At 57.8% G+C, this 87,824-nt stretch carries 73 protein-coding genes (1 of these 73 cut by a window edge); 55 read left to right on the top strand and 18 right to left on the bottom strand.

Going from position 1 to position 87,824, the window contains the following annotated elements; all coding sequences use genetic code 11:
* Nucleotides 1-730 (bottom strand): tRNA (5-methylaminomethyl-2-thiouridine)(34)-methyltransferase MnmC2 (mnmD, locus tag BFQ03_RS05260; RefSeq protein WP_139115645.1); only part of this gene is annotated, 730 nt, incomplete at its 3' end.
* Between the two features lie 219 nt (nucleotides 731-949).
* On the opposite strand from mnmD, the gene BFQ03_RS05255 reads away from it, so the two are divergent.
* From BFQ03_RS05255 to BFQ03_RS05240, 4 genes are all read left to right on the top strand, one after another.
* Entirely contained in the window at nucleotides 950-5,794 is a 4,845-nt protein-coding gene (locus BFQ03_RS05255) for an NEL-type E3 ubiquitin ligase domain-containing protein (protein WP_065942633.1), read from the top strand.
* A 102-nt stretch (nucleotides 5,795-5,896) separates the two neighbouring features.
* Nucleotides 5,897-7,414, top strand: coding sequence for a polyphosphate:AMP phosphotransferase (pap, locus tag BFQ03_RS05250; protein ID WP_065942632.1), 1,518 nt, complete (start codon nucleotides 5,897-5,899; stop codon nucleotides 7,412-7,414).
* Nucleotides 7,415-7,632: 218 nt separating this feature from the next.
* Nucleotides 7,633-8,817 (top strand): thiolase family protein, encoded by a 1,185-nt coding sequence (locus BFQ03_RS05245; RefSeq protein WP_065942631.1) that lies wholly within the window; start codon nucleotides 7,633-7,635, stop codon nucleotides 8,815-8,817.
* 201 nt (nucleotides 8,818-9,018) lie between these two features.
* A complete protein-coding gene (locus tag BFQ03_RS05240; protein WP_065942630.1) occupies nucleotides 9,019-9,981 on the top strand; it encodes a DMT family transporter in 963 nt (320 codons plus the stop codon).
* 105 nt (nucleotides 9,982-10,086) lie between these two features.
* On the opposite strand, the gene BFQ03_RS05235 is transcribed toward BFQ03_RS05240, so the two are convergent.
* The gene (locus tag BFQ03_RS05235) at nucleotides 10,087-11,475 is read right to left on the bottom strand and encodes a class II fumarate hydratase (RefSeq protein WP_065942629.1); all 1,389 of its coding nucleotides are present in this window, start codon (nucleotides 11,473-11,475) and stop codon (nucleotides 10,087-10,089) included.
* Nucleotides 11,476-11,669: 194 nt separating this feature from the next.
* Here BFQ03_RS05235 and BFQ03_RS05230 point away from each other — a divergent pair, with 194 nt between their 5' ends.
* The 7 genes from BFQ03_RS05230 to BFQ03_RS05200 all read left to right on the top strand — a co-directional run bounded on the left by BFQ03_RS05230 (nucleotide 11,670) and on the right by BFQ03_RS05200 (nucleotide 19,526).
* The gene (locus tag BFQ03_RS05230; RefSeq protein ID WP_029298732.1) at nucleotides 11,670-12,191 is read left to right on the top strand and encodes a DUF2059 domain-containing protein; all 522 of its coding nucleotides are present in this window, start codon (nucleotides 11,670-11,672) and stop codon (nucleotides 12,189-12,191) included.
* Nucleotides 12,192-12,203: 12 nt separating this feature from the next.
* Nucleotides 12,204-12,497 carry a BolA family protein gene (locus BFQ03_RS05225; protein ID WP_032863177.1) on the top strand — a complete coding sequence of 98 codons (294 nt, stop codon included), beginning with the start codon at nucleotides 12,204-12,206 and terminating at the stop codon, nucleotides 12,495-12,497.
* Nucleotides 12,498-12,736: 239 nt separating this feature from the next.
* Entirely contained in the window at nucleotides 12,737-13,678 is a 942-nt protein-coding gene (locus BFQ03_RS05220) for an oxygen-dependent tRNA uridine(34) hydroxylase TrhO (protein WP_032863175.1), read from the top strand.
* A gap of 36 nt (nucleotides 13,679-13,714) precedes the next feature.
* On the top strand, nucleotides 13,715-14,317 hold the full coding sequence (locus tag BFQ03_RS05215; RefSeq protein ID WP_174553309.1) for a DsbA family protein: 603 nt from the start codon (nucleotides 13,715-13,717) through the stop codon (nucleotides 14,315-14,317).
* A 31-nt stretch (nucleotides 14,318-14,348) separates the two neighbouring features.
* Complete coding sequence (locus BFQ03_RS05210; protein WP_032863439.1) at nucleotides 14,349-16,130, top strand: ABC transporter ATP-binding protein; 1,782 nt, start codon at nucleotides 14,349-14,351, stop codon at nucleotides 16,128-16,130.
* Nucleotides 16,131-16,225: 95 nt separating this feature from the next.
* Nucleotides 16,226-18,688, top strand: a complete 2,463-nt coding sequence (locus tag BFQ03_RS05205; protein WP_032863172.1) for an EAL domain-containing protein — start codon at nucleotides 16,226-16,228, stop codon at nucleotides 18,686-18,688.
* 46 nt (nucleotides 18,689-18,734) lie between these two features.
* Nucleotides 18,735-19,526, top strand: coding sequence for an iron-containing redox enzyme family protein (locus BFQ03_RS05200; protein ID WP_032863170.1), 792 nt, complete (start codon nucleotides 18,735-18,737; stop codon nucleotides 19,524-19,526).
* A gap of 22 nt (nucleotides 19,527-19,548) precedes the next feature.
* Here the strand turns inward: BFQ03_RS05200 and BFQ03_RS05195 are convergent, their stop codons facing one another.
* The 5 genes from BFQ03_RS05195 to BFQ03_RS05175 form a co-directional block, all read right to left on the bottom strand.
* Nucleotides 19,549-20,475 (bottom strand): GGDEF domain-containing protein, encoded by a 927-nt coding sequence (locus BFQ03_RS05195; RefSeq protein WP_032863168.1) that lies wholly within the window; start codon nucleotides 20,473-20,475, stop codon nucleotides 19,549-19,551.
* 393 nt (nucleotides 20,476-20,868) lie between these two features.
* Nucleotides 20,869-21,609: a YciK family oxidoreductase gene (locus BFQ03_RS05190; RefSeq protein ID WP_032863166.1), complete on the bottom strand. Its 741-nt coding sequence runs from the start codon at nucleotides 21,607-21,609 to the stop codon at nucleotides 20,869-20,871.
* A gap of 64 nt (nucleotides 21,610-21,673) precedes the next feature.
* On the bottom strand, nucleotides 21,674-22,345 hold the full coding sequence (mupP, locus tag BFQ03_RS05185) for an N-acetylmuramic acid 6-phosphate phosphatase MupP (protein WP_032863164.1): 672 nt from the start codon (nucleotides 22,343-22,345) through the stop codon (nucleotides 21,674-21,676).
* A gap of 4 nt (nucleotides 22,346-22,349) precedes the next feature.
* A complete protein-coding gene (gene ubiG, locus BFQ03_RS05180; protein ID WP_032863162.1) occupies nucleotides 22,350-23,048 on the bottom strand; it encodes a bifunctional 2-polyprenyl-6-hydroxyphenol methylase/3-demethylubiquinol 3-O-methyltransferase UbiG in 699 nt (232 codons plus the stop codon).
* A 63-nt stretch (nucleotides 23,049-23,111) separates the two neighbouring features.
* On the bottom strand, nucleotides 23,112-24,443 hold the full coding sequence (locus BFQ03_RS05175) for a TRZ/ATZ family hydrolase (protein WP_065942628.1): 1,332 nt from the start codon (nucleotides 24,441-24,443) through the stop codon (nucleotides 23,112-23,114).
* A gap of 110 nt (nucleotides 24,444-24,553) precedes the next feature.
* Here BFQ03_RS05175 and mtnA point away from each other — a divergent pair, with 110 nt between their 5' ends.
* The 30 genes from mtnA (at nucleotide 24,554) to BFQ03_RS05030 (ending at nucleotide 59,851) form a co-directional block, all read left to right on the top strand.
* Complete coding sequence (mtnA, locus tag BFQ03_RS05170) at nucleotides 24,554-25,630, top strand: S-methyl-5-thioribose-1-phosphate isomerase (protein ID WP_065942627.1); 1,077 nt, start codon at nucleotides 24,554-24,556, stop codon at nucleotides 25,628-25,630.
* Nucleotides 25,631-26,054: 424 nt separating this feature from the next.
* Nucleotides 26,055-28,709 (top strand): DNA gyrase subunit A, encoded by a 2,655-nt coding sequence (gyrA, locus tag BFQ03_RS05165; RefSeq protein ID WP_065942626.1) that lies wholly within the window; start codon nucleotides 26,055-26,057, stop codon nucleotides 28,707-28,709.
* Between the two features lie 204 nt (nucleotides 28,710-28,913).
* On the top strand, nucleotides 28,914-29,999 hold the full coding sequence (gene serC, locus BFQ03_RS05160; RefSeq protein ID WP_032863438.1) for a 3-phosphoserine/phosphohydroxythreonine transaminase: 1,086 nt from the start codon (nucleotides 28,914-28,916) through the stop codon (nucleotides 29,997-29,999).
* The gene (pheA, locus tag BFQ03_RS05155; RefSeq protein ID WP_029298704.1) at nucleotides 29,999-31,093 is read left to right on the top strand and encodes a prephenate dehydratase; all 1,095 of its coding nucleotides are present in this window, start codon (nucleotides 29,999-30,001) and stop codon (nucleotides 31,091-31,093) included. Before serC ends, pheA begins: the two co-directional genes overlap by 1 nt.
* A gap of 9 nt (nucleotides 31,094-31,102) precedes the next feature.
* A complete protein-coding gene (gene hisC, locus BFQ03_RS05150) occupies nucleotides 31,103-32,215 on the top strand; it encodes a histidinol-phosphate transaminase (RefSeq protein WP_032863154.1) in 1,113 nt (370 codons plus the stop codon).
* A 28-nt stretch (nucleotides 32,216-32,243) separates the two neighbouring features.
* Nucleotides 32,244-34,454, top strand: a complete 2,211-nt coding sequence (locus tag BFQ03_RS05145) for a bifunctional prephenate dehydrogenase/3-phosphoshikimate 1-carboxyvinyltransferase (protein WP_065942635.1) — start codon at nucleotides 32,244-32,246, stop codon at nucleotides 34,452-34,454.
* Nucleotides 34,451-35,140, top strand: a complete 690-nt coding sequence (gene cmk, locus BFQ03_RS05140) for a (d)CMP kinase (RefSeq protein WP_032863151.1) — start codon at nucleotides 34,451-34,453, stop codon at nucleotides 35,138-35,140. The genes BFQ03_RS05145 and cmk overlap by 4 nt, the downstream gene beginning before the upstream one ends.
* A gap of 121 nt (nucleotides 35,141-35,261) precedes the next feature.
* Complete coding sequence (gene rpsA / locus BFQ03_RS05135; protein WP_029298694.1) at nucleotides 35,262-36,956, top strand: 30S ribosomal protein S1; 1,695 nt, start codon at nucleotides 35,262-35,264, stop codon at nucleotides 36,954-36,956.
* 330 nt (nucleotides 36,957-37,286) lie between these two features.
* Nucleotides 37,287-37,583: an integration host factor subunit beta gene (gene ihfB, locus BFQ03_RS05130; RefSeq protein ID WP_008437689.1), complete on the top strand. Its 297-nt coding sequence runs from the start codon at nucleotides 37,287-37,289 to the stop codon at nucleotides 37,581-37,583.
* A 25-nt stretch (nucleotides 37,584-37,608) separates the two neighbouring features.
* A complete protein-coding gene (locus BFQ03_RS05125) occupies nucleotides 37,609-37,842 on the top strand; it encodes a lipopolysaccharide assembly protein LapA domain-containing protein (protein ID WP_065942625.1) in 234 nt (77 codons plus the stop codon).
* Nucleotides 37,843-38,209: 367 nt separating this feature from the next.
* Nucleotides 38,210-39,562 (top strand): Wzz/FepE/Etk N-terminal domain-containing protein, encoded by a 1,353-nt coding sequence (locus tag BFQ03_RS05120; RefSeq protein WP_065942624.1) that lies wholly within the window; start codon nucleotides 38,210-38,212, stop codon nucleotides 39,560-39,562.
* 281 nt (nucleotides 39,563-39,843) lie between these two features.
* Complete coding sequence (rfaH, locus tag BFQ03_RS05115; RefSeq protein ID WP_065942623.1) at nucleotides 39,844-40,368, top strand: transcription/translation regulatory transformer protein RfaH; 525 nt, start codon at nucleotides 39,844-39,846, stop codon at nucleotides 40,366-40,368.
* A gap of 83 nt (nucleotides 40,369-40,451) precedes the next feature.
* Nucleotides 40,452-41,495 carry an FAD-binding oxidoreductase gene (locus BFQ03_RS05110; protein WP_223232708.1) on the top strand — a complete coding sequence of 348 codons (1,044 nt, stop codon included), beginning with the start codon at nucleotides 40,452-40,454 and terminating at the stop codon, nucleotides 41,493-41,495.
* Between the two features lie 13 nt (nucleotides 41,496-41,508).
* Entirely contained in the window at nucleotides 41,509-42,282 is a 774-nt protein-coding gene (gene rfbF / locus BFQ03_RS05105; protein WP_065942621.1) for a glucose-1-phosphate cytidylyltransferase, read from the top strand.
* Nucleotides 42,283-42,284: 2 nt separating this feature from the next.
* The gene (rfbG, locus tag BFQ03_RS05100; protein WP_065942620.1) at nucleotides 42,285-43,370 is read left to right on the top strand and encodes a CDP-glucose 4,6-dehydratase; all 1,086 of its coding nucleotides are present in this window, start codon (nucleotides 42,285-42,287) and stop codon (nucleotides 43,368-43,370) included.
* Nucleotides 43,371-43,396: 26 nt separating this feature from the next.
* Entirely contained in the window at nucleotides 43,397-44,710 is a 1,314-nt protein-coding gene (gene rfbH, locus BFQ03_RS05095; protein WP_065942619.1) for a lipopolysaccharide biosynthesis protein RfbH, read from the top strand.
* Nucleotides 44,711-44,712: 2 nt separating this feature from the next.
* Entirely contained in the window at nucleotides 44,713-45,597 is an 885-nt protein-coding gene (locus BFQ03_RS05090) for an NAD-dependent epimerase/dehydratase family protein (protein WP_065942618.1), read from the top strand.
* Complete coding sequence (locus BFQ03_RS05085; RefSeq protein WP_065942617.1) at nucleotides 45,594-46,613, top strand: NAD-dependent epimerase/dehydratase family protein; 1,020 nt, start codon at nucleotides 45,594-45,596, stop codon at nucleotides 46,611-46,613. The genes BFQ03_RS05090 and BFQ03_RS05085 overlap by 4 nt, the downstream gene beginning before the upstream one ends.
* The gene (locus tag BFQ03_RS05080; protein ID WP_065942616.1) at nucleotides 46,613-47,935 is read left to right on the top strand and encodes an oligosaccharide flippase family protein; all 1,323 of its coding nucleotides are present in this window, start codon (nucleotides 46,613-46,615) and stop codon (nucleotides 47,933-47,935) included. The genes BFQ03_RS05085 and BFQ03_RS05080 overlap by 1 nt, the downstream gene beginning before the upstream one ends.
* Before the next feature lie 58 nt (nucleotides 47,936-47,993).
* A complete protein-coding gene (locus tag BFQ03_RS28850; RefSeq protein WP_083204797.1) occupies nucleotides 47,994-48,950 on the top strand; it encodes a glycosyltransferase family 2 protein in 957 nt (318 codons plus the stop codon).
* Between the two features lie 16 nt (nucleotides 48,951-48,966).
* Nucleotides 48,967-50,100 carry a hypothetical protein gene (locus BFQ03_RS05075; RefSeq protein ID WP_065942615.1) on the top strand — a complete coding sequence of 378 codons (1,134 nt, stop codon included), beginning with the start codon at nucleotides 48,967-48,969 and terminating at the stop codon, nucleotides 50,098-50,100.
* Nucleotides 50,100-50,792: a glycosyltransferase gene (locus BFQ03_RS05070; protein WP_065942614.1), complete on the top strand. Its 693-nt coding sequence runs from the start codon at nucleotides 50,100-50,102 to the stop codon at nucleotides 50,790-50,792. Before BFQ03_RS05075 ends, BFQ03_RS05070 begins: the two co-directional genes overlap by 1 nt.
* A 13-nt stretch (nucleotides 50,793-50,805) precedes the next feature.
* Nucleotides 50,806-51,924 carry a GDP-mannose 4,6-dehydratase gene (gene gmd / locus BFQ03_RS05065; protein ID WP_175403880.1) on the top strand — a complete coding sequence of 373 codons (1,119 nt, stop codon included), beginning with the start codon at nucleotides 50,806-50,808 and terminating at the stop codon, nucleotides 51,922-51,924.
* 3 nt (nucleotides 51,925-51,927) lie between these two features.
* Nucleotides 51,928-52,902, top strand: coding sequence for a GDP-L-fucose synthase (locus BFQ03_RS05060; protein WP_065942612.1), 975 nt, complete (start codon nucleotides 51,928-51,930; stop codon nucleotides 52,900-52,902).
* Between the two features lie 242 nt (nucleotides 52,903-53,144).
* Nucleotides 53,145-54,560, top strand: coding sequence for a mannose-1-phosphate guanylyltransferase/mannose-6-phosphate isomerase (locus BFQ03_RS05055; RefSeq protein WP_065942611.1), 1,416 nt, complete (start codon nucleotides 53,145-53,147; stop codon nucleotides 54,558-54,560).
* Nucleotides 54,561-54,564: 4 nt separating this feature from the next.
* Nucleotides 54,565-55,335, top strand: a complete 771-nt coding sequence (locus BFQ03_RS05050; RefSeq protein ID WP_065942610.1) for a glycosyltransferase family 2 protein — start codon at nucleotides 54,565-54,567, stop codon at nucleotides 55,333-55,335.
* Nucleotides 55,332-56,300 (top strand): UDP-glucose 4-epimerase family protein, encoded by a 969-nt coding sequence (locus BFQ03_RS05045; RefSeq protein WP_065942609.1) that lies wholly within the window; start codon nucleotides 55,332-55,334, stop codon nucleotides 56,298-56,300. The genes BFQ03_RS05050 and BFQ03_RS05045 overlap by 4 nt, the downstream gene beginning before the upstream one ends.
* Nucleotides 56,297-57,310 (top strand): MraY family glycosyltransferase, encoded by a 1,014-nt coding sequence (locus BFQ03_RS05040; RefSeq protein WP_065942608.1) that lies wholly within the window; start codon nucleotides 56,297-56,299, stop codon nucleotides 57,308-57,310. The genes BFQ03_RS05045 and BFQ03_RS05040 overlap by 4 nt, the downstream gene beginning before the upstream one ends.
* A 102-nt stretch (nucleotides 57,311-57,412) precedes the next feature.
* Nucleotides 57,413-59,407: a polysaccharide biosynthesis protein gene (locus BFQ03_RS05035; protein WP_065942607.1), complete on the top strand. Its 1,995-nt coding sequence runs from the start codon at nucleotides 57,413-57,415 to the stop codon at nucleotides 59,405-59,407.
* A gap of 108 nt (nucleotides 59,408-59,515) precedes the next feature.
* Nucleotides 59,516-59,851, top strand: coding sequence for a ComEA family DNA-binding protein (locus BFQ03_RS05030; RefSeq protein ID WP_032863118.1), 336 nt, complete (start codon nucleotides 59,516-59,518; stop codon nucleotides 59,849-59,851).
* Nucleotides 59,852-59,868: 17 nt separating this feature from the next.
* On the opposite strand, the gene BFQ03_RS05025 is transcribed toward BFQ03_RS05030, so the two are convergent.
* From BFQ03_RS05025 to eat, 3 genes are all read right to left on the bottom strand, one after another.
* Nucleotides 59,869-60,459 (bottom strand): TetR/AcrR family transcriptional regulator, encoded by a 591-nt coding sequence (locus BFQ03_RS05025; protein ID WP_065942606.1) that lies wholly within the window; start codon nucleotides 60,457-60,459, stop codon nucleotides 59,869-59,871.
* A gap of 127 nt (nucleotides 60,460-60,586) precedes the next feature.
* Nucleotides 60,587-60,754 carry a DUF2897 family protein gene (locus BFQ03_RS05020; protein WP_003172675.1) on the bottom strand — a complete coding sequence of 56 codons (168 nt, stop codon included), beginning with the start codon at nucleotides 60,752-60,754 and terminating at the stop codon, nucleotides 60,587-60,589.
* 111 nt (nucleotides 60,755-60,865) lie between these two features.
* Entirely contained in the window at nucleotides 60,866-62,230 is a 1,365-nt protein-coding gene (gene eat, locus BFQ03_RS05015) for an ethanolamine permease (protein ID WP_065942605.1), read from the bottom strand.
* Nucleotides 62,231-62,643: 413 nt separating this feature from the next.
* Between eat and kdpF the strand changes: the two genes are divergently transcribed.
* The 6 genes from kdpF (at nucleotide 62,644) to BFQ03_RS04985 (ending at nucleotide 70,646) form a co-directional block, all read left to right on the top strand.
* Nucleotides 62,644-62,733, top strand: coding sequence for a K(+)-transporting ATPase subunit F (gene kdpF, locus BFQ03_RS05010; protein ID WP_032863112.1), 90 nt, complete (start codon nucleotides 62,644-62,646; stop codon nucleotides 62,731-62,733).
* A gap of 8 nt (nucleotides 62,734-62,741) precedes the next feature.
* Complete coding sequence (gene kdpA, locus BFQ03_RS05005) at nucleotides 62,742-64,436, top strand: potassium-transporting ATPase subunit KdpA (protein WP_065942604.1); 1,695 nt, start codon at nucleotides 62,742-62,744, stop codon at nucleotides 64,434-64,436.
* Between the two features lie 5 nt (nucleotides 64,437-64,441).
* Nucleotides 64,442-66,505, top strand: a complete 2,064-nt coding sequence (kdpB, locus tag BFQ03_RS05000) for a potassium-transporting ATPase subunit KdpB (RefSeq protein ID WP_065942603.1) — start codon at nucleotides 64,442-64,444, stop codon at nucleotides 66,503-66,505.
* A gap of 62 nt (nucleotides 66,506-66,567) precedes the next feature.
* Nucleotides 66,568-67,113: a potassium-transporting ATPase subunit KdpC gene (gene kdpC / locus BFQ03_RS04995; protein WP_032863105.1), complete on the top strand. Its 546-nt coding sequence runs from the start codon at nucleotides 66,568-66,570 to the stop codon at nucleotides 67,111-67,113.
* 136 nt (nucleotides 67,114-67,249) lie between these two features.
* Nucleotides 67,250-69,901 carry a sensor histidine kinase gene (locus tag BFQ03_RS04990; RefSeq protein ID WP_065942602.1) on the top strand — a complete coding sequence of 884 codons (2,652 nt, stop codon included), beginning with the start codon at nucleotides 67,250-67,252 and terminating at the stop codon, nucleotides 69,899-69,901.
* 49 nt (nucleotides 69,902-69,950) lie between these two features.
* Complete coding sequence (locus BFQ03_RS04985) at nucleotides 69,951-70,646, top strand: response regulator (protein ID WP_065942601.1); 696 nt, start codon at nucleotides 69,951-69,953, stop codon at nucleotides 70,644-70,646.
* A gap of 123 nt (nucleotides 70,647-70,769) precedes the next feature.
* Here BFQ03_RS04985 and BFQ03_RS04980 read toward each other — a convergent pair whose 3' ends face one another.
* The gene (locus BFQ03_RS04980) at nucleotides 70,770-71,807 is read right to left on the bottom strand and encodes a patatin-like phospholipase family protein (RefSeq protein ID WP_032863100.1); all 1,038 of its coding nucleotides are present in this window, start codon (nucleotides 71,805-71,807) and stop codon (nucleotides 70,770-70,772) included.
* Nucleotides 71,808-72,023: 216 nt separating this feature from the next.
* Between BFQ03_RS04980 and BFQ03_RS04975 the strand changes: the two genes are divergently transcribed.
* From BFQ03_RS04975 to BFQ03_RS04965, 3 genes are all read left to right on the top strand, one after another.
* Nucleotides 72,024-72,302, top strand: coding sequence for a hypothetical protein (locus BFQ03_RS04975; RefSeq protein ID WP_065942600.1), 279 nt, complete (start codon nucleotides 72,024-72,026; stop codon nucleotides 72,300-72,302).
* A 95-nt stretch (nucleotides 72,303-72,397) separates the two neighbouring features.
* Nucleotides 72,398-73,159, top strand: a complete 762-nt coding sequence (locus BFQ03_RS04970; RefSeq protein ID WP_065942599.1) for a CHAD domain-containing protein — start codon at nucleotides 72,398-72,400, stop codon at nucleotides 73,157-73,159.
* A 102-nt stretch (nucleotides 73,160-73,261) separates the two neighbouring features.
* Entirely contained in the window at nucleotides 73,262-74,059 is a 798-nt protein-coding gene (locus BFQ03_RS04965) for an acyl-CoA thioesterase (RefSeq protein WP_065942598.1), read from the top strand.
* Between the two features lie 7 nt (nucleotides 74,060-74,066).
* On the opposite strand, the gene BFQ03_RS04960 is transcribed toward BFQ03_RS04965, so the two are convergent.
* The 3 genes from BFQ03_RS04960 to BFQ03_RS04950 all read right to left on the bottom strand — a co-directional run bounded on the left by BFQ03_RS04960 (nucleotide 74,067) and on the right by BFQ03_RS04950 (nucleotide 76,959).
* A complete protein-coding gene (locus BFQ03_RS04960; RefSeq protein WP_032863091.1) occupies nucleotides 74,067-74,429 on the bottom strand; it encodes an Mpo1-like protein in 363 nt (120 codons plus the stop codon).
* A 145-nt stretch (nucleotides 74,430-74,574) separates the two neighbouring features.
* On the bottom strand, nucleotides 74,575-76,056 hold the full coding sequence (locus BFQ03_RS04955) for a methyl-accepting chemotaxis protein (RefSeq protein ID WP_065942597.1): 1,482 nt from the start codon (nucleotides 76,054-76,056) through the stop codon (nucleotides 74,575-74,577).
* Between the two features lie 96 nt (nucleotides 76,057-76,152).
* On the bottom strand, nucleotides 76,153-76,959 hold the full coding sequence (locus BFQ03_RS04950; RefSeq protein ID WP_032863087.1) for a TatD family hydrolase: 807 nt from the start codon (nucleotides 76,957-76,959) through the stop codon (nucleotides 76,153-76,155).
* Nucleotides 76,960-77,194: 235 nt separating this feature from the next.
* Here BFQ03_RS04950 and BFQ03_RS04945 point away from each other — a divergent pair, with 235 nt between their 5' ends.
* From BFQ03_RS04945 to BFQ03_RS04935, 3 genes are all read left to right on the top strand, one after another.
* On the top strand, nucleotides 77,195-78,616 hold the full coding sequence (locus BFQ03_RS04945; RefSeq protein ID WP_065942596.1) for an MltF family protein: 1,422 nt from the start codon (nucleotides 77,195-77,197) through the stop codon (nucleotides 78,614-78,616).
* A gap of 102 nt (nucleotides 78,617-78,718) precedes the next feature.
* A complete protein-coding gene (locus BFQ03_RS04940; RefSeq protein WP_032863083.1) occupies nucleotides 78,719-79,153 on the top strand; it encodes a DoxX family protein in 435 nt (144 codons plus the stop codon).
* 247 nt (nucleotides 79,154-79,400) lie between these two features.
* The gene (locus BFQ03_RS04935) at nucleotides 79,401-79,709 is read left to right on the top strand and encodes a hypothetical protein (protein WP_032863081.1); all 309 of its coding nucleotides are present in this window, start codon (nucleotides 79,401-79,403) and stop codon (nucleotides 79,707-79,709) included.
* A gap of 10 nt (nucleotides 79,710-79,719) precedes the next feature.
* Here BFQ03_RS04935 and BFQ03_RS04930 read toward each other — a convergent pair whose 3' ends face one another.
* Genes BFQ03_RS04930 through BFQ03_RS04920 form a run of 3 tightly spaced genes read right to left on the bottom strand, consistent with a single transcriptional unit; the run spans nucleotide 79,720 to nucleotide 83,176 of the window.
* Nucleotides 79,720-81,501 carry a Gldg family protein gene (locus tag BFQ03_RS04930; RefSeq protein ID WP_239695221.1) on the bottom strand — a complete coding sequence of 594 codons (1,782 nt, stop codon included), beginning with the start codon at nucleotides 81,499-81,501 and terminating at the stop codon, nucleotides 79,720-79,722.
* Nucleotides 81,502-81,527: 26 nt separating this feature from the next.
* Entirely contained in the window at nucleotides 81,528-82,208 is a 681-nt protein-coding gene (locus tag BFQ03_RS04925; protein WP_345788453.1) for an ABC transporter permease, read from the bottom strand.
* A gap of 41 nt (nucleotides 82,209-82,249) precedes the next feature.
* A complete protein-coding gene (locus BFQ03_RS04920) occupies nucleotides 82,250-83,176 on the bottom strand; it encodes an ABC transporter ATP-binding protein (RefSeq protein ID WP_065942593.1) in 927 nt (308 codons plus the stop codon).
* A gap of 309 nt (nucleotides 83,177-83,485) precedes the next feature.
* On the opposite strand from BFQ03_RS04920, the gene BFQ03_RS04915 reads away from it, so the two are divergent.
* Both BFQ03_RS04915 and greB read left to right on the top strand, forming a co-directional pair.
* Nucleotides 83,486-84,676, top strand: coding sequence for a hypothetical protein (locus BFQ03_RS04915; protein ID WP_065942592.1), 1,191 nt, complete (start codon nucleotides 83,486-83,488; stop codon nucleotides 84,674-84,676).
* 138 nt (nucleotides 84,677-84,814) lie between these two features.
* Nucleotides 84,815-85,288 (top strand): transcription elongation factor GreB, encoded by a 474-nt coding sequence (gene greB / locus BFQ03_RS04910; protein ID WP_065942591.1) that lies wholly within the window; start codon nucleotides 84,815-84,817, stop codon nucleotides 85,286-85,288.
* An 82-nt stretch (nucleotides 85,289-85,370) separates the two neighbouring features.
* On the opposite strand, the gene BFQ03_RS04905 is transcribed toward greB, so the two are convergent.
* Nucleotides 85,371-87,824, bottom strand: partial view of an ABC transporter permease gene (locus BFQ03_RS04905; protein WP_065942590.1) — the 3' portion only. The gene runs 57 nt beyond the window's last position; 2,454 of the gene's 2,511 nt are visible here — the last part of the coding sequence; its start codon lies off the right edge, out of view — the gene reads right to left on this strand; its stop codon occupies nucleotides 85,371-85,373.

The following is an 87,824-nucleotide window of genomic DNA, read 5'->3' as shown; positions in this document are numbered from 1 at the left end:
CCGGCGTTTCGGCCGGCCAGCCGAGGAACTCACCCCGCAGGATTTCCCACTTGTGGCCGATGCCTGGCGTGCGTTTCATCTTGAACCCGGCACCATTGAGCAGGCGCCGCACCCAGCCGGTGCTGGTAAAGGTGCTGATGGTCGAGCCCGGGGCTGCCAGCCGCGCCAGTTCGGCGAACAGTTCGGCAGTCCACATGTCAGGGTTTTTCGCCGGTGCGAAACCATCAAGAAACCAGGCGTCGACCTGCGCGTCCAATTGCGGCAGTTGTTCCAGTGCATCTCCGACCAACAGCGTCAATGTGACGCGCCCGTGATCCAGCACAAGGCGCTGGAAACCTTGATGAATAGCGATGTACTGCGCGAGCAATTGATCGGCCAGTGGCTTGAGTTCCGGCCAGAGGGCGAGCGCGCGTTGCAGGTCGGCGTGGCTCAGCGGGTACTTTTCCACACTGACAAAATGCAGGCGCGCACCTGCTACCGCATGCTGTTCAAACAGCTGCCAGGCACACAGGAAATTGAGCCCGGTGCCAAACCCCGTTTCTCCGATGATAAGCCGCCCGCCCACGGGCAGCGCGGCAAAGCGCTCCTGCAGACGGTTCTGCTGGAGGAACACGTAGCGGGTTTCTTCCAGGCCCGACAGGTCGGAGAAATACACGTCGTCGAACACCCGCGAGCGCGGGCGTCCCTGGTCGTCCCAATCAAGCTGGGCATTTGGCAGTACGGGGTTCATGGGCAACTCGGCCAAGACAAGGCGGCCATTCTAGCCGATACCGGAGCATGCGATTGATCCACGGTTGCCCGTGTCGAAATAATGGCGGTAGCCCATTAGTTCTTACATGGAAAAAGCCACCGAAATACCACGTTGATTGATTAACTATCAGCGTTAATTCAACGCCTTGCACCGGGGTATCGTTAACGCTTGATTATTGGGCAATAAAGGATATTGCTGATGCAGGCACAGGATGATTTGACTAAGACATGTACTCAATTGACGCAGCAACAATTGCAAGCTGCCTTGTTGGAAATGACGGGCGATCTAGCCAAGGCCGATGTGCTGCAAAAGCGCCTGCCGGGCTGGATGATCAATGCCCCGAAAGGTTTGCTGGAAGCGCTGGAAAAGGATGCTGAGCGGGTTGAAGAAGCCAGGGTTGCGGTCGAAGGCCGTTTGAGGCGGTTACGGTCGCTGGATGAGTTTTGCAGTGGGCACTTGAAGGCGTACTGCCAGAAAAAGTGGCAGGCAACGGTGGACCCCAAAAAGGATCTTTTTGTCTATGCCACCTACGAATACCAAAAAGCAGTCCTTCCGTTGGAATATGAGAGAAGCCTCAAGCTGGAACGGCAGAGCTTGTTGCACATGGCGCTGCAGAATTTTTCCGAGGAAGAGGCGCGAGCGGGGCATTACTCAGAGGAGTCGGGGCTGCAAGCCGGATCAGCCCCCTATGCAGCTATCGCGGTCTCTGCGCATGAGTTTGCCAAGGGTTGCAGGGAGCTGGATCTTGGTCGGCTGTATCAGCAGCACATCGCTGAAGTATTTCACCTGGATATTGGCGAGACCGCTGATGGGCCCTACGTCAACGGGGCAGCGGTTGATATTGGTTGGATGAAAACCCTGGACGTAAGAATCGACGCGCATATCGCCTGCATGCGTGGCGATATCACCCAGGACTCCTACGCCATGCTATGCACGCTGCTTGATCGGAACATGACTCCCGCCCAGGCCAAAGACCTGTTGTTTCAGGGGCGCCCGGTCCTCTGGCAAGGCTTGAATGCACTCGACTGTTGCCTGTGGAGTGTCGTGGTGTTCTCGGGACGGCCGATCGGGGATTACCCGGAAGAACCCTGCGTGGTCTATATGCCCAATGAGCCCAAACGACCGTTCTTTGAGTATCCCTCGCTCAATGACTTCAAGGTCTATCTGGATCTGAAGCTGGAAGTCTCCACCTATCGCACATTCTTTACCGGTTACCTGGGGGAGGTTGACCGGCTGGTTTTTTTCAGTCGGTTTGGGGAGCACCGTACGCTGGGTGTGCTGGCGGCCAAGCCCATAACGACCAGCTTGGCGCTCCACTTTTTTGCCACTTACGTGGGCAAGTTGCAAATCGACGCGAGGACACTGGCGGTACCGGTGGTAGATGTCGATGAGGACGTCCGCAAGCAGCGCTTGCTGGAGTACCTTGATGCCGGTTTGACGCTGCTCAACCTCGCGGGCTTTGTCGTCCCAGCGTTGGGATTGCTGATGACGGGGGTGGCGGTGGGGCAGATGCTTGGCGAGGTGTATGAGGGCATTGAGGACTGGCGTCGCGGTGACAAGGTAGAGGCGCTCAAACAGTTGGGTGCTGTGGCGGAGAGCCTCACGTCGATGGTGTTGTTCGCGGCGGGGGCCAAGGTGGTTGGTAAGGTTTTGAAGCGCGCCCGACAGGGCATTGAGGGCTACTTCCAGGAACTGGAGGCCATACGTTTAGACGACGGTAACCTACGGCTATGGCGCCCCGACATACTGCCGTACGCCCATGATCAGCACCTCGTCGAGAATAGGGTTGCCGATGCGGAAGGCATTTATAAAGTAGGTGGTCATTCCTACGTAAAGGTCAATGGTTTCGTCCATCAGGTTTCGTTTGATCCAAAGCTGGGTCAGTGGCGGGCTAACCCCGCTGTGCGGCAGACGGCCTATCGTCCGGCAATGCTGCACAACGGTGAGGGCGCTTGGCGTTTTTCATTTGAGAGGCCTGAGACGTGGGAGGATGAAGGGTATCTCTTTTCACGCCTGGAACCCGCGAGTCGTCACCCGGTGCTGGATTCGCGCAAGTTGCAACTGGTCAAGTCCATCATGGACAAGCCCCACCGATGGGGTTACCACCTGGCTCAGGAATGCCTTCCCTTTCCCGCACGGTTTCGTGATTTATACGAGCGTTTCAGGCTGGAGCACTCCATTCGTGACCTGATCTGGCTGTTGGAGCGCAGTGTTTACCTCAATGCTGAAAGTGCGATCTTGCAGATGCACGCTTTGCCCTTGTTGTCGGGTTGGCCTAAGGGCCGTTATTTCGAAGTGCTTGACGCCCAGGGAGGCGTCAAGGCGCGTTACCCCTCCACCGGGTTTATTGACGATGTCAGGCAGCGATTGACCATCACCGAGAAAGCTGTGTCCGAGGGGAAGGTGTTTGATGTGTTGTTGTCCCGGTTGGATGAGCAGCAAAAAATCGGGCTGTTGGGGGAAGGTGTTGCTGCCAATCAGGAGCACGCTGTATTGGCGCGCCAATTGCTTGAGCACCTCAAGGCTGATCGTAAACCGCTGTTTGAGCAGTTGTATCAGTCCTATGACGGGCCGGTGCCACAGGAGTGGGAGTTGCTCAGGAAGACGTATCCGCAATTGCCCTATCGAGTCATGCGGGAGGTGATGGCTGAGGCGTCCTCGGTGGAGAGGGAATCTCTGCGTGACAAGCAGCGTGTTCCCATGGGGCTGGCCGAATCGGTGCGATATGCACTCGAAGAACAGCGCCTGGATCGCGCCCTTGCCGGTTTTGAACAGCCTGAGTTGGCTGGCCTCGACACGCAGTGTCTCGCGGTTCGCATGTTGCCGCGCGTAGACGGGTGGGATAAGTCGCTACGACTGGAGTTACGCCAGGATTCTCCACAGGGTGACTTATTGGCCCTTGGTGCGGTTGAGAGCGCCAGCGTGCGTCGGGTTGTGGTCAGGTCCACAGCAGGCTTTGAGCCGTTCGATGACAACGCTGTGAGTAGGGGGGCAGTTCAGTCAGGTCCGGATGGGCTTTTCGAGGCGATCCTGGGTACGCTGGAGGACAGGCAGCGGACGGCTTTGAAACTGCCTTTGGAAGGGACCGAAAGCGGCTGGAGGCTGCGACGTATGGTTGCCGACCGGGCTCAGAGTGAACGTGATGTGGCGGCCGAGGCTTTTTCCACTAAGGCCCACGAGCCCCAGACGGTGGAAATACCTTGCAAGCAGGCGGATCCAGCGACCGGTTCGGCGGCGCAATCCTCTGCGCTGGTGCGCAAAGTGAAGAAGATTTATCCGCTGTTCAGTGACGAGCAAGCATTTGATCTTCTCCAGTCGGTGTCAGGTGTCGATGAGCTTTCCCGGGCCAAGGCCGTTGCTCGTATGGAGGATGACCTGGGTCATCTGCGGGCAATCCTCAAGCACTGGAAGAGCAACGTTGGAGACCTGGAGAAACAACCGGGTTTCAGAGGCATTCGGCAGAGCCGCCAGCAAGTGGCGGAGCGCATTGAAGCATGCTGGCGGCGCCAGGGTTTTGTACTTGATGAAGTGCAGGTGCCCGTTTACGGTCTGACTCTGGACGGGATGCGGGTGGGCTCATTGCCGAAATTTCCCCACGAAATTCGTTTCGATCATGTCCGGCAGTTGTCCCTCAAAAATATGCGCTTGGACGATGACGCTGCCTACTTTCTGAGGCACTTCAAGGGGCTTAGGCGCCTGGATCTGGACCGTAACAGTCTGACCCGGCTACCGGAATATCTTTCCCGCATGCCTGAACTCGACAGTTTGTCGTTGCCTCACAACCAGCTTGCGCTGACCGAGTACACCCGAAAAAAACTGGCCGACATGACCACGTTGCGTCGGTTGGACATGAGCCACAACCCTGTTGAGGTGCACCTGGATGTCAGCAATATGCACGATTTGCATACATTGTTATTACAGGACACGAGGATTGTCGACCTGCCTATAGGGCTCGGGCGCCTGGCCCATTTGGAACAGGTGGATCTGCGCAATAACTGGATTACGGTGTTGCCCGACTGGGTATTCACCATAACGCGCGGTTTCAGCCAGGCGATCAACTTGGCTGGTAACCCATTGTCCGCCACAACGATGACTGCACTGGTCCGCTACCGAGACGAGATGGGTATTGGTATGGGCCTTGTGGATGACGATCAATCACGCTTTACCGAGTTGAGCGCCCGGGCGGCCTGGTTGCCGGACGAGGTGTCTGCTCAAGATGCCAACAAACGCACCCTTTGGGCGAACCTGCGCGATGACCCTGACTCGGCGCCGTTGTTTACATTACTGGCCAAACTATCCGATACCGCCGACAGCCGTTACGTCCGTGAGGATTTGAGCCGCAGGGTCTGGGACGTCCTGCAATCGACCCACGACAGCGTCGAGCTACGCGAGCAGGTCTTTCAACTGGCGGCTCAGCCGCCAAACAGTTCGGATCAGGCTGCAGAGACTTTCAGTCAGATAGAAGTCCTCAAGACGGTCAAGAATGCGACTCGTCAGGCCGGTCGCGGGCAAGGTAACACGGATGTGTTATTGACCTTGGGGCGTGGTTTGTTTCGCCTCGGTGAGCTGGAAAAAATTGCGGCACGCTACGCCGTCGAGCATTCCTCCGAGTATCCCTTGGAAGTCAGCCTGGCCTACCGAGTCGGGTTGGCCAAGACCCTTCAGTTGCCGGGACAACCCAAGCACATGCAGTATGCTTCATTGGCCGACTTGACCAGCAGCGCTTTGGAGAGGGCGCGCGAACAGGTCCTCACTGCCGAGTTATCCCCTGCGTTCTTGTGTTTTATTGCACAACTGTCTTTCTGGAAAGTCCATCTCAAACAGCAGTTTCCCCGTGAATTCGGATTGGTCACCGAACCGTTTGATGTGCAACAGCAGACGATCTTCGAGAACGGTCAAAACCTCACCGACGGGGAGTACCGCAGGCAAATAGAAGCCCTGCGTTCTCCTCGCCAGCAGGCGATAAGCGAGGTGCTGGAGCGCCTGACCCATCGGATGATGAAACACCAGGACCTGGGCATCTGTCATGTGTCTGAGGGCTGACCAACAAGCACGGCAATTGATCCACGGCAAGCCGTCTGGAATTCCTTGCCCGGCGTGCTGCCCAATCCGCTAGTCTTGATCCATCTTGGAAGGGAGTCGCCCATGTTTGAATCTGCCGAAATCGGTCATGCCGTCGATAAGGACACTTACGACGCTGAAGTCCCGGCCTTGCGTGAAGCCTTGCTGGAAGCGCAGTTCGAGTTGCACCAGCAGGGACGTTTCCCGGTGATCGTGCTGATCAACGGCATCGAAGGGGCCGGCAAGGGCGAGACCGTCAAGCTGCTCAATGAATGGATGGACCCACGGCTGATCGAGGTGCGCACCTTCGACCAGCAGACCGACGAAGAATTGGCCCGTCCGCCGGCCTGGCGCTATTGGCGGCAATTGCCGGGCAAGGGGCGCATGGGGGTGTTCTTCGGCAATTGGTACAGCCAGATGTTGCAGGCGCGCGTCCATGGCCAGATCAAGGACGCCCGCCTGGACCAGGCCATCGCCGGGGCCGAGCGCCTGGAGCAGATGCTCTGCGATGAAGGGGCGCTGATCTTCAAGTTCTGGTTCCACCTCTCCAAGAAGCAAATGAAGGCGCGGCTCAAGTCCTTGCAGGATGATCCGCTGCACAGTTGGCGCATCAGCCCGCTGGACTGGCAGCAGTCCGAGACCTACGACAAGTTTGTGCATTTCGGCGAACGGGTCTTGCGTCGCACCAGTCGCGACTACGCACCCTGGCACGTGATCGAAGGCGTGGATGCCCATTACCGTGGCCTGACGGTGGGCAAGATTCTTCTGGACGGTTTGCAAAATGCCCTGAAGCTGGCCAAGGTCAAGGCCAGCGGAATTCACCCTGCGCCGCTGCCGACTGCCGTCGATCAACGCAGCCTGCTCGATAGCCTGGACATGACCCAGCGCCTGGAGAAGGACGACTACGAGGAGCAGTTAATCACCGAACAGGCGCGGCTTTCCGGCTTGATGCGTGACAAGCGCATGCGTAAACACGCGCTGGTCACCGTCTTTGAAGGTAACGATGCGGCGGGCAAGGGCGGGGCGATCCGTCGGGTGGCGGCGGCGCTGGACCCGCGCCAGTACCGCATCGTACCGATTGCCGCCCCCACCGAAGACGAGCGCGCCCAGCCGTACTTGTGGCGGTTCTGGCGGCAGATTCCGGCACGGGGCATGTTCACCGTGTTTGACCGCTCCTGGTATGGCCGCGTACTGGTGGAACGGATCGAGGGCTTTTGCACCACGGCGGACTGGATGCGCGCTTACGCCGAAATCAACGATTTCGAGGAGCAACTGCGCGATGCCGGGGTGATCGTGGTCAAGTTCTGGCTGGCGATTGATAAGGACACCCAGTTGGAGCGTTTCCAGGCCCGGGAAGAGATCCCGTTCAAACGCTTCAAAATCACCGAAGACGACTGGCGCAACCGCGACAAGTGGGATGCCTACCGGGCGGCCGTGGGTGACATGGTGGACCGCACCAGCACCGAGATTGCGCCCTGGACGTTGGTTGAGGCCAACGACAAGCGCTGGGCGCGGGTCAAGGTGCTGCGCACCATCAACCTGGCGTTGGAAGAGGCCTTTGCCAAGTCCGACAAACACGACAAAAAGAAGAAGCACAAGTAGGAGCGAGCTTGCTCGTGAAAATCGTCAACGATAACGCGGGCATCCTGAATGAACGCGCAGCCCTTGCGTCTTTCGTCGGAACGCCGCCCGGAGCCAAGCTCGCTCCTACAGGGTTCGAGCCATTCTTTTGCATACGTCAGGTGAATGATCATCGCGATCACCCGGCGCTGGATCTATCCTCGATCTGTCTCCCAACAACGACAAGATTGAGGTAGTCCATGCGTGAAGTAGTGATCGTCGACAGTGTGCGAACCGGCCTGGCCAAGTCCTTTCGCGGCAAGTTCAACCAGACCCGTCCCGATGACATGGCGGCGCATTGCGTGAACGCGTTGCTGAGCCGCAATGGTCTCGACCCGGCCAGCGTCGAGGATTGCATTGTCGGCGCCGGCTCCAACGAAGGTGCCCAGGGTTACAACATCGGTCGCAACGTGGCAGTGCTGTCGCGCCTGGGCACCGGTACCGCGGGCATGACCCTCAACCGTTTCTGCTCCTCAGGGCTACAGGCGATTGCCATCGCGGCGAACCAGATCGCTTCCGGGTGCAGCGACATCATTGTTGCCGGCGGTGTCGAGTCCATCAGCCTGACCATGAAAAGCGTCAACACCGATAACCTGATCAACCCGCTGCTCAAGGAGCAGGTGCCGGGCATCTACTTCCCCATGGGCCAGACCGCCGAAATCGTCGCCCGCCGTTATAACGTCAGCCGCGAGGAGCAGGACCTGTACGCCCTGCAAAGCCAGCAGCGCACCGCCCAGGCCCAGGCCGACGGGCTGTTCGACGATGAAATCGTGGCCATGGCGGTCAAGTACAAGGTTGAGGACAAGAACTCCGGTGAGGTGCAGATCCTTGACGGTGTGGTCGACCGTGATGATTGCAACCGTCCGGACACTACCCTGGCCAGCCTGAGTGGGCTCAAACCGGTGTTTGCCGAGGACGGCTCAGTGACGGCGGGCAACTCGTCGCAATTGTCTGATGGCGCGTCGATGACCCTGGTGATGAGCCTGGAAAAAGCCCTGGAGCTGGGCCTCAAGCCAAAGGCGTTTTTCCGCGGCTTTACCGTCGCCGGCTGCGAGCCGGACGAGATGGGCATCGGCCCAGTGTTCTCGGTACCCAAATTGCTCAAGGCCCGTGGACTGCAAGTGGCCGATATCGACCTGTGGGAACTCAACGAGGCATTTGCGTCCCAGTGCCTGTATGCGCGCAATCGCCTGGAGATCGACAATGCCAGGTACAACGTCAACGGCGGGTCTATCTCGATTGGCCATCCGTTCGGCATGACCGGCTCGCGGCAGGTGGGGCATCTGGTGCGTGAGTTGCAGCGGCGTCATTTGCGCTATGGCATCGTCACCATGTGCGTGGGGGGTGGGATGGGGGCGACCGGCCTGTTCGAAGCCGTGCGCTGATCTATAAAACACCGCAGATCAAATGCGGGCTTGCTCGCGATAGCGGTATGTCAGTCGCTGGATGTGCTGGCTGACACACTGCTATCGCGAGCAAGCCCGCTCCCACATTTTGAACGGTGTTGTGTCCTTTAAATTACGCCCCTAAAACCTTTCATATCACCCTAGAATGCATCCCTCATTCCACTGGCTCCTGGGGCACTCATGCACATCTCTTCCGGCCGCTGGGTCTACGGTTTATCCCTGACCCTGCTGACCGCGCTGCTCTGGGGCATTCTGCCGATCAAGCTCAAACAGGTCCTGCAGGTGATGGACCCGATCACCGTGACCTGGTTTCGCCTGATGGTGTCCGGTACGTGCCTGTTTGTGTACCTGGCCGCCGTCAAACGCCTGCCCAGCCCGAAAGTCCTGGGCAAGCGCGGTGGCTGGCTGGTGGCAATGGCGGTGTGCGGCCTGGTGGGCAACTATGTGCTGTACCTGGTCGGGCTGAAGATGCTGAGCCCCGGCACGGCGCAACTGGTGGTGCAGATGGGGCCGATCTTCTTGATGATCGCCAGTGTGTTCCTGTTCAAGGAGCGTTTCAGCCTGGGGCAGGGCGTGGGCCTGCTGGTGCTGATCATCGGTTTTGCGCTGTTCTTCAACCAGCGCCTGGCAGAGTTGTTGACGTCCTTGGGCACCTACACCGCCGGGGTCCTGACCATTTTGCTGGCGACCACCATCTGGGTGTTCTACGCCCTGGGCCAGAAGCAATTGCTGACGGTGTGGAATTCATTGCAGGTGATGATGGTGATTTACCTGTGCTGCGCGTTTTTGCTGCTGCCCTGGGTGCATCCCATGGAGGCGCTGCAACTGAGCCCATTGCAAGGCTGGCTGTTGCTGGCGTGCTGTTTCAATACGCTGATTGCTTATGGCGCGTTTGCCGAGGCGCTGGCCCATTGGGAAGCATCGCGGGTCAGTGCGACCCTGGCGATTACGCCGCTGGTGACGTTCGTGGCGGTGGCGATTGCAGCCTGGCTGTGGCCCGACTATGTACACGCCGAACAGATCAACGGCCTGGGGTATGGTGGCGCGGTACTGGTGGTGCTGGGGTCGGCGTCGGTGGCGTTGGCGCCGTCCTTGATCGCCGGGCTCAAGGCCCGGCGCGCAAGGTCGGTACAACCCCTGTAGGAGCCGGCTTGCCGGCGAAAAGCCCGAGGGCAACGCGGGGCATCAGACATCCCGCGTTATCGTTGACGTTTTTCGCCGGCAAGCCGGCTCCTACAGGGGCGGGGATCAGTGCCCTGCTTCGAGCATATTCTCCGGGCGTACCCACTGGTCGAACTCGGCATCGGTGAGGTAGCCCAGGTCCAGCGCCGCTTCGCGCAGTGTCAGCCCCTCGGCATAGGCTTTCTTGGCAATCTCTGCTGACTTGTCATAGCCGATATGCGGGTTCAACGCCGTTACCAGCATCAGGCCCCGTTCCAGGTGCTCGGCCATTTGCTCGGCGTCGGGCTCAAGGCCGGCGATGCAATGTTCCTGGAAGTTGCGACAGCCGTCGGCGAGCAAGCGGATCGACTCCAGCAGGTTGTGGATAATCACCGGCTTGTACACGTTCAATTGCAAATGCCCTTGGCTGGCGGCAATGCCGATGGTCACGTCGTTGCCCAGGACCTGGCAGGCCAGCATCGACAGCGCCTCGCACTGGGTCGGGTTGACCTTGCCGGGCATGATCGAACTGCCCGGCTCGTTGGCCGGCAGGCGCACTTCAGCAAGCCCAGCGCGCGGGCCCGAGCCCAGCAGGCGCAGGTCGTTGGCGATTTTCATCAAGGCCACGGCCAGGGTTTTCAGGGCGCCGGACAGGGTGGTCAGCGGTTCATGGCCCGACAGCGCGGCGAATTTGTTCGGCGCGGTGACAAATGGCAACCCGGACAACGCGGCGATTTCTGCGGCAATCGCCTCGCCAAAACCATGGGGCGAGTTCAGGCCGGTGCCCACCGCCGTACCGCCCTGTGCCAATTCGTAGACGGCGGGCAGGGCACTGCGAATGGCGCGCTCGGCGTAGTCCAGTTGCGCGATAAACGCCGAGACCTCCTGGCCGAAGGTAATCGGCGTGGCATCCATCATATGGGTGCGGCCGGTCTTGACCAGCTTCATATGGCGCGCCGACAACTCTGCCAGGCCACCGGACAGTTCACGCAGCGCCGGTAGCAACTGCTCGTGCACCGCCTGCACGGTGGCAATGCTCATGGCGGTGGGGAAGCAGTCGTTGGAGCTCTGGGAGCGGTTGACGTGATCGTTGGGGTGTACCGGGCTTTTGCCGCCACGGGGCTGGCCCGACAGCTCGTTGGCGCGGCCGGCGATCACTTCGTTGGCGTTCATGTTGCTTTGGGTGCCGCTACCGGTCTGCCAGACCACCAGCGGGAATTGGTCGTCGTGCTGGCCATCAAGCACTTCATCGGCGGCCTGTTCGATCAGCCGGGCGATATCGGCGGGCAGGTCGCCATTGCGGTCGTTGACCCGCGCCGCGGCTTTCTTGATCAAGGCCAGGGCGTGCAATACCGCCAGTGGCATGCGTTGCTCGCCGATGGCGAAGTTGACCAGCGAACGTTGGGTCTGTGCGCCCCAGTAAGCGTCATCCGGGACCTGTACTTCGCCCAGGCTGTCGGTTTCGATACGGCTCATCGCGGGGACCCTCCTTGTAGTCGGTTTGCGCAGTTTAGGCCCTGGGCGCGCGTTTGGGTTCCATAAAACCCATTTCATCGGCCAAACTCCCGCAAAACCAGGCCCTACAAGGCGTGGGGTTGAGTGCCAGCGTTTTTTAGGCGCAGAATGGTCGCCCTTGGGGTCTTACCTCGCCTGCTAGAAAAGGAAACTCGATGACTCGTCTTCGTGCCATCTGTACCGCGGTTGCTCTGGTATGTGCCAGCGGCCAGGTTCTTGCCGATACCGCCAGCCACAACGCCAGTGCCGAAGCCTTCCTGACCCTGGCCCACGCAGACAAGCTGGGCACCCCGGTGTACATGCAAGTGCAGCAAATGTTTGCCCAGCGTTTCGAGCAGACCAAGGCGCCTGCCGCCAAGCAAACCGTTCTGGACACCTACCAGGCCAAGGCCAACGCCGCCCTGGACCAGGCCATTGGCTGGAACAAGCTCAAGCCGGACATGGTCAAGCTGTACACCAGCAACTTCAGCGAGTCCGAACTCAAGGACCTGGTTGCTTTCTACAAGTCGCCACTGGGCAAGAAAGTCCTGGAGAAAATGCCGCAACTGACCCAGCAATCGGCCCAGTTGACCCAGGCCAAGCTGGAAAGCGCAGTGCCGGTGGTGAACAAACTGTTGGAAGACATGACCAACGAACTGGCTCCGGCGAAAAAAGCCGCCGCGCCTGCCAAGAAGTAAGTGGAGCCAGCAATGACCATGCAACAGCGCATCGAGACGGCGCTTGACGCCCTGAGCCCGGAACACCTGAGTGTGCTGGACGAAAGCCATATGCACAGCCGTGGATTGCAGACGCACTTCAAGGCCGTGCTGGTCAGCCAGCAGTTCGACGGGCTCAATCGCGTCAAGCGCCACCAGAAGGTCTACGCCACGTTGGGTGACCTGATGGGCGAGTTCCATGCGCTTGCGCTGCATACCTACACGCCTGAAGAATGGGCAAAAACCGACGCAGCCCCGGCCTCGCCGACCTGCGCTGGCGGACATTGATGGGTAACGGTCAACCTCTGTAGGAGCGAGCTTGGCTCCGGGCGGCGTTCCGACGAAAAACGCAAAGGCGCCGCGTTTACCCAGGGTGCCAGCGTCATCGTTAACGAGCTTCGCGAGCAAGCTCGCTCCTACAGTTCAGGGTTTATCCCTGATAGAATCCGCAACGCGCCGCTCAGTCGGCGCGTTTTTTTTGCATCCGGTTCACCCTTTGCGAGGGTAGCCACCTGGAGAGAACACCCATGACACAACCCATCGTCGTGGCGGCACTGTATAAGTTCGTCACCCTCGAAGATTACGTCACCCTGCGCGAGCCTCTGCTGCAAGCCATGGTCGACAACGGCATCAAGGGCACCTTGCTGATCGCCGAAGAAGGCATCAACGGCACCGTTTCCGGTAGCCGCGAAGGCATTGATGGCCTGATGACCTGGCTGAAGAACGACCCGCGCATGGTCGACATCGACCACAAAGAGTCGTACTGCGACGAGCAGCCGTTCTATCGCACCAAGGTCAAGCTCAAGAAAGAGATCGTGACCCTGGGCGTCGAAGGCGTCGACCCCAACAAAAAAGTCGGCACCTATGTTGATCCACAAGACTGGAACGCGTTGATCAGCGACCCAGAAGTGCTGTTGATCGACACCCGTAACGACTATGAAGTGTCGATCGGCACCTTCGAAGGCGCGATTGACCCGAAAACCACGAGTTTTCGCGAATTTCCCGACTACATCAAAGCCAACTTCGATCCAGCCAAGCACAAGAAAGTTGCCATGTTCTGTACCGGCGGCATTCGCTGTGAAAAAGCTTCGAGCTATATGCTCAGCGAAGGCTTCGACGAGGTGTATCACCTCAAGGGCGGCATCCTCAAGTACCTCGAAGAGGTACCGCAGGAAGAAACCAAATGGCAGGGCGACTGCTTTGTTTTCGATAATCGCGTGACCGTGCGCCACGACTTGAGCGAAGGTGACTACGATCAATGTCATGCTTGCCGCACACCGATTAGCGTAGAGGATCGCGCATCCGAGCATTATGTGGCTGGCATCAGTTGCCCGCATTGCTGGGATAAGCTGTCCGAGAAGACCCGTCGCAGTGCGATCGACCGCCAGAAGCAGATCGAACTGGCCAAGGCCCGCAACATGCCGCACCCGATTGGTTACAACTACAAGCAATCATCCACCGAGGCTTGAACCATGTCTGCACGCCTGCTCTATGTAATGGACCCGATGTGTTCCTGGTGCTGGGGTTTTGCCCCGGTGGCCAAGGCCTTGGTCGAGCAGGCCCAGGCGGCGGGCGTGGAGCTGCACCTGGTGGTGGGCGGTTTGCGTACCGGCAGTGGCGCGGCGCTGGAGCCGGCCACCCGGCGCTATATCCTGGAGCACTGGCAGGCGGTGACTGAGGCCACTGGCCAGCCGTTTCGCCTGGAGGGCGCCTTGCCTGACGGTTTTGTGTATGACACGGAGCCGGCATGCCGCGCGATAGTCACAGCGCGCAGTCTGGCGCCGGATTGCGCCTGGACGTTGCTGGGGCTGATCCAGCAGGCGTTTTATGTCGAAGGTCGCGATGTGACCCGCGCCAGTGTGCTGGTGGAGCTGGCCGAGACTGCGGGCGTGCCGCGCATTGAGTTTGCCGAGGCCTTTGACCGCGCTGAACAGCATGCCGCCACGGCCGCCGATTTCACCTGGGTGCAGGACCTGGGCATCGCTGGGTTCCCCACGTTGCTGGCCGAACGCAATGGTCAGTTGGCGTTGTTGACCAACGGCTACCAGCCGCTGTCCGAGCTGTCGCCTTTGCTCGGTCGCTGGCTGGAGCGAGCTGCCTGTGCATGACCCGTCTCATACCGGCGAGCCACGCGCACGCATCGATCGGCTGACCTGGGCAGAAATTCGCCGCCTGGCCCTGCGCCATAAAAAAGCCCTGTGGATTGCCAATGGGGTCGCGGTATTGGCGACCTTGTGCAGCGTACCAATTCCCTTGCTCCTGCCCCTGCTGGTGGATGAGGTACTGCTGGGCAATGGCGATGCCGCGTTGAAGGTGATGAACCACGCATTGCCTACGGCCTGGCAGCAGGCTGCTGGCTATATCGGCCTGATGCTGCTGATCACCCTGATCCTGCGTTGCGCGGCGTTGGTATTCAACGTGGTCCAGGCGCGCTTGTTTGCGGGGCTGGCCAAGGACATTGTCTACCGGATCCGGGTGCGGCTGATCGAACGGCTCAAGCGCGTCTCCCTGGGCGAATACGAAAGCCTGGGCAGCGGCACCGTGACCACGCACCTGGTCACTGACCTGGACACTGTGGACAAGTTTGTCGGTGAAACCTTGAGTCGTTTCCTGGTGGCCATGCTGACCCTGGTTGGCACCTCCGGGATCCTGATGTGGATGCACTGGCAGCTGGCGCTGTTGATCCTGCTGTTCAACCCGCTGGTGATCTACGCCACGGTGCAGTTGGGCAAGCGGGTCAAGCACCTCAAGAAGCTGGAAAACGACAGCACCTCGCGGTTTACCCAGGCCCTGACGGAAACCCTCGATGCTATCCAGGAAGTACGCGCTGGCAATCGCCAGGGCTTTTTCCTCGGGCGCCTGGGGCAGCGCGCCCAGGAAGTGCGCGATTTTGCCATCAACTCCCAGTGGAAAAGCGATGCCTCCAGCCGGGCCAGTGGCTTGCTGTTCCAGTTTGGCATCGATATTTTTCGTGCGGCGGCGATGCTCACCGTGCTGTTTTCCGACCTGTCCATCGGTCAGATGCTCGCGGTGTTCAGCTACCTGTGGTTCATGATCGGTCCGGTGGAGCAACTGCTGAACCTGCAATACGCCTACTACGCCGCCGGTGGCGCGCTGACGCGGATCAACGAACTGCTGGCCCGTGCCGACGAACCGCAATATACCGGGGGCGAGGATCCGTTTACCGGGCGCGAAACCGTGGGCATCGAGGTGCGGGGCCTGGATTTCGGCTACGGCGAGGAGTTAGTGCTCAATCAGCTGAACCTGGCCATTGCGCCGGGCGAGAAGGTCGCGATTGTCGGCGCCAGCGGCGGCGGTAAAAGTACCTTGGTGCAGCTGCTGCTGGGGCTCTACACCCCACAAGCGGGCACGATCCGCTTCGGTGGCGCGACTCAGCAGGCGATTGGCCTGGAAACCATCCGCGAGCATGTCGCGGTGGTGCTGCAACATCCTGCGCTGTTCAATGACACCGTGCGCGCCAACCTGACCATGGGCCGCGAACGCAGCGACCAGGCCTGTTGGCAGGCCCTTGAAATTGCCCAGTTGGATGCTACGGTCAAAGGGTTGCCCCAGGGCCTGGACAGCATTGTCGGGCGCTCGGGGGTACGTTTGTCCGGTGGCCAGCGCCAACGTCTGGCGATTGCCCGGATGGTGCTGGCCGAGCCAAAGGTGGTGATTCTCGACGAAGCCACCTCGGCCCTGGATGCGGCCACCGAGTACAACCTGCACCAGGCGCTGGCGCGGTTTCTCAGTGGGCGTACTACACTGATCATTGCTCACCGTTTGTCGGCGGTGAAGCAGGCTGATAGGGTGTTGGTGTTTGACGGTGGGCACATTGCCGAAGATGGCGACCACCAGCAACTGATTGCCGATGGCGGTTTGTACGCCAAGCTTTATGGACACTTGCAACAAGTTCGCTGAATCGATCCTGGCCCCTATCCTGGAGGGATCGCGTTTGGCCTCGGCTGTGCTGTCAGGAGCAGTTTTTACTCGCCTGTGCTGATGCAAGGGACCTCATGAAGCAGAAGCGAACTCTCGGAACACCCCGGTTACTGGGTATTGTCTGGCCCTTTATTGCTGTCGTGCTGTTCCAGGCATTGCTGGGGTGCGTCAGTCTTTACATGCTGTCGGCCGTGCGCGGCTATGTGGCGGGCGAGAGCCTGTGGTCCAAGGGCCAGAAAGACGCCATCTACTACCTGACCCTGTACGCCGACAACCGTGACCAGGCGACTTTTCTCAAATACCAGAACGCCATTGCCGTGCCACAGGGCGGGCATGAGTTGCGCGTGGCCCTGGATCGCCCCAGCCCTGACCTGACGGCCGCGCGCCTGGGCATTCTCAAGGGTGGCAATCATCCTGATGACGTATCGAGCGTGATCTGGCTGTACCTCAACTTTCGCCATTTCAGCTATCTGGAGAAGGCCATCGAGTTGTGGACCGTGGGCGATGGTTACCTGGTGCAACTCGATGACCTGGCGCAGGAGATGCACCGGGCAATCCTGGCCAACCAGGTCAGCAGCAGCGAGATCCGTGCCTGGAAAGAGCGCATTATCGCGATCAACGATGGCGTGACGCCGGCGGCCAAGGCCTTCAGCGATGCGCTGGGCGAAGGCTCCAGGATGATTCTGCGCCTGTTGCTGATCACCAACCTGGCCACCGCCCTGGGCCTGATTGCCTTGGCGTTGTTGCGCACGCGCAAACTATTGGCCCAGCGTCATGCGTTTGCCGATGCCTTGCAACTGGAGAAGGAGCGGGCACAGATCACCCTGGAGTCGATCGGCGACGGAGTGATCACCACCGATGTCGATGGCGCGATCGCCTATATGAACCCGGCGGCGGAATTCCTGACCCACTGGAATGCTGCTCAGGCCCAGGGCCTGCCTTTGGCTGCGTTGTTCAACCTGCTGGATGAAAACGCCCAGGCCGATGGGTTTACCCTGATCGATCACATCCTGGGTGGTCAGCTTAGCGGTGGCAGCGAGCATTCCAAGCTGATCCAGCGCCTGGATGGCAGCACCGTCTCCGTGACCCTGGTCGGTGCGCCGATCCGCAGTGCCGGTAAAGTCAGCGGTGCAGTGCTGGTGTTGCACGACATGACCCAGGAGCGCCAGTACATTGCCAATCTGTCCTGGCAGGCGACCCATGACGCCTTGACCGGGCTTGCCAACCGACGCGAGTTCGAATACCGCCTAGAGCAAGCGCTGCATGGCGTCGGGCGCCAGCAGTCGGGGCACCACGCCTTGATGTTTCTCGACCTGGACCAGTTCAAGCTGGTCAATGACACCTGTGGCCACGCGGCGGGCGATGAGTTGCTGCGCCATATCTGCGCCCTGCTGCAATCGGACCTGCGCGAAGGCGATACCCTGGCCCGCCTGGGGGGCGACGAATTTGGCATTCTGCTGGAGAATTGCCCGGCGTCGGTGGCCGAAAAAATCGCCGAAAGTCTGCGTCACACCGTGCAAAACCTGCACTTCGTCTGGAAAGGGCGGCCATTTGTCACCACGGTCAGTATCGGTCTGGTGAATATCTCGCACACCCCGACCACCCTGGAAACCTCATTGCGGGCCGCGGATATGGCCTGCTACATGGCCAAGGAGAAAGGCCGCAACCGGGTGCAGGTCTATCACGCCGATGACACCGAGTTGTCCTTGCGCTTTGGCGAGATGGCCTGGATCCAGCGCTTGCACATGGCTCTGGAAGAGGACCGTTTTTGCCTATATGCCCAGGAAATTGCACCCTTGGGCCACACCGTGGCGGGTGCCGGGCATATCGAGATCCTGCTGCGCCTGCACGATGAAGCGGGGCGGATCATCTTGCCCGACAGCTTTATCCCGGCCGCTGAACGTTACGGGTTGATGACCTCGTTGGACCGCTGGGTGGTAGAAAACGTGTTCAAGCTCATTGCCCGTTGCATGATCGAACGCCCGGGCAGGCCGATGGCGATGTGTGCGATCAACCTGTCGGGCATTACCATCGGCGATGACGACTTCCTGCGCTTCCTGCGGGAGAAGTTCGCCGCCTATGACATTCCTCCGGGCATGATCTGTTTTGAAATCACCGAAACCAGTGCCATCTCGAATTTGGGTAGCGCCATTCGTTTTATCAACGAACTCAAAGCGTTAGGTTGTTGCTTCTCGCTGGATGACTTTTGCGCCGGAATGTCCTCATTCGCCTACCTCAAACATTTACCTGTAGACTTCCTGAAGATCGATGGAAGTTTCGTAAAGGATATGCTGGACGACCCGATTAACCGCGCCATGGTCGAAGTGATCAATCACATCGGCCATGTCATGGGTAAACGTACGATTGCCGAGTTTGTCGAGACACCGCACATCGAGCAGGCATTGCTTGAGATTGGCGTGGACTACGCTCAGGGCTACCTGATTGAACGCCCGCAATTGTTTACCTTTGATAGTTTGCAGTGTCGACCTGCGCGCCCGCAGCCCCTGTTATTCAGGGCGCCCGGCACGTTCCGCTGAAGCATCTGCCGGTCTGTACACATCACACATCAAAAGGAGCCCGACAGTGATCGACACATTCAGCAGAACCGGCCCGCTTATGGAGGCCTCAAGCTACCCCACCTGGGCTCAGCAATTGATCCAGGACTGTAGCGAGAGCAAGCGCCGGGTTGTCGAACACGAACTGTACCAGCGCATGCGCGATAACAAGCTCAGTGCCAAAACCATGCGCCACTACCTGATTGGTGGATGGCCGGTGGTTGAACAGTTTGCGTTGTACATGGCACAAAACCTGACCAAGACCAAGTTTGCCCGTCATCCTGGCGAGGATATGGCGCGGCGTTGGCTGATGCGCAATATTCGTGTGGAACTGAACCATGCCGATTATTGGATGCACTGGGCACGCGCCCATGGCGTTGGCCTGGAGGAGTTGCAGGCGCAGAACGTACCGCCAGAGTTGCATGCACTGAGCCATTGGTGCTGGCACACCAGTTCGGCAGATTCGTTGATCGTGGCCATTGCCGCTACCAACTACGCCATTGAGGGGGCCACTGGGGAGTGGTCTGCGCTGGTGTGTTCGACGGGCGTCTATGCCGCAGCTTTCCCCGAGGAAGATCGCAAGCGCGCCATGAAGTGGCTGAAGATGCATGCCCAGTATGACGACGCCCATCCATGGGAAGCGTTGGAGATCATCTGCACCCTGGCCGGGATGAACCCGAGCAAGGCGCTGCAAGTGGAACTGCGCCAGGCCGTGTGCAAGAGCTACGACTACATGTATCTGTTTCTGGAGCGCTGCATGCAGTTGGAGAAAACCCCGGTGACCCGCGAGCGCCAGGTGCTGGCGGCCAGCGAAGCCTGACCCAGGCATGGCGGGGTAGCGTTTACCCCGCCATTGCCAGGCGGTTGCGGCCTTCGCGCTTGGCCACATACAAGGCATTGTCGGCCCGGCGCAGCAGGCTTTCGGCGGACTCTCCAGTCAACAGGGTCGAGCAACCCAGGCTCACCGTCAATTCGATACGCGTGGTGTCCGCCCAATAGTCCTGGGCCTGCGCTGCCTGGCGCAGACGTTCGCCCACCATGGCTGCGGCATCCCGGCCGGTGTTGGAGAGCAGGATCAGAAACTCTTCCCCGCCAAACCGAAACACCATGTCCACATTGCGCAACTGGTTCTTGATCGAGGCGGCGACGGCCTTGAGCACCTTGTCGCCCGTGGCATGGCCGTGGCTGTCGTTGATACGCTTGAAGTGATCGATGTCGAGCATCAGCAAGGACAGCGGGTGCAGATGCCGCTTGGCCATCTCGATTTCCCGGCCCAGGGTCTGGTCCATGGCGATGCGGTTGCCGGTCTCGGTCAGTGGGTCACGCAGGGCGCTGCGGGTTGCGGCGCGATACAGCAAGGCGTTGCGCATGGGATAGAGCAGGCTGGCCAGCAGCGACTCCAGATTGCCCTGTTCCTCTTCGCTGAAACGCTGGTTGCGGCGAAATACCAGTTCGCCCAGGTGCTCACCCTGATGGCTGAGGCTATAACTCACTGAATGATGGCCGCGCTGGCCATATTCCAGGCGCAGGTCGCTGGCTTCATGACTGTATTGCAGGGCATCCAGGGGCACCAGGCGCTGCACTTCGCGAAAGAACAGGCCAAGGATCCGCTCGGGTTCCAGGCTGGTCTGCAATTGCAGGTTCAACTGCTGACGCAACTGCGCGAGGCTGATGGGGCGCCGTGCAATCAGGGAAGGCTGGCCAAAGCCCAGGCGCTGCAATTTGGCACTGTCGAAGTCAATTGCGTTGGTCTGGGTCGGTGTTTTCATAAGCAGGTAGGCCTCTAAGCACTTAATGCTGTCTTACAGGCTCGGTGGGAGCGGCGTTTTACTGTTCCTTCAGTTCCGTAAAACATAGGTAACAGTCTAGTCCGCTTTACCGGGGGTTATAACCCCTGATCCCATGCCACACGTCTTGACGTCGCGCCGCCTGCTTAAACAAATTGGAGCGAAAAGCGTGCCATTTCGTGCGAAGTATTTTTATTGCTTGTAAAACAATGGGATGGGATTTTCTTGCGTATGCACAGTGTTGGAAATTTGGCGCCGGCCCCTGTAGGAGCGAGCTTGCTCGCGATAGCAGTGGATCAGTCAATAAACTGGGGACTGACACACCGCCTTCGCGAGCAAGCCCGCTCCCACAGGAAACCAGTGCTAGCCGTAGGGTTATTGCGCGTCAAACGCCTGCCCATTGATCCCTGAGCTGTCCGGCCCCATCAGGTACAGGTACACCGGCATGATCTCTTCCGGCAGCGGGTTGTTGGCCGGGTTTTCTCCAGGGTAAGCCTGGGCGCGCATGCTGGTGCGGGTGGCGCCGGGGTTGATGCTGTTGGCGCGCACTGCGGCGACGGTGTCGAGTTCGTCGGCCAGGGTCTGCATCAGGCCTTCGGTGGCGAATTTCGACACGCCGTAGGCGCCCCAGTAGGCGCGACCCTTGCGTCCGACGCTGCTGGAAGTGAACACCACCGAAGCGTCCTGGGACAGCTTGAGCAACGGCAGCAAGGTCGCGGTCAGCATAAACATGGCATTGACGTTGATATGCATGACGCGCATGAAGTTTTCGCCCGACAGCTGTTCGATCGGGGTGCGTGGGCCAATGATCGAGGCGTTGTGCAGCAGGCCGTCGAGATGGCCGAACTCTTTTTCGATCATTGCCGCCAGCTCATCGTATTGATGAGGCAGGGCCGTTTCCAGGTTGAACGGAATCACCACCGGCTGCGGGTGGCCGGCGGCTTCGATTTCATCGTAGACCTGGGCCAGGTTGGCTTCGGTCTTGCCCAGCAACAGCACGGTGGCACCGTGGGCGGCATAGGTCTTGGCCGCCGCTGCACCAATCCCGCGACCGGCGCCGGTGACCAGGATGACCCGGTCCTTGAGCAATTCTGGGCGTGCGGAGTAATCAAACATAATCGACCTCAACAAAATTCAGTGGGGCAGCACATATCTGAATGTGGGAGCTTCATTTAACCTGTCAGCAACTGCAGAGTGCGCTATCGAGCACCTTGCGCAGCTCCAGCGGGTGATCGACCACGACGTCGGCGCCCCAGTTACGGGCATTGTCGTCGGGGTGGATGTAGCCGTAGGTGACGGCAGCGGTGCGGGTGCCGGCGTCGCGGCCCGACTCGATATCGCGCAGGTCATCGCCGACGAACAGCACACTGGCCGGGTCCAGGTCGAGCATCTTGCAGGCCAGGATCAGTGGCTCCGGATCGGGCTTGCTGTTCTTCACGTGGTCCGGGCAAATCAACAGGGCCGAGCGCTCGGCCAGGCCCAGTTGCTGCATGATCGGTTCGGCGAAGCGCAGTGGCTTGTTGGTGACCACGCCCCAGATCAGCTTGGACCGCTCGATGTCTTCCAGCAGTTCGGCCATGCCATCAAACAACTTGCTGTGGATCGCGCAGCCCTTGAGGTAGCGTTCGAGGAACTCCAGGCGCAACGCTTCAAAGCCTGGGGACTCGGGGTCCATGGAGAATGTCACGGCAACCATGGCCCGGGCGCCGCCGGAGATTTCATCACGGATATGCTGGTCGTTGATCGGCGCAAGCCCGCGCTCGGCGCGCATGGCCTGGCAGATGGCGATAAAGTCCGGCGCGGTATCGAGCAGCGTACCGTCCATGTCGAAAAGAACCGCTTTCAACTTCACAGGCTTATTCCTCTCGCAGGGTCTGGATCATGTAGTTGACGTCCACGTCGCTGGCCAGCTTGTAGTGCTTGGTCAGTGGGTTGTAGGTCAGGCCGATGATGTCCTTGACTGTCAGCCCGGCCTGGCGGCTCCAGGCGCCCAGTTCAGAAGGACGGATGAACTTCTTGAAGTCATGGGTGCCGCGCGGCAGCAGCTTCATGATGTATTCGGCGCCGATGATCGCGAACAGGTAGGCCTTGGGGTTGCGGTTGATGGTGGAGAAGAACACCTGGCCGCCCGGCTTGACCATACGGAAACACGCGCGGATCACTGATGAGGGGTCTGGAACGTGCTCCAGCATCTCAAGGCAAGTCACCACGTCGAACTGCTCGGGCAACTCTTCGGCCAGGTCTTCGGCAGTGATCTGCCGGTATTCCACACTCACGCCCGACTCCAACTGATGCAGTTGGGCCACGGCCAGCGGCGCTTCGCCCATGTCGATGCCCATGACCGTGGCGCCACGCTGGGCCATGGCTTCGCTGAGAATGCCGCCACCGCAGCCTACGTCGAGGACTTTCTTGCCGGCCAGGTTGACGCGCTCGTCGATCCAGTTGACCCGCAACGGGTTGATGTCGTGCAGGGGCTTGAACTCGCTCTCGCGGTCCCACCAGCGATGGGCCAGGGCTTCGAATTTGGCGATTTCGGCGTGGTCGACGTTACTCATGGGTAGTCCTCTAAATCCGATAAAACGGTTTGCCGGGCCTGGAATGCTGATCCAGGGCCGGCGTTATTCGTGATGTCCGCTGATGCGCCGGCCCCAGGCAGCGGCTGTGGCGCTCAACTGCTGTTCATCCATACGTGTCAGTTGCCGGTCGTCGAGCAGTTGCTTGCCGCCGACCCAAAGGTGTTTCACACAATCGCGTCCGGTGGCATATATAAGCTGCGAGACCGGATCGTAGATCGGTTGCTGGGCCAGTCCCGACAGGTCGAAGGCCACGATATCCGCGGCCTTGCCTACTTCCAGCGAGCCGATTTCCGCTTCCAGGCCCATCGCTCGCGCACCGTTGAGGGTGGCCATGCGCAACGCACGATGGGCATCCAGGGCGCTGGCCGAGCCGGCGACGGCTTTGGCCAGTAGCGCAGCGGTGCGGGTTTCGCCCAGCAGATCCAGGTCATTGTTGCTTGCCGCGCCGTCGGTGCCTACTGCCACATTGACGCCGGCCTGCCACAGGCGTTCCACCGGGCAGAAGCCGCTGGCCAGTTTCAGGTTGGATTCCGGGCAGTGGATTACGCTGCTGTTGCTTTCTACCAGCAATGCCAGGTCGTCTTCGCTGATTTGGGTCATATGAACGGCCTGCAGGCGCGGGCCGAGCAACCCCAGGCGGGCGAGGCGGGCCAGGGGGCGTTCGCCGTACTGCTCAACGGACTGCTGCACTTCAAAGGCGGTTTCGTGGATGTGCATATGAATGGCAGCGTCCAACTCCTCGGCGATCACCCGGACTTTTTCCAGGTTGGCATCGCTGACGGTATAGGGCGCGTGGGGGCCAAAGGCGATTTTGATCCGTGGGTGGTGCTTGAGGTCGCCAAACAGTTCGATGCCCTGGCGCAGGGCCTCGTCGGCGGTGGCGGCGCCAGGGATCGCAAAGTCGAGGATCGGAATCGCGATCTGCGCGCGGATACCACTGTTGTGCACGCGTTCGCTGGCGATCTTGGGGAAGAAGTACATGTCCGAGAAGCAGCTAATGCCGCCCTTGATCTGTTCGGCGATCGCCAGGTCCGTGCCGTCGCGCACGAAGGCTTCATCGACCCACTTGGCTTCGGCGGGCCAGATGTGCTTTTCCAGCCAGGTCATCAGCGGCAGGTCATCCGCCAGGCCGCGAAACAGGCTCATCGCCGCGTGGCCATGGGCATTGACCAGGCCCGGGCTGAGCAGTATGCCCGGCAACTCGCGCACTTCGTGGGCCGCCAGCTTCAGGGCCTGCGTACGCGGCCCGATATACGCAATGCGACCGTCGCGGATGCCCAGGCCATGCTCCTTGAGCACCACGCCGGCAGGCTCGACCGGTACCAGCCAGGTTGGCAGTAGCAAGAGGTCGAGCGGGGCAACGGGTGGTGTCATGGCGAGCAGCGTCCGGGGCGGTGATATAAAGAGGGGCGAAGTATACCCGAGCGTCCTGGCTGGCGGATCGCTATAATCGGCGGCTTTTGTTCACGAGTGCGGGGTTAGGGATGCGCGATCGACTGTTGGCAGCGGAGAAGGTGAAGGCCATCGATTGGCGTGATGGCGCACTGCACCTGCTCGATCAGCGTGCGTTGCCGTTTCGGGAAAGCTGGGTCGTGTGCTCGACTGTCGAAGAGGTGGCCGCAGCCATTCGCTCGATGGTGGTGCGTGGCGCTCCGGCCATCGGCATCAGCGCTGCCTACGGGCTGGTGCTGGCCGCGCGCGGGCGGATCGCCGAGGGTGGTGACTGGCAGGCCTCGTGGGAAGAGGACTACGCGCTACTGGCTGACTCCCGTCCTACTGCTTCAAACCTGTTCTGGGCCCTCAAGCGTATGCGCGATCGCCTGGACCGCCTCCGGAAGCACGCCGACCCGCTGGCGGTGCTGGAGGCCGAAGCTGTCGCAATTCATGAAAGCGACCGCGAAGCCAACCTGACGATGGCGCAATTGGGCGTCGAGTTGATCCGCAAGCACCAGGGCAACGCCCAGGCCATCCTGACCCATGGCAATGCGGGGGCCTTGGCCAGCGGCGGTGTGGGCACGGCTCTCGGGGTGATCCGTGCGGCTTTCCTGGAAGGTATGGTCGAGCAGGTCTACGCCAACGAAACCCGCCCGTGGCTGCACGGATCGCGGTTGACCGCCTGGGAGCTAGCGGGCGAGGGCATTCCGGTCACGGTGAACGCCGACTCGGCGGGCGCGCATATTCTCAAAACCAAGGGCGTGACCTGGGTGATCGTTGGTGCCGACTGCATCGCCGCTAATGGTGATGTCATCAGCAAGATCGGCACTTATCAGTTGGCGGTGTGCGCCATGCACCATGGCGTGCGCTTTATGGTGGTGGCGGCGAGTTCGACCCTGGACCTGATGATGGCTACTGGCGATGACGTCGCCCTGGAAGAGCGCGATGCCGGCGAGTTGCTGGAGGTTGCCGGGCAGCGCTTTGCTGCCGATGTCAATGCCTTCAACCCCGTGTTTGACGTGACCCCTGCTGACTTGATCGACGTGATCGTGACGGAAAAAGGCATCGTCGAGCGGCCTGATAGCGCAAAGATGGCCAAGTTGATGTGCCGTAAGCGCCTGCACTAAGGGCGTTGGTGTCTGGCAGATTGCAAGCGCGAGCAAGCCCGCTCCCACCCTTGATCTGTGAATACAGTCAAAATGTGGGGGCGGGCTTGCTCGCGATTGGCCCGAAAAGCCAACAAAACCCTCGGATTCATACGCAAATCCGAGCCTTGATCCAGCTCTGAGCCCCTCTCGTCGCCCTCAAGCCTGTCATCCGTCAACTTACTACGCTCCATGCGCATCTGGGGGATAGGTGCGTGGCGGCGATTGTGATACCATTCGGCGGTTTCCAAGGTCACCCCGAGGGGCGGCCTTTAATGCGCAGATCCGTGTCATAACTCGTTGATTTGTCGTAAGTCGTTGCCAGGCATCATGTCGGCGGCGGCGAGCTTCGTTTGTCCCGTATGGATGTGACGAAGTTTCACCCGAAAAAGGAATCAGGCTTCTCATGGGCGAACTGGCCAAAGAAATCCTCCCGGTCAATATCGAAGACGAGCTGAAACAGTCCTACCTCGACTACGCAATGAGCGTAATTGTCGGGCGGGCACTGCCTGATGCGCGCGATGGCTTGAAGCCCGTGCACCGGCGTGTGCTGTTCGCGATGAGCGAGCTGGGTAACGACTGGAACAAGCCGTACAAGAAATCTGCCCGTGTTGTCGGTGACGTGATCGGTAAGTATCACCCTCACGGCGACACTGCGGTGTACGACACCATCGTTCGGATGGCCCAGCCGTTTTCCCTGCGCTACCTGCTGGTAGACGGCCAGGGCAACTTCGGTTCGGTGGACGGCGATAATGCTGCGGCCATGCGATACACCGAAGTGCGCATGACCAAGCTGGCGCACGAACTGCTGGCCGACCTGCATAAAGAAACCGTGGACTGGGTGCCGAACTACGACGGCACCGAAATGATCCCGGCGGTCATGCCGACCCGTATTCCCAACTTGTTGGTCAACGGCTCCAGCGGTATCGCCGTGGGCATGGCCACCAACATCCCGCCACACAACCTCGGTGAAGTCATCGACGGTTGCCTGGCCCTCATCGACAACCCCGAGCTGACCGTCGATGAGCTGATGCAATACATCCCCGGCCCGGACTTCCCGACCGCCGCGATCATCAACGGTCGCGCCGGCATCATCGAAGCCTATCGCACCGGTCGCGGGCGCATCTATATGCGCGCCCGCTCGATGATCGAAGACATCGACAAGGTCGGTGGCCGCCAGCAGATCGTCATCACCGAACTGCCTTACCAGTTGAACAAGGCGCGTCTGATCGAGAAGATCGCCGAGCTGGTTAAAGAGAAGAAACTGGAAGGCATCACCGAACTGCGCGACGAGTCCGACAAAGACGGTATGCGCGTGGTGATCGAGCTGCGTCGTGGCGAAGTGCCTGAGGTGATCCTCAACAACCTCTACGCCCAGACCCAGCTGCAAAGCGTGTTTGGTATCAACGTCGTGGCCCTGATCGACGGTCGCCCGCGCATCCTGAACCTCAAGGATCTGCTGGAAGCCTTCGTGCGTCACCGTCGCGAAGTGGTGACCCGTCGTACCGTATTCGAACTGCGCAAGGCTCGCGAGCGTGGGCACATCCTGGAAGGCCAGGCGGTTGCGCTGTCGAACATCGACCCGGTTATCGCCCTGATCAAGGCTTCGCCGACCCCGTCGGAAGCCAAGGAAGCACTGATCAAGATGCCGTGGGAATCCAGCGCCGTTGTGGCGATGGTTGAGCGCGCCGGTGCCGATTCGTGCCGTCCGGAGACCCTGGACCCACAATACGGCCTGCGCGACGGCAAGTATTTCCTGTCGCCGGAACAGGCCCAGGCCATCCTGGAACTGCGCCTGCACCGCCTGACCGGTCTGGAGCATGAAAAGCTGCTGGCCGAGTACCAGGAGATTCTCAACCAGATCGGTGAGTTGATCCGCATCCTCAACAGCGCTGTGCGCCTGATGGAAGTGATCCGCGAAGAACTGGAAGTGATCCGCGCCGAATATGGCGACGTGCGCCGCACCGAAATCCTCGATGCCCGCCTCGACCTGACCCTGGGTGACATGATCCCGGAAGAAGAGCGTGTGGTGACCATTTCCCACGGTGGCTACGCCAAGACTCAGCCATTGGCTGCGTACCAGGCCCAGCGCCGTGGTGGTAAAGGTAAATCGGCTACCGGCGTTAAGGATGAGGACTACATCGCTCACCTGCTGGTTGCCAACAGCCACACCACGCTGCTGCTGTTCTCCAGCAAGGGCAAGGTGTACTGGCTCAAGACCTACGAAATCCCGGAAGCGTCCCGCGCCGCCCGTGGGCGTCCGCTGGTCAACCTGCTGCCGCTGGACACTGATGAATACATCACCACCATGCTGCCGGTTGAGGAATACACCGAAGGTCACTTCATCTTCATGGCAACCGCCAAAGGCACCGTGAAGAAGACCCCGCTGGAATCCTTCAGTCGTCAACGCAGCGTGGGCCTGATCGCCCTGGAGCTGGACGAAGGCGACGTACTGATCTCCGCCGCCATCACCGATGGCGAGCGTGAAGTCATGCTGTTCTCCGACGGTGGCAAGGTGACGCGCTTCAAGGAATCCGACGTGCGTGCCATGGGCCGTACCGCCCGTGGTGTGCGTGGCATGCGTCTGCCGGAAGGGCAGAAGCTGATTTCCATGCTGATCCCGGAAGAAGGCAGCCAGATCCTCACGGCTTCGGCGCGTGGTTATGGCAAGCGTACCGCTATTGGCGAGTTCCCCGAGTACAAGCGTGGCGGCCAGGGCGTTATCGCCATGGTCAGCAATGATCGCAACGGCCGTCTGGTTGGCGCGGTCCAGGTGCTCGATGGCGAGGAAATCATGTTGATTTCCGACCAGGGCACCCTGGTGCGTACCCGGGTTGATGAAGTGTCGAGCCTGGGTCGTAACACCCAGGGCGTGACCTTGATCAAGCTGGCCAGCGACGAGACCTTGGTGGGCCTGGAGCGTGTCCAGGAACCGTCGGAAGTCGAAGGTGAGGAGCTGGAGGGTGAGGGATTCGATGGCGAGGTGATCGCAGCCGGCGATGACAACGTCGACGAGCCAACCCTCGATGCCGCCGCAGACGAAGAAGAGCCGCAGGCGTAAGCGGACAAACAAGGGGGCGGATGAAGATTCGCCCCCTTGTTATTTGTCCCTTTTGAAACAGGTGGGAGCTGGCTTGCCTGCGATACAGGCACCTCGGTATTTCAGCGATACCGCGGCGCTGCCATCGCAGGCAAGCCAGCTCCTACAGGGCGTGTGTTGCCCGATATTGATTGCAGCCCCCAACAGATCAGAGCGAGATTGGATGTGAGCAAGAGAGCCTATAACTTCTGTGCTGGTCCCGCGGCACTTCCTGAAGCGGTCCTGCAGCGCGCGCAGGGTGAACTCCTCGACTGGCATGGCAAAGGCCTCTCCGTGATGGAAATGAGCCATCGCAGTGATGAGTTCGTGTCCATTGCCACCAAGGCCGAGCAGGATCTGCGTGACCTGCTGGACATCCCGTCGGACTACAAGGTGCTGTTCCTGCAAGGCGGCGCCAGCCAGCAGTTCGCCCAGATCCCGCTGAACCTGCTGCCGGAAGACGGCACTGCCGACTATATCGATACCGGTATCTGGGGGCAGAAGGCCATTGAAGAGGCCTCGCGCTACGGCAACATCAACGTGGCCGGCACTGCCAAGCCGTACGACTATTTCGCCATTCCAGGTCAGAACGAATGGAAGTTGTCGAAAGACGCGGCCTACGTGCATTACGTGCAGAACGAAACCATCGGCGGCCTGGAATTCGACTGGGTACCTGAAGTGGGTGATGTGCCTCTGGTGTGTGATATGTCCTCGGACATTCTCTCGCGCCCGATGGATGTGTCCCGCTACGGCATGATCTACGCCGGCGCCCAGAAGAACATCGGCCCGAGCGGCATCCTGGTCAACATCATCCGCGAAGACCTGCTCGGTCGTGCCCGCTCGGTGTGCCCGACCATGCTCAACTACAAGGTCGCGGCCGACAACGGCTCGATGTACAACACCCCGCCGGCCTTTGCCTGGTACCTCTCGGGCCTGGTGTTCGAGTGGCTCAAGGAGCAGGGCGGTGTCGCGGCCATGGGCAAGCTCAACGAAGAGAAGAAGCGCACCCTGTACGACTTCATCGACGCCAGCGGCCTGTACAGCAACCCGATCAGCCTGAGCGCCCGTTCGTGGATGAACGTGCCGTTCCGCCTGGCCGACGACCGTCTGGACAAGCCATTCCTGGCGGGTGCCGACGCGCGTGGCCTGCTGAACCTCAAGGGTCATCGTTCGGTGGGTGGCATGCGTGCCTCGATCTACAACGCCGTTGATATCAATGCCATCAAGGCGCTGGTGGCTTACATGGCAGAGTTCGAAAAGGAACACGGCTAATGTCTGAGCAAGAACTCAAGGCCCTGCGCGTGCGCATTGACGCCCTGGACACCAAAGTCCTGGAGCTGATCAGTGAGCGGGCGCGCTGTGCCCAGGAAGTGGCACGGGTCAAAATGGCCTCCCTGGCTGAAGGCGAAGTGCCGGTTTTTTACCGTCCGGAGCGTGAAGCCCAGGTGCTCAAGCGCGTCATGGAGCGCAACCAGGGGCCGCTGGGCAATGAAGAAATGGCGCGGTTGTTCCGCGAGATCATGTCTTCGTGCCTGGCCCTGGAGCAGCCATTGAAAGTGGCTTACCTCGGCCCCGAGGGCACCTTCACCCAGGCGGCGGCCATGAAACATTTCGGCCACGCGGTGATCAGCAAACCCATGGCGGCCATCGACGAAGTGTTCCGCGAAGTGGCTGCGGGTGCGGTGAATTTTGGCGTGGTGCCGGTGGAAAACTCCACCGAAGGTGCGGTCAACCATACCCTCGACAGCTTCCTTGAGCACGACATGGTGATCTGTGGCGAAGTCGAGCTGCGTATTCACCACCATTTGCTGGTGGGCGAAAACACCAAGACCGACAGCATCAGCCGTATTTACTCCCATGCCCAGTCGCTGGCCCAGTGCCGCAAGTGGCTGGATGCCCATTACCCGAATGTCGAGCGCGTGGCGGTGTCCAGCAACGCCGAAGCGGCCAAGCGGGTCAAGGGTGAGTGGAATTCGGCGGCGATTGCCGGGGATATGGCGGCGGGTCTGTATGGCCTGACACGCCTGGCCGAGAAAATCGAGGATCGCCCGGACAACTCCACGCGTTTCTTGATGATCGGCAGCCAGGAAGTGCCACCGACCGGCGATGACAAGACCTCGATCATCGTCTCCATGAGCAACAAGCCCGGCGCGCTGCATGAGCTGCTGGTGCCGTTCCATGACAACGGGATTGACCTGACGCGAATTGAGACGCGTCCTTCACGCAGCGGTAAATGGACCTATGTGTTCTTTATCGACTTCGTCGGCCACCACCGTGATCCGCTGGTCAAGGGTGTGCTGGAGAAAATCAGTCAGGAAGCCGTGGCACTCAAGGTGCTGGGCTCCTACCCGAAAGCGGTTTTGTGAGGCTTTGACATGAGTGGCAACTTCCTCGCCCTGGCACAGCCGGGCGTGCAACAACTGTCGCCTTACGTTCCAGGCAAGCCTGTGGACGAGTTGGCGCGCGAGCTGAACCTGGATCCGGCAAAGATCGTCAAGCTGGCGAGCAATGAAAACCCCCTGGGTCCAAGCCCCAAGGTGCTGGCGGCGCTTCGCGAAGAGCTGGCCGAACTGACGCGTTACCCTGATGGCAATGGTTTTGCCCTCAAGTCCCTGTTGGCCGAGAGCTGCCGGGTTGAGCTGGCTCAGGTCACCCTGGGCAACGGTTCCAACGATATTCTGGAACTGGTGGCGCGTGCCTATCTGGCGCCGGGCTTGAATGCAGTGTTCAGTGAGCATGCGTTTGCGGTCTATCCGATTGTCACCCAGGCCGTCGGTGCCGAAGCGCGGGTGATTGCCGCCAAGGACTGGGGGCATGACCTGCCGGCCATGTTGGCCGCCATCGACGCCCAGACCCGGGTGGTGTTTATCGCCAATCCGAACAACCCGACCGGCACCTGGTTTGGTGTCGAGGCGCTGGACGAGTTCCTGCAAGACGTGCCGGAGCATGTGCTGGTGGTGCTGGACGAGGCCTATATCGAGTATGCCGAAGGCAGTGATCTGCCCGACGGCCTGGACTTCCTGGCGGCCTACCCGAACCTGCTGGTCTCACGCACCTTCTCCAAGGCTTATGGCCTGGCGTCGTTGCGGGTCGGTTACGGGTTATCCACAGCCGTCGTCGCTGATGTGCTGAACCGGGTGCGCCAGCCGTTCAACGTCAACAGCCTGGCGCTGGCGGCGGCTTGTGCGGCGCTCAAGGATGCCGAGTACCTGGAAGAAGGGCGGCGGATCAACGAGAGTGGTATGCAGCAACTGCAGCAGGGCTTTCGTGAGCTGGGCCTGGGTTGGATTCCCTCCAAGGGCAATTTCGTTTGCGTCGACCTTGGCCAGGTGGCAGCCCCAGTGTTCCAGGGCCTGTTGCGCGAAGGCGTGATCGTGCGTCCGGTGGCCAATTACGGCATGCCGAACCACTTGCGTATCACCATTGGTTTGCCGGCTGAAAACAGCCGCTTCCTTGAGGCGTTGGCCAAGGTTCTGGCCCGTGGTTGATGTGATTGCAAAGCAACTTGCTGTGCCTGTGATCGGTCGCCTGGTGGTGGTCGGTCTGGGATTGATTGGTGGCTCCTTTGCCAAGGGCCTGCGTGAAAGCGGCCTGTGTGGCGAAGTGGTTGGCGTGGACCTGGACCCGCAATCGCGCAAACTGGCGGTTGAGCTGGGCGTGGTGGATCGCTGCGAGGCGGACCTGGCGGTTGCCTGTCAGGGGGCTGATGTCATTCAGTTGGCGGTGCCAATCCTGGCTATGGAAAAACTGCTGGCGTTGTTGGCCGGCATGGATCTGGGCCAGGCGATCCTGACAGATGTCGGCAGCGCCAAGGGCAATGTGGTGCGCGCGGCACGGTTGGCGTTTGGCGGTATGCCGGCGCGTTTCGTGCCGGGGCATCCGATTGCCGGCTCCGAGCAGAGCGGGGTGGAAGCCTCCAACTCGCAGTTGTTCCGTCGGCACAAGGTGATCCTCACGCCATTGGCCGAAACCGACCCTGCGGCCTTGGCAGTCGTGGACCGCCTGTGGCGCGAACTGGGTGCGGATGTCGAGCATATGCAGGTCGAGCGCCACGACGAAGTGCTGGCGGCGACCAGTCATTTGCCGCATCTGCTGGCATTTGGCCTGGTTGATTCCTTGGCCAAGCGTAACGAGAATCTGGAAATTTTCCGTTACGCAGCCGGTGGTTTCCGCGACTTTACTCGGATCGCCGGCAGTGATCCGGTGATGTGGCACGACATCTTTCTCGCCAATCGCGAGGCAGTGCTGCGGACTCTAGACACTTTTCGCAGCGACCTCGACGCCTTGCGCGACGCGGTCGATGCCGGCGACGGGCACCAGTTGCTGGGTGTCTTCACCCGTGCGCGGGTCGCACGTGAGCACTTCAGCAAGATTCTGGCGCGCCGGGCCTATGTGGATGCGGCAGTGAACGCCGATGATGTGGTCTTTGTCGCCAGTCCGGGTGGGCGTTTGAGCGGAACGGTCCGAGTGCCGGGTGACAAGTCCATTTCCCATCGATCGATCATGCTGGGGTCGCTGGCGCAGGGTGTGACTGAAGTCGAAGGTTTCCTGGAAGGGGAGGATGCCCTGGCGACCTTGCAGGCGTTCCGTGATATGGGCGTGGTGATTGAAGGCCCGCATCATGGGAAGGTGACCATCCATGGTGTCGGCTTGCATGGCTTGCAGCCTGCGCCGGGCCCTATCTATCTCGGTAATTCGGGCACTTCCATGCGCCTGTTGTCGGGATTGCTGGCGGCGCAGCGTTTTGACAGTGTCTTGATCGGCGATGCTTCGCTGTCCAAGCGGCCGATGAATCGGGTAGCCAAGCCGTTGCGGGAAATGGGGGCAGTGATCGAGACTGGCCCTGAAGGCCGACCACCACTGACCATTCGCGGCGGGCAAACTCTCAAGGGCTTGAGCTATATGCTGCCGATGGCCAGTGCCCAGGTTAAATCCAGCCTGCTGTTGGCCGGGCTGTATGCCGAAGGGCGTACGGCAGTCACCGAGCCTGCGCCAACCCGTGATCATACCGAGCGGATGTTGCGCGGCTTTGGCTGCCCGGTGGAAGTCGCAGGCGCGACGGCAGCCATTGAGTCAGGTCATGCATTGGTGGCAACGCGTATCGAAGTGCCGGGCGACATCTCTTCTTCGGCATTTTTCTTGGTGGCAGCCTCGATAGCCGAGGGTTCGGAGTTGCTGCTTGAGCATGTGGGGATCAATCCGACCCGTACCGGAGTGATCGATATCCTGCGCCTGATGGGGGCTGATATCGCCCTGGAAAACCCGCGCGAAGTCGGGGGTGAGCCTGTGGCCGATCTGCGCGTGCGTGCGGCACCGCTCAAGGGTATCGAGATTCCGGAGGCGCTGGTGCCCCTGGCAATCGACGAGTTCCCCGTACTGTTTGTTGCCGCCGCCTGCGCGCAAGGGCGTACGGTATTGCGGGGTGCCGAAGAGTTGCGGGTCAAGGAGTCCGACCGGATCCAGGTCATGGCCGATGGTCTCCTGGCGCTGGGCGTGAAGTGTGTGCCGACACCTGATGGGATTATCATTGACGGTGGCAGCATGGCGGGTGGCGAGGTGCATGCACACGGTGATCATCGGATTGCCATGGCATTCAGTGTGGCTTCCTTGTGTGCTACTGGGCCGATTCGTATCCATGACTGTGCCAACGTAGCAACATCTTTTCCGAATTTTCTTACACTGTGTGCCCAAGTCGGCATTCGTGTTGCCCAAGAGGCTCAATTGTGAATATCAAAGCACCGGTGATTACCATCGACGGGCCAAGCGGTTCTGGCAAAGGCACGGTTGCGGGCCTTTTGGCCAAGCGTCTGGGGTGGTGCCTGCTGGATTCCGGGGCGCTGTATCGCTTGCTGGCTTTCGCAGCGCGCAACCATGGCGTCGACCTGACCAACGAAGAGTCGTTGGTGCTGCTGGCGGCTCACCTTGACGTGCAGTTCGTCGGGGCGACCGAAGGTCACTCGCTGCGCATTATCCTCGAAGGCGATGATGTGACCGATGACCTGCGTAACGAGCAGGTCGGCTCCTGGGCCTCTCAGGTCGCCGCATTGCCGGCCGTGCGTGATGCCTTGCTGCAACGCCAGCGGGCTTTCCAGGAGCCGCCTGGCCTGGTGGCCGATGGTCGCGACATGGGCACCGTGGTGTTTCCCGAGGCGCCGCTGAAGATTTTCCTGACGGCCAGTGCCGAGGAGCGGGCGCGCCGCCGTTACTTGCAGTTGAAGGGCAAGGTGGATGGTGTTAGTCTGTCGAGTCTGCTAGATGAGATTCGTGCACGCGATGAGCGTGACACCCAGCGTGCGGTAGCCCCGCTCAAACCGGCGGCTGACGCCATACAGCTGGATTCCACGGAATTGTCCATCGAGCAGGTGTTGGAACGCATCTTGAGTGAAATCGCTCTTCGCGATATCGCCGGATGACTCAGAGGAAGTGCAGGGGACCAGTCCTAGACCTGCGCTTCTTCTCTTATATGAACGTAACCCACACCGTCTGGGGTGTGGCAGATGGGCGTATTCTTCGCCCTTATCAACAGGAATTAAAATGAGCGAAAGCTTTGCGGAACTCTTTGAAGAAAGCCTAAAAACCCTGAACCTTCAGGCAGGCTCCATCATCACCGGTGTTATCGTTGATATCGATTACCAAGCTCGCTGGGTAACCGTTCACGCTGGTCTGAAGTCTGAAGCACTCATCCCGCTTGAGCAGTTCTACAACGACGCTGGCGACCTGACTATCAATGTCGGTGACGAAGTTCACGTTGCTCTGGACTCGGTTGAAGACGGTTTCGGTGAAACCAAGCTGTCCCGTGAAAAAGCCAAGCGCGCTGAATGCTGGATTGTTCTCGAAGCAGCCTTCGCAGCTGAAGAAGTGGTCAAGGGCGTTATCAACGGTAAGGTTAAAGGCGGCTTCACTGTCGACGTTAACGGCATCCGTGCGTTCCTGCCAGGTTCTTTGGTCGACGTTCGTCCTGTGCGCGACACCACGCACCTGGAAGGCAAAGAACTCGAATTCAAGGTCATCAAGCTCGACCAGAAGCGCAACAACGTTGTCGTTTCCCGTCGCAGCGTCCTGGAAGCAGAGAACTCCGCCGAGCGTGAAGCTCTGCTGGAATCCCTGCAGGAAGGCCAACAAGTCAAAGGTATCGTCAAGAACCTCACCGATTACGGCGCATTCGTCGATCTGGGTGGCGTCGATGGCCTGCTGCACATTACCGACATGGCTTGGAAGCGTATCAAGCATCCTTCCGAAATCGTCAATGTTGGCGACGAGATCGATGTCAAGGTTCTGAAATACGATCGCGAGCGCAACCGTGTTTCCCTGGGCCTGAAGCAACTGGGTGAAGATCCATGGGTTGCTATCAAAGCCCGTTACCCAGAAAGCACTCGCGTAACCGCGCGTGTTACCAACCTGACCGACTACGGCTGCTTCGCAGAGCTGGAAGAAGGCGTGGAAGGCCTGGTACACGTTTCCGAAATGGACTGGACCAACAAAAACATCCACCCTTCGAAAGTCGTACAAGTCGGCGACGAAGTGGAAGTTATGGTTCTGGACATCGACGAAGAGCGTCGTCGTATCTCCCTGGGCATCAAGCAGTGCAAATCTAACCCATGGGAAGATTTCTCTGGCCAGTTCAACAAGGGCGATAAAATCTCCGGCACCATCAAGTCGATCACCGATTTCGGTATCTTCATTGGTCTGGACGGCGGCATCGACGGCCTGGTTCACCTGTCCGACATCTCCTGGAACGAAGTTGGCGAAGAAGCTGTTCGTCGTTTCAAGAAGGGCGACGAGCTGGACACCGTTATCCTGTCGGTTGACCCAGAGCGCGAGCGCATCTCCCTGGGTATCAAGCAACTGGAAAGCGATCCGTTCTCCGAGTACGTTCAAGAGAACGACAAGGGTGCAATCGTTAAAGGCATCGTGAAGGAAGTTGACGCTAAAGGCGCCATCATCACTTTGGGTGACGATATCGAAGCGACTCTGAAAGCCTCCGAAATCAGCCGTGATCGCGTTGAAGACGCTCGTAACGTTCTGAAAGAAGGCCAGGAAGTAGAAGCCAAGATCATCAGCGTTGACCGCAAGAGCCGTGTAATCCAGCTCTCCATCAAGTCGAAAGACGAGATCGAAGAGAAAGAAGCAATCCAGAGCCTGCGCGATAAGCCAGCTACCTCTGACATTGCTTCGGGTCCGACCACTCTGGGCGACCTGCTGCGTGCACAAATGGAAAAACAGAACTAAGTTCTGTCAGACCATAGAAAAAGGGCGACTTCGGTCGCCCTTTTTTGTGTCTGTGATTTGGGTTTTACGGGGCGGGAGGTTGGTAGGTGTAGCGCGATCGTCCTGAGGCTGCTTGCAGGCGGCGATCTTGCTATTGAGGCACACTTCCAGTGCTTTTCTGGGGAAGGGTCTCCTGCGCTTTCCTGGGGTGAGCCTGCTCTCGTCCTTGGTCTTGTGGGGGTTGCCATAATTTGCGCAAGATAAGTCAAGCCACAGGCTGTTCAAATTCATCTGGTCATGCTAAAACCTTCGGAGCGCTTTTCCTAGCTGCTTGAAAAAGAAGGGAAAAATATGACGAAGTCGGAGTTGATCGAACGAATTGTCACCCATCAAGGGCTGCTCTCATCCAAGGATGTGGAGTTGGCCATCAAGACCATGCTTGAGCAAATGTCCCAGTGCCTGGCCACGGGCGATCGAATCGAGATTCGTGGGTTTGGCAGTTTTTCGCTGCACTACCGTGCGCCACGTGTGGGCCGCAACCCAAAAACCGGCCAGTCCGTCAGCCTCGACGGCAAATTTGTGCCCCACTTCAAACCGGGCAAGGAATTGCGCGATCGAGTGAACGAAGACGAAGAAGAAAGCGTCTGAGTTTTTTTGGGGATAGGAGAAGTTTATGCGCGGTGTAAAGCGCGTCGCCCTGGTACTGATTGTGCTGGTCGTCACCTTGGTGATCCTGGCATTCGTACTGGAAAACCAGCAAGGCGTCGCCCTGGCGTTTTTGGGATGGTCTACGCCAGAGCTGCCAGTTTCGGTGTTTGTGACATTGGCGTTGATTGTTGGGATGCTGGTGGGGCCGATCCTGGGGTTGCTAGTGCGCCGCAAGAAGCGCCTAAAGCCAGTGTTGTAGTGTTGGACTGACGGCTTAGACCGTTTGTCGACTGTATTGTAGGGTTGAGCCTTCCCTTTGGCGTCGGTTCCCTAGGCGGTTAAGCGTTAAGCACTTCTCTGTGTTCAAGAAATAGTGGCTTTAATGGGCTCTCAGGCCTTAATTCTTACAACTTCTTCGATGTTTGAGAATTGCCTTAAAGTCATGTCAAGTCTTGCAATGTGACGGCGAGATGGCAAAATGCAACCTGTTCTCGATACCAGTCATTTTGTGTGTCCAAGGCTAGGCAGCGACGCTGGGCTTTTGGTCGACCCTTATAAATATAAAATCACCACAAGATCGTCTGCATAACGAGCCCGCAGTTTCTCCTTGAAGGCAGGTTTTTGTTGTGAGTAGTAGCTTCCGCGCGCCCCCCGTTCCCTCGTCCGGCGAGATTGATCTCGTCGCGTTGTTTAATATCGTTTGGCGGCAGAAGAAGCTCCTTGCTGCTGTGACTGCTGGTGTCGGCTTGCTGGCTGCTGCCTATGCTTTTCTGGCGACTCCCGAGTATCGGGTCAGCACAGTGCTGCGCCCAGCTGCGCTCAATGAACTCGATGCGTTGAATCGCTCTGAGGTTTATCAGCTTCCTCCGCCGGACGCGCTGCTCAAGGTGGGTGCATCCCTTGAGTCGTACGATACCCGCCTGGCTTTTTTCAGGGCCAATCAAAATCTGTTCAAAGAGTTTGAGCGACCAGGCCGAACCTTGGAGCAGAGCTTTGAGGAGTTTAATCGAAATTCGATCAAGTTGGTTTTGCCGGACGCAAGCAAGAAAGATTCCTTGAGTGCCTTTATCAGGCTTGATATGAACTACCCCAAAGGGATTGATGGAGTTTCGATCCTTAATGGCTTTGTCGATTATGCAATTGCCAATGAGCAGGAACAAATAGCCGCAGATTTAAAGGTGATTGTAAAAAACCGTCTGAATGAGCTTGAAGGAAGGTACGACTCCGCACGCAAGAACTACGATATTGAGAAAGAAGCAAAAATTGCTTCTTTACAGGAAGCTGATGCGACTCGGCGTGCGCAATTGCAGGATGAGTTGAAAGCACTGCGCGTCCAACTGAAAACCCATCGAGGTGATCGGATGGCTCAGTTAAACGAAGCCATCGGAATCGCAAAGTCTTTGGGTATTCAAAAGCCAGCGACACCATCCTCCCTGGGCGAGTCGATGCGTTCCGGTGCTTCGAGCGTAATGCGCACCGAGATCAACAATCAGCAAATCCCGCTTTATTTTATGGGGGTAGAGGCGCTCAAGGCTGAACTGACGGCTCTGCAGCAGCGTAAAACCGATGATTTCACGGAAGGTCGCATTGCGCAGATTGCAAAGGAGCTTCAGATGTTAGCGACCAATCGTGAAATTGAAGTGCTCAGCCGTCGGAAAAATGAGGATATCTTCCTTGCCGGTGTGCAGCCAATACGGGCCGAAATGACTCGTCTGAGTAATTTGAATATTGATATGAGCCGATTGAAGCTCGTGACTATCGACCAGCAGGCGCTTGAACCGCTGTCGCCCGTCAAACCAAATCGCCCTTTGGTGGTACTGATCGGATTGTTTCTGGGCGCTATCCTTGCGGTGTTTATTGCCTTGGCCCGCCATGTTTTCCGTCGAGCGGACAATGAGGGTATGCATCAGGTGAGTTTGGCGCATGCGTCTTTACTAAATGAGTCTGAAGGTGCTAGGCGCGAGATTTCAAAAAGCTGACTGTGGTGGAGTGAAGCGGGCAGTTACTGCTGCGGGGGGGGGGCGAATATAAAACAACCCACTTTGAGTGGGTTGTTTTATTTCAGCTCGGGCGGGGGGCGTAAAGAGGTCAAAGGTTACTGAAAATCTCCAATGGCCGTATAATCAGCCGGTAGCACATGACTGTGCCAGGTAGGCGCGCAGTGCCGTGCATGCTCAGGGCTGAATGTGTACGGCCGCTTTGGATATCAATAGGCGGCGGAGGCTGGTCGAGACATAGAGGATTTTTCGGTGATTAATACATGAGGCTGAAACTCGGTGGCGGTTTGGCTGTCTACGGTGTCTTCCGTACGTCTGTCTGGTACCTGGTGCAATGTAAGCCGCGGCAGGATGGGCGTGCCGAGGAGCATCTCACCCGCCAGGGCTATATGTGCTGTCGCCCCATGTGCGATCGGGAAAAGATCGTACGTGGTCGCCGCCAGGTTCTATCTGAGTCTCTGTTTCCTGGTTATCTGTTCATACAAATAACGGATGATGCAGGCTGGTCTCCCTTGCGTTCTACTCGCGGCGTGAGCCATGTGGTGAAGTTCGGTGGAAAGCCGCTTGCAGTCAATGACCGGCTCGTGAGCCAGTTCCAAAGCCGCGATGGTGTGTTGTCGATAGCCTTTCAGGCAGGCGACAAGGTTCGGATCCTGGATGGCGGTTTTGCTGATGTCGAGGCCATTTTCAAGGCCGCAACCGGTGATGAGCGTGTTGTGCTGCTTATAAAGCTACTTAATCGTGCACAGGAACTGACGCTGCCACTCAAAAGCGTCGCTTCATACTGAGGTCGAAGAGGGATGTTGACATCGTAGGCTGTGCGTCCTCAAGGCTATGACGATAAACCTTGGGGCGGTAGCGTGTCTGGTTCATGTACTCTTTTCTGTCTTTTAACCAAACTTTTCAAGAACGAACTGCAATCACCATGTCAACTGTAACCCTGTCTAATGAAAAGACATTTATTTGTGAGCCGGGCGTAACGCTCCTGGACAGTGCGAAAAAGCATGGTGTAGTGCTGGAGTACAGCTGCCGCTCGGGACGCTGCGGCGTCTGTCGGTCCCACGCTGTCGGGGAGACCCAGGTCATTCATCATGATGAGTCCGTGCTGACCCCGGAAGAGCTGGCAGCCGGCTTTATCCTGACATGCTGCAGGACCGCCGTTGCCGATGTGCGACTGGATATTGAAGATCTCAGCCTGTTCGCGGACATCCAGAGCAAGACACTGCCTTGTCGAGTCGACGGGGTCAGGCGGCTCGCAGGTGATGTGGTAGAGGTCGTTCTCAGGCTACCGCCGAACAATCCGCTCAGGTACCTTCCCGGTCAGTACGTTGATGTCATCGGCAAAAATGGTGTGAGAAGAAGCTACTCCGTGGCCAACGCTCCTCGTTCGGACGGAAAGCTGGAGTTGCAGATCCGGCAAGTCGCCGATGGTGTGATGAGCCAGTACTGGTTTGAAGAAATCGCTACGAATGACTTGCTTCGTCTGGAAGGGCCTCAAGGTACGTTTGCACTTCGCAACACATCGCCAACCAACCTGGTATTCCTGGCTACTGGGACGGGTATTGCACCGGTGAAGGCCATTCTTGAGCAATTGATTGCGGATCCGGCGCAGGTAGTGGGCAAAAGCATACGCATCTACTGGGGGGGGCGTCGTGAGGCTGATCTCTATTGGCAGCCGGAGCTGGGCTCACTTCCGGCCACATTTATCCCGGTGCTGTCGCGTCCAGGCGACGGCTGGAGTGGGCGGATCGGTTATGTGCAGGATATTGTCGAGAATGATGCTGTCGAACTTGCAGACGCAGTTGTTTATGCTTGTGGCTCCGAGAGCATGATTCATAGCGCCAAAGAGAAACTCCTGGCCCTTGGCCTACCACACAAGAATTTCTACTCCGACGCTTTTGTAAGCTCGAATTAATTAAGGATAAACGATGAAAGCTGTGATTTTGGCTGGCGGGCTAGGCACAAGGTTGAGCGAAGAAACCAGTACCCGGCCCAAGCCAATGGTGGAAATTGGTGGGAAGCCGATCTTGTGGCACATCATGAAAATGTATTCTGCGCACGGTATTAATGACTTCATTATTTGCTGTGGCTACAAAGGCTATGTCATTAAAGAGTACTTCGCTAACTACTTCCTTCATATGTCAGATGTCACTTTTAACATGCGTGACAACACCATGGAAGTTCACGACAAGCGTGCAGAAGCTTGGAATGTGACGCTGGTCGACACTGGCGATGAGTCGATGACCGGTGGTCGACTGCGTCGCGTCGCTGAATATGTAAAAAATGAAGAGTCTTTTTGCTTCACCTACGGTGATGGTGTTGGTGACATCGATATCAGCGCAACGATCGATTTTCACAAAAAGCATGGCAAGGCCGCTACGTTGACGGCGACCTATCCACCAGGTCGTTTCGGCGCCCTGGACATTCGCCAAGGGCAGGTTCTCAACTTCAAGGAAAAGCCTAAGGGTGACGGCGCCATGATCAACGGCGGCTTCTTTGTCCTTAAACCTCAGGTTCTCGACTACATCGGCGACGACAGTAGTGTATGGGAGCAGGAGCCCTTGATGACCCTCGCAGCCGATAATCAACTGATGGCGTACGAGCATCAAGGCTTCTGGCAGCCGATGGATACCCTGCGAGATAAACATTTGCTTGAAGAGCTTTGGACATCGGGCAAGGCTCCGTGGAAAAGCTGGGAGTGAAAATGAAAGCCTCTGTCACTCCGGCCTTCTGGAAAGGCAAAAAGGTATTCTTGACGGGCCATACCGGTTTCAAGGGAAGTTGGCTTTCCCTGTGGCTGCAAAGCATGGGGGCCGAGGTCAAGGGTTATGCACTGGCTCCGCCTACCACTCCGGCGCTTTTCGATGAGGCGCGAGTCGAGGGTGGTATGCAATCGCAGATCGGTGATATCCGCGACCTGCAGGCCGTGACTCAGAGCATGGTCAGTTTTGGTCCCGATATCCTGATTCATATGGCGGCGCAACCGCTGGTACGACTGTCTTACAAGCAGCCGGTCGAAACCTATGCCACCAACGTGATGGGGACCGTGCATGTACTTGAGGCAGCGCGCCAATGTCCCGGCCTGCGCGCAATCGTCAATGTCACGACAGACAAATGCTACGAGAATCGTGAGTGGGAGTGGGGTTATAGAGAAGACGAACCTATGGGGGGGCATGACCCTTATAGCAACAGCAAAGGCTGCGTCGAACTTGTAACTTCGGCCTATCGCAACTCTTTCTTCGGCAGTGGGCAGCCCACTGCACTTGCGTCTGCGCGCGCCGGGAATGTAATCGGCGGCGGCGATTGGGCCGAAGATCGGTTGATTCCAGATATACTTGCCGCCTTTGAAAAGCAGCAGCCGGTAGTTATTCGCAATCCCCAGGCGACACGACCATGGCAGCATGTGCTGGAGCCACTCAGTGGTTATCTGGTCCTGGCTGAAAATCTGTGGGAGCGTGGTCAGGCAGTGGCTCAGGGCTGGAACTTCGGTCCGAAAGATGAAGATGCTCGGCCAGTCGACTGGATCCTGGACCATATGGTCCAGACGTGGGGGGAGGGCGCCAGTTGGGCCCTGGATCAAAACCCTCAGCCTCATGAAGCACGCTATCTGAAACTTGATGTATCAAAGGCCCGTGCTCACTTGCACTGGTCGCCGACGTGGTCCCTGGAGACAACATTGGCCTACATCGTTAATTGGCACAGAGCCTGGCTGGCCGGGGATGATGTTCACTCCCTGTGTCTGCAGGAAATCGACGCCTATATGGCCGCCATGTCTTCATGCGGCAAGTAACCCAAATTCTTCAAGCAGGAAACGCCATGACACCCGATATGCTTCGCCAGGAAATCAGTAAACTCGTTGAGCAGTACGCTCAAGCCGCCCTGGCGCCCAAACCTTTTGTTGCTGGCGAAAGCGTTATTCCGCCTTCCGGCAAGGTTATTGGGGCTCGTGAGCTGCAATTAATGGTTGAGGCCTCTCTGGATGGTTGGCTGACCACTGGGCGTTTCAATGCACAGTTCGAACAGAAACTGGCTGAGTTCCTGGGCGTCAAATATGCCCTGTCGGTCAACTCTGGTTCTTCGGCCAACCTGGTTGCCTTCAGTACGCTGACCTCCCCGAAGTTGGGGGATCGTGCGATCAAGAAAGGTGACGAAGTGATCGGCGTTGCCGCCGGCTTCCCGACTACGGTAAACCCAATCGTGCAGTTCGGGGCGATCCCGGTGTTCGTCGATGTCGATATGGTCACTCACAACATTGATACCAACTTGATTGAAGCGGCCATTACGCCCAAGACCAAGGCCATCATGCTTGCCCACACCTTGGGCAACCCATTCAACCTGGGTGCAGTCAAAGCCATCTGCGACAAGTACAACCTGTGGCTGATCGAAGACTGCTGCGACGCGTTGGGCGCTACCTACGACGGTAAACTGGTAGGTACCTTCGGTGACATCTGCACCTTGAGCTTCTATCCGGCTCACCACATCACCATGGGCGAGGGCGGTGCAGTCTTCACCAACAGTCCACAGCTGAAAGTGATCGCTGAGTCCTTCCGCGACTGGGGTCGCGATTGCTACTGCGCACCAGGTTGCGACAACACCTGTGGCGACCGCTTCGGCCAGCAGTTCGGCAGCCTGCCACAGGGCTACGACCATAAATACGTATACGCCCATTTGGGCTACAACCTTAAAATCACTGATATGCAAGCAGCCTGCGGTTTGGCCCAACTGGACCGTGCGCAAGAGTTCATTGACACGCGCAAGCGCAACTACGTGTTGCTCAAAGAGCGTCTGAGCAGCTTGTCCGACTTCCTGGAAATTGCCGAACCTACTCCAAACAGTGATCCTTCGTGGTTTGGTTTCCCGGTGACTCTGAAAGAAAGCTCGGGTGTCCAGCGCGTTGACCTGCTGAAGTTCCTGGATCAGAACAACATCGGCTCACGTCTGCTGTTCGCAGGGAACTTGACCCGTCAGCCGTACTTCCAGGGCATCGAATACCGTGTAGTGGGTGAGCTGACCAACACGGATCGTACGATGAACCAGACATTCTGGCTGGGGATTTATCCAGGCTTGGGCCAGGCGCAGTTCGATTTTATCGGCGAGAAGCTTGAAGAGTTTTTTGGTATTAACTTCTAAGTATGAAAAATATACTGCTGACGGGCGCTACCGGGTTTTTAGGTAGCGCACTTGCTCGACATTGGGTCCGGGCTGGGTATCAGGTCTCGGCCTTGGTTCGCCCGACCTCGTCGTTCATCAGGATCGAAGATCTACTCACGGAAATCCAGTTATACACTTGCGTCAGTGACGAAGATGTTTCCTCGGCGGTTGCTACGGTTGCGCCAGATTATATTGTGCATACCGCATGTGCCTATGGGCGTGCGGGAGAGACCATTGTCGATATATTTGATGCGAATGTACGTTTTGGGCTCCTGCTACTGGAGGCAGCCAAGCAACTGGGCAAGGGTGTTGCTTTTGTGAATACGGGAACCATACTTGATCCTGCCGTCAGCAGTTATGCCATGTCGAAACAGAGTTTCAGTGCCTTCGGCGCGCTTCAGGCTGGGCAAAGCGGCTCGATGGTCAAGTTCGTCAATGTCGCGCTGCAGCACATGTATGGTCCTGGTGACGACAACAGCAAATTCACAACTTACGTGATCGGTTCGTGTCTGACGAACGTCGACGCCCTGAATCTGACATCCGGGGTTCAAAAACGGGATTTTGTGTTTATTGATGATGTCGTCAGTGCTTACGACGCAATTCTTTCTTGCATCTCAAGCATCGCCGACTCCGAGGAAATTGAAGTCGGGTCCGGTGATGCCTGGCCGGTGCGCCATTTCGTGGAACTGGCGCATGCGATGACTTCATCTCGCACGCAGTTGAATTTCGGTGTTGTGCCGTATCGCGTTAATGAAGCAATGCTCTTTCAGGCAGACACCAGTCGCCTTCGTGCTCTCGGTTGGGAGCCACGTACCTCTCTAGAAGAGGGGATACAAAAAACGATAGACAAGGATATTATTCGATGAAGTTGCTCATTACTGGCGGTTGTGGATTTCTTGGCAGTAACTTGGCGTCCGACGCCATCCAGCGCGGAGACGAAGTTGTTATTTTTGACAGTTTGTACCGCAGCGGTTCTCGCGAGAACCTTGGCTGGCTGCAAAGCCAGGGAGGATTCAGGTTCGAGCACGGCGATATTCGAAATCAAAACGATATCACTCGAGTCGTTCAATCATATAAGCCTGATGTGATTTTCCACTTGGCAGGCCAAGTCGCAATGACCACCTCTATTGCCAATCCGCGAATGGATTTTGAGGTCAATGTGATGGGAACGCATAATCTTCTTGAGGCGGTAAGACTACATGTCCCCGATGCGACGGTTGTGTATTCGTCGACCAACAAAGTATATGGCGATCTTGAGCAATTTGCGTATCGTGAAACAGCGTCGCGGTATGAATGTATAGAAAAACCTAAGGGTTTTGATGAGGCCACGCAACTTGATTTTCACTCTCCGTATGGTTGCTCCAAAGGTGCCGCTGACCAATATATGCTGGATTATGCGCGTATTTTTGGTTTGAAAACTGTGGTATTTCGTCATTCGTCCATGTATGGCGGTCGTCAGTTTGCTACTTATGATCAAGGCTGGGTGGGCTGGTTTTGCCAAAAAGCGAATGAGGCAAAGAGTGGGAACGCCGATATTCCGTTTACTATCTCTGGTACTGGCAAGCAAGTCCGTGACGTATTGCATGCAGATGACATGAAAACCTTATATATGAGCGCGGTGAATAATATCGAGGTGGCAAGGGGGCAAGCATTTAACGTAGGTGGTGGGGTTGCTAATAGCCTGTCTCTGCTTGAATTGTTTGCCATGCTGAATGAAATCAACGATATTGAGTTGATCTATACTAAACTCCCTGTTCGAGAAAGCGATCAGCGTGTATTTGTGGCCGACATTGACAAGGCTTACAATCTGTTAGGTTGGAAACCGGAGGTTTCCGCGAGAGATGGCGTGGCGCGCATGGTGGGTTGGGTGAGTCAGCAGTAATGACCGAGAATGTGACTGTTGAGCGAACCCATAATTATCTGAGACAGATCAAAGGGTCTGTCTTATATAAAGGTATTGCAGTCTCTGCATCGTTTCTGGCAATCCCTCTTATGATTTCATATTTAGGGGTTGCCCAGTTTGGTATTTGGTCAACATTACTGACTATTATGTCTTGGGTCGTTTTTTTTGACCTGGGTGTCGGTAACGGACTTCGCAATAAAGTTGCAGAGTCTTTAGCTAAGGATCTTCCGGATGAAGCTCGGAATTATATTTCTTCAGCATATAGCTTAATTGCATTTATCGCTGTTGGTCTATGGTTGTCATTTGCATTTTTATCATATTTTGTTTCGTGGCAGGATGTTTTCAATACAACGCTGGTCGCTGAAGAGGAGCTCAGATACGCTGTTCAGGTCGCTATTACCTTTATGTTGATTAACTTTTGGGTAGGTTTGATCACAGCGCTGCTGGGAGCGTTACAAAAGAGTGCGCTTGTGTCGTTAGGTCAGTTATTCACTAATGTGTTCGCGTTGGTGGTGGTTTATCTATTAAGCTTATTTTGTGAAGGCAGTATCAGTCAGCTGTCTTGGATGTATGGTATTGCCTTGTTGGGGGGGAATATTCTTTTAAGTTTATGGTTTTATCGCAAGTATAAGTATTTGACACCGATCTTTATGTTGCGCCGGGATCATGTGGCGCCGCTGCTGTCAACTGGTATTCAATTTTTTATCATCCAGTTAGCTGTTCTGGTTGTATTTACGACTGATAAGATTTTGATTACGCAATTGTTTGGTCCGGAACATGTAGCTGAGTACGAGGTCGTTTTCAAACTATTCAGCATTGTTACATTTCTTCATATGCTGATTTCTTCACCCTTGTGGTCCGCCTATACTGATGCTTACCATCGTAAGGACACTGTATGGGTTGTACGGATGTTGCGTACGCAGTTGAAGTTGTATGGTGTTGTCATTGTCGGCTTATTAGTTCTTGCCTTTCTGGCACCATTCATTATCAGTGTCTGGATCGGTCGAGACTTTTCAGTGTCTATTTCATTGGTGGCTCTTGTTGCACTTTTTGTTGCTATAACGACGTGGAATAATATTTTTGCAGTCATGCTTAATGGCGCGGGGGCTGTTCGTGTTCAGTTGTATACCGCGGTAGCAGCGATGGTTACGAATATACCCTTGGCACTACTGTTGGTTAAGTTTTTCGGAATGGGGGTTGGCGGTGTTGTTTTGGCCGCGACGTTGAGCTTGCTTTTTTCCGCTGTGCTCCTTCCTCTACAGGTATTCAGGCTCTTGCGAAAAGAGGCGGACCTTGCTTGAGTTTTCGGTGCTTATGTTCCGATTTGGGTCGGTATTAAAATAATTTTAAGGGTTTTCAATGAAAAGCGTCGAGAATTTAGTAAGCGTTTTGGTTCCGGTATATAATCGAAAAGATATAATTATCGAGACGCTAAACTCTGCCCTATCTCAAACTTATGAGCATATTGAAGTTGTGGTGGTCGATAACTACAGTATTGATGGCACCTGGGAGTTGATTTCTGATTTGGCAAAAACTGATAGCAGGTTAAAAGTTTTCCGCAATGATACTAACCTGGGACCTGTTCGAAACTGGTTGAGATGCCTGAAGGAGGCGAAAGGCACGTATGGTAAAATTTTATGGTCTGATGATCTTATTGCGCCTGACTTCCTAGAGCAGACTATACCCCTGCTCAAAGATCAGGATGTGGGTTTTGTCTTTACAGCAACCCGAGTTTTTAGTTCGGATCCCCTTCATGGTAAATTGCACCACTCGATCGGGGCGAGCGGCGTATACGACACTGAACGCTTTATAGAGGGAGATATGAATGGCGCCGGGTATCCTGTGTCACCTGGTTGTGCGTTATTTCGGCTTCAGGATCTACGGGAAAATCTATTGTTGCAAATTCCAAATTCTGTAGATAGTGATTTTTCAATGCACGCTATCGGTAATGATCTTTTGTTATTTCTATTGGTATCAAATAAATATCCAAAATTTGCTTTTATTTCTGAGGTTTTATCTTTTTTTCGAGCGCATGAGGGGTCTATTAGTATCGCCTCAAAAAATTGCAAATTACCACTGCACTACAATTTGGCGCGTGCTCACTTTGTGGAGTTTTTCAGGCCGGACTTGATATACAAACTCAATGCTGGTTTGCATTTGCACCTCCTTCGCTATCCTGACTCTAAGGAGTATGGTGTGGTGGAAATATCTAATTTTTATATAAATAATAAGACTACATCGTTTTCATATTTCCATTTAATGCAATTAGTGATTAGCAAGATTGTCAGAAGGTATATGCCTGTTTGGGCTGCTTGAGTAAAAAGGGGCGGGTATGTATTTTTTGTTTTATTTTTTGTCAAGCTTTCCCGCGCTGGCGTTAAACTTCGGGCAAGGGAATGTTCCCCTCAGATATTTAGCTCTGCCGATATTTGCTTTTTTTACTAAAATAAAAAAAGTTGATGTGTTACTTCTTTTTTGTGCTGTGGCTCATCTTTTTTATAGTGTGGGGGTGGCGGGAGTAAGGCCTTTTGCATTGATCGATTTTAGCTATGTATTGGGTTTTGTCTATGTTCTTTTAGGTGTTGGTGTTGTCAGGAAAAATCCAAATGCATTCAGGGTTTTTGTTGTTGGCTTTTGGTATTTTAATATTGGTTATGCGATTTACCAAGATGTTGTTTTGATGCTTGGTGGTGATCAAAGCTGGGTGCTGGCGCATGAGAATACCCATGATCTTTCATACACGATTCCGGTAGTTGAACTGTTTCCGTTTTTGTACCGTGTGACGGGATTGTTTGTCGAATCGGCGCCTTTTGTGATCTATTTGATGATCACGCACTTGGCGTTTTCTGTATTGGCCGTATCCAAGTGGCTAAGGTTGGCAAACTTGCTCTTTATTTTTTTAGCGGGCGCAAAAGTTGGTTACGTATTTCTGCTATTGCTCTGGGTTAGTTATGTGATAAGTAAGTTGGGTTTGAGGTTGTTGAAGTTTATGATGTTTGGTGTTTTGTTGGTGGTGGTCTTTGCGCCTTTGTTGTTAAGTTTGCTAGTAGAGGCTAATTCATTTTGGAGTTTGTGGATTCGATTAAATTCTTTTTATGAGGTTGTTTCGGGTTTTTCGTCTAGTCTGTTCGGATTGCTCTTCGGTTATGGGTTTGTTTCGAGCGCTCAGTTGATCAGTGGCGATTATAATGGTCCCCTGCGTGGAATCGATTTTTTTTCCACTTATATATATGCTAATGGAGTTCTTGGTTCTTTATTTTTGTTGTCTCCATTGGTGTTGTGGGTGTTTTATAATGTTCGTAATCTTACGCTTATACAAAAAAACTCATCAATTTTGATTGTTTTTCTAGCGTTGCTTACGATGGGGTCCTTGTTGAATTTTCAATATGCATACTATTTGTTTGTGATGGCGTTTTCCTCTGGGAGTCATGAGCGTGAGTGTATTCGTTTTAGGAGGGTCGGTTGATGGTGAAGTTAAGTATTATTACAGTGGTTTACAATGATCGTGCTGGTTTTGTTAAGACGGCCAGTAGTGTCGCTGAGCAGAGAGCTTTTTATTCTGAGATTGAGTACATTGTAATCGATGGTGGCTCGAAAGATGGCACTGTTGACGCTATCTCAGAGGCTTCGGTCGGAATTGACTATTGGGTGTCTGAGCCCGATAAAGGCATCTACGACGCGATGAACAAGGGGCTGCGCGCCGCGACGGGGTCCGCATTGTTGTTTTTGAATGCAGGAGATTATTTTGTTGGCGATGTGTTGAGCTCTTTTCGCACTGCCCCCGCTTTCTTGCCGGTGAAGTACATTGATATCCTGGGAAGGTTTCGTGATCGGCCCATCGTCAATGAACGTGTTGGCATTTCCAACTGCCATCAAGGAATTATATTTGAAGCTAAAGCTATCGAATATGATTGCACCTATGATATCTGCGCCGACTATCAGTATTTTCTGGACCATGGCTATCATAAAAAAATAACGATGCTCTCATCCGTAGGATATGTTTTTTTCGATGCTGTCGGTGTCAGTGCGACACGTATACTCGATAGAGATCGTCAGGTTTTTGATATCCGTCGTCAACGTTTTGGTTCGATTGTGGCGCTTGTTTACGAGAGTGTTCCATTCCTGAAAAGATGCATTAGAATTATTCTGAGAAAATAGATAAGGGATTTTTATGAAGAAGGCATTAATTACGGGTATTACTGGCCAGGATGGCTCCTACTTGGCTGAGTTCTTGCTTGAAAAAGGTTATGAGGTGCACGGTATCAAGCGCCGCGCCTCGTCCTTCAATACTCAGCGTGTCGACCACATCTATCAGGATCCGCATGTCGACAATCAGAGATTTGTCCTGCACTACGGCGACCTGACCGATTCGTCCAACCTTACCCGCATCATCCAGGAAGTGCAGCCGGACGAAGTCTACAACCTCGGTGCTCAGTCTCACGTTGCCGTGAGTTTCGAGTCTCCTGAGTACACGGCTGACGTCGATGCCATGGGTACTTTGCGTATCCTGGAGGCCATTCGTCTGCTGGGCCTTGAGAAAAAGACCAAGTTCTATCAAGCATCGACTTCCGAGTTGTACGGTCTGGTGCAGGAAATTCCGCAGAAAGAAACCACGCCTTTCTATCCGCGCTCGCCTTATGCCGTTGCAAAAATGTATGCCTACTGGATCACGGTCAACTACCGTGAGGCCTACGGCATGTATGCCTGCAACGGTATTCTGTTCAACCACGAATCGCCTCGCCGTGGCGAAACCTTCGTGACCCGCAAGATCACTCGCGCCCTGGCCAACATTTCCCAAGGCCTGGAGAAGTGTGTGTTCCTTGGCAACATGGACGCACTGCGTGACTGGGGTCATGCCAAAGACTACGTGCGCATGCAGTGGATGATGCTGCAACAGGACGAGCCTGAAGACTTCGTGATTGCTACCGGCGTTCAGTATTCGGTGCGTGAGTTCGTGCGCTGGTCCGCTGCTGAACTGGGTATCAAACTGCGGTTCGAAGGCGCTGGCGTTGACGAAGTTGCGGTCGTCGAGTCCATTGAAGGTGACAAAGCGCCTGCTTTGAGCGTGGGTGATGTGGTCGTGCGTGTTGATCCACGTTACTTCCGTCCTGCTGAAGTGGAAACCTTGCTGGGCGACCCAACCAAAGCCAAGACCAAGCTGGGGTGGACGCCGGAAATTACCGTACAGGAAATGTGCGCCGAAATGGTTCGCGAAGACCTGAAGGTAGCGCAGCGTCATGCCTTGCTTAAGCAGCACGGTCATGAGATCCCTGTAGCAACGGAGAACTGATCGGTGGCGCACAATCTTAATGAGGCAGTATTGGTCGTAGGGCACCGAGGTATGGTCGGCTCGGCCATTGTGCGGCGCCTGTCCAGCTTGGGTTATCAGAACATCCTGACCTTGGGTCGGGAGGACGTCGACCTGCTGGATCAGAAAGCGGTGCGAGCGTATTTCGATACGCATCAGGTCAGCCAGGTGTACCTGGCAGCCGCGCGGGTAGGTGGGATTCACGCCAATAACACTTACCCCGCCGACTTCATCTACGACAACCTGATGATCCAGGCCAACGTGATTGAAGCCGCACATCGTGCAGGCGTACAACAGCTGCTGTTCCTGGGCTCTTCATGCATTTATCCGAAGCTCGCCGAGCAGCCGATGAAGGAAGAAGCCCTGCTGACCGGTACGCTTGAGGCGACGAACGAGCCCTACGCTATTGCCAAGATTGCGGGCATCAAGTTGTGCGAGAGCTACAACCGTCAACATGGTCGTGACTATCGTAGTGTGATGCCGACGAACCTGTATGGCCCTCACGACAACTACCATCCGGATAACAGCCACGTTATCCCGGCGCTGCTGCGTCGTTTCCATGATGCTGTAGAGCAGTCTGTCGAAGAAGTCGCCATTTGGGGTAGCGGCAAGCCAATGCGTGAGTTCCTGCATGTTGACGATATGGCTGCTGCCAGCGTTCATGTGATGGAACTCGATGGTGATGTGTATAAAGCCAACACTCAGCCGATGCTTTCGCACATCAATGTGGGAACAGGGATCGATTGCACGATCCGTGAGCTTGCTGAAACCATCGCCAAGGTCACCGGGTTCAAAGGGACCTTGAGCTTTGATGCGAGCAAACCGGATGGCACGGCGCGTAAACTGATGGACGTATCGAGACTCGAATCCATGGGATGGAAAGCGAGCATCGAACTCGAAGACGGCTTGCGGGATGCCTATCAGTGGTTTGTCGCTAACCGCCTGGATGCTCGAGGCTGAACAGTTTGCGGGTGGCGAGGTCTTAACGGACATCGCCGCTCCTCGTTTTGTATTCATACAGCACCAGATGAAGGCCTTTTCGCACGATGTGTGTCAGGTTTTACCTCTACGGGCCTCGTTATTGAGCTGCAGGCGACCTGACACGAAGCGTATGATGAGCAGCTTCGAGTCGTTTACCCATGTATCACAACACCCGCGCGTATCCAGCCGCGCTGATTTCGTAAGAATCAAAGGATGATTGAATGTTTCTTCCAGTAATCATGGCAGGTGGCTCCGGCACTCGCTTATGGCCTTTGTCTCGTCAGCTTAACCCTAAGCAGTTCCTGCCTTTGGTGGATCCCGACTTGACCATGCTCCAGGCGACGATCCAACGTCTTGATGGCCTTGAGCACGCAACTCCACGATTGATTTGCAATGAAAATCATCGTTTTCTCGCCGCTGAACAGCTGCGGCAACTGGGCCTGGAAGAGGCCAATATCATCCTGGAGCCAGTAGGTCGTAATACGGCGCCGGCCATTGCCTTGGCTGCCTTGCAGGCCCTGTCCGAGCAGACCGATCCGATCATGCTGGTATTGGCCGCTGACCATCTGATTCAGGATGTGAACGCATTCCACCAGAGTATCGCCAAAGCCTTGGTGCTCGCCGAGTCGGGCAAGCTGGTGACCTTTGCCATCACGCCAACTCACCCTGAAACGGGCTACGGCTACCTTCAAATGGGGGCGGCGGTAGGCGAGGGCGGTTTTGAAGTTAGCCGTTTTGTCGAAAAACCGGACCTGGCTACTGCACAAGACTATCTTGCTCAAGGCAGTTACTTCTGGAACAGCGGCATGTTCATGTTCCGTGCCAGTCGTTACATTCAGGAACTGGAGCGTTTCCAGCCGAAGATCGTTTCGGTGTGTCGTGAAGCCTTGGCCAAAGGCGAGCAGGATATGCACTTCACCCGGGTCGACAGCGCTATCTTTTCCAGTAGCCCTGATGATTCGATTGACTACGCGGTGATGGAGAAAACCGGCGACGCGGTGATGGTGCCGTTGAATGCCGGCTGGAGTGATATCGGTTCCTGGTCAGCTATCTGGGATTCGGGCGAGAAAAACGAACAGGGCAACCTGTTCAAGGGCGATGTTCTGTCCGAAAACACTTCAGGCAGTTATGTGCACGCAACGCACCGCCTTGTGACCACCGTTGGCGTTGAAAACCTGGTCATTGTGGAAACCAAGGATGCGGTACTGGTCGCGCACAAGGACCACGTACAGGACGTGAAGAAGATCGTTGACCAACTCAAGGGCTGCAAGCGCCACGAGCACACCAACCATCGTGAGGTCTACCGGCCGTGGGGTGTCTATGACTCCATCGATAACGGCGAGCGTTATCAGGTCAAGCGCATCACCGTCAAACCTGGCGAGAAGCTTTCGGTACAAATGCATCATCATCGTGCCGAACACTGGATCGTCGTGAGCGGGACTGCACGTGTGACCAATGGTGAGAAAACCTACCTGGTGACCGAGAACCAGTCGACCTATATCCCGATTGGTCAGATTCACGCCCTGGAAAACCCGGGAATGATTCCCCTTGAGTTGATCGAAGTTCAATCGGGGTCTTACTTGGGTGAGGACGATATCGTTCGTTTTGAAGATATCTACGGTCGTGTAAAGGGGTAATTGTTTGAAGATTTCGATTATCACCGTTTCGTATAATAGTGAGAGCACAATACGGGATACCATCGACTCGGTGTTAGCTCAGACCTACCCAAATATTGAATATATTATTGTTGATGGTGCTTCCAAAGATAATACTATGGGCATAGTCTCTGAGTATTCCGGATCTATTGCAAAAGTCGTCAGTGAACCGGATAAAGGAATATACGATGCCATGAATAAGGGTATCGCATTGGCGACAGGGGATGTTGTCGGTATTCTAAATTCGGATGATTTTTACGAAAATACTACCGCCTTAGCAACAGTTGCGGCGGCGTTTACAAAAGATCCTGCTAGCGCTTTGGTTTATGGAGATGTGGTTTTCGTCGAGCCGGATAACCTTCAACAGGTAACCCGATTCTATAGCGCTGCTCATTTTCGGGCCTGGAAGCTGCGGTTTGGCTGGATGCCGCCCCACCCAGGTACTTTCATACGGTCGACGGTTTATCGTGATGTTGGCCCCTATTCATTACTGTACAAAATATCGGCTGACTACGAAATGTTTGTGCGGCTGCTATTGGTCAAACATTTGCAATATAGCCATATCAATCAAGTGCTAGTTCGGATGCGTTCTGGTGGCGTGAGCACATCGGGTGTTAGAAGCAGTTTACGTCTTAATCGTGAAATTGTTCAGGCCTGTCGTCGTAATGGTATTTATACCAACTTACTCATGGTTTTGAGCAAGATACCATTCAAGCTTATGGAGTTTGTCAAGCGCTCAACGTCGGGTGGGCGATGACACATATTTTTGTAACCGGTGCGACAGGCTTTCTTGGGGGGCATCTAATTCGCCACCTCCATCAAGAGCACAACTATGATCTTTCTGCGTCGGTTCGCAGTGTTTCTACGGCAACACTGCCTGAAGGTGTAAATACCCACCGGGTGGAGGGGATGGGGGCGGATACTGCGTGGAAAGTCGCGTTGCAGAGCGTCGACGTGGTTATTCACTGCGCCGCTCGCGTTCACGTAATGGATGATACCTCTATTGATCCGTTAGCCGAATTTCGCAAGGTTAATGTCGAGGGCACTTTGCGTCTGGCTCGTGAGGCGGTTGAGGCCGGCGTCAAACGTTTTGTTTTTATCAGCTCTATCAAAGTCAACGGTGAAGAAACATTGCTTGGCGCACCCTATACGGCTGATGACACTCCTAAGCCAATGGATCCCTATGGAGTCTCCAAAATGGAGGCTGAAAGAGGTTTGATGGAGCTTGCCAAGAAGGTCGATATGGATGTGGTTATCATTCGTCCGGTGCTGGTTTACGGTGCGGGGGTAAGGGCGAATGTCTTGACCATGATGCGTTGGTTGAGTAAGGGCATACCGCTGCCGCTGGGGGCCATTCACAATCGGCGGAGCCTTGTGGCTTTGGATAACCTCAGCGATCTCATAGCCACCTGCGTCTGGCACCCAGCTGCAGCAAATCAAGTATTTCTAGTCAGTGACGGGGAAGATCTTTCCACCACCGACTTGCTGCGGCGTATGGCTTTATCCTTAGGTACCTCTGCTCGACTTTTACCGGTTCCTGCCGGTCTATTGAAGATTGCGGCCACGCTCATCGGAAAATCGAGCTTTTCTCAGCGTCTATGCGGCTCACTGCAAGTTGATATCAGCAAGACTCGCCTGCTTTTAGGGTGGAGTCCACGTGTTAGCGTCGATAAGGGATTGGCTGTGACAGCCCAGCACTATTTGGAACAAACTAAACGATGAACTTCATTTGGTGTTTACCGGTGTTGGCCGGGATTTCTTTGTTTTTGACTTGGTTGCTTCGCCGCTATGCTTTGGCGACGAGCTTGATTGATACGCCTAACGCACGCAGTTCTCATACTATCCCCACACCTAGGGGCGGAGGAGTTGCGATTGTCCTCTGTTTTTTAATGGTTGTGCCTGTACTGGCATGGGCTGGTCTGATCCAGTGGTCATGGGCGTGGGCTTTACTCGGCGCGGGAGTTGCGATTGCTGCGCTGGGTTTCCTGGATGACCATGGCCATATTCCTGCTCGATGGCGTTTACTTGGCCATTTTTCAGCCGCAGTTTGGGCGCTGTTTTTCTTGGGCGGTTTCGCACCTACTCATATTTTTGGTTTTATTGTTGATTTGGGTTGGTTTGGCCATTTTTTTGCCGTCCTCTATCTTGTGTGGTTACTAAATCTCTATAACTTCATGGATGGTATCGACGGGATCGCCAGCGTTGAAGCTTTGTGCGTTTGTCTCGGTATGTGCGCCATTTATTGGCTTGTAGGATATGAAACGCTGATATGGGCACCCCTGTTGTTTTGTATGGCCGTCCTGGGCTTTCTTTACTGGAATTTCCCTCCAGCTCGCATTTTCATGGGCGATGCGGGTAGCGGCTTCATTGGTATCACCTTAGGCATTTTTTCCATCCAGGCTGCTTGGGTATCACCTCAGTTATTCTGGGCATGGCTGATTATGCTGGGCGTCTTTATCGTTGATGCGACATTCACACTGGTTCGCCGGATTCTGCGCGGAGATAAAGTCTATGAAGCTCATCGTAGCCACGCCTACCAGTTTGCTTCTCGCCATTTTGGCAAGCATCGCCCAGTGACATTAGCTGTGGCATTTATCAATGTTTTTTGGCTGCTGCCAATTGCATTTGGCACGGTTCTTCTGGGCTTGGATGGAGCGTTGGCGATTTGTGTGGCGTACGTACCTCTAATCTTGCTCGCCATCAGGTTCAATGCTGGGGCGTTGGAAAAGTGAAGTCTTAAGTTTTGGGTTGAATGTGCTTGAGATAAGTTATCTTGACGCTTCCGTGATCCAGATTTTGTTTTTATGCAGTGCGTTGTGAGCTAGGAGGTAAATGTGGATAGGATACGAGCTTTATTGTTGGGCCTGCCTCGTAAACATAAACGGCTTATCCAGGTTTTAACTGACGTTGTACTGGTATGGCTGGCTCTTTGGGCAGCATTCCTCGTACGCCTTGGCATCGACGAAATGATCAACCCCGTCAGAATGCATTTCTGGCTGTTTATCGCGGCACCCATCATTGCAATTCCCCTATTCATCCGCTTCGGCATGTATCGCGCCGTAATGCGCTACTTCGGCAACGATGCGCTGATCGCCATTATCAAGGCCGTCAGCCTTTCATCGTTGATACTGGCGGTGGTGGTGTATTGGTATAGCAACCACCAGAACGTGGTGCCTCGCTCGATCATCTTCAACTACTGGTGGTTGAGCACGATCATGATTGGCGGGCTTCGTTTGGCGATGCGCCAGTACTTTCTCGGCGATTGGTTCACTGCTGCGCAGCACGTGCCATTTACCAGTCGTGACAATGGCCTGACTAAAGTGGCGATTTATGGTGCTGGTGCTGCTGGCAATCAACTGGTTGCGGCCTTGCGCATGGGGCGGGTAATGCGCCCGGTGGCCTTTATCGACGATGACACGAGCATTTCCGATCGCATTATCTCGGGCCTTCAGGTCTACAAGCCCAAACATATCCAGCGCATGATTGACGCAACAGGGGCCGAGGAAATCCTCCTGGCGATCCCTTCGTCCAATCGTGGTCGCCGTCGTGAAATCCTCGGGTTCCTGGAGGGCTATCCGCTGCACGTGAGAAGCGTCCCAGGTTTCATGGATCTGGCCAGTGGTCGAGTCAAGGTCGACGATATCCAGGAAGTCGATATCGCCGATCTGCTGGGACGTGATGCCGTCCCCGCCCAAGGCGAGTTGCTGGAGCATTGCATCAAGGGCCAGAGTGTCCTGGTTACGGGGGCTGGTGGCTCCATCGGTTCTGAGTTATGCCGGCAGATTCTGTCTCTGCGTCCCACGACACTGTTGTTGTTCGAGCACAGTGAATTCAATCTTTACAGCATTCTCTCGGAGCTTGAGCAGCGGATCGTTCGCGAGTCGCTGCCAGTCAAGCTGCTACCTATCCTGGGGTCGGTGCGCAATCAGTCCAAGCTGCTGGATGTGATGAAAACCTGGCATGTAGATACGGTCTACCACGCTGCCGCCTACAAGCATGTCCCGATGGTCGAACACAATATTGCTGAGGGTGTGTTGAACAATGTGATCGGCACCCTGAACACGGCTCAAGCTGCGCTGCAGTCGGGCGTTGCCAACTTTGTCCTGATCTCCACCGACAAGGCTGTGCGTCCCACCAATGTCATGGGCAGTACCAAGCGTCTGGCCGAGCTGACGTTACAAGCCCTGAGTCGTGAGCTGGCGCCGGTATTGTTCGGCGACAACGCCAATATTTCCCGGGTCAACAAAACCCGTTTCACCATGGTGCGCTTCGGTAATGTGTTGGGTTCCTCGGGCTCGGTGATTCCGCTGTTTCACAAGCAAATCAAGTCCGGCGGGCCTCTGACCGTGACCCATCCGAAAATCACGCGCTACTTCATGACCATCCCCGAAGCTGCGCAGTTGGTCATTCAGGCGGGCTCCATGGGGCAGGGTGGTGATGTGTTTGTGCTGGACATGGGCGAGCCGGTGAAGATCGTTGAACTGGCCGAGAAAATGATCCACTTGTCCGGCCTTAGCGTACGCTCCGACAAAAATCCCCATGGCGACATTGCCATCGAATTTTCTGGATTGCGCCCTGGGGAGAAGCTCTACGAAGAGTTGCTCATCGGTGACAATGTTGTCGCGACCCAGCACCCGATGATCATGAGTGCCAACGAAGATCACCTGCCATGGGATGTACTGAAGGACAAGCTGACTCAATTGCTCGCGGCAGTGGAAGCGGACGACTACAACCGCGTCCGCCAGCTCTTGCGCGATACCGTCAGCGGTTATGCCCCAGACGGTGAGATCGTCGATTGGATCTACCAGCAACGTCGCTTGGAGCCCTGAGTTAACACCCTGTAACTCACCCATTTTTGACTATCCCCCCACATCACCTAAGTTTGAAAGGCAGCTTCGGAAAGCTGCTTTTCCCACTGATGTCATGGAGCGTCTCTAATGCGTAAATCCGTTTTATCCTCCCTGGTTTTCGCCGTCCTAACCAGCCTGTCAGTCGCGGCCTTAGCCGCCCCATCGGCCAAGCCCGAGGCGCCAGTGCCGGTAGGGGCCCAGGTAGACAAAAGCGAACAGCCAACCCCAAAAATCAACCTAAACGCAGCCGACGCTGAAACCCTGCGCCGCGATTTGTTCGGCATTGGCGCAGCCAAGGCCAAGGCGATCATCGCTTATCGCGAGTCCAATGGATCGTTCACGGCGGTAGATGAGTTGTTGGAAGTGAAAGGGATCGGTAAGTCACTTCTGGAGAAGAATCGCGACAGGCTGGAGGTTAAGTAATCAACGCAGGAGGCCGGTCATTGACCGGCCTTTTTTGCGTCAGCAGTGGCTGTATTGATCCCGGTCTTCAGGCTTTCCCGCACGACGTCGAGTATGCGTGTCGCCAGTTCCGGATTGTCGACACTACGCGCCAGCACCAAGGCGCCTACCAGTGTCGACATGATCACCAGGCTTTGTTCGTCCGCGCTGGGGCTGGCCAATGCGGTTTCGATTTGCTTGAGTCGGGCGTCGAGGACTGCATCGGTGGTGGGGCTTTGTTGCCCGCGCTGGCCCAGTTCCGATGACATGGTGGGCAACGGGCAGCCTTGATCGGGGGATGTGTGATGCCACTCGGACAAGTAGCTGTCGATGAAGGCTTCCAGCGGTCGTTCCTGGCTGAAGAGCATTTCGCAGTGGGCGTCCAGTTCGGTGGCGGCGGCTTGCAGGGCCTTTTCCACCAGTTCGTCCTTGGATTTGAAGTGGGCGTAGAACCCGCCATGGGTCAGGTTCAGGGCTTTCATCAGGGGTTGCAGGCCGGTGGCGCCGATGCCGTCGCGGCGAAACCGGACCGATGCCTCTTTAATGATGCGCTGGTGGGTTTGAGCTTTGTGATTTTGCGAGTAGCGCATGAGAGGCCCCTCTGAAACATTGGGCCATATTAACCAAGGTCGGGTGCTGTTTCTCGGTTGTATTACAAAATACCTGAACCGATTCGCCTGGCGTGCTGCCGGTCAAGGTCAGCACGGGGCGTTTGCTTCAACGATCCTGCGCGTCCTTGGCGTCCGCTTGAGCATTGCGCTCGGCGACACGTTTGCGTTGTTCGTCGGTCAATTCCACTTTGTTGGCGCTGTCACGCAGCATCATCAAGCCACCAACGATCGAACCGATGGCGACCACCATGATCAACCAGGCATACCAGGGCATAGGGCTCTCCTTGAGGCCGACTGCCATGGGGAAGATTCCCCACGGCACTATCAGCTTTGAGTGACGACGTTCGTCAGTCGTTCCATTGTAGGCCCGTTCTGCCTCGCTGGTTTAGAGCCCGGTCAACATGGCATCTGCCGGTGCATCGGCGCGGTCTTGGGCGGTCAGTTGGAAGTAGATGAAGCCTGCAGCCATGAACCCGAGGAAGATCAGGCCGATCAAGGTGTTGAACCACGCCATGGCCACCAGGCACACCAGTGCGAGGATCAGCGCGATGGCCGGCACGACGGGGTAGCCCGGTGCGCGGAAGGTGCGCTCCAGCAGCGGTTCGCTCTTACGCAGCTTGAACAGGCTGAGCATGCTCATGATGTACATGACGATGGCGCCGAACACGGCCATGGTGATCATTGCGGCGGTGAGGGTCATGCCGCCGAGGTTGATCAGGCCATCGCTGTAGATTGCGGCGATGCCCACCACGCCGCCGGCAATGATGGCCCGATGGGGTGTCTGGAAGCGCGACAGTTTGGCCAGGGAGGAGGGCAGGTAGCCGGCGCGGGCCAGGGCGAAGAACTGGCGCGAGTAGCCGAGGATGATCCCGTGGAAGCTGGCCACCAGGCCAAACAGGCCGATCCACACCAGCATATGCAGCCAGCCGGAGTTTTCGCCCACCACGGTTTTCATCGCCTGGGGCAATGGGTCGTTGATGTTCGACAGGGTGCGCCAGTCACCCACGCCGCCAGCAAAGAACATCACGCCCATGGCCAGGATTACCAGGGTCAGGATGCCGCTGATATAGGCCTTGGGAATCGTGCGTTTCGGGTCCTTGGCTTCTTCGGCGGCCATGGCGGCGCCTTCGATGGCGAGGAAGAACCAGATGGCGAAGGGGATCGCCGCAAACATCCCGGCAATCGCCGGGGCGCCAAAGGTGTCGGAGCCCGCCCAGCCGTTGAGGGCGAAATTACTGAAACTGAAGGCCGGCGCGACCACGCCCATGAACACCAGCAGTTCGGCCACGGCCAGTACACACACCACCAGTTCGAAGGTTGCGGCCAGCTTGACCCCGAGGATATTCAACCCCATGAACACGAAGTACGCCCCGACCGCCGCGTGTTTCGGGTCCAGGGCCGGGAATTGCACATTCAGGTAGGCGCCAATGGCCAGGGCAATGGCCGGGGGCGCGAAGACGAACTCGATCAAGGTGGCTAGCCCGGCGATCAACCCACCTTTTTCTCCAAAGGCCCGGCGGCTGTAGGCAAACGGCCCTCCTGCGTGGGGAATCGCGGTGGTCAGTTCGGTGAAACTGAAGATGAAACAGGTGTACATGGCGGCGACCATCAACGACGTCACCAGAAAGCCCAGCGTCCCGGCTACGCCCCAGCCATAGCTCCAGCCAAAGTACTCGCCGGAGATCACCAGCCCCACGGCAATGCCCCACAGGTGCAAGGTGCCCAAGGTGGGTTTGAGTTGTGTGTTCATTGTGCTGCTCCCTGAACGGTTTGGAATGTTTCAGGACATTGCAGCGGCCATGCCAGCCTGGAGATTTACGTCGTAAAGCGCTTTGCCTGTCGCCCGGGGGATGGTTTGGCGTTTGAATAGGCCGGTTTGTGCACCAGGGTAGGGCGGTCGCGTCTGGGCTGACGCTTTCGCGAGCAAGTCGAATCGTCGCACCGCCGCTCCCACATTCGACCGCATTCACACAGGATAAACGAGGTCAAATGTGGAAGCGGGCTTGCTCGCGATGAGGTCCTGCCAGCCGCCATACTGTTACTGTAGAGCCACTCTTTACGCCCTCTTTACGCCCCCTCCACCCCCTCGCCCTCGTTCCTTTACGCCACTCCTGCGGACAATGCCCCCATACGCGGCAGTCGCCGTATGACGGAGAAACTTCCATGAGTGTTCTGGACGGGGTGTCACTGCTATTGGCCGTGGCGCTGTTCATTTATCTGCTGGTTGCGCTGTTGCGCGCGGACCGGGGTTAGGAGCGGCTATGCACAGTTATGACTATTGGCTGATCATCGCCTTCTTCGCCGTGGTGCTGGTTCCGGCGCCATTTCTGGGGCGGTTCTACTACAAGGTGATGGAAGGGCAGCGCACCTGGCTTACGCCGGTGTTCGGGCCGGTCGAGCGCGTTTGTTATCGCGTGGCTGGGGTCGATGCGCAACAAGAGCAAAGTTGGCAGAAGTACACGTTGGCCCTGCTGGCCTTCAACCTCGCCGGATTTTTACTCCTCTTTGCGATCCTGCTCTTCCAGGACTACTTGCCCCTCAACCCGCAGCAATTGCCCGGGCAGGAGTGGACGCAGGCGTTCAACACCGCGGTCAGTTTCATGACCAACACCAACTGGCAGTCCTACAGCGGTGAGGCGACTCTCAGCTACCTGAGCCAGATGGTCGGCCTGACCGTGCAGAACTTTGTCAGTGCGGCCACCGGCCTTGCCGTCCTCGTCGCCCTTTGCCGTGGGATTGGTCGCAAGTCCGCCAGCACCTTGGGCAATTTCTGGGTAGACATGACCAGTGCCACCCTCTACGGCCTGCTGCCGTTGTGCCTGGTACTGGCGCTGTTTCTGGTCTGGCAGGGCGTGCCGCAAACCTTCGCTCATTACGTTGATGCATTGACCCTGCAAGGCATCGACCAGGTGATCCCGCTCGGCCCGGCTGCCAGCCAGATTGCGATCAAGCAACTGGGGACCAACGGCGGTGGCTTCTTTGGTGTCAACTCGGCGCACCCGTTCGAAGATCCGACGGCCTGGGCCAACCTGTTTGAAGTGGCGGCGATCATCATGATCCCGGTGGCGCTGGTGTTCACCTTTGGCCACTACGTCAAGGACCTGCGCCAGAGCCGCGCGATCCTCGGTTGCATGCTCGCGCTGTTCCTGATTGGCGGTGCGGTGTCGTTGTGGTCCGAGTACCAGCCCAACCCGACCCTGAACAACCCGGCCGTCGAGCAGACTGCACCGCTGGAAGGCAAGGAAGCACGCTTCGGTACCACCGGCACGGTGCTGTGGTCGGTGACCACCACGGCGGCGTCCAACGGTTCGGTCAACGGCATGCAGGACAGCCTCAACCCCCTGAGCGGGATGGTGGCGCTGGTCAATATGATGGTTGGCGAGGTGATCTTCGGCGGCGTCGGCGCCGGCATGTACGGCATGTTGCTCAACGTGTTGATCGCGGTATTCCTCGCCGGCTTGATGATTGGCCGCACCCCGGAATACCTCGGCAAGAAACTCCAGGCCCGGGAAGTGCAACTGCTGGTGGTGACCCTGCTGGTGATGCCCGTAGGCGTGCTGGTGCTTGGCGCAATTGCCGCCAGCGTGCCGGCTACCGCCGCGACCATCAGCAACCCTGGCCCCCATGGTTTCAGCCAGTTGCTGTACGCCTACACCTCGGCCAGTGCCAACAACGGCTCGGCCTTTGGTGGTCTGGGCGCCAACACACCGTTTCACAACCTGATGCTCGGGTTGGGCATGTTGATCGGGCGCTTTGGCTACATCCTCCCGGTACTGGCCCTGGCCGGCAGCCTGGCGATGAAGAAAAGCGCACCGATTGGCCAGAACAGTTTCCCGACCCATGGCCCGTTGTTCGTGACGTTGTTGACCGTGACCATTTTGCTGGTGGGCGGCCTGACGTTCCTGCCGACGCTGGCACTGGGCCCTATCGCTGAACACCTGAGCATGGGCTTCTAAGGGGTATGAACATGAATATGCCTGTAAACAATGCCGCTCCGGTCAAGACCCAGGAGCCGGCGAAAACCGCGATCTCCGCCCTGTGGCGCCCGGCGCTGGTCCAGGCGTTCGTCAAGCTGGACCCGCGCCAGTTGAAGCGTTCGCCGGTGATGCTGGTGGTCGAGTTGACCGCAATCCTCACCACCGCGCTGTGCCTGGTGCCGGACAGCAGCGTGCCGACCTTTGTCGCGGTGCAGATTGCCCTGTGGCTGTGGTTCACCGTGCTGTTCGCCAACTTCGCCGAAGCCTTGGCCGAAGGTCGCGGCAAGGCCCGCGCCGACAGCCTCAAGGCCGGCAGTGAGGGCCTCAGCGCTCGGCGTAAAGAGGCCGATGGCAGCTTCAAGGTGGTGCCCGCCACCAGCCTGCGCAAAGGTGATGTGGTGCGAGTTGCGGCCGGGGAAATGATCCCAGGCGACGGTGAAGTCATCGAAGGCATCGCGGCGGTCAACGAAGCCGCGATCACCGGTGAGTCCGCACCGGTCATCCGCGAATCCGGCGGTGACCGCTCGGCCGTCACCGGCAATACCCGGCTGGTCTCGGACTGGCTGCTGATTCGCATCACCGCCAACCCTGGCGAGTCGACACTGGACCGCATGATCGCCCTGGTCGAAGGCGCCAAGCGCCAGAAAACCCCCAACGAAGTGGCGTTGGATATCCTGCTGATCGGCCTGACCCTGATCTTCCTGCTGGTGGTCGTGACCTTGCAGCCGTTCGCCCATTTCGCCAATGGCAGCCTGCCGCTGGTGTTTCTGGTGGCACTGCTGGTCACGCTGATTCCGACCACCATTGGTGGCCTGTTGTCGGCCATCGGCATCGCCGGCATGGATCGCCTGGTGCGCCTCAACGTGATCGCCAAGTCCGGTCGCGCCGTGGAAGCGGCGGGGGACGTGCATGTGCTGTTGCTGGACAAGACCGGCACCATCACCTTCGGTAACCGGCGCTGCGCTGGCATCTATGCTGCGCCTGGCGTCAACGGCAAGGAGTTGGCCGAAGGTGCGCTGCTGGCCTCGCTGGCGGACGATACGGCCGAAGGCAAGTCCATCGTCGAATACCTGCGTGCCCTGCATCCGTACACCGAGCCCTCTGTGCAAGAGCTGACCGGTGTGCCGTTCAGCGCCGAAACGCGCTTGTCCGGTGTGGACTATCAAGGCCGCGTCTACCGTAAAGGCGCTGTCGATTCGCTGCTGGCCTTTATCGGCCAGAAACGCCAGGACCTGTTGCCAGCGCTGTCGCGGGAAATCGACAAGATCGCCCAGAGTGGCGGCACCCCGTTGCTGGTGTGCGCCGACGGCAAATTGCTCGGCGCGATTCACCTCAAGGACGTGGTCAAGCCCGGTATTCGCGAGCGCTTTGCCGAGTTGCGCAAGCTGGGGATCCGCACGGTGATGGTGACTGGCGACAACCCATTGACCGCCGCCGCGATTGCCGCCGAAGCGGGTGTGGATGATGTGCTGGCGGAAGCCACGCCGGAGAAGAAACTGGCGCGCATCCGCCATGAGCAGAACGACGGGCGCCTGGTGGCCATGTGTGGCGACGGTGCCAACGACGCTCCGGCCCTGGCCCAGGCGGATGTCGGCATGGCGATGAATGACGGCACCCAGGCGGCACGCGAGGCGGCGAACATGGTCGACCTCGACAGCGACCCAACCAAGCTGCTGGACGTGGTGCAGATCGGCAAGGAATTGCTGGTGACCCGAGGCGCGCTGACCACCTTTTCGATTGCCAACGACGTGGCCAAGTACTTCGCGATCCTGCCGGCGCTGTTCGCCTCGATCTACCCGCAACTGGGCGTGCTCAACGTGATGCACCTGAGCAGCCCGCAGAGCGCGATTCTGTCGGCGATTGTGTTCAACGCGCTGATCATCGTGGTGCTGATCCCCCTGGCCCTGCGCGGTGTGCGGGTGCAGGCAGCGAGTGCGGCGGCGTTGCTGCGGCGCAACCTGCTGATCTATGGCGTGGGTGGGCTTTTGGTGCCGTTCGCCGGGATCAAGGCGATCGACATGCTGCTGACTGCGCTGCACCTGGTCTGACCCAACCCTGTAGGAGCCGGCAGCCGGCTCCTACAGGTCACGAATCAATTGAGGAAGATGAAATGTCCAGTACGATCCGTCCGGCCATAAGCCTGTTGGTACTGATGACCCTGATCACTGGCGTCGCCTATCCGCTGGTGGTGACCGGCGTCGCCCAGGTCGCTTTTCCCGACCAGGCCAATGGCAGCCTGGTGCGTGATGCCGAAGGCAAGGTGCGCGGTTCCAGCCTGATTGCCCAGCAATTTTCCGGTGACCGCTGGTTCCACTCGCGGCCTTCGGCAGGTGCGTTTGCCACTGTATCGAGCAGTGCCAGCAACCTGGGCCCAAGCAACCCGGCGCTGGCGACGCGGGTGTTCGAAGACGCTGGCAAAATCCAGGTCCCAGGCCAGGGACCAGTGCCACTGGCACTGTTGACTACCTCCGGCAGCGGTCTTGATCCACACTTGCCACCGCAGGCAATTGCCTATCAACTGGCGCGGGTAGCGGCGGCGCGGCAGTTGCCGGTGTCGACCCTGGAGCGCTTGATGGACGAGCATATCGAGCAACCGCTGGTGGGGCCGCCGGTGGTGAATGTACTGGCGCTGAACATGGCGCTGGAAAAGCTGTAACTCCCTGTAGGAGCGAGCTTGCTCGCGAAAAACCTGAGGGCGCCGCGTTTATCCAGGATGAATGCGGTGCACTTGAGTTATTCGCGAGCAAGCTCGCTCCTACAGTGGCTCTATTGACCTTGAGAGACCTTTGCACATGAGTGACTCCGGCCGCGCCGATGCCCTTCTAGCCGACCTACCCAAGCACGGCCGTGGCCGGCTCAAAGTATTCCTCGGCGCCGCCCCTGGAGTGGGCAAGACCTACGCGATGCTCCAGGCCGCCCACACCCAACTGCGCCAGGGCGTCAAAGTGGTGGCCGGGGTGGTCGAGACCCACGGCCGCGCCGAGACCGAGGCCTTGCTGGGTGGCTTGCCCCAGCAGCCACTGCTGCGTTCGGAATACCGCGGGGTGATGCTCGAAGAGATGGACCTCGACGGCTTGCTCGCCACCAAGCCCAAGTTGGTGCTGGTGGACGAATTGGCCCACAGCAACGCCCCGGGCAGCCGCCACGAAAAGCGCTGGCAGGACATCCAGGAACTGCTTTCCGCCGGCATCAACGTGTTCACCACGGTCAACGTCCAGCACCTGGAAAGCCTTAACGATCAGGTGCGCGGCATCACCGGCGTGCAGGTGCGCGAAACCCTGCCGGATTGGGTGTTGCAGGAAGCCGATGAGTTGCTGCTGATCGACCTGCCATCGCGCGAGCTGCTGGAGCGCCTGCGCGACGGCAAGGTCTACGTGCCGGAGCAGGCGCGCGCCGCCATTGATGCGTTCTTTACCCAGACCAACCTTATGGCCCTGCGCGAGTTGGCGATGCAGACGGCTGCCGCCCACGTCGATGACGATTTGGCCCAGGGCTATCGGCAACTGGGCCAGGCCGCTCCTACCGTGCGCGGGCGCCTGCTGGTGGGGGTGGACGGCGATGCCGAGGCCGAGCGCCTGGTACGCCACGCCAGCCGTGTGGCCCAGCGCCGGCATTTGCCCTGGAGCCTGGTACATGTGGACAACGGCCGGGTGCGTGACGAACAGTCTCGGTTGCGCCTGCAAAACGCCCAGCAATTGGCCGAGCGCCTGGGTGGCGAAGTGGTGTTGTTGCGTGCCGGCGAGGTGGCCAAGACGTTGATCCAGCACGCCGCCGAACGTCGTGCCAGCCTGGTGCTGGTCGGGCAGTCGCGCCCGCGCTGGTGGCGCAGGATCTTCGGTGGCGGCTTGGCCGCGCGCTTGTTGCGCAATGCCCGGGGCCTGGAAATCAACGTCCTCGACAGCGATGGAGCACCCGCCGCACCGCGCTTGCCCGATGTACGTGGCCTGGTCTGGTTCGACTACGCCTTGGCGCTGCTGGCGACCGTGCTGGCCAGTGCGTTGGCGTGGGGCGTGTCGAGTATCTTGCCGCTGCCCAATATCTCTCTGGTGTTCCTCGCAGCGGTGCTGCTGGTGGCGGTTCGCAGCAGCCTGGGCCCGGCATTGGCTTGTGCGGCGCTGTCGTTCCTGACCTATGACTTTTTGTTTATCCCGCCGAATTTCTCCTTCGCCATCCAGCGTGAAGAAGATGTGCTGACGCTGTTGTTTTTCCTGCTGATGGCGGCGCTCACCGGCAACCTGGCTGCGCGCCAGCGTCGGCAATTGCAGGCCCTGCGCGACACCCAGGAAGAAACCAGCGAGCTGCTCGACCTGTCGCGCAAACTCACCGCCGCCACCGACCGCCAGGCGGTGATCAGCGCAGCGGCCCATCATCTGCAGGGGTGGAGCGATTTGCAGCTGTGCCTGGTCAATCGCGACGGGCCCAGTGAGTGGAAGGTCGAGACCGGTGGCCCGATCACCTTCACCGAGGCCGAGCGCGCCGCCGCCGACTGGGCCTGGCAGCACGACCAGCCGGCAGGCATGGGCACCGGGACCTTGCCATTTGGGCGTTGGTGGTGGTGGCCGTTGTCCGCCGAAAATGGTCCGCTGGGCCTGCTCGGTGTCAGCCCCAAGGCCGGCCTGGAACTCAGTGGCCAACGCCGGCGCCTGCTCACGGCCTTGAGCCAGCCATTGGCCCAGGCGCTGGCCCGTGCTCAGTTGGCGCAGAATCTGGAGGCGGCCCGTTTGCATGGCGAGACCGAACAACTGCGCAGTGCCTTGCTGGCTTCGGTGTCCCATGATTTACGCACGCCGCTGACCTCCATGCGCGGCAGCATCGACAGCCTGCTGGCCCTGGGCGAAGCCATTCCCCTGGAAGATCGTCGCGAACTGCTGGAAGGCACTCGCGATGAAGCCGAGCGCCTGGACCGCTATATCCAGAACCTGCTGGACATGACCCGTCTCGGCCACGGCGCCTTGAAGCTGGCGCGGGACTGGGTGTCGCCCGGTGATATCGTCGGCAGTTCCCTCGGCCGTTTGCGCGCGGTGCTGGCGCCGTTGCAGGTGAGCACCGATGTGCCGGCCGAGTTGCCATTGCTGTATGTACACGCCGCCTTGATCGAGCAGGCGCTGGTCAATGTCCTGGAAAACGCCGCGCGCTTTTCACCGCCCCATGGCCGCTTGCAACTGCGTGCCGGCGTGGCGGACCAGGCGTTGTTTTTCTCGGTCAGTGACGAAGGCCCGGGGATTCCCGAGGAGGAGCGAGCGAAGATTTTCGACATGTTCTACACCGCTGCACGCGGCGACCGGGGCGGCCAGGGCACCGGGCTCGGTCTGGCAATCTGCCAGGGCATGGTCGGTGCCCACGGCGGGCATATCAGCGTGACCGAGGGCATCGAGGGGCGGGGCACGTGCATCACTTTGTTCCTGCCGTTGCAGGCGCAGCCAAGCCTGGACAGTGAAGCGTGATACCCGGTGCGCTACTCTTATCTTTTTTTAGCGATTGTGACGGAACACCATGAGCCAGACTGCGACGATTTTGGTCATTGATGACGAGCCGCAGATCCGCAAGTTCTTGCGCATCAGCCTGGCCTCCCAAGGCTACAAAGTGCTGGAGGCCGGAACCGGTGCCGAAGGACTGGCCCAGGCGGCATTGAACAAACCGGACCTGCTGGTGCTGGACCTGGGCCTGCCGGACATGGACGGCCAACAGGTGCTGCGCGACTTGCGCGAATGGTCGACGGCCCCGGTGCTGGTGTTGTCGGTACGTGCCAGCGAAGGGCAGAAGGTCCAGGCACTGGACGGAGGCGCCAACGACTATGTGACCAAACCGTTTGGCATCCAGGAGTTCCTGGCCCGGGTCCGTGCGTTGTTACGCCAGGCACCTGCTGGAGAAGCCCAACAGGCGGCCCTGCAATTTGGCCCGTTGACGGTGGACCTGGCCTATCGCCGGGTGTTGCTGGACGGGGCCGACGTGGCCCTGACCCGCAAGGAATATGCCGTGCTGGCGCAACTGGCACGCCATCCCGGCCGGGTGATCACCCAGCAACAGTTGCTCAAGGATATCTGGGGGCCGACTCACACCGAAGACAGCCACTACCTACGGATTGTGGTGGGGCACTTGCGTCAGAAACTGGCGGATGACCCGACCCAGCCGCGGTTTATCGTGACCGAGGCAGGGGTGGGGTATCGGTTGTTGGGGGCTGAGGGCTGAGGGAATGTGGTTGCTGGGCCGGCCTCATCGCGGGCAAGCCCGCTCCCACATTTAGATCTGTGAATACATTCAAGTGTGGGAGCGGGCTTGCCCGCGATAGGGCCCCAAGCCCCAGCGAAGATCTCAACTCTGCTCACTCTCATACCGATCCAGCGTATCACTGGCAATCTCGCGCCCCAGCGCGATCAATTCCGGAGCCTTGTAGAACTCGAAGAACCGGCACACCCGCTTTGGCACGTTGATCAGCACATCCGGCGGATAACCGGCGATCTTGTACTGCGCCAACGATGTCTGCATCACCTCGAAACTCTGGTTGATCAAATCCAGCAGCGACGCCGGCCCGACGTTGTCGATGATGAACGAGCCGGTAGCGGATTTCGGTGTGCCGGCAGCTTCCGGTGCGGCAGCCGGTTGCTGGGCCTCAGGCTCGGCGCCTTCGAGCCATGGATTGATATCGGCGGCTTGCGCCTGTAGTGCTTCCTGCTCCAGCAGCAACAAGTTCTCGGCTTGTTTGCGCCGAAACGGCAAGTGCGAGCCCAATGAACGCACCAGGCTGTCGAAGCGGCTTTTAAACGCCGGTGGGCGCTGGATCACCGGCAGTTTGTAATGCTTCTGGTTGGTGGCGTTGAGGTTGACCGCAATGATCAAGTCGCAATGGCTCGACACCACCGGCACGATGGGTAACGGGTTAAGCAGGCCGCCGTCCACCAGCATGCGGTTGCCTTGCATTACCGGAGTAAACAGGCTGGGAATCGCCGCCGAGGCCCGCATGGCCTGGTGCAGGCAGCCTTCCTGGAACCAGATTTCCTGCTGGTTGGTCAGGTCGGTGGCCACCGCCGTGTAGGGAATGCGCAGGTCCTCGATATTGATCTCGCCGACGATCTTGCGGATCTGCCCGAAGACTTTTTCGCCGCGTATCGCCCCCAGGCGAAAGCTCACATCCACCAGGCGCAACACGTCCAGATAGTCCAGGCTTTCGATCCAGTTCCGATAGTCTTCAAGCTTGCCTGCCGCATAGACCCCGCCCACCACCGCACCCATGGAGCAGCCGGCGATACAGGCGATTTCATAGCCGCGTCTTTCAATCTCTTCGATCACCCCGATATGGGCATAACCCCGCGCACCGCCGGAGCCCAGGACCAATGCAACACGTTTTTTCATGACCGGATCCTTCGCAAAACAGCTGTCCACAATGCACCCATCGAGGGGGCTGCTTCAATCCTAGCTGACAAGAGTGATTATTTTCAGAAGCCGAGCTATTTGCTCGGGTATGCTTTGACCATCGGCGCTGGGCATTTCAGGCTGTGTGATAAGGCACTTTTCGATGTAGGCAACGTCTACATCCCACGACTGTTTTCTTTTCTTGAGGTGTCATTGATGAAAGCCTGGATGTGTTTGCCTGTGATCGTACTGGCCTTGGCCGGTTGTGCTGGTAAAACGGCCTATCGCGATAGTTGTGGCAGCCAGTTGGATTCTGCCTGGCGTGAGCTGGACTTGGCCAAGGCTGAAGGTTTTGCCGGGACGGTCAGCTATTCCAAGGCCCTGTCGTTGCTGACCGGTGCCAAGACCCAGCAACAATTCGAAGCGTTCGAAGGGTGCGCCAGTAAAGCGGAAAAAGCCCGTTTCTATATCCGTGAGTCGCGCGCCGGGCGTTGATCCGAGTCAGCGCAACACGCCGGGGTAGTGGTTAAGGTGGTTCCAGGCGCCTGTTTTGCGCAGGCGTATGGACGTTGTTTAACAGGGGAAGCAGCATGTCGGCGTTGGTGGATCAGTTGGTCGCCCAGGTCATTGGCCTGGAAGTCGGATTGTTGAGTTGCCAGGCGCGCCTGGCGGCGGTGACCGATGACGAGGCGTTGCACGACTTGCGCACCACCGTGCGGCGCTTGCGCAGCTTGTTGCGGCCCTTGCGCGGGCTGCCCGGTGTCGAGCAACTGGAAGCGGCCGCCAGCGCGGTCGGCCAATTGACCACGCCACTGCGCGACCGTGAAGTGCTGGCGGCGTACTTGCAGCAGCACGGCTATCACGAAGCTGCGGCGCGGCGCCTGCGCCAGCAGCCACAAACCTATCGACAGGTGGCGCACAGCCCGCAACTCGCACACCTGCTGCTGATCCTGGATGCCTTTCCCCGCTTTATCCGCGCGTCCGATCACCAAAAATTGCTCAAGGGGCTGCAGGCGCGCATCGAAAAACGGTTGGCCAAGCAGTGGCAAACCCTCGATGAGGCCCTGCACGATCCCGGTCACGACCGTCATCGCCTGCGCTTATTGATCAAGCGCGTCCGTTACGCGGCCGAGGCTTATCCGCAATTGGGGCAATTGCCGGCCAAGGCCATGTCCCGTCTCAAGTCCGCCCAAGGCGCGCTGGGGGATTGGCATGACTGCTGGCAATGGCTGGCGCAGGCCGAACATCAGGCGGATCTGCAACCTTGTGTTGCGGTCTGGCATCGCACCATGGCCCAGGCCGAAGGCAAGGCCGATCGGGTGCTGGATAAGCTGGCGGCGGAGTGTTTCTGATCCGGCGGCTTATCTGTCCGGTTTTTTGGCCGGAATAAGCGCTGTACCTGACTGGCACGCTGGTTAAGATCGCACAATCGATTTTCTTGATGTGAGGTCGCCATGCGCTTTAGTGATTTGCTCGACGCCGCCCGTAATAACCCGTTGGATGTGTCTATCCCGGCCGAGTGGGCCCAGGGCCGCGCCACGTTTGGCGGGCTGGTCGCCGCTTTGCAGTACGAAGCCTTGCGCGCCCAGGCGCCGGCAGACCGCCCGTTGCGTTCGCTGGCCGTGACCTTTGTCGGGCCGGTAGCGCCAGACGTATCGGCCAGCTATCAAGTGGAAGTGCTGCGCGAAGGCAAGGCGGTCAGCCAGTTGCTGGGGCGGGTGGTGCAGGGCGGTGAAGTCATGACCCTGGTCCAGGCCAGTTTCGGCGCATCGCGCCCTTCGGAGATCGATGTGCAGGCGTTGCCGGCGCCGACCTTCAAGCATTGGGACGAGTGCCAGGAACTGCCGTATATCAAAGGTGCGACCCCCGAGTTCATGCGTCACCTGGCGATGCGCTGGAGCGTCGGCGGCTGGCCGTTCACCGGCAACAAGTCGCGGGACATGGGCGGCTGGGTACGTTTGCGTGGGGATGTGAAGGAAGAACCCTTGACCGAAGCGCATATCCTCGCGTTGGTGGATGCCTGGCCGCCGGCCCTGTTACCGCATCTGAAGCGGCCTGCAGCGGGCAGCACCCTGACCTGGACCATCGAGTTCATCCAGCCGCTGGCGCAGTTGACGACCCTGGACTGGTGCCAGTACCACGTCGAGATCGAGCATGCCCGTGATGGCTACGGCCATGCCGCTGCCAAGCTATGGGGGCCTGACGGCCAGTTGATCGCCATCAGCCGTCAGACCGTGGTGGTATTCGCCTGAGCGGCCTTCAGTGGCGGTGGCGCTGACGCCAGGCTTGCCACCAGCCGCCACTGAGGACAAAGCGCGGAAAAGTCACGAACTGCTCGACCAGCAGGCGCTGTACCGCATCTTTACGATCACTGAACGGTTCGCTGGCCTGGGCTTCCAGGCTATGGCCATGGCGTTGCAGCGCCAGGCCGGCCAACACGCCGATCACGCCGATGGCAAAGCTGGCCAGGCTCAGGCTGAACACCCCGGACACAATCAGCAGAAACCCGACGATGAACAGCGGCACGGCAATCAGGTGCAGTACCAGATTGGTTGGGTGCTGATGATTCTGCGGGTAGGCGCGCCATTGCCAGGCCGGGAGATTGGGGTGACGTTTACCCATGATGATAAATCCTCTGTCCATTGATACTCGATGAGCAGAGTTTAGGTTGGGCGGGCAGGGTCGGCGAATTGGTGTTGGCTATGGGGGTTATAGCGATTTGATGGGATCCGCCAACGGCAAGCGTTGGCTGATCGGCAGGCAAACTTCACAACTTCAGTTGACCGATCGCCTTGTTCAACTCGCCGGCCAGGGTCGCCAGCTCGTTGCTGGTGGTCGCGGAATCCACGGTCTGTTGCACGGTGTTTTCCGTGACATCACGAATGCTCACCACTGCGCGGTTCATCTCTTCGGCCACGTGGCTCTGCTGTTCGGCGGCCACCGCAATCTGCGTGTTGCTCTCGCGCATCTGCGCCACGGCGCTGGTGATTTCGGCGAGTGAGGCGCCGGCTTCCTGGGCTTGCTGTACACAGTCATCTGCCTTGAAGGAGCTTTCCTGCATAAAGTCCACCGCGTCCCGGGTGCCGGCCTGCAGGGCCGAGACCATGCGAGTGATCTCATCGGTGGAGCTTTGTACGCGCTTGGCCAGGTTGCGCACTTCGTCGGCGACGACGGCAAAGCCGCGGCCCATTTCACCGGCGCGGGCGGCTTCGATGGCAGCGTTGAGGGCCAGCAGGTTGGTTTGTTCGGCGATGCTGTGGATCACGCCGACCACGCCGTTGATCTTCTGACTGTCTTCGGCCAGCTTCTGGATCATCTCTGCGGTTTGCTGCACGCCGGTGGACAGCCCGGCAATCGAGCGCTGGACCCGGGTCACCACTTCCTGGCCGCTGCCGGCCAGGGTGTCGGCAGTCTGCGACAGGTCGCGTGTGGCGCCGGCGTGTTGGGCTATGTGATACACGGTGGCGGTCATTTCATTGATCGCGGTGGCAGCCTGGTCGGTCTCGCTTTGCTGGCCGAGCATGCCGTGCTGGACCTCGTTCATGCTGCTGGCCAGGCGCGCGGCACCGTCGTCCAACAGTTTGGCGGTGCGCGCCACGGTACTGACTACCCGCTGGTAGCCGGCCTGCATGGCGTTGAACGCGCTGGCCATCTGCCCGACTTCGTCCTTGCACGCCAGGGGCACCCGAGCCGAGAGGTCACCGGTTTTTTCTACGTGCAGCATCACGTCTTTCAAGGTGTTGAGTTGGGCGAGCAAAAAGCGGATCAGCAACTGTGAGGCGCAGAGCATCGCCAGCATCAGGATCAGCACCGCTACCGCGTAGTGGGTGAAGCGTTCGGTAAACACTTGGCTCAAGCTGGGTGTATAGGCCAGGACGGCGACTTGCTGGCCGTCGGCGCGGGAGATGACTTCGGCGCCCAGCAACGGGTTTTCGCCGAACAGCGGCATAGGGTTGAACTCGACCCAGCCATTGGCCTCGCTGAGGGCGGACAGGTCCTGGTCTGCCAGTTCGGGCGCCAGGCCCCGCTGGAACACCAGCCAGTGTTCATCCTTGGGCAGCGCCTGCCCCGCCGGCCATGCGCCGAGCAAGCGGCCCTGGGCTTGTGCCGAGGCTTGGGAGGCATGGCTGCGGGCCTGTTGCTCAAGGTGCACGGCATACAGCACCAGCAGCAGCGTGGTGATGAAAGCGACCGCATTCACGGCCCAGAATTTGTACTTCAGCGAGATATTGCTAAGCCAGGCACCCATGGAAGGTTTTCTCTGATAGCGGAAACAGTTTTGGCAAGGTGCCATTATTGTGCCGCTATTCGAAAAAAGGGTGTTGATGTGGGTCAATGCGCCGCGTCAATCCAACGCAGGCAGGCCGAAAAACGCGCGGGCGCAGGCGGTGCTGTGTTGTGCCAGGTCTTCCAGGCTTTCTTCGCGGTGCTGGGCCACTTCACGCAAGACTTCCGGTAAATAGGCGGGTTCATTGCGCCCGTTCTTGGGTTTGGGACGCAGGGTGCGCGGCAGCAGGTAGGGTGCGTCGCTTTCCAGCATCAGGCGGCCTCGGGGGATTTCCCTGACAAGCGGGTGCAGGTGCGTCCCACGCCGTTCGTCACAGATCCAGCCGGTGATACCAATATGCAGGTCAAGGTCGAGGTAGCTGAACAGGGCGCGCTGCTCGCCGGTGAAGCAGTGCACCACGGCGGCGGGCAGATGATCGCGGTAGTCGCGCAGGATCTCCAGCAAACGCTGATTGGCGTCGCGCTCATGGAGAAACACTGGCAATTGCAATTCGACGGCTAATGCCAGGTGGGCTTCGAGGACTTTTTCCTGCTGGGGCCGTGGTGAGAAATCACGGTTGAAATCCAGCCCGCATTCACCCACGGCGCGTACCCGGTCCTGGCTGAGCAGGTCACGCAGTTGCCGGGCGCTGTCGGCGTTCCAATCGCTGGCGCTGTGGGGGTGAATGCCCGCGGTGGAGAACAGCCGTTGGGCGCTTTCATCCCAACGCTGGCACAGTTCCAGGGCCTGTTCGCTGCCTTGCACACTGGTGCCGGTGACAACCAATTGGCCCACGCCGGCGGCATAGGCGCGGTCGAGCACGGCCTGGTGTTTGTCGTCGAAACTGGGGTTGGTCAGGTTGACGCCAATATCAATGAGTTGCATGGTGCTATCTCCGCCTGCGGCCGGAAAGTCTATCAGAGCTGTAGATTTATAAGAAAAACCTAGAACTACAACGAGTTATCGCTGTCTTTGAACTTCGCAAGTAACACCGTGGTTGGCCGATGAGCTGCTGCTGTGACACCCTTACGCCCAAAGTCTGCGCCTCTGGCGCTCTGTTTCTGTCCCCCAATGTGACGTTTTCCACGGTGCATGGGGCCTTGTTCTTTCCGGAGAGCGGATGATCCGACCCTCGGCATTGCTCATGGTATGCCTGACGCTGCTGCTGCCCACGGCGGCGGTTGCGCGTCTGGACGGGCCGCTGGAAGTGACCAAGACGGGCAAGGTCCGCGACCTGGCCGAAATCCGCAGCAGCCGCACGTTACGGGTGCTGGTCAACCAGAGTCGCAACAGTTCCGGTGAAGTCCAGGGGCAGTCCATCGGTGCTGAATACCATCGCCTGCGCGCCTTCGAACATTACCTTAATGGCCGGGTCCGTGACGGCCAGGAAATCAACCTCAAGATCATTCCCAAGGCCAAGGACCAATTGCTGGGGGCGCTGGCTCGCGGCGAAGGCGATCTGGTTGCCCCCGGTGAATTGCTGGATGCGACGGGGGCGCACAAGATCAGCAGCAGTGACCCGATTGCCAGCGATGTGCCGCTGTGGCTGGTGGGGCTCAAGGGCGAGCGGCGGTTTACCCGGCTGGAACAGTTGTCTGGGCGCACTTTGGCCTTGACCACTGGCAGTGCGGCGGGGGAGGCGGTCAATCAGATCAACCAGAAACTGGCGCTGCGCAAACTGCCGCCGGTCAAGGTGGAATGGGTGGACCCCAGCCTGGCGGTGGAGGATGTGCTGGAGATGGTCCAGGCCGGGATCTTCCATCTGACCATTGTCGAGCGACCGATTGCCGAGCGTTGGTCCAAGGTCCTGCCCAAGCTGCGTTTTGATCGGCAAGTGGCGATCAGCGAGCCGGGCGAAGAGTACTGGTTCGTGCGCCAGGATGCCTCGATGCTACGGGCGAGCATTGATCGCTTCCTGAAAACCTACAAGACCCCGTCGGACCAGGATGTGGCTTTCCAGCGTATCTATCGCCGTCTCTATAAGGTGCGCTATCCCCTGGCGCGGGCTGATCGCCAGCGTCTGGAAAAGCTGCGCCCGGTGCTGCAAAAGCATGCCCGGGAACAAGGCATGGACTGGTTGAACCTGGCGGCCCTGGCCTACAAGGAGTCATCGCTCAATCCTGCGGCGAAAAGTGGCAGCGGGCCGACGGGCCTGATGCAGATCACCCCGTCAGCCGCCCAGCGGGTCGGGGTCAACAATATCCAGACCCTGGACAGCAATGTGCAGGCGGGCGCGCGCTACCTGGCGCTGATTCGCCGCAAGTTCTTCGCCAGCCCCAAACTCAACGAGCGCGAGCGCATGGCGTTCGTGCTGGCGGCCTACAACATGGGGCCGGAGCGAGTACAGGGCATGCGTGCCGAGGCCAGGCGCCGGGGCTTGAACCCCAATCAGTGGTTCTTTCAGGTGGAGCGCATCGCCATGGAGCAGGTCGGAATGGGCGGTGTCAGCTATGTTAATAGCGTGAACAAGTATTACTTGGCCTTTGATCGGGAACGGGACTCCCTGGAGCCGGTGTCAGCGAAGATTGTCTCGCGAAAATAATCGATATTATCGATATGATTTAGGCATTTTTTCGGCTTTTATCATTATTTAAACTGATTAATATAGCGGCCAACCAACCCCTACATTGAAAGGATTGTCAGCATGAGCCCATTGATCAAAAACATTCTGTCCACCCGCGCAGGCTACGGCCTGACGGTACTGCGGATTTTCGTCGGCATCATTTTTGCCGCCCACGGTTCGCAGAAGCTCTTTGGCTGGTTCGGTGGTGGTGGCTTGGCGGGGACGGCGCAGTGGATGGAAAGTATCGGCCTGGCACCGGGCACTCTAATGGCACTGTTGTCGGGCGGTACCGAGTTCTTTGCCGGCCTGGCGCTGATCATCGGTTTGCTGGTACGTCCGGCAGCGCTGGGCTTGGCCTTTGTCTCGCTGGTGGCGATTTTCTCGGTGCATATCAGCAACGGTTTGTTCATGGCCAACAACGGCTACGAGTTCGCCCTGGCATTGCTGGGCGGTACAGTGGCGGTGCTGTTTGAAGGGGCTGGCAAACTGTCTGTCGACCGCGCAATCGCCAATTGATCCTGCTAACGCTCCTGTAAAGGCCCGCCCCGTGCGGGCCTTTTTCGTTGTACGGGATTCTTGACACTTCCCCACCGGCTTCTCTAGGATGCTGCATGCGCCGATTTAAACAGCTAATTGCGGGGCGCCACAGGGACTCGATGCAGCCCCGACAGAAGCCTGCTCCAGGTTTCGAAATACCGCTAAAGCGCTGGTTCGGTGTTGCCTCTCACCTGCCCGCAGACTTTTGAGGCAGAGACACGACACGATGAATGCACTACGACCTCTTGTACGCTTGGCCCCGATCACTGCGGGCCTGACTCAGCGCAATCCGAAAATTCTTCTTGGCGGCAAGCACCAGCCGACGCTGCTGCGTTATCTGGATGGCTGGCCCCGGCGCACGGGTCGTCCTTCGGCTTTCCTGATCCAGTTTGTCGAAGACGGCGAGTCCCTGGCGCGTTTTGCCACGAACAGCTTTGATCTGGCGGTGATCCAGGCGCCGAACGCCGAGGATGCCGCTGAGTTCATCCAGCACCTGACCCGCGTGGCGCGCCAGGGCTTGATTACTCGGCGGTAACCCGTACGGCTCAGTAGAACGCTGCGGTAGGCGGATGATGGCGACGTCGCTGCGAGATGAAGATCCCCAGGCCCAGCAGGCTTACTATCAACGGAACGGTGGTGAGAGTGAGCAGTGCCACAGTGAGTTCGAGGCTGCGGACGTTCCTGTAGGCATCCCTTTCCAAGGTGTGAAGCTCCAAGCGTAATCGCAGGCGTTCTTTGTTTAACGCTTGCAGCAACGTATTGGAGGAGATGGCCTGACTCCCCAGCATTGATGACGGCGTGTTCAGCGACTGCCATTCTTTTTCTGCCTGGTCCAGGCGTTGCTCCAGAAGGGGGGCTTTTTTTCGATAGGACTGCGCGGCCTCGTTGCGCAACCTGTCCAGCAAACCGAGTGGTTGCCGGCCGCTCGCACGAGGGCTGATAGCGCTTAGTGTGTCGGGCGCAGCCAGGTTATCCAGGGTATTGAAGACAAACCTGGCATTGCCCGGAAGCCGCGCTTGTTGTCCGTTGGCATTGCGTGCGGCCAGCCAGACGCGGTCACTGAGCAGGTCAGTGTCGGCCACTACCACCACATGGATGTTGGCGGCCTTTTGCAACGTTGCTTTCTGACCATTGAGACCGTCAGGAAAGGCGGAATAGGCGGGCCCTTCTATGCGAGCGGCGATCACATTCTGCCGGCCGCGAGTGGTTGCCTCGCTGAGCATGGCGTCAAATGCGTCCTGTTGAGCGAAGCGTGCCCCATCGAACGTGCTGGCTTGTCCGGAACTCTGGAGTAGCGCGGTGAATGTGATGCGGCTTTTTTTCAGTGGCGTGAGCGTGCCGGGATTTAACAGCGTTATGTTGTCAACGCCCCAGGTGCTGATATCGTGCCGGGTCATCGCCTCTCTGGTCAGGGTGAGCGCCCCGGGATGGCGTACGGGCGGCAGGCCGCTCGCCAGTACTACCGGGGTTGCATAGAGGTTGTCTGCCAATACCTTGTTTGCTGGCATCTGCACGCCCCACGCCGCGAGCAGGTTTTGCTGGCCTGAGGTGTCGGCGGTTGAGCCCGGGTCATTCAGGGGGTCGATAAACATCATCAACTTACCCCCACCCAGGACAAATTGATCAATGGCAAACAGTGTCTGTTGCGGTAGACGATCGGGATGGATGACCATCAAGGTCTTTACATGCCCGGGGATGCGCGAGATGTCGCTGCCCAGGCTCATCAGATTAAACTGACTGCGGAGTGCCTTGAGTAACTGCCACGAAGGTGCGATTTCCTGGTTGGGTTCATCCCGGCTGCCGTCCATGACTAATCCGGAGATTAGCCCGATTATGGGTTGTTCCTGGCGCGCGACGTTGTGGATCAGGCGACTGATCTCATACTCCAGGAAGCCCGCCTGGGCAGGGTCGAATCGTTCGATTTTCTGAGGTTCATGGTTGGTACGGGTCCCGATGAGGCCAAACAGCCCATGCTTGCTATCCAGGCCCAATAACTCAGCCTTGTACTCATCTTCTGAAAAGGGTTTAGGGTCAATCAGGTGCAGCGTAACGTTGCCCTTTGACGCGCTTTCATAGGCCTTGAGTAGCAGGGCGATGTACTCGCCATGGCTTTTCAAGGCTTCACTTTTTGGGGGATGGCTTGCGTTGAAAAAATACAAGTCCATGGGGGTTTCAAGTGCCGCGAGCAGGGCGTTGGTAGACGGTGACAGGGTGTGGATTTCTCTCTCTGAGAGGTCCAGCCTATAATTGGGCAGCTTCAGTGCCCATACCAGATTGAAGGCGAGAAAAAGCAGGGCGATGACGATCAACGTCACACCGAAGTTCATAAGGTTCCTCATGGGAATTTCCTTCCTCAGCTTTTTCTGAAATTTAAAATAAGGGTGGTCGCGGTGAGGAAGGCAATGATCATGCTTATGAAGTACGACGTGTCTTGTAGCGTCAGAAGACCGCTGTCTATCGTACTGAAACGTATTCGTGGATTGAGTGAAATCAAACTGTCAACTACCCAGATGGGGGCCTGATGGGACAACATATCCAATACTGACGATAAAGTGCTTGCTGTCAGTAACAGCGCGAGTGTGATGCCGAAAATAATCAGGCGGTTATAGGCCATGACACAAACAAGGCAGGCGAACGAGAGATAGGCACCTGCCAGTAGCCAGCTCCCGATGAATTGAGCCAGTATGGTTGAATTGTCTGCTATGACCAGGTAGTTAATGGTAATGACCAGTGGGAGCGTCAGTGAAAGCGTTAGTGCGCAAAGGATCCAGGCGGCTAGAAATTTACCCAGTGTCAGTTCTAGGGCTGATACTGGCAGTGTGTTTGTAAAGGAAAAAGCATTGTCTTTGTACTCGTCCGACCAAAGTAGAGTGGAAATAAATGGAATGAAAAAAAGATAAAGCCATGGGTGGTACTGAAAGAAAGCGTGCAAGTTTGTTGGCGTATTCTCCAGGAATTTTCCTACATAAAAACCGAGCGCAGTGTTGGCAGTCAAAAAGATCGCGATGCCAAAATACGTGGACGGGGTCGACAAGTAGTTACTCAGTTGTCGTTTGAATATCACGGGTAGACGTTTCAATTGGGCGCCCCCTGGCTCAAATGGTGGATGACATCGCTCAGGCGTCCCGGCTCAAGGCTCAAGGTATTGATCTTCCAGCGGCGGTTGGCGACCAGGGCGTTGACATGTGGGTAGATGATTTGCCCCGGCATCGCGAGTACTGTCACGCTGCCGTCGGCATGCCGGTCTTCTTCGATGCCAGCCACCCCCGGAAGCACGGCCAGTGCCAGGAGGTCCAGGGGGGGATCGCCAGCCAGGGTGATTGCCTGGTAATGACGCGAACTACGTTGTAGCTCGGTGATGGGGGCATCGGCCAGTAATCTACCCTCGGACAGAACCAGCGCCCGTTGGCAGATACAGGAGAACTCTTCTGGATTGCGTGAGGCGATAATGACCGTCATGTCTTCGGTCAGCGACTGGATAAGCGTCCCGACCTTTTGTTTTTGTAGGGGGGCCAGGCCTTCTGTTGGTTCATCGAGTAGCAGTAGCCTGGGGTCATGCAGGATGGCTTGGGCCAGCGCCACTTTGCGCTGGTGCCCTGGAGGAAGGGCTGCGATCGGCGAGTCAAGTATTCGCCAAAGCTCCAGGCGGGTGATGGCTCGATCGACCATCTTGCGCTTTTCCAGGCCATGGAATCCGCGGACTTCGGCCATGTAACCCAGAAAATTTTTTACCTTCGTGTCGCCATGGCCGAGTGCGGATTCAGGCTGGTAACCTATTATTTTTTTTGCCTTTATGGGGTGGGTAGAGATATTAATATCATATATTTTCATAGTGCCGGAGGTTGCCGGAATTGCGCCTGAGAGCAATTTGAGTAGCGTGCTTTTGCCAGCACCATCATGTCCAAATAACCCTAGGCATTCCCGGGGATGGGCGCTAAATGACAAGTTGTCGATGGCCGTCGCCCGTCCTGTTTTTTTTGTTAGATTTGTTATTTCGATCATTGGGTTTTCTACTTGGTTGTTTGCCTGGGTATGCGAGTATGCGGTGGCCTCAATAAGCCTGTGTCTTTAGGTTGAAAAATTCCGAAGGTTGAAGGCGAAAAGTATTGATCAAGTGTTTCAGGTGCGGCTTTGTTAAAAAATGGTACGTTCAATAGGATCGCTTGGAAACGCTGAGGCGCTGAAATAAGGGAAGTCCTACATGTGGCTCAATCACTCGCTGAAACAATTGTGTTGCTCTTGATGTGGTGTTGATTTTTATTTGATAGATGGCGTGTATATGAAGTACTACCGTAATGGAGTCCGACACTCATGATGCTTCTACGTACTCTTGTTCTTGAACACTCTGGTCATGATTCCCCGGTTAACGGTGCATTGCTCTGTTGCTTTGCGATACCCCAAATCGCTTCGAACTTTCTTGTCTATAGCCTGGACGAAGAGGTTGAGCCGGGGAGCTCTCGGGTCTATATCGCCGCCCTGCGCAAAAAGGCCGAGCGTTATTTTCTTGGCGGCATCGAGTCCAAGGAGAACCTGCAACTGGCGATGAGGGTCCTCAAGCAGATCATCACCCTGGCCACGGGGTCCGGTGTCAAGGATGGCAATACCTCAGAGTCACAGGTGCCTTACCACTTCATTGACCTGAAGGGTAGCAAGCTACCGACGGCTAGACCGGAGGATCACCACTCGCTGATGATCAAGAAGGCATTGGTGATGAAGGTGATCACCCTCGGAACGTCAGTCATTGGTCTACCCGCGATTGAGAGTACCGAGTTGATTGTGCCGTCTATTCGTTTCTCGTCAAAAATGGTGTCGCCTCCCAGTACGGCAGATGGCACTGAGGCTGTGGCGCAGGGGGCGGATGAGGAACCGTCAGTCGTCTTGCCGGTGGTAGCGCCTGCTGACCTATTGCCTCCCCCGCCTAAGGAGTCGGTGCAGGTGCCCGCTCCGCGAGTGCAGCAGCCTGTTACGCCGCCAGAAGCCGTTTCGTCAGTCGTGGCCCGGGATCAGTCGTCCCTGCTTGAAGTGGACACCACGCTGACCAATCTTGCCCGTGTGGCGCAAGAGTTGACGCAACAAAAGCGTGCAGTGTTCCAACAACAGGAGGAGCTTGAGCTGCACAGAAGTCAGTTGCTACGGGAAAAGGCCGTACTGGAGCAGGCCAATCAACAGCTGGCCGTACTGGAGTCAGCCTTGCAGCAGCGAACCGAAGCGTTGAATGGGCGTGAGGAGCACCTGGCCCAGGATGCGCAGTTGCAGCAGGCAGAACAACGCCGCCTGGAGAGCTGGGCCCGCCAGTTGGAAGAAGAGTCGTTCAGGCTACAAGCGTTGGATAGGGCATCGCAGCAACAGGCTGAGCAATTGGCGACCGGACTGGGGCAGTTATCGGGTTTCAGAGGTGATCTGAAGGGGTTACTTTATCGCTTGGACGGAACCTTGTTTCCGGTTGAGAAAGTTGACCGGCGGCAGGGTGCGGATGCAGGCAATGTGCCTGGTCCTGATTGACCAGGGGAATCAGGCCTGGCTACTTTCTGGCGTTCATTTATCATCAAAGCCGACCGATTGCCGTCAGGCAGCCAGTGCATTCTTGGCTGATGCAGAGGTGGTTTGAACCAATGGACATTTCCTGGGGATGTGACGCTTTTGAGTACCAAGCTGATTACCAAAGAAGGTCATGAGGCGCTGAAGAAAGAGCTTGATTACCTGTGGCGAGAAAAGCGTCCCGATACAACACGCAAGGTCACTTGGGCTGCCTCGCTGGGAGACCGCAGCGAAAACGCCGACTACCAGTACAACAAAAAGCTGCTGCGCGAAATCGACCGCCGGGTGCGTTACCTGCGCAAGCGCCTGGAAGATATGCGGGTGGTGGAATACATGCCCGAGCAGGAGGGCAAGGTATTCTTCGGGGCTTGGGTGGATATCGAGAACGAGCAGGGCGATACCAAGCGTTTTCGGATCGTGGGCTATGACGAAATTTATGAGCGCATGGATTACATCTCCATCGACTCCCCCATGGCCAGGGCCTTGCTGCGCAAAGAGGTGGACGATGAGGCCATTGTGCAGACGCCCGGCGGCGAAATGTGCTGGTGGATCACCAGCATCGAGTACATCAGGTAGGCGCCGGCTTGCCGGCGATGGCGCCAGGAAGAACGCCGTGATGCAGTGAGCCGGCTCCCACAAGGGGGCCGGCTTTTTTGTTTCAGCCTTCGCGCAATACCGTCAGCGGGCTGGCGTTCAGCGCACGGCGTGTACCGAACACCCCCGCACCGCCGATCAAGACCGCACCAATCACCGGAAGTACCAACAACCAAGGGTGAGGGTGCCAGACCAGGTCGAACGCATAGCGATACAGCACCAGGGTCACCAACTCGGTACCCAGCGCCGCCAGCAGCCCACTGACCGCACCCAACAGACCAAACTCGATACGCCGGGCCTTGACCAGCAACTTGCGCTCCGCCCCCAGGGCGCGCAACAAGGCGCCCTGGCGGATGCGTTCGTCCAGGGTGGCCTGCAGGCCGGAGAACAGCACCGCCATGCCTGCCGCCAGGACAAACAGCAGCACATACTCCACGGCCAGCGTGACCTGGGCCAGGATGCTGCGCAGTTGGGCCAGTAACGCCTCGACCTGCAGGATGGTGACTGCCGGGAAGGCCCGGGACAGGTCGACGATCTGCTGGTCATGGCCGGCGGCCAAGTAGAAGCTGGTCAGGTACGTGGCCGGCAGGTCCTTCAGGGTGCCAGGTTGAAAGATCATGAAGAAGTTGGGTTGGAAGTTGTCCCAGTTGATCTCCCGCAGGCTGGTGACCCGGGCCTCACGGTTTTCCCCGCCAACGGTGAAGACCAGGTGGTCATTGAGCTTGAGCTTGAGGCTTTCGGCGACCTTGGTTTCTACCGAGACACCCGGTATCTCATCCTTCGGCTGATCCGCCCACCAGGTGCCCGATGTCAGGGTGTTGCCCGGGGGCAGGTTGGCGGCCCAGGTCAGGCTCAAGTCCCGCTGTATCGCACGATCGCCACTGGAGTCCTTGCTGACAATTTCCTGCACGGGTTCGCCGTTGATGCTGATCAGGCGCCCTGGTACCACCGGATATAAGGGCGCTGCCTGTGCTTGCAACTCCAGCAGGCGGGCACCGAAGGCGTCCTTGTCGGCCGGCAGGATGTTGAGCGCGAAATAGTTGGGGGCATCCTTGGGCAGTTGGTTCTGCCAGGTGTCCAGCAGTTCTCCACGCAGCAGGGCGATCAACCCCATCGACAGCAGGATCAGGCCGAACGCCAGGGACTGGCCCGCCGCCGCCAACGGGTGGCGCAATAACTGGCCCAGCCCCAGGCGCCAGGGCAGGGCTGCACGCGCCAGCAGGCGGCGCAGGCTTTGCAAGAGCAACAGGAGCAGGCCGCCGAGGAGCAGCGCGGCGATAACCCCGCCGCCCAACAGCGCGAAGGTCAGCACCAGGTCCAGGCTCAGGCGCCACATGATCAGGCCCAGGGCAAACAATGCCGCGCCATACACCATCCAAGTGCTGGAGGGGATCGGCAACAGGTCGCGCCGCAGAACCCGCAGTGGTGGTACGCGGCCCAGCGCCGCCAGGGGCGGCAGGGCAAAACCGGCCAGGGCTACCAGCCCGGTACCGATGCCGGCGACGGCTGGCAGCAATCCGCCAGGCGGGACATCTGCCGGCAGCAGATCGTGCAACAGGTAAAACAGCCCCAACTGCGCCAGCCAGCCAAGTGCCGCACCGGCGAGGCTGGCCAGCAAGCCCAGGACGGTCAGTTGCAGGCTGAACAGCAGCATGGTTTCGCGCCGCGACAGGCCCAGGCATCGCAACAGTGCACTGGCGTCGAAGCGGCGGCTGGCAAAACGGTTCGCCGACAGGGCTACGGCCACCCCGGACAGCAGCACGGCGACCAGGCTGGCCATGTTCAGGTAGCGCTCGGCCTTGCCCAGGGCACCACCGATTTGCTGGTTGCCGTCCCGTGCATCCTGCAGGCGCTGGTTGGCCGCCAGGCCAGGTGTTATCTGGTCGCGGTAGGTTTGCAGGGCGGTACTGGCTGGCGGCGCGCGCCACAGCTCGCGGTAGCTGACGCGGCTGCCTGGCTGGACCACGCCGGTGGCCTCAAGGTCGGCCAGGTTGATCATCACCCGGGGGGTGAGGCTGTAGAGGTTGCCGGCCCGATCCGGCTCATAGGTGAGGACGCGGGTCATGCGCAGGGCCTTCATGCCGACGTCGATGCTGTCGCCGACTTTCAGGTCCAGTGCGGTCAGCAGGCGTGCCTCGACCCAGGCCTCGCCGGGTTTCGGGCCGCCGCCCGAGGTCTCTTGCGCGAACGGTTCAGCCGCGCTTTTCAGTTGGCCGCGTAGCGGGTATTGCTCGTTGACCGCCTTGATACTCGAAAGCTGAATGCCGTTGTCGGTGGCGATGACACTGGAGAACTCCACCACCCTGGCGTGCGTCAGGCCCAGTTGCGTGCCGCTGGTTACCTGCTCGGAGCGGGCCGGGGAACTGCCCTCCAGCACCAGGTCGGCGCCGAGGAACTCGGTGGCGCGCAGTAGCATCGCGCCGTTAAGCCGCGCACCGAAATAACCGATGGCAGTGCTGGCGGCCACTGCCACCAGCAGGGCGAAGAACAACACGCGCAACTCACCGGCACGGGCATC

The organism is Pseudomonas sp. 25 R 14, assembly GCF_900004755.1.
Classification (GTDB): domain Bacteria; phylum Pseudomonadota; class Gammaproteobacteria; order Pseudomonadales; family Pseudomonadaceae; genus Aquipseudomonas; species Aquipseudomonas brenneri.
This window is presented reverse-complemented; position numbering and strand designations above follow the sequence as displayed.

Coding starts and splice junctions, on each gene's coding strand:
- BFQ03_RS04935 (WP_032863081.1), top strand. CDS start 79,401: ATGAATGCACTACGACCTCTTGTACGCTTGGCCCCGATCACTGCGGGC.
- BFQ03_RS05215 (WP_174553309.1), top strand. CDS start 13,715: ATGTGTTCCTGGTGCTGGGGTTTTGCCCCGGTGGCCAAGGCCTTGGTC.
- kdpA (WP_065942604.1), top strand. CDS start 62,742: ATGCACAGTTATGACTATTGGCTGATCATCGCCTTCTTCGCCGTGGTG.
- BFQ03_RS05230 (WP_029298732.1), top strand. CDS start 11,670: ATGACTCGTCTTCGTGCCATCTGTACCGCGGTTGCTCTGGTATGTGCC.
- BFQ03_RS04970 (WP_065942599.1), top strand. CDS start 72,398: ATGTCGGCGTTGGTGGATCAGTTGGTCGCCCAGGTCATTGGCCTGGAA.
- BFQ03_RS05245 (WP_065942631.1), top strand. CDS start 7,633: ATGCGTGAAGTAGTGATCGTCGACAGTGTGCGAACCGGCCTGGCCAAG.
- ubiG (WP_032863162.1), bottom strand. CDS start 23,048: ATGAGTAACGTCGACCACGCCGAAATCGCCAAATTCGAAGCCCTGGCC.
- pap (WP_065942632.1), top strand. CDS start 5,897: ATGTTTGAATCTGCCGAAATCGGTCATGCCGTCGATAAGGACACTTAC.
- gmd (WP_175403880.1), top strand. CDS start 50,806: ATGAAGAAGGCATTAATTACGGGTATTACTGGCCAGGATGGCTCCTAC.
- BFQ03_RS05125 (WP_065942625.1), top strand. CDS start 37,609: ATGCGCGGTGTAAAGCGCGTCGCCCTGGTACTGATTGTGCTGGTCGTC.
- BFQ03_RS04915 (WP_065942592.1), top strand. CDS start 83,486: ATGATGCTTCTACGTACTCTTGTTCTTGAACACTCTGGTCATGATTCC.
- BFQ03_RS04955 (WP_065942597.1), bottom strand. CDS start 76,056: ATGGGTGCCTGGCTTAGCAATATCTCGCTGAAGTACAAATTCTGGGCC.
- BFQ03_RS04990 (WP_065942602.1), top strand. CDS start 67,250: ATGAGTGACTCCGGCCGCGCCGATGCCCTTCTAGCCGACCTACCCAAG.
- BFQ03_RS05225 (WP_032863177.1), top strand. CDS start 12,204: ATGACCATGCAACAGCGCATCGAGACGGCGCTTGACGCCCTGAGCCCG.
- BFQ03_RS05080 (WP_065942616.1), top strand. CDS start 46,613: ATGACCGAGAATGTGACTGTTGAGCGAACCCATAATTATCTGAGACAG.
- BFQ03_RS05255 (WP_065942633.1), top strand. CDS start 950: ATGCAGGCACAGGATGATTTGACTAAGACATGTACTCAATTGACGCAG.
- BFQ03_RS04950 (WP_032863087.1), bottom strand. CDS start 76,959: ATGCAACTCATTGATATTGGCGTCAACCTGACCAACCCCAGTTTCGAC.
- BFQ03_RS05020 (WP_003172675.1), bottom strand. CDS start 60,754: ATGCCCTGGTATGCCTGGTTGATCATGGTGGTCGCCATCGGTTCGATC.
- rfbF (WP_065942621.1), top strand. CDS start 41,509: ATGAAAGCTGTGATTTTGGCTGGCGGGCTAGGCACAAGGTTGAGCGAA.
- rfaH (WP_065942623.1), top strand. CDS start 39,844: ATGAGGCTGAAACTCGGTGGCGGTTTGGCTGTCTACGGTGTCTTCCGT.
- rfbG (WP_065942620.1), top strand. CDS start 42,285: ATGAAAGCCTCTGTCACTCCGGCCTTCTGGAAAGGCAAAAAGGTATTC.
- BFQ03_RS05040 (WP_065942608.1), top strand. CDS start 56,297: ATGAACTTCATTTGGTGTTTACCGGTGTTGGCCGGGATTTCTTTGTTT.
- BFQ03_RS05045 (WP_065942609.1), top strand. CDS start 55,332: ATGACACATATTTTTGTAACCGGTGCGACAGGCTTTCTTGGGGGGCAT.
- BFQ03_RS28850 (WP_083204797.1), top strand. CDS start 47,994: ATGAAAAGCGTCGAGAATTTAGTAAGCGTTTTGGTTCCGGTATATAAT.
- BFQ03_RS05070 (WP_065942614.1), top strand. CDS start 50,100: ATGGTGAAGTTAAGTATTATTACAGTGGTTTACAATGATCGTGCTGGT.
- BFQ03_RS04920 (WP_065942593.1), bottom strand. CDS start 83,176: ATGATCGAAATAACAAATCTAACAAAAAAAACAGGACGGGCGACGGCC.
- BFQ03_RS05025 (WP_065942606.1), bottom strand. CDS start 60,459: ATGCGCTACTCGCAAAATCACAAAGCTCAAACCCACCAGCGCATCATT.
- BFQ03_RS04960 (WP_032863091.1), bottom strand. CDS start 74,429: ATGGGTAAACGTCACCCCAATCTCCCGGCCTGGCAATGGCGCGCCTAC.
- BFQ03_RS05110 (WP_223232708.1), top strand. CDS start 40,452: ATGTACTCTTTTCTGTCTTTTAACCAAACTTTTCAAGAACGAACTGCA.
- BFQ03_RS05235 (WP_065942629.1), bottom strand. CDS start 11,475: ATGAGCCGTATCGAAACCGACAGCCTGGGCGAAGTACAGGTCCCGGAT.
- gyrA (WP_065942626.1), top strand. CDS start 26,055: ATGGGCGAACTGGCCAAAGAAATCCTCCCGGTCAATATCGAAGACGAG.
- BFQ03_RS04945 (WP_065942596.1), top strand. CDS start 77,195: ATGATCCGACCCTCGGCATTGCTCATGGTATGCCTGACGCTGCTGCTG.
- pheA (WP_029298704.1), top strand. CDS start 29,999: ATGTCTGAGCAAGAACTCAAGGCCCTGCGCGTGCGCATTGACGCCCTG.
- BFQ03_RS04985 (WP_065942601.1), top strand. CDS start 69,951: ATGAGCCAGACTGCGACGATTTTGGTCATTGATGACGAGCCGCAGATC.
- rfbH (WP_065942619.1), top strand. CDS start 43,397: ATGACACCCGATATGCTTCGCCAGGAAATCAGTAAACTCGTTGAGCAG.
- BFQ03_RS04940 (WP_032863083.1), top strand. CDS start 78,719: ATGAGCCCATTGATCAAAAACATTCTGTCCACCCGCGCAGGCTACGGC.
- BFQ03_RS05205 (WP_032863172.1), top strand. CDS start 16,226: ATGAAGCAGAAGCGAACTCTCGGAACACCCCGGTTACTGGGTATTGTC.
- BFQ03_RS04975 (WP_065942600.1), top strand. CDS start 72,024: ATGAAAGCCTGGATGTGTTTGCCTGTGATCGTACTGGCCTTGGCCGGT.
- BFQ03_RS05075 (WP_065942615.1), top strand. CDS start 48,967: ATGTATTTTTTGTTTTATTTTTTGTCAAGCTTTCCCGCGCTGGCGTTA.
- rpsA (WP_029298694.1), top strand. CDS start 35,262: ATGAGCGAAAGCTTTGCGGAACTCTTTGAAGAAAGCCTAAAAACCCTG.
- BFQ03_RS05090 (WP_065942618.1), top strand. CDS start 44,713: ATGAAAAATATACTGCTGACGGGCGCTACCGGGTTTTTAGGTAGCGCA.
- BFQ03_RS05175 (WP_065942628.1), bottom strand. CDS start 24,443: ATGACACCACCCGTTGCCCCGCTCGACCTCTTGCTACTGCCAACCTGG.
- BFQ03_RS05195 (WP_032863168.1), bottom strand. CDS start 20,475: ATGAAAACACCGACCCAGACCAACGCAATTGACTTCGACAGTGCCAAA.
- BFQ03_RS05030 (WP_032863118.1), top strand. CDS start 59,516: ATGCGTAAATCCGTTTTATCCTCCCTGGTTTTCGCCGTCCTAACCAGC.
- kdpC (WP_032863105.1), top strand. CDS start 66,568: ATGTCCAGTACGATCCGTCCGGCCATAAGCCTGTTGGTACTGATGACC.
- BFQ03_RS04930 (WP_239695221.1), bottom strand. CDS start 81,501: ATGAACTTCGGTGTGACGTTGATCGTCATCGCCCTGCTTTTTCTCGCC.
- kdpF (WP_032863112.1), top strand. CDS start 62,644: ATGAGTGTTCTGGACGGGGTGTCACTGCTATTGGCCGTGGCGCTGTTC.
- ihfB (WP_008437689.1), top strand. CDS start 37,287: ATGACGAAGTCGGAGTTGATCGAACGAATTGTCACCCATCAAGGGCTG.
- BFQ03_RS05190 (WP_032863166.1), bottom strand. CDS start 21,609: ATGTTTGATTACTCCGCACGCCCAGAATTGCTCAAGGACCGGGTCATC.
- BFQ03_RS05240 (WP_065942630.1), top strand. CDS start 9,019: ATGCACATCTCTTCCGGCCGCTGGGTCTACGGTTTATCCCTGACCCTG.
- eat (WP_065942605.1), bottom strand. CDS start 62,230: ATGAACACACAACTCAAACCCACCTTGGGCACCTTGCACCTGTGGGGC.
- BFQ03_RS05220 (WP_032863175.1), top strand. CDS start 12,737: ATGACACAACCCATCGTCGTGGCGGCACTGTATAAGTTCGTCACCCTC.
- BFQ03_RS04965 (WP_065942598.1), top strand. CDS start 73,262: ATGCGCTTTAGTGATTTGCTCGACGCCGCCCGTAATAACCCGTTGGAT.
- kdpB (WP_065942603.1), top strand. CDS start 64,442: ATGAACATGAATATGCCTGTAAACAATGCCGCTCCGGTCAAGACCCAG.
- BFQ03_RS04980 (WP_032863100.1), bottom strand. CDS start 71,807: ATGAAAAAACGTGTTGCATTGGTCCTGGGCTCCGGCGGTGCGCGGGGT.
- hisC (WP_032863154.1), top strand. CDS start 31,103: ATGAGTGGCAACTTCCTCGCCCTGGCACAGCCGGGCGTGCAACAACTG.
- mtnA (WP_065942627.1), top strand. CDS start 24,554: ATGCGCGATCGACTGTTGGCAGCGGAGAAGGTGAAGGCCATCGATTGG.
- BFQ03_RS05085 (WP_065942617.1), top strand. CDS start 45,594: ATGAAGTTGCTCATTACTGGCGGTTGTGGATTTCTTGGCAGTAACTTG.
- BFQ03_RS05055 (WP_065942611.1), top strand. CDS start 53,145: ATGTTTCTTCCAGTAATCATGGCAGGTGGCTCCGGCACTCGCTTATGG.